The sequence below is a fragment of the Veillonella parvula genome (assembly GCF_032575955.1).
GTDB classification, from domain to species: Bacteria; Bacillota; Negativicutes; order Veillonellales; family Veillonellaceae; genus Veillonella; species Veillonella parvula_J.
On sequence record NZ_JAWFXN010000009.1, the window covers coordinates 1 to 81376 of the forward strand.

69 protein-coding genes, 1 other RNA gene and 1 pseudogene are annotated in these 81376 nt (G+C 39.3%); 18 read left to right on the forward strand and 53 right to left on the reverse strand.

Annotated features, from left to right (window positions below; all coding sequences use genetic code 11):
• The 8 genes and pseudogenes from tnpA to E7L28_RS07775 form a co-directional block, all read right to left on the reverse strand.
• Nucleotides 1-456: pseudogene (gene tnpA, locus E7L28_RS07740) on the reverse strand (IS200/IS605 family transposase); the annotation flags it as partial.
• A gap of 242 nt (nucleotides 457-698) precedes the next feature.
• Entirely contained in the window at nucleotides 699-1520 is an 822-nt protein-coding gene (locus E7L28_RS07745) for a MetQ/NlpA family ABC transporter substrate-binding protein (protein ID WP_295793341.1), read from the reverse strand.
• A 369-nt stretch (nucleotides 1521-1889) separates the two neighbouring features.
• On the reverse strand, nucleotides 1890-3203 hold the full coding sequence (locus tag E7L28_RS07750; RefSeq protein ID WP_287533219.1) for a DUF389 domain-containing protein: 1314 nt from the start codon (nucleotides 3201-3203) through the stop codon (nucleotides 1890-1892).
• A 9-nt stretch (nucleotides 3204-3212) separates the two neighbouring features.
• Nucleotides 3213-4250 (reverse strand): nicotinate-nucleotide--dimethylbenzimidazole phosphoribosyltransferase, encoded by a 1038-nt coding sequence (locus E7L28_RS07755; RefSeq protein ID WP_287533218.1) that lies wholly within the window; start codon nucleotides 4248-4250, stop codon nucleotides 3213-3215.
• Between the two features lie 108 nt (nucleotides 4251-4358).
• On the reverse strand, nucleotides 4359-5270 hold the full coding sequence (locus tag E7L28_RS07760) for a hypothetical protein (protein WP_316604294.1): 912 nt from the start codon (nucleotides 5268-5270) through the stop codon (nucleotides 4359-4361).
• Nucleotides 5271-5417: 147 nt separating this feature from the next.
• Nucleotides 5418-6284, reverse strand: coding sequence for a hypothetical protein (locus tag E7L28_RS07765; RefSeq protein WP_316604295.1), 867 nt, complete (start codon nucleotides 6282-6284; stop codon nucleotides 5418-5420).
• 30 nt (nucleotides 6285-6314) lie between these two features.
• Nucleotides 6315-6962, reverse strand: a complete 648-nt coding sequence (locus E7L28_RS07770) for a hypothetical protein (RefSeq protein WP_316604296.1) — start codon at nucleotides 6960-6962, stop codon at nucleotides 6315-6317.
• A gap of 226 nt (nucleotides 6963-7188) precedes the next feature.
• Nucleotides 7189-8361 carry an iron-containing alcohol dehydrogenase gene (locus E7L28_RS07775; protein ID WP_316604297.1) on the reverse strand — a complete coding sequence of 391 codons (1173 nt, stop codon included), beginning with the start codon at nucleotides 8359-8361 and terminating at the stop codon, nucleotides 7189-7191.
• 153 nt (nucleotides 8362-8514) lie between these two features.
• Here E7L28_RS07775 and E7L28_RS07780 point away from each other — a divergent pair, with 153 nt between their 5' ends.
• A complete protein-coding gene (locus E7L28_RS07780) occupies nucleotides 8515-10074 on the forward strand; it encodes a hypothetical protein (RefSeq protein WP_316691762.1) in 1560 nt (519 codons plus the stop codon).
• An 85-nt stretch (nucleotides 10075-10159) separates the two neighbouring features.
• Here E7L28_RS07780 and E7L28_RS07785 read toward each other — a convergent pair whose 3' ends face one another.
• Complete coding sequence (locus tag E7L28_RS07785) at nucleotides 10160-10675, reverse strand: flavodoxin family protein (protein ID WP_316691763.1); 516 nt, start codon at nucleotides 10673-10675, stop codon at nucleotides 10160-10162.
• Between the two features lie 444 nt (nucleotides 10676-11119).
• Here E7L28_RS07785 and E7L28_RS07790 point away from each other — a divergent pair, with 444 nt between their 5' ends.
• Nucleotides 11120-13402, forward strand: coding sequence for a ribonucleoside-diphosphate reductase subunit alpha (locus tag E7L28_RS07790; protein ID WP_316691764.1), 2283 nt, complete (start codon nucleotides 11120-11122; stop codon nucleotides 13400-13402).
• Between the two features lie 74 nt (nucleotides 13403-13476).
• Nucleotides 13477-14505, forward strand: a complete 1029-nt coding sequence (locus E7L28_RS07795) for a ribonucleotide-diphosphate reductase subunit beta (protein ID WP_129823396.1) — start codon at nucleotides 13477-13479, stop codon at nucleotides 14503-14505.
• Between the two features lie 83 nt (nucleotides 14506-14588).
• Here E7L28_RS07795 and E7L28_RS07800 read toward each other — a convergent pair whose 3' ends face one another.
• From E7L28_RS07800 to E7L28_RS07810, 3 genes are all read right to left on the reverse strand, one after another.
• The gene (locus E7L28_RS07800; protein ID WP_316604085.1) at nucleotides 14589-15227 is read right to left on the reverse strand and encodes a hypothetical protein; all 639 of its coding nucleotides are present in this window, start codon (nucleotides 15225-15227) and stop codon (nucleotides 14589-14591) included.
• Nucleotides 15228-15682: 455 nt separating this feature from the next.
• Nucleotides 15683-16141, reverse strand: a complete 459-nt coding sequence (locus E7L28_RS07805) for a DIP1984 family protein (protein WP_316604084.1) — start codon at nucleotides 16139-16141, stop codon at nucleotides 15683-15685.
• A gap of 85 nt (nucleotides 16142-16226) precedes the next feature.
• Nucleotides 16227-16643, reverse strand: coding sequence for a GNAT family N-acetyltransferase (locus tag E7L28_RS07810; protein WP_316604083.1), 417 nt, complete (start codon nucleotides 16641-16643; stop codon nucleotides 16227-16229).
• Between the two features lie 621 nt (nucleotides 16644-17264).
• Here E7L28_RS07810 and aroF point away from each other — a divergent pair.
• The 8 genes from aroF to E7L28_RS07850 all read left to right on the forward strand — a co-directional run bounded on the left by aroF (nucleotide 17265) and on the right by E7L28_RS07850 (nucleotide 25603).
• Complete coding sequence (gene aroF / locus E7L28_RS07815) at nucleotides 17265-18278, forward strand: 3-deoxy-7-phosphoheptulonate synthase (RefSeq protein WP_008602305.1); 1014 nt, start codon at nucleotides 17265-17267, stop codon at nucleotides 18276-18278.
• A 74-nt stretch (nucleotides 18279-18352) separates the two neighbouring features.
• Entirely contained in the window at nucleotides 18353-19405 is a 1053-nt protein-coding gene (gene aroB / locus E7L28_RS07820; RefSeq protein WP_316055476.1) for a 3-dehydroquinate synthase, read from the forward strand.
• 10 nt (nucleotides 19406-19415) lie between these two features.
• A complete protein-coding gene (aroA, locus tag E7L28_RS07825) occupies nucleotides 19416-20684 on the forward strand; it encodes a 3-phosphoshikimate 1-carboxyvinyltransferase (RefSeq protein WP_316055477.1) in 1269 nt (422 codons plus the stop codon).
• A gap of 74 nt (nucleotides 20685-20758) precedes the next feature.
• Complete coding sequence (aroC, locus tag E7L28_RS07830; RefSeq protein WP_316055478.1) at nucleotides 20759-21853, forward strand: chorismate synthase; 1095 nt, start codon at nucleotides 20759-20761, stop codon at nucleotides 21851-21853.
• Entirely contained in the window at nucleotides 21840-22979 is a 1140-nt protein-coding gene (locus E7L28_RS07835; protein ID WP_008602300.1) for a bifunctional chorismate mutase/prephenate dehydratase, read from the forward strand. The genes aroC and E7L28_RS07835 overlap by 14 nt, the downstream gene beginning before the upstream one ends.
• Nucleotides 22980-23103: 124 nt before the next feature.
• Entirely contained in the window at nucleotides 23104-24339 is a 1236-nt protein-coding gene (locus E7L28_RS07840; protein WP_316692189.1) for a shikimate kinase, read from the forward strand.
• A 340-nt stretch (nucleotides 24340-24679) separates the two neighbouring features.
• Nucleotides 24680-25285: a type II toxin-antitoxin system RelB/DinJ family antitoxin gene (locus E7L28_RS07845; RefSeq protein WP_004694948.1), complete on the forward strand. Its 606-nt coding sequence runs from the start codon at nucleotides 24680-24682 to the stop codon at nucleotides 25283-25285.
• 15 nt (nucleotides 25286-25300) lie between these two features.
• Entirely contained in the window at nucleotides 25301-25603 is a 303-nt protein-coding gene (locus E7L28_RS07850) for a type II toxin-antitoxin system RelE/ParE family toxin (RefSeq protein WP_008714847.1), read from the forward strand.
• Nucleotides 25604-25627: 24 nt separating this feature from the next.
• Here E7L28_RS07850 and aroD read toward each other — a convergent pair whose 3' ends face one another.
• The 3 genes from aroD to E7L28_RS07865 all read right to left on the reverse strand — a co-directional run bounded on the left by aroD (nucleotide 25628) and on the right by E7L28_RS07865 (nucleotide 28644).
• Entirely contained in the window at nucleotides 25628-26422 is a 795-nt protein-coding gene (aroD, locus tag E7L28_RS07855; protein ID WP_008714845.1) for a type I 3-dehydroquinate dehydratase, read from the reverse strand.
• A gap of 311 nt (nucleotides 26423-26733) precedes the next feature.
• Nucleotides 26734-27978, reverse strand: a complete 1245-nt coding sequence (locus E7L28_RS07860; RefSeq protein ID WP_038125678.1) for an MFS transporter — start codon at nucleotides 27976-27978, stop codon at nucleotides 26734-26736.
• A gap of 246 nt (nucleotides 27979-28224) precedes the next feature.
• Nucleotides 28225-28644: an RrF2 family transcriptional regulator gene (locus E7L28_RS07865; protein WP_004694942.1), complete on the reverse strand. Its 420-nt coding sequence runs from the start codon at nucleotides 28642-28644 to the stop codon at nucleotides 28225-28227.
• 146 nt (nucleotides 28645-28790) lie between these two features.
• Here E7L28_RS07865 and E7L28_RS07870 point away from each other — a divergent pair, with 146 nt between their 5' ends.
• Entirely contained in the window at nucleotides 28791-30158 is a 1368-nt protein-coding gene (locus E7L28_RS07870) for an NCS2 family permease (protein WP_004694940.1), read from the forward strand.
• Between the two features lie 237 nt (nucleotides 30159-30395).
• Here E7L28_RS07870 and E7L28_RS07875 read toward each other — a convergent pair whose 3' ends face one another.
• From E7L28_RS07875 to E7L28_RS07895, 5 genes are all read right to left on the reverse strand, one after another.
• Entirely contained in the window at nucleotides 30396-31703 is a 1308-nt protein-coding gene (locus E7L28_RS07875) for a hypothetical protein (protein WP_316711576.1), read from the reverse strand.
• A 136-nt stretch (nucleotides 31704-31839) separates the two neighbouring features.
• Nucleotides 31840-32601 (reverse strand): hypothetical protein, encoded by a 762-nt coding sequence (locus E7L28_RS07880; RefSeq protein WP_316604080.1) that lies wholly within the window; start codon nucleotides 32599-32601, stop codon nucleotides 31840-31842.
• 237 nt (nucleotides 32602-32838) lie between these two features.
• On the reverse strand, nucleotides 32839-33351 hold the full coding sequence (locus tag E7L28_RS07885; protein ID WP_008714833.1) for a pyridoxamine 5'-phosphate oxidase family protein: 513 nt from the start codon (nucleotides 33349-33351) through the stop codon (nucleotides 32839-32841).
• A 35-nt stretch (nucleotides 33352-33386) separates the two neighbouring features.
• On the reverse strand, nucleotides 33387-33776 hold the full coding sequence (locus tag E7L28_RS07890; protein ID WP_316604079.1) for a MarR family winged helix-turn-helix transcriptional regulator: 390 nt from the start codon (nucleotides 33774-33776) through the stop codon (nucleotides 33387-33389).
• Between the two features lie 66 nt (nucleotides 33777-33842).
• Nucleotides 33843-34250 (reverse strand): SRPBCC family protein, encoded by a 408-nt coding sequence (locus tag E7L28_RS07895; protein ID WP_287508097.1) that lies wholly within the window; start codon nucleotides 34248-34250, stop codon nucleotides 33843-33845.
• 282 nt (nucleotides 34251-34532) lie between these two features.
• Here E7L28_RS07895 and E7L28_RS07900 point away from each other — a divergent pair, with 282 nt between their 5' ends.
• The gene (locus E7L28_RS07900; protein ID WP_004694928.1) at nucleotides 34533-35975 is read left to right on the forward strand and encodes an amino acid permease; all 1443 of its coding nucleotides are present in this window, start codon (nucleotides 34533-34535) and stop codon (nucleotides 35973-35975) included.
• A 33-nt stretch (nucleotides 35976-36008) separates the two neighbouring features.
• On the opposite strand, the gene E7L28_RS07905 is transcribed toward E7L28_RS07900, so the two are convergent.
• The 14 genes from E7L28_RS07905 to E7L28_RS07970 form a co-directional block, all read right to left on the reverse strand.
• Entirely contained in the window at nucleotides 36009-36581 is a 573-nt protein-coding gene (locus E7L28_RS07905) for an immunity protein YezG family protein (protein WP_008714829.1), read from the reverse strand.
• 48 nt (nucleotides 36582-36629) lie between these two features.
• Nucleotides 36630-37754, reverse strand: coding sequence for a cation diffusion facilitator family transporter (locus E7L28_RS07910; protein WP_195394744.1), 1125 nt, complete (start codon nucleotides 37752-37754; stop codon nucleotides 36630-36632).
• A gap of 260 nt (nucleotides 37755-38014) precedes the next feature.
• Nucleotides 38015-39133: an RluA family pseudouridine synthase gene (locus E7L28_RS07915; protein ID WP_012864862.1), complete on the reverse strand. Its 1119-nt coding sequence runs from the start codon at nucleotides 39131-39133 to the stop codon at nucleotides 38015-38017.
• Complete coding sequence (locus E7L28_RS07920) at nucleotides 39133-41721, reverse strand: 3'-5' exonuclease (RefSeq protein ID WP_316604077.1); 2589 nt, start codon at nucleotides 41719-41721, stop codon at nucleotides 39133-39135. Before E7L28_RS07920 ends, E7L28_RS07915 begins: the two co-directional genes overlap by 1 nt.
• A gap of 12 nt (nucleotides 41722-41733) precedes the next feature.
• Nucleotides 41734-41985: a hypothetical protein gene (locus E7L28_RS07925; protein WP_008714821.1), complete on the reverse strand. Its 252-nt coding sequence runs from the start codon at nucleotides 41983-41985 to the stop codon at nucleotides 41734-41736.
• A 4-nt stretch (nucleotides 41986-41989) separates the two neighbouring features.
• Entirely contained in the window at nucleotides 41990-42586 is a 597-nt protein-coding gene (gene recR, locus E7L28_RS07930; protein WP_004694915.1) for a recombination mediator RecR, read from the reverse strand.
• The gene (locus tag E7L28_RS07935) at nucleotides 42587-42916 is read right to left on the reverse strand and encodes a YbaB/EbfC family nucleoid-associated protein (RefSeq protein ID WP_008714816.1); all 330 of its coding nucleotides are present in this window, start codon (nucleotides 42914-42916) and stop codon (nucleotides 42587-42589) included.
• Between the two features lie 141 nt (nucleotides 42917-43057).
• The gene (dnaX, locus tag E7L28_RS07940; RefSeq protein WP_316604076.1) at nucleotides 43058-45745 is read right to left on the reverse strand and encodes a DNA polymerase III subunit gamma/tau; all 2688 of its coding nucleotides are present in this window, start codon (nucleotides 45743-45745) and stop codon (nucleotides 43058-43060) included.
• 109 nt (nucleotides 45746-45854) lie between these two features.
• Nucleotides 45855-45954: signal recognition particle sRNA small type (ffs, locus tag E7L28_RS07945), an RNA gene on the reverse strand.
• A 117-nt stretch (nucleotides 45955-46071) separates the two neighbouring features.
• Entirely contained in the window at nucleotides 46072-50652 is a 4581-nt protein-coding gene (gene gltB / locus E7L28_RS07950) for a glutamate synthase large subunit (RefSeq protein ID WP_316692155.1), read from the reverse strand.
• Between the two features lie 315 nt (nucleotides 50653-50967).
• On the reverse strand, nucleotides 50968-51837 hold the full coding sequence (locus E7L28_RS07955; protein ID WP_316711578.1) for an RluA family pseudouridine synthase: 870 nt from the start codon (nucleotides 51835-51837) through the stop codon (nucleotides 50968-50970).
• Nucleotide 51838: 1 nt separating this feature from the next.
• Nucleotides 51839-53032, reverse strand: coding sequence for a GNAT family N-acetyltransferase (locus tag E7L28_RS07960; protein ID WP_316692157.1), 1194 nt, complete (start codon nucleotides 53030-53032; stop codon nucleotides 51839-51841).
• A 211-nt stretch (nucleotides 53033-53243) separates the two neighbouring features.
• Nucleotides 53244-54179 (reverse strand): DUF2156 domain-containing protein, encoded by a 936-nt coding sequence (locus tag E7L28_RS07965; RefSeq protein ID WP_058948150.1) that lies wholly within the window; start codon nucleotides 54177-54179, stop codon nucleotides 53244-53246.
• A gap of 101 nt (nucleotides 54180-54280) precedes the next feature.
• Nucleotides 54281-55396, reverse strand: coding sequence for an efflux RND transporter periplasmic adaptor subunit (locus E7L28_RS07970; RefSeq protein WP_227065150.1), 1116 nt, complete (start codon nucleotides 55394-55396; stop codon nucleotides 54281-54283).
• 111 nt (nucleotides 55397-55507) lie between these two features.
• On the opposite strand from E7L28_RS07970, the gene E7L28_RS07975 reads away from it, so the two are divergent.
• Nucleotides 55508-56359, forward strand: a complete 852-nt coding sequence (locus E7L28_RS07975; protein WP_316691811.1) for an aldo/keto reductase — start codon at nucleotides 55508-55510, stop codon at nucleotides 56357-56359.
• Between the two features lie 156 nt (nucleotides 56360-56515).
• Here the strand turns inward: E7L28_RS07975 and E7L28_RS07980 are convergent, their stop codons facing one another.
• From E7L28_RS07980 to E7L28_RS07990, 3 genes are all read right to left on the reverse strand, one after another.
• A complete protein-coding gene (locus E7L28_RS07980; RefSeq protein WP_305144307.1) occupies nucleotides 56516-56854 on the reverse strand; it encodes a branched-chain amino acid transporter permease in 339 nt (112 codons plus the stop codon).
• Nucleotides 56847-57512, reverse strand: coding sequence for an AzlC family ABC transporter permease (locus E7L28_RS07985; RefSeq protein ID WP_227065238.1), 666 nt, complete (start codon nucleotides 57510-57512; stop codon nucleotides 56847-56849). The genes E7L28_RS07980 and E7L28_RS07985 overlap by 8 nt, the downstream gene beginning before the upstream one ends.
• Before the next feature lie 244 nt (nucleotides 57513-57756).
• Nucleotides 57757-58923 carry an iron-containing alcohol dehydrogenase gene (locus tag E7L28_RS07990; RefSeq protein ID WP_227065149.1) on the reverse strand — a complete coding sequence of 389 codons (1167 nt, stop codon included), beginning with the start codon at nucleotides 58921-58923 and terminating at the stop codon, nucleotides 57757-57759.
• Nucleotides 58924-59184: 261 nt separating this feature from the next.
• On the opposite strand from E7L28_RS07990, the gene E7L28_RS07995 reads away from it, so the two are divergent.
• Entirely contained in the window at nucleotides 59185-60003 is an 819-nt protein-coding gene (locus E7L28_RS07995; protein WP_004694891.1) for a MetQ/NlpA family ABC transporter substrate-binding protein, read from the forward strand.
• 72 nt (nucleotides 60004-60075) lie between these two features.
• On the opposite strand, the gene E7L28_RS08000 is transcribed toward E7L28_RS07995, so the two are convergent.
• The 6 genes from E7L28_RS08000 to E7L28_RS08025 form a co-directional block, all read right to left on the reverse strand.
• The gene (locus tag E7L28_RS08000) at nucleotides 60076-60891 is read right to left on the reverse strand and encodes a nitroreductase family protein (RefSeq protein WP_004694890.1); all 816 of its coding nucleotides are present in this window, start codon (nucleotides 60889-60891) and stop codon (nucleotides 60076-60078) included.
• Between the two features lie 730 nt (nucleotides 60892-61621).
• The gene (locus E7L28_RS08005) at nucleotides 61622-63175 is read right to left on the reverse strand and encodes a nitrite/sulfite reductase (RefSeq protein WP_315308558.1); all 1554 of its coding nucleotides are present in this window, start codon (nucleotides 63173-63175) and stop codon (nucleotides 61622-61624) included.
• A 249-nt stretch (nucleotides 63176-63424) separates the two neighbouring features.
• The gene (locus E7L28_RS08010; protein WP_008602231.1) at nucleotides 63425-64816 is read right to left on the reverse strand and encodes a cation:dicarboxylate symporter family transporter; all 1392 of its coding nucleotides are present in this window, start codon (nucleotides 64814-64816) and stop codon (nucleotides 63425-63427) included.
• A gap of 176 nt (nucleotides 64817-64992) precedes the next feature.
• Entirely contained in the window at nucleotides 64993-65721 is a 729-nt protein-coding gene (locus E7L28_RS08015; protein WP_316711580.1) for a LutC/YkgG family protein, read from the reverse strand.
• Entirely contained in the window at nucleotides 65721-67166 is a 1446-nt protein-coding gene (locus tag E7L28_RS08020; RefSeq protein WP_004694882.1) for a LutB/LldF family L-lactate oxidation iron-sulfur protein, read from the reverse strand. The genes E7L28_RS08015 and E7L28_RS08020 overlap by 1 nt, the downstream gene beginning before the upstream one ends.
• A 12-nt stretch (nucleotides 67167-67178) precedes the next feature.
• The gene (locus tag E7L28_RS08025; protein ID WP_004694880.1) at nucleotides 67179-67916 is read right to left on the reverse strand and encodes a (Fe-S)-binding protein; all 738 of its coding nucleotides are present in this window, start codon (nucleotides 67914-67916) and stop codon (nucleotides 67179-67181) included.
• A 523-nt stretch (nucleotides 67917-68439) separates the two neighbouring features.
• Here E7L28_RS08025 and E7L28_RS08030 point away from each other — a divergent pair.
• On the forward strand, nucleotides 68440-70155 hold the full coding sequence (locus E7L28_RS08030) for an S-layer homology domain-containing protein (protein ID WP_316711581.1): 1716 nt from the start codon (nucleotides 68440-68442) through the stop codon (nucleotides 70153-70155).
• Between the two features lie 183 nt (nucleotides 70156-70338).
• The gene (locus tag E7L28_RS08035; protein ID WP_316711582.1) at nucleotides 70339-71724 is read left to right on the forward strand and encodes an S-layer homology domain-containing protein; all 1386 of its coding nucleotides are present in this window, start codon (nucleotides 70339-70341) and stop codon (nucleotides 71722-71724) included.
• Nucleotides 71725-71816: 92 nt separating this feature from the next.
• Here E7L28_RS08035 and E7L28_RS08040 read toward each other — a convergent pair whose 3' ends face one another.
• Complete coding sequence (locus E7L28_RS08040; RefSeq protein WP_004698216.1) at nucleotides 71817-72662, reverse strand: polysaccharide deacetylase family protein; 846 nt, start codon at nucleotides 72660-72662, stop codon at nucleotides 71817-71819.
• Nucleotides 72663-72673: 11 nt separating this feature from the next.
• Nucleotides 72674-74752: an OPT family oligopeptide transporter gene (locus E7L28_RS08045; RefSeq protein WP_316711583.1), complete on the reverse strand. Its 2079-nt coding sequence runs from the start codon at nucleotides 74750-74752 to the stop codon at nucleotides 72674-72676.
• A gap of 576 nt (nucleotides 74753-75328) precedes the next feature.
• On the opposite strand from E7L28_RS08045, the gene E7L28_RS08050 reads away from it, so the two are divergent.
• Nucleotides 75329-76684 (forward strand): class II fumarate hydratase, encoded by a 1356-nt coding sequence (locus E7L28_RS08050; protein WP_316711584.1) that lies wholly within the window; start codon nucleotides 75329-75331, stop codon nucleotides 76682-76684.
• A gap of 153 nt (nucleotides 76685-76837) precedes the next feature.
• On the opposite strand, the gene E7L28_RS08055 is transcribed toward E7L28_RS08050, so the two are convergent.
• The 8 genes from E7L28_RS08055 to E7L28_RS08090 all read right to left on the reverse strand — a co-directional run bounded on the left by E7L28_RS08055 (nucleotide 76838) and on the right by E7L28_RS08090 (nucleotide 81026).
• Entirely contained in the window at nucleotides 76838-77317 is a 480-nt protein-coding gene (locus E7L28_RS08055; protein WP_316604072.1) for a hypothetical protein, read from the reverse strand.
• Between the two features lie 172 nt (nucleotides 77318-77489).
• The gene (locus tag E7L28_RS08060; RefSeq protein WP_316604071.1) at nucleotides 77490-77831 is read right to left on the reverse strand and encodes a hypothetical protein; all 342 of its coding nucleotides are present in this window, start codon (nucleotides 77829-77831) and stop codon (nucleotides 77490-77492) included.
• Nucleotides 77832-77855: 24 nt separating this feature from the next.
• Nucleotides 77856-78134 (reverse strand): hypothetical protein, encoded by a 279-nt coding sequence (locus E7L28_RS08065; protein WP_316604070.1) that lies wholly within the window; start codon nucleotides 78132-78134, stop codon nucleotides 77856-77858.
• A gap of 15 nt (nucleotides 78135-78149) precedes the next feature.
• Complete coding sequence (locus E7L28_RS08070) at nucleotides 78150-79034, reverse strand: hypothetical protein (protein ID WP_316604069.1); 885 nt, start codon at nucleotides 79032-79034, stop codon at nucleotides 78150-78152.
• A gap of 114 nt (nucleotides 79035-79148) precedes the next feature.
• Complete coding sequence (locus E7L28_RS08075) at nucleotides 79149-79412, reverse strand: hypothetical protein (protein WP_229039608.1); 264 nt, start codon at nucleotides 79410-79412, stop codon at nucleotides 79149-79151.
• A 193-nt stretch (nucleotides 79413-79605) separates the two neighbouring features.
• On the reverse strand, nucleotides 79606-80202 hold the full coding sequence (locus E7L28_RS08080) for a hypothetical protein (protein ID WP_316604068.1): 597 nt from the start codon (nucleotides 80200-80202) through the stop codon (nucleotides 79606-79608).
• Nucleotides 80203-80352: 150 nt separating this feature from the next.
• Complete coding sequence (locus E7L28_RS08085) at nucleotides 80353-80604, reverse strand: hypothetical protein (protein WP_316604067.1); 252 nt, start codon at nucleotides 80602-80604, stop codon at nucleotides 80353-80355.
• Between the two features lie 176 nt (nucleotides 80605-80780).
• Complete coding sequence (locus E7L28_RS08090; protein ID WP_232054987.1) at nucleotides 80781-81026, reverse strand: hypothetical protein; 246 nt, start codon at nucleotides 81024-81026, stop codon at nucleotides 80781-80783.
• Nucleotides 81027-81376 lie beyond the last annotated feature (350 nt).

Consider the following 81376-nt stretch of genomic DNA (forward strand, 5'->3'; position numbering starts at 1 on the left):
ACCGGCTCACCCGTAAACGGGTCGGTATATTCTTTAAAGTTTAATGTATCTTGTGCTATATCTTCTTGTAACTGATTGCAAATATACTCTTTTATCGCTCCTTCATATCGTCCTACCGTATCCACATAATATCCTCTACACCAAAATGTCTATTTCCATACTTATATTTTAAATTTGCGTGTTTATCGAATATCATGAGGCTACTTTTACTTTTTAAATATCCCATAAAACTTGATACGCTTAAATGTGGTGGAATTGTTACTAGCATATGTATATGATCTAGACAGCATTCTGCCTCGATAATCTCTACATTTTTCTCTTACATAAATCTCTTAGGATTTTACCTACATCAACTTTTATCCGACCATAAATTATTTGCCTTCTATACTTTGGAACAAAAACAATATGATATTTACATCTCCATTTACTATGTGATAAACTTTTTACGTCATTCATTGACATTGAACCTCCTATGTTAAAATGTTGTGGTTGCCAGACCAACTTCATTTTATCACTAGGAGGTTCTTTCCTTTTCTCTAAGAAATTTTACTGACCCCAAGTTTAACTGGGGGTTTAGTCATGCCTATTCGGCGTACAACAAAAAAAGACGTAACACCAATGGTATTACGCCTTTTTCGTATCTATAGAGTTTGTCATGAGAAGGTATTGTATCAGATACATATATTATTAACGATCAATTAGAACGCTGGGATGATAGCTCCCTTGTAGTGTTCTTCGATGAACTTCTTAACTTCTGGAGATTGTAATGCTTTAGCTAATTTTTGGATAGCTGGTTTATTTTCATCACCAGGGTTAACAGAAAGAAGATTTGCATATGGAGAGTCAGCTTTTTCTACGAATAAGCCATCTTTTGTAGGATTAAGACCAGCTGGCAACGCATAGTTAGCATTGATTACAGCTGCGTCTAAGTCTTGAATGGAACGAGGAATTTGAGCTGCTTCTAACTCAGTAATTTGGATGTTTTTAGGATTGCTAGTCACATCGAATGGTGTGTTAGTCAAACCTGTTGGATCTTTCAATGTTACTAGACCAGCACTTTGCAACAAGAGAAGTGCACGAGCACTGTTTGTTGGGTCAGACGGGATAGCTACTTTTGCACCATTTGGCAAGTCTTTCAAGTCTTTAATTTTTTGAGAGTAGATAGCCAATGGTTCGATGTGAACTGGTGCAAAGCTTACAAAGTTTGTACCATGATCTTTATTGTAGTTATTTTGGTAAGGTACGTTTGCAAAGAAGTTTGCATCTACTTCATGGCTAGATAGAGCCATATTTGGTTGGATGTAGTCTGTAAATTCAACGATTTGTAAGTCTACACCTTCCTTAGCCAAAATAGGTTTAACTTGTTCTAAAATTTCAGCATGAGGTACAGGATTTGCGGCTACCTTTAATACCTCTTTAGAGCCACTAGAGCTCGCGTTATTTGTGGAAGAGCCACAACCACTAATCAATAAGGACGCACCTAGTACGGCCGTCGCTGCTAATGCTAACCATTTTTTCATGTAATCCTCCTATCTACGATGAAAACCTACATCTCGGACGAGGACTCATACGTATACAACATTCGTAGATATTGTAATAAATCTATTTTTCTTAACTTGTATCTACATTTAATTATTTAATAATTTCGATGTTGTAAGTATAGCAATTTAATTCCCACTCGTATAATAGTTTTTACATATCAATTAATATAACCTTAATCTATAGCAAGATAAGAGTAATTACATTTAGCTATGCCAAGTACATAAAAACGGTACTAAGATGATTCCCCGTACTACTAGGTAATATACCTAATAGCTAAAATCATACTTAGTACCGTTATAAATGTCACCCTATATAATAAACAATATAATCAAAATCAAAAAATCAACTTATAGAGTTGACGTTGTTTGCTCGATAGAAATAATTACAGGTGCTGATAATTTAGCCTCTAACCAAGCTTTTATTCGTTCCAAATCTGCATCAGATATAGTGGATGTAGTATGGATAATCACCATATAGCGACTCGCTTTAGGCTGTTCTAGATTATCTATTAAAGGCATGCCTTCCACTTTGCTTACAAACGGGAATAACGCCTTTGCTTCAGCTTCTGTCGTTTTCATAGTATTTATAGTATCACTTACTAATTGATAAGTCGGCTGGTACAGATTACTCAAGTTTTTATATGTTTCAAGATTCTCTGAAGATTTATTCAAGTTTGTCTTATCCATAGTAGATTTTTTCTCATCTACGCTATTAACAAATCGTAATGTATAAGGCTGCAAGTACTCATCCTTCTGTAACTTGTCATCCAACTGGGCTTGCTCCTCTGAAGTTACAGGAGCTCCTATAACTACTATGTCTACTAGCTTATTCGTTTGATCCAATGAATAATCAATCACTTGTCGACGTCCATCTTGATTAATATCATTCTTAATAAACTGCTCCATATGATTTGACTCAGAATACTTGATGGTCATATCATAGCCTGCATAAATACTTGGTATAGCCATAATAAGACCAATCACGAGAAATATTAGCTGGTTACGACGAATAAGCTCTTCGTCTTGTTTATGGAATGGCAAACGATATACACCCTTTAAAACAATGAAAGATGCAAAGAAGATGAAGAATGTATTTATAAGGAATAAATAGCTAGCCCCCAAAAAATATTGCCAATTTCCATTAGCAAGTCCATATCCTGCCGTACATAGTGGTGGCATAAGTGCAGTCGCAATCGCAACCCCTGGTATAACATTATCTAAGGTCTTACGCGTTTGCCCAATAATCCCAGCTAACCCACCAAATATAGCAATGAATACATCAAAAATAGTCGGTTCTGTACGCGCTAATAGTTCAGAGGTAGCCGTCTGAACGGGAGAAATATAAAAATATAAAGCAGATGCCAAAACAGCAATCGTAATCTGTAAGGACAATCTTAAAATACCGCTTTTTACAACTGTAAAATTAAGCGTAGCGAAGCCAAAACCAGTTGCTAAAATAGGTCCCATCAACGGCGATATAAGCATAGCGCCAATAACAACTGCAGTACTATTCATATTTAACCCAATAGAGGCAATAAACATGGAGAGGATCAGGATAACCAACGCAGGTCCCTTAATCTTAGCCCCACCTATCAACCTTTTAGCGATAGTTGCATCATCAGCTCGCTCAAAATGTATATCAAAGTATTTATTTATTTTCATTCTTTCTCCTTATAATTTCATCAAATCTGCAAAGGTCCCTACGTTTACAAACATATGCTGTGTCGTTTTCAACATTTGAACCATTAAGATAGCTCCTGTCCCTTCCCCCATCGACATGTGGGCTTGAATAGGAACCATGTCTTGTGTAATATCTACCTCTGATAAAGCTAGCTCTGTGCCTTTTTCTCGAGAGTTATGAGATGGCAATGCATAATCCTTAACACGATCATTCATATGTACCGCACAAGCTGCCGCTACCGATGTAATAAAACCATCAATGACAAAAGGCTTTTTAAACCCAACACAAGCGAGCATAGCCCCAAGAATAGCAGCAATATCAAAGCCCCCTACATGGGCTACGATTTTACGAACTCTTTCAACTTCACTATCAGAAACGATACTAGCCTTATGCTTATCTAATACAGCACGCACAAAATCAATTTTTCGTTTCATCAAATCTGGTTTATTCGGCCAAGAACCGGGCCCTACCGTTTCAGTGGTATCAGCTCCAGTTAAGGCAGACAACACACAGGCAGAAGTCGTCGTATTACCAAGTCCCATTTCACCAAAGGAAAAAAGATTTATCCCTTGCTTTACATAATGTTCAACTCGTTCATAGCCAGCTTGAAAGGCACTATTAAATTCATCCTCAGTCATAGCAGGGTGGTTTAATATATTCTTTGTCCCCTTTGCGACCTTGCGATCCACTCCGATACCATCATCTGAGGCAATTCCTACATCCACAACTTCATAAGGAATGTTGTTAAAGTTACAAAACTGTGTAGCCGACGAACGACCCAAGAGCATATTACGCGACTGCTTTTGCGTTACCTCATAGTTATAACCTACATAGCCTTCCATATTACAACCATTATCAGCAGAAAATATGATATGCTGAGGTCGAATTTCACCACTAATCTCGCCCCAAGCAGTACAAATCTTTCGGAAATACTCCTCCCACAAGCCTAGACCGCCAGGGATTAGGCATTTTGGTTGAAGAAATCTATTTAATTGTTCCTCAATTGGTAATACTGACTTATCTTTCATTCTAATCTCTAGTCTGCAAAGAATATGCCAACTAGCCTTCTATTAATTCGATATTTTTCTATATAAAAGTATAACACAAATTATATAATTAGTAATATAGGTTTTGTACTAGTACTCATATATACGAATTATCCTCTCATCAGGGAATAATCTATGCTTTTTAGCCTTAAACTCTGGATTATTATTAGAATCAAAATATTCAATCGTATTTCTTAACTGCTCATGAGTAAAAGGACTAGTGCTTGGTTTATATTCAAGCTGATTAAACACAGCATAACGTCCATCGTATGTAACAAATTGTAACCTAGATTTTTTATCTGGATGATATGAATCTACTAATATTCCAGGTAAGCCATTATTCCATACCGCTGAATAAGTAGTATCATTTGGTTCATAGTACGGTCCCCAAATGCGCCAATATGTTTGTAAAGAATGATAAAAATTATACTCTTTATCTACAAGCACTTTATTTTCTATATCTGTACTATCAGGATGATCTACATCTAAAGGAATAATCTGAATAGAATACCAAATATCTCCTATCTCATACTCTATAAAAATATTGTTATCTAACATATAGAACATCTTCAACTCTGCACCTTTGGGAATGCGGAATGTCATGCCTTTACGAGTAATAATGTCTGTATATGAATCTATATCATTTAAATTCTTCTTACAAGGAACCTTGCTTCCCACTGGATACGATAAAAGAGTAGTCTTTTTCTCATCATGAATCAACTTATCCGTTGAATGATACAATCTCCCCCGAATTAAACTTAATTCTTGAGCATACGTTTCTTCTTCACGTAAATACCCCTTTGCTATGTCCTCGGTCCTCATTCGTTCTAAATGTCTTTGTAAATCAGCTTCAATCTTATCATTAGTTTGTTCACTACTAACGCACTTCTCTTTAGCACTACCAGAAATATCACTTTGAGTAACCGGCTCTTTTGCATGTACTTGTGAAGCCATAAGACTTAGCATTAACAGTGCAGCAATGTATGAATATATTCTTTTCACAATACAACTCCTTAGCTTTATAACAACCACTACAATCAACTTCAATCTCTACTAGTATTGTACCTTTTAATACTTGTAGAATCATCAAAGGGGCTGTAACAAAACAGCCCCTTTGTTCCAAATTTTATATACAAACTCTGCCCAACTCTAATGATACATATCTATATCTACAGTAATCATTCGCGTTCGTTCCGGATTAAACATAAAGTAAATCACTCTTGGCTGGTCATGATCAAAGTTATAGTAAACAACATATACTATATATTTCTCAGCTGATACTCGAGTACTATAATAATAATCTTCATTAGGATCATCACCGACACTCTGCCTGCCATCAATTAACCAGGGAAATAATTTCCAGTTTTGTCGTCGAATAGTGATAATCTCATAATAATTATCTATGTCACTAACCAATACATTTTTATCTTTTGGATATGTAAACGAATTAAGTGCTTCAACTGTAGTATCCTTGTCCCTGCCATTTACAAACGAATACCAAGCATTAGATTTAACAGTTTCCTCATACCTTGAAATCGTTACTTTATCACCATCTAATACTAAGCAACTATAATTTCCACCCAATCCTATTATCTCAGCAGAAGAAACCACTTTCAAACTCTCTGGTAAAGACTTAGGCGCTTGCAATTGAGATGGAATATAACCTGCTTTAGATGATGGCCATGTAGAGTACCACCGTTGAGTATCATAATGGGATAATCCTACAGCAGAAAACACTAAGGTAACAGCTAATGTAGGAAGCATACACAGAAAAAAGATAACATAAAAATATGATAAAAATCTTTTACGTACAGTTTTCTCACTATCAATAACTCTACATTTTTCAAGCAATAATACAATCGTGGCGATTAATAAAATCAGATAGTACATCCCAGAATACGAGATATAATCTGAGAAGAAAAATGTTAATACCCAAAGAATTATAAAAAACCATATACTCTTTCTATAAGGATCAGAAAAAAACAATTTCTTAAAGTAAATTAAACACTGTTGCATTTACGATCTCCACAACAATACCTAATCAAATTACTTAGATTGATAAAACACAGCTCGTGTCCCATCATTACTGATCAAAAGTTCCACAAAATGAGGCCTTTTAGTATTCCCATCATCTACAAACACATATAATCTATGATTTCGAGTAGAATTATATGTATCCTTGACTACTGTTTTTGTTACTTTTCGAGGTGCAAAGCGTAGCCACTCAATAAAAGTCCGTTCTGGCAAATTGAGGGATTCTTCTTCTATACTCTCTACAATACTATAGCTATTAGGGTGAGATATAAAACGCTTTTTCTCCCTAGTATCTAAATCACGTAATACACCATCCGCATCAATTTGCGCTGTATAGGCTGCATTTTGCTTTGCTATTGCCTCATATTGAGCAATTACTTTAGGGTCCCCCTCAAGTACAGTATATCTCTCTGGATATGCATTAGCCCAAGCTAAACTACTACGAAAAGCAGACGCTCTATAAATACCGTCGGGAAGTTTTTCTGGTCGTTTTAACCCATCTGGTAGTTCTCCACTATTAGGCCACCCTTGAGTCCAATCCATGGTACTATACTCGAAGGAATCAAATTGCTCAATGCTTGTTTTTAAGTCGTACCTAAACCAATCGCTTACTAACCAAGAAAAGCTGAGGGTAAAGGCAATATACAAACACCAAGCCAACTGAGTGTGCCTTTTTTCAGATATGGACTGTTTCTTAAAGCGCCTATATTGTAGAAATATACTCGATACTATGGCTATGCCAAAAACAATATATGTAATAGGCGCTATATTAAATAGCACTACCACAATTGCAAACAACACGCATAGTAGAACTGTTAATAGACCATAAAATCCTTGGAACAAAACTCTCTCCTATTATGGACAACACATAAAACATCTTCAGCACTTAAAACATCTTTTTATACAATGCTTCTATATCTTCACGGCTTATTTTAGCTACTGTATTAGCTATATTGCCTGTAGCTACAACGTATACATTATCTACGAGCCATGGAATGTCTTTTTTCGTAAATCCTAATTCTGTAAAGTTTGTAGTAAGGTCTAGGTCATGTACGACTAGGCGTAATGCTTCGCCTAGTTCGGAACCATCTCCGTGGTTAAATATCCGAGCTAAGACACCAAATTTATCAGGGTTTGCACTCCATGTATATTCCACCGCAACAGGTTCAATAACGGCAAGGCCTACACCATGGGTAATATCTTTAAGGCCACTTGCCGGATGTTCCATACCATGTGCTAATGTTACACCAGCTGTATTAATAACCATGCCCCCAATTGTGCTAGCTAATGTAACAGACTCCCAAGCTTTTGTGAGTTGAGTTTCGTTGAGAACAGCTGGTTTGCCTTCCGCCCTTGCTTTCACATGTTTATATAGTGGTACAAGGTATTGTGCTAATAAGGTTACAGCATAATGAGCTAACGCATCGGTGAAAGGTTGCGCCGTTTTAGATGTATAGGCCTCGATGTTGTGGCATAGTGCATCAAAGCCTACAGATGCCAATACATGAGGTGGCATTGTGCCCATTACGGCAGGATCTACAATAGAAACCTTTGGCACAATAGCATTGCAGCGTAAAGATTTCTTATCACCTGTTTCAGGATTAGTAAGAACACCAAAACCGTTGCCTTCAGAGCCGGTACCACAAGTCGTTGGAATAACAATAAGAGGCAGCGCATTATCACTAACTTTACGGTTGAAAATATAGTCGTTAATATCGCCTTCATTCACCGCCATAAAGGCAATCCCTTTGGCACAGTCCATGATGGAACCACCGCCGATAGCAATAACCATATCACAGCTTTCAGATTTAGCTAACGCAGCGCCGTCTAAGGCTGTCGTGGTCAATGGATTGGCATCTACTTGATCAAACAATACATGACCGATATGAGCTGCATCAAGCTTTGCTACCACCCGGTCATATAAACCAGATTTTTTAGCACTAGTACGACCAGTTACAATAAGTGCTTTCTTGCCGTACGGTGCAACAAACTCAGCAACATTATCTACTTTATTCCAACCAAATTGGATATTTACAGGTAAAAAATAAGAGAATTCCATGTGATAACCTCTTTTCTTTGAAAACTACTTCTTAGTGTTATTGTAAAGGATATTTAAAAGCATGTAAAACCTCATAGGGCTTTCACTAGAAAACAGGTATACTAATAATAAGAGGGGTATTTATATTTATATTTATAGAGGGAGAGAACATCTATGAAATTTGCCATTAAACATTTATGGTCTTCGCTGCGGGACCTAGCAACGCAGTCGCCTATATTACTGGCATTAATTGCCATATTTTCATGTACACCGTTGTATATTGAACAAGATTGGTTTGCCGAAATCGACATTAAGCTATACTCACTGTATTTCTTTATCGTTATATTACAAAGCTATATAACAAGGGCTCGAAAGTTTTCCGTTTTATATACCTTAGTAAGTATCGGAATCAGTGTTGGCCTTTATATGATTCACGAAAGCTACGGCTATGTGCGGGGTATTGAACTGGCTACGGAAAATATATCGTACCTATGGCTGTACTCCATGATTGCCTTGTATTTCACATCGCCTGGTGAACACTACATCGGTGAAATCATTAACCGCATCAAACGGATTGGCATCACCCTTGTTACGTCTACGATATATAACATTGTTATCATCATGAGTTTATGGTTCTTCTTCATCATCGTGGACCAACCATTCAACTTTGAAGAAACCATTTTTAAGGTACTCGCATCCATTAATATGTTCATTTGTCTATCTATGGTATGTTCTTACAAAGAGGATCCCGCAGGTCCTCCAGCACCAAACTCATTTTTTACTGTTATATTCGGCATCATCTTGCCTAAGGCGTCCATTATTACAGGCATTCTAGCTAATATCTATTTAGTCTTGATCCTGTTAGGGCTTCGAGAGGATACGCGTTTCTTCTATACCTATTATCCGTATGTAGCCATTTTCTACCTATTCTACTTGGCTAGCTTTAGATCTAGTGAAAGTAGCAGAACACAGCAAATCCTATGTTTCTTATTCATTACGTTAACTACACTGTGCTTAGCTCTTATCGGTAAACGTGTGATTAATGAACCAGTTCTCTGGCTCAATACGATTTACGTGAGTGCATTCAATTTAATCTTCTTAGTACACAATGTATACTCTCTTGTGAAGGGTTTAAAACCATCTGTACACACAACAGTTATGGCTCTTGCCTTAGGTACTGTTCTCTTGACGCCATTCATAGGATATGCAACGTATCGTGAATTTGTGACCTATACTAAAGTTGATGGCGAATGGCATGCAAGCCTACCAATAGCTGCTACCTTTGACCCTAACTTCACGGACTATGGCACACCATATGTCCCTGTAGATGATTTAAAACTGCCAGATACAAACCCAACAAACGGCAGACGCGTCGAGTATATCAATTTTGATGCTTTGTCTGCACCAAAGGTTATCTCTATTGCAGGATACGATAAATACATTGAAAACATCGAGTTAATTGTATACGAACAAGATCTTAAAGAATACCAAGTAGAGTCTGCCAACTTCGACTCCATCTCCTTCAAGTTCCTCAACAACGGCCTTGATTTAGAGGTATCTCTACCAAATGGAGTAACAGAGGTTCATCATATTTATGATAAGTTCCTTACAGTCGATAAAACAGCTATCGATCCGGTCATTATAGAAGGCAATGGATATAAGTTATTAATTACGTCGTACTTCATAAACCAATTCGATACACGTAAACTTAAATTTAATGTACTTTATAATTAAGCATATAATACAATATAGTAATAATTACAACATCATATATAATATGACAAAAGCAGTACCCCGGAAGAGGTACTGCTTTTATTCATCAATCTAACTTGGCTAGAATATGTTGGGCAAAGTCTTGGGCTGCTTTAAAATCATCTTCATTTGGGTGTACTGCAGCTTGTTTGTGACGTGCATCGCGATCAGCAGATTGACCGTGGCTATGCCCTTTCGGGAACATCTTGTACATCATTTCGATGACCTTAGGATCTACCTTGCCTTGGCAGATAAAGGTTCCTACAGGCTCTACGCCATCTGGTAAACAATTGGCTGCATTGATTAAACTTTCCTTTGCATGTGCCATTTGCGGTGGTACGCCTGCTGTTGCAAACAAGGCAATATGAGGATTATCTAATGTACCGAGTACATCACGAGCTTCTTTATTAGCTGTCCCTTTATCCACCCAAAATCCTGCAAACACAAGATCATAGGATGCTATATCGGAAGGCAATTCTTTCATGGACACACATGGTGTACCTGCTGGCAATACGCTAATAATAGCCTCTGCCACTTGTTTCGTATTTCCCGTAAGGGATGAATATATAACAATAGACTTCATGTCTTACCTCCTATTTACTATATATCTATTATAGGACATATATGACATGCTTTTAATAAAATAAATCACAATAGTATATAGAACGATATAGAACGGAATTTTATATACTGTCACGTACTATTTTACTATTCACAAAAGAGATACATCATTCAAAATCATCATACATATATGCTCTTTATATAGTACTTTCTAGCATTTATAACTATATCGATAAATTTAAGTATTCTATATTTATAAATTTCTAAATGTCAATATTGAATGTATAGAATTTTTTCGCTATAATCGTAACATAATGTATAAGCTCAATAGGAAAACTACAACATATAGTAGTTTTCTTATTTTTCTGATTAGACTTAACTTAAAGATATTTTATACTTTTCAGTCTAATCTTATATATGCTTAGATTAACAGTTTTATTACTTTTAAGACTCAAGGGGAACAGTAATGGAGATTATGATCAAGAAACGGGATGGCCATTTCGAGCCTTTATCCGTTGAAAAAACGAAACGTATGATTGCCTTCGCATGTTTGGGGTTAGATTCTTGTGATCCACTAGAATTGGAGTTGGATGCAAAGTTACAATTCGTTGATGGCATGACTACTAAAGAGATTCAAAAAACTTTAGTACAAACAGCTATTGAAAAGGTTATCTCTAAAAAAGACGACGGTTTCGGCAACCAAGTTAATAAAATGAACCAAGATTGGCAGTTTGTAGCAGCTCGCCTCTTCTTGTTCGACCTCTATAAAGAAGCAGCTATCACTCGTCGTTATAAAGCATTCGGTTATGGTAACTTCCCAAATCTTGTACATATGCTTGTAGAAGAGAAAAAATACGCTAACTTCTTCGTTACAGAATATACACCTGATGAATTGCAAGAGTTAGGCGATTACATCAAACCTAAGCGCGACTACCTCTTCAACTATGAAGGTCTTAAATTATTGGCTGACCGTTACTTGGTAAAAGGCTTCAACAAAGAAATCTTTGAATTGCCACAAGAACGCTTCATGGCTATAGCAATGCACTTGGCATTGGTAGAGGGCAAAAACAAAGTAGAATACGCTAAGAAATTCTACGATTTGATGAGCCAGTTAAAAATGACAACAGCTACACCTACATTGGCAAATGCTGGTACACCATTCCATCAGTTGTCCTCTTGCTTCATCTCTGGTGTAGATGATAACTTATGGTCCATTTACGACGTAAACAGCAAGTTCTCCCGCGTATCTAAACACGGTGGTGCTCTTGGTATCTACCTTGGTAAAGTTCGTGCATTGAACTCCGACATCCGCGGTTTCAAAAACTCCTCTGGTGGCGTTATTCCTTGGATCCGTTTATACAACGATACAGCTGTTGCAGTAGACCAATTGGGTAAACGTAAAGGCGGCGCTACAGTAACACTTGATATTTGGCACAAAGACTTCTACGAATTCGTAGAGCTTCGTACAAACAATGGTGACGACCGTCGTAAAGCACACGATATCTTCCCTGCTATCTCTGTTCCAAACATCTTCATGGAGCGTATGTTAGCTCGTGAAAACTTCACCCTCTTCGACCCTCATGAAATCTTGGCTGTAAAAGGCTATGCTCTAGAGGACTTCTACGACACAGACGATAACAAAGAGTTCACAAAACGTTACCTTGAATGTGAACAAGATCCGAACTTACACGGCATCGAAGTTCCAGCACTAGACATGATGAAAAAAATCATGCGCTCTGCTGTTGAAACTGGTACACCATTCATCTTCTTCCGCGACACTGTAAACGCTGCAAACCCTAACAAACATGCAGGTATGATTTACGCATCTAACTTGTGCCACGAAATCGCACAAAACGTTGGCTTCACAAACCTTGCTGAAGAAATTATCAACGAAGACGGCACTATCACTACAAAAACAAATACAGGCGACATGGTTACATGTAACTTGAATTCCATCAGCCTTGGCCGTATTACTGACGAAGAATTAGAAGAAAACATTGCCCTTCAAATTCGCATGCTAGACAATGTTATTTCCATTAACCAAGCGCCGGTACCAGAGTCTCGCATGACATCTGATAAATACCGCGCTATTGGTCTTGGTACGTCCGGTTACCATCACTACCTCGTAAACCACGATATCCAATGGGAATCTGATGAGCACATTGAAGTAGCGGACAAATTGTTCGAAAATATCGCTTACTATTCCATCAAAGCCTCCATGGAATTGGCTAAAGAAAAAGGTGCGTACCCTGCATTCAAAGGTTCCGAATGGGAAACTGGTGCATACTTCACACGTCGTGGCTACACATCTGATCGTTGGAAACAATTGGCGGCAGACGTTGCTAAATACGGTATTCGCAATGGTTACTTGATGGCTGTAGCGCCTACTGGTTCTACTTCCAACATTGCAAATACTACTGCTGGTATCGACCCAATCTTCAAAAAATTCTTTATCGAAGAAAAGAAAGGTTCTTTCACCCCAAAAACAGCTCCAGATTTGAACAACAAAACATTCTGGCTCTACAAAGAGGCGCATACAATCGACCAACAATGGTCCATCAAAGCTTGTGGCGTACGTCAACGTCATATTGACCAAGCACAATCTTTCAACTTGTATATCACACCTCAAATGAAAGCGAAAGAAATCCTAGATCTTTATGTTGAGGCCTATAAACAAGGTATCAAAACAATCTACTACATCCGTAACCAATCCCTTGAAATGGATGAATGCACTAGCTGCTCCTCCTAATACGAGATGTGTTTATAAATCTGATGACGACCTATAGCAGTATAGGTCGCATCGTTGTATAAAGGAGTCCTACTATGGATAAAAAACTGATTTTCAACGAACATGGTGAACGTGGCACGCAATCTATGATTGGCGGCAACACCACAAACCTTCGCGAATGGAACCGTATCAAGTACGACTGGGCGAACCAAATGTACCGTACAATGCTCAACAACTTCTGGATTCCTGAAGAGATTTCCTTGAACGAAGACGTTAAGCAATTCCCATACTTAACAGATTACGAACGCCGTGCATTTGACAAAATTATTGCATTCTTGAACTTTCTTGATTCTATTCAATCTGAAAACTTGCCTAACTTAAGCCGTTATATTACAGCATCTGAAGTGGCATCTTTATTGAATATCCAAGCATTCCAAGAAGAAATTCACGCTCAAAGTTATTCCTACATTTTGGACACTGTAACAAATCCTATTACACGTGACAAAATCTATGACGAATGGCGTACAGATAAGACATTGCTTGCTCGTAACCGCTTTATCGCCGATGCATACCAACGTTTCAGCGACGATCCTAGCGAAGCAAACCTTATTCATACAATCATTGCCAACTATATCTTAGAAGGTATCTACTTCTACTCTGGTTTTAGCTTCTTCTACACATTGGCACGCCAAGGTAAAATGACAGCTACATCCACTATTTTCAAATACATCAACCGCGACGAAGTAACTCATCTTGTATTATTCCAAAACATCATCCGCGAGTTACGTCGTGAACGCCCTGACTTGTTCACTCCTGAACTGGAAGCGAAAATCACTGACATGATTCGCCAAGGTGCAGAAAACGAAATCGCTTGGGGTCAATACATCACTGATGATAAAATCCTCGGCCTTAACAACGTTCTTATTGAACGCTACATCAAATACCTTGCCAATATCCGCTTAGAAGCAATCGGCTTGCCTCATCTATACCCTGAAATCAAAGAAAATCCTATGGAATGGATTGAAAGCTTCTCCAACTTGAATAGCACAAAAACTGACTTCTTCGAAGCAAAAGTTACAAACTATACAAAAGCAGCAGCATTTGATTTTGATGATTTAGAATAATAACAAAAAAGATAAAAGAAAAAGTGATTCTCACGGTGAGAGAATCACTTTTTTCATTATAAAGGTTATTCAGTTAATAATGGTTAGCCAGCTGTATATGGGCCGAATCGACCTGCAAATAGATAGGACCCCATTTTACCAAGTTTGGCAGCAAAGACAGAAGCTACGATACCTAAAACAATCATAATCCATGCGTTATCAGCATTTACACCGTTAGCAATAGCGATATAGGCTTGTGCACAGGAAAGAATAAAGTAAATCACTGTTAAGTAAATCTTTGCTTTAGGAATTTTAGATGTTCCTGTTTTGTAACGTAATTTACTACTAATATAACCAGAAATACCACCAATAATAACGAGGAGTGGTAAAATCATTGCTACTAATGTAATTGCAGAGAATAATATATTTGCAATAGATGGAATCAACAATGCAATAACAGGTACTAAGAAAGAAGCTACTGTTGCTACGATTGGGAAATGTACCGCAATTGGATGTAAGTGAAGATCTAGCAATTTTTCACGTTTTGGATCAATGCGACGTGGCTTGTAATCCATCCAAACTGTTGGAGGGAAACCACATGCTGGACAAGGTTGATCCCTGTACTTAGCTTCCTCAATATATCCGCATACACGGCAAATTATCCATTCAGTACCTTGTTCAGGTGTTGGTTTAGCTGCGGTAGAACTTGTTGCTGCCGTAGCTGCTTTTTGTTCTGCTGTCATAATGAATTCTCCTTACTTAAGAAATTCTATATAATCAAATAATAGTTAATATTTATATATATGTAAATATATATAAATATTATAGCATAATTCTCTAAGTAAATCGTAAAATTTATATACTTATTTATAAATTAAATGTATTGTTATACTAATGTACCTATAATCAAAGGCAATGGCATTTGATCTTGATAACTTAGAATATAACAAAAAAGATACCCAATCCAGATCTTTGAATTGGGTATCTTTTTATCGTTTATATTTAGAAATAGTCCCCAACGCCACCCTCGTTTTTACAGTCGACACATGGTAATACATTATAAATTGTATCAATACATTTGTGCGCAAATAGGCCTACACTGTAGATTAGCATTCGCCCCATGAATGTATTCATAAAACGCTTGGTAAAAGCAAAAGTTTTGTGTCCACCCTGTATCAAACTACCAACTATATAGATATTAGCTTTCAATCAATTCGGTGGTCCAGTTAGCAGACTGTAATAGATTGTCTAATAAACGAACTTGTTTTGCGATGTAATCAGCTTCTTTTTGAATATCTTTGACATTGACGGTCGGGATTAATTTGATTTCAGACCCTCTCGCACGAAAATTGATACTACCTGCGCTAGACGCCAATGTCCTATAAGCACTTAAACGCAATGCAGCACTATCTTTTTCCGCAATAACTTCAGTAATAGAACGACCTTCTACAATAGTTTTGCAATTTGTTAAATTAATATGTGCAATTAACTTTTGTAGTCTAGTTACACATTGATCTAATGTTTTTAAAAGCTCTTCAGGGTTCTCATTCGGTGTTTCCCCTTCTTGCACTAAACTATTTTGAGTCAAACGAAGCTCTAAATCGCTAATTTTATAATTCAAATCAGCACGTTCTTGTAATGCTTCTGCTAGTTTCATAAACTCTCACCTCATATTTTGAAATATATGGATATTAATATACTGACTGAACTAATACAAACTATTATATTTAGTATCTAGTTTCTTATAATACTTTCCACATCATCACATGTGGACAGTCTTCATCAAGGTATTCTTCCCCTTCTGCCTTATAGCCAAGGGATTCGTAGAATGGTTTTGCCTGTACTTGCGCTGATAAGGAGCAGGTCTTAAATCCATCGCGGCGAATGCCGTTTTCTGCGGCCATCATAATCTTAGTACCTAGATGTTGTCCACGATACAACTTACGCACCGCCATACGGCCAATATGGGCATCCCCTTCTTCGTTGCTTGGGAAATAGCGACATGTACCTGCTGGCTTACCATCGATATATAAAAGGACAAATTTTGCTATTTCATCTATTTCATCGAACTCGTCTTCAAAACCCTGTTCCTTCATAAATACATCGATACGAATTTGTTTTATTTCATCAGTTATATGATCTAAGATTTGAATCACCATATCGCCTCCACTGCTACTCATATATCGCTATTTGTGTAAAATTATTTTTGTTATCCATAGTTACTATCATTGCCTTAGTTAAGTAAGGTAATGAAAACGCCTAACGTAATGAGGTGGCTAGACCTCTAACACGTTAGGCGCATCATTTTTACCCAAATTTTAGATGAGCCTAACGCTACCGACACGTTGATTGGCTCTCTTTATAAACTCATTATACTACAATTTAGTCATGAATAGCAAAAATCATTTTTATACAAAAAGTCTTATTATATCTGCATTTCAAATAATTTATTAAGCACATTGTTTTTAAAACTTCCATGAAATTCTTTTTTAGGTATTGCATAATTTTATCATTTGGGTTTATACTATATCCATAATTTTTAGAAAGGAGCAACCAAAGATGACTAACCAAATTAGCACAGCTACAAAACAATACTTTTATTGGTTCTTTATCCAACGTACGGGTAAGGAACTATTTGTGGTACGCTAATTAAGGATTATTCAATATTAGTTGCTTAGAATAGTAAAAGGGCTACCCGTATTAGATTACGGGTAGCCCTTTTTGTTTGCTATCCGTATGGTAAGCCCTACTATTCACTGTAGTTAAAAGGAGGAATTATCATGATTATTACATTGAAACAAAACGCAGCAGCGGAAGAAGTATCCCGTTTACGCGGTGAATTAGAGGCTCAAGGATTCGTTATCCATCCAGTAGAAGGTACTCGATACAATATTCTAGGACTTATCGGTGATACTGCATCTCTTGATGCCCGTCAAATCGAGTCTCTAGATTTCGTAGATAAAGTAACTCGCATTCAAGAGCCATACAAAAAAGCAAACCGCAAATTCCATCCAGATGATTCTGTAATCAATGTTGGTGGTGTCCTCATCGGTGGTGGTCACTTCGCAGTAATGGCCGGTCCTTGCTCTGTGGAAACACCTGAACAAGTATTAGCCACTGCTAAAGCATGTAAAGAAGCTGGTGCTACCATCCTTCGTGGCGGCGCTTTCAAACCTCGTACATCCCCATACTCCTTCCAAGGTATGGGCCCAGAAGGCTTAGAGTTATTAGAGCTTGCTAAAAAAGAAACAGGTCTTCCTATCGTTTCTGAGGTTATGGATATCTCCCAATTACAATACTTTGATAATGTAGATATGCTTCAAATCGGTGCTCGTAACATGCAAAACTTCACGCTTTTAAAAGAAGTGGGCAAATTAAATAAACCAGTTCTTTTAAAACGTGGTTTATCTGCAACATACGAAGAATGGTTGATGGCTGCTGAGTACATCATGTCCGAAGGCAATGAACAAATTGTATTATGCGAGCGCGGTATCCGCACATTCGAAACAAAGACTCGCAATACCTTAGATGTAACAGCAATTCCTATGATGCATGAATTATCTCACTTGCCAATTATCATGGACCCTAGCCACGCAGCAGGTATGAGCCGCATGGTTCGTCCGCTTTCACTTGCATCCGTAGGCGGCGGTGCAGACGGCCTTATGATCGAAGTTCACAACGATCCAGCCAAAGCATTGTGCGACGGTCCGCAAGCATTGCGTCCAGACCAATTCACTAGCCTTATGAAAGAAATTAATGCGTTACGCCAAGCATTGGTAGAATGCACTAAATAATCTTACATATCACACAAATAAGCTAGTATCCGTTATAATAGATACTAGCTTATTCTTTTAAGAAAGGAACCGTTATGACTCGCATCCATATTAATGCATCTACACCGTATGATGTTGTCATCGAGGAAGGCGCTTTACAACGCATCACCGATTATATTAAACCATTAAAACCAAATTGCCGTGTTATCATCGTCAGCGATAGCAATGTAGCGCCCCACTATTTGGACTCTGTGAAAGCTAATATGGAACATGCGGGTTATACTGTTTGTGATTATGTTTTTCCTGCTGGTGAAAGCTCCAAAAATGCTCATCAACTCATCAATTTAGTAGAATACATGGCGGCCCAATCATTGACTCGCAAAGACTTGCTCATCGCCCTTGGCGGCGGTGTTGTAGGCGATATGGCAGGATTTGCGGCAGCGACCTATTTACGTGGTATCGACTATGTTCAGGTTCCTACATCCCTATTAGCCGCAGTAGACTCGTCTGTAGGTGGTAAAACTGCAGTCAATCTCGAAGCCGGCAAAAACCTATGGGGCGCTTTCAAACAACCAATTCTAGTCCTTTGTGATCCAGCTACACTCAATACATTACCTGAAATGGAATGGATTAATGGATACGGTGAAATTATCAAATATGGCTTTCTAGACGTACCGGGCTTACTCACGCAACTTGAGAATAGACCACTAATTAAACATCGCGGTAGTGTAAGTGGCGTTATTGCCCGCTGCGTACAAGCAAAAGCGGATATCGTGGAACAAGACGAACGCGAATCTGGCGTTCGTGCCCTCTTAAACCTCGGTCATACCTTTGGTCACGGCATCGAAAAAGCGAGTCATTTCGAGGTGCATCACGGTTATGCCGTTGCCATTGGCATGGTCCTCATGGCACAAGGTGCTGTCAAACATGGAGAATTAGATGCAGAGGCTTTAGAGAAATTAAAAGCCCTCATCAAAGCACACGATTTGCCAACCACAACAACAATTTGCAAAGAAGAGATTCTAGCTGCCGCTAAGCACGACAAAAAAAGCGAAGGAGCAACCATTAAAATCGTAGTACCTACTAGCTATGGTCACAGTGAACTCAAGGTAGTAACGCACGAGGAACTTGCTACCTATTTAGATTAAGGAGATTTATATGCATTCTGTAACGAACGCCATCCCTACTGGGACTATCGCGTCCATTCCTGCAAAAGCTCATGCGCACCGTGCATTGATTTGTGCCGCTCTCGCCAGCTCACCATCTACCATACTACTGAGCCGCACCTCTAAAGACATCGATGCAACTATGGACTCCTTACGAGGCTTAGGCGCACACGTTGTGTATGAAAATAAAGTTGTCACTGTTACACCTGGTCCTGCACCAACAAAGGGCAATGTAGTTCCCCATGAATCTGGTACCACATTGCGCCTCTTATTACCAGTGGCAGCATCCATTTGTAATGAGGTAGATGTGGATGCAAAGGGGCGTTTACCAGATCGCCCTTTAGAACCCATGCTCGGTGAAATGAAAGCTCACGGCGTAACATTCTCCCAAGATAAACCACCATTCACTATGACAAGTCTTCTCCAAGGTGGTCAATTTAGCATGGTTGGCGATGTGAGTAGCCAGTTTTTCTCTGGATTATTGTTAGCAGCCCCACAATGTGGAGGCGCTACAGTTACATCTACTACACAACTTCAATCTAGCGACTATGTAACATTGACGACTACAACGATGGCAGACTTCGGCGTAACCGTTGACCATACACCCGCACGTGGCACAGTACAAGAATCCTTTACGGTAACTGCTAATGCTACTTTTAAAGGTCAAAGTAATTACCAAATCGAAAGCGATTGGTCCAATACAGCGATTTGGATGGTTGCTGCCGCTATGACAGGCCAACCTATTACCATTACGGGTATGAACCAGAATTCTGTACAAGCTGACCGCCGCATCATGCAGGTCATCGAATCCTCAGGGTGCACTATTACATGGGACGACATGAATATCACTGTATCAGGTCGCGCTAGTAAGCCAATCCATGCCGACCTCGAGCAAATGCCCGATATGTTGCCAGTTATGGCAGCCCTCGCTTGCTCTATCCAAGGTGAAAGCTCCTTTGTTAATGGTGCTCGCCTACGGTTAAAAGAATCAGATCGCCTCGAAACCGTTGCTAATCTCGTCAGAGATTTAGGAGGCACGGTTCGCGAAGATGGTGATGACCTATATATCATCGGTAGTGGTATACTAAAAGGAGGACAAGGTGATTGTGTTAACGACCATCGCCTCGTTATGGCAGGCACATTGATGGCTCTCATTAGTGAAACCCCTGTCATCTTACAAGATAGCGAAGCTATTACAAAATCCTATCCTGACTTTTTCGAGGACTGGAACATGCTAGGTGGCAATGCACAGCAAGTATAGCGTCCTAGTCACAGCTAATGCGTTTCAATAGATAAGAATACTAGTCATACATACTATAAGTAGGAGTTAATATAATGGCATCTAATTTCGGTAAAACCATACAAGTATCTACCTTTGGCGCGTCTCATGGGTACGCCATCGGTGGTATCGTGGAAGGCCTGCCTTGTGGACATACCATCGACATCGACGAGCTACAAGCCTTCTTAAAGCGCCGTGCGCCAGGTCAAAACCAATTACAAACACAACGTAAAGAAGCCGATATACCTGAATTCTTAGCAGGTATGGTAGATGGCATGCTCAGTGGATCTCCATTGGCATTTATGATTCGCAACACCTCTCAGCACTCTAGCGATTACAATAACTTGCGCGACATACCTCGTCCATCGCACGCGGACTTTACGGCTCGCATGCGCTATGGTGACAAGGTAGATATGCGCGGTGGCGGCCACTTCTCGGCACGTCTTACAGCACCTCTTTGCGTAGCTGGTGGCATTGCACTACAGTTATTGCGTGAAAAAGGTATCGAAATTCACGGCCATTTAAAACAAGTTGGTACAATCCAAGATACTCCTATCGATATGGTTCATCCAGATATGAAAGCACTCCGTGAAATTGCTACAGAACCAATTGCTATGCTCGATGCAGACAAGCGTTTTGAAGTAGAAAACTTTGTCATGAAACTAAAAAAAGATGGCGACTCTACGGGTGGTATTGTTGAAGTTGTGGCTACAGGTCTACCAATTGGACTTGGCAATCCAAACTTTGATGGCATTGAAAACCGATTAGCTCGCGTTATCTTTGGCGTACCTGCCATCAAAGGCGTGTCCTTTGGCGGTGGCTTCGACATGTGTTCTCGCCTTGGATCAGAAGTAAACGATGCTTTTACCATGGACGGCGATACAATCACAACAACTACCAATAATAGCGGTGGCATTCAAGGCGGTATCACCAACGGCTTGCCCCTCATTATGCAAGTGGGCATCAAGCCTACTCCATCCATTTATAAGGAACAACATTCTGTGTCTCTTTCAAAAAAAGAGGACACGTTGCTCACCATTAAAGGTCGTCACGACCCATGTGTAGCGCTTCGTGCTGTACCTGTTATCGAAGCCGTTACGGCCCTTGTCATTCTTGATTTCTTAGGAGATATTGACCATGAACTTAGATGAAGTACGCGTTAAGATTAACGATATAAACGACCAAATGCTTGCCCTCTTCAAAGAGCGCATGGAACTCTCTAAGGACGTAGCGGCTGCAAAAAAAGAAATGAATAAGGCTATTTACGATGCCAAACGAGAGCGCGACATCCTCGACAAGGTAACAAAAGATGCAGGTCCAGACCTCGATCTATATGCACGACGCTTTTTTGAAGCATTATTTAGCTTGAGTCGTACATACCAATCTGAGCAACTATTCCAAGACAATGAATTTACTTTGAAAATGAAAAAAGCCATCGAGCAATCTCCTACTTTGCCACCTCAACGGGGCAGTGTAGCTTGCGCCGGCGTATTCGGCAGCAATGCTCAAATGGCGTGTGATAAATTATTACCTCTCAGCCAAATCCATTATGTAACGGGTTTCCGTGCCGTATTCGATGCCGTAGAGTCAGGGGAATGTCAATTCGGTGTATTGCCTATTGAAAACAGCTCCAATGGTTCTGTTAAAGAAGTATATGACCTCTTAGAAGAGCGCAAATGCTATATCGTTCGCGGCACACGCCTTTGGATTTCTCACGACTTGCTCGTGAAAAAAGGAACAAAACTAGAAGATATTCATACCATAATTTCCCACCCTCAAGCGTTGGGCCAATGCAGTCACTTCCTAGATAAGTTAGAGGGCGTAGAATTACGCTCCTATGATAACACGGCTCGAGCTGCACAGCTCGTTGCGGCTAGTGATGACCCAGGGGTGGCAGCTATCGCAGCACCGCAATGTGCAGACCTATATAATTTGTCTCCATTGCTAAGAAACATCCAAAATAGCGACAACAACTATACGCGCTTTATCTGTATTAGTAAGGACTTCCACGTATACCCAGGAGCTAATAAAATCTCAGTAGTAACGACAGCAAGCCATGCTCCAGGGGGCCTTGGTACATTGCTCACCAAATTTGCTAACATCGGTGTGAACCTTACAAAACTTGAGTCCCGCCCTATCGTAGGACATAACTTTGAATTCTTGTTCTACCTCGATTTGGAAGCATCCTTAGCAGATCCAAAAGTACTCTCCGTGTTGGCAGAGCTCCACGCATCGCAAGATAAATTCCGCTTGCTCGGTAATTATCCTGAAAATTAATATTTTCCTCTATGGTAGTGCTTATTAATGGCATATATAGTACAATGGATATAGTTTTAAAACTCCAATGGCTAATAGGTGACAGCCTATTAGCCATTTTGTGTATATTGACCTAGGAGGTCCTATGAAATTTGGTTTACTTGGCCGTACGTTGGGCCATAGCTTTTCCCCACGCATCCACAATGCTTTGGGAAATACTAATTATGAATTATTTGAACGAGAACCGAGCCAACTGCAAGAGTTCTTCGCAAATCCAGAATTACAAGGTATTAATATTACCTTCCCTTACAAGGTGAATGCCCTTGAGGCTTGCGATGTAGTTGACCCTCGCGCGGAACGCATTGGCTGTGTAAACACGATGGTCCGTAAAGACGGCAAATGGCATGGTTACAATACAGACTACGATGGATTTGTATTCACCCTAAAACACGCTGGTATCGATGTATCCGGTAAGGAATGTATCATCCTTGGCGATGGCGCATCTTCTGCTACCGTTCACGTGGCTCTTGAAGATCTAGGTGCTAAGAGCATCACGCATCTATCCCGTAAAACAGCTCCGCTCTATACCGATGCACCTAATTACTACGAAACAGCACAGATTATCATTAACTGCACGCCTATCGGGATGTATCCGCATAATCCGGCTAGCCTGATAGATATTATGCAATTTTCCAAATTAGAAGGCGTTGTAGATCTCATCTACAATCCGCGCCGTACCGTTTTGCTTTTACAAGCAGAAATGATGGATATTCCTCATTGTGATGGTCTACCTTTCCTCGTGGCACAAGGCGTTGAGGCAGCTAATCATTTCCAAGGTGAAAGCTTTGGCACCAAGGAAATCGAGCAAATTTTGCGAGATATGCGCCGTGAAAAGGAAAATATCATCCTCATCGGCATGCCTGGTGTTGGGAAAACAACTGTAGGCAAGGCAATCGGCAAAGAGATGGGCCGTACTTGTATTGATGTCGATCAAGAGTTAGCAAAAGAAATCGGTGATATATCCACATATATTACGGAGCAAGGGGAAGCAGCATTCCGTGAAAAAGAAGCAGAAATGATTGCAAAATTAGGCACAGAAACTGGCCTTGTCATCTCCACTGGTGGCGGCTGTGTAACAGTACCTAAAAACTATGCACATCTACGCCAAAATGGTCGTATTTACCAATTAACGCAACCTGTAGAAAAACTATCTACGTCAGGTCGTGTTCTCTCTAGTGGCGGCATAGAACGTTTACGTGAACTCGAAGAAACTCGCACTCCAATGTATAAAAGCTTTGCACAATGCATCGTAGAACATAATCGTAATGCACCGGAAACAGTGGCAGCTATACTAGAAGACTTTGAAGCAAGCTTATTGTAAGAGTTTATATAACGGTATTCATAAGATTGTTTCCTCTATATAAGTAAGGGCTTCTACATCTATAAAAGTAAGAGCATTTACATCTGTATTTCTAGATAAAACTAAAACTCATATCATGACATCAATGATATAAACTGAAAAGCAGTAGCTATCCTCAGGGTAACTACTGCTTTTTTTATGTCTCCTATGTATTATATATATTGGTAGAAAATCGCTTTAGCAATTACAATGTAATTACACAAAGAATTTAAAATAGCTTTCACCATGGAACTATCAAAATACAATGAACAAATTTCTATAAGCAATAGTCTTAACGTGACGACCATAAATAGGAGACATTATGAAAACCGTAAACCTACAAGTCCGCATCAACGAAGATCTAAAACAAGAAGTATCCAGTATATTGAAAGCACAAGGTCTATCCTATACCTCCATGTTAGACGCACTATTTCGTCAAATCATTAAAGAACGTCGCATTCCGTTTGCCATTGCATTACCAACGGCACCTATAGATGAAACACCTACACCAAGCACACTCAACAACGGCACCTATGAACAACCACAAACTACATTAAAAGCCTCAGATCATATAGGTGCATATGGTACACCAAGAGAAGAAAATCAAGAAATATCCTTCGATACAATCGATAAGACAGGAGTTCTTAACATCCGTATCAATCCTAAAGTTAAGACACTAACAACAGCTATTCTAAAAGAAATGGGATTAACCATGTCACAAACAGTTACACTTGTATCTAAACAAATACAATTTAATAAGGATATTCCACCTACTATCCTCCGTCCAGAATGGATTGATGCTATTAATAATGATTTCTGGACTGAAGAAGATTTAACTACAAGAATACAATTAGGGCTAAATCAAGCAGAAAAAGAAATTGGTGAACCTGCGGAAAAAATTTTTAATGAACTCCTTGAAGATTTATAAATATGGAGAGCTGAAATGAAGTATACAGTAATTATGACGCCTACAGCTAAGTCTGATATAGTAAATCTCAAAAGTTCACTAGAACAACAGATTATAGATTCTTCCTTTATTAGAAAAGAATTAAAGTTGATTTATCAAAAAATTTCTTCATTAGCTATCTTTCCTGAACGTTATCCTATTTTAAATAATAATACCAATTACAGAAAATTATCATACAAAAAATATCTTATTCTATATAAAGTCATTAATAATAACATATATATTTTTTATATCCGCCCTTCAAAAATGAATATACTACAAGAAATACAAAACATATAAAAAAGTCGGCTCTCGCCGACTTTTTTAATGCACTTTTACCCGTTTATGCTGTTGTTCATCGAATACGCCATCTACATCGATGGTATCTAGAATTCGTTTTAAAGCATGTACATCGATTTGCCCTGGTGCCGATGCTTTACCAGCAGAGGCAAAGGTCATGGCATTTCCAAATAGAGCTCCTGCAGTGCGTGTAACAGCACCTAGTTCTCCCATTGCCATCGTAATAATTGGATCCGAAGGATATAAAGCTTTCACTTCAGCCGTTGCTTCAAGTAGCGTTAATACATCACCAGTTGTGTGAGGCATAACGGCAATCTTTGGCACATCGGCCAAGAACTCTTTCATTTGAATAAGTCGATTTACAATGACTTCACGACTCGGTGTACAGTGGAAATCATGGTTGCTCATGATAATAGTGATTCCATGAATCTTAGCAAACTCTATCGTTTTAAGCATTCTATCTTGATCAAAAAACAGCTCAATATCGATAGCATCCACCAATCCTGTAGGAATCAAACGTTCTAGCATTGTAAAGTAATCTTGTGTAGAAATCGTTCTTTCCCCACCTTCACCTTTTGTGCGCCATGTAAAGAGCAATCCACGACCTTTCAGTTGTGGCTTGATGAGCATTAATAGTTCAATAATAGCATCAATGGAGTGGGCCCGCTCGAAATAGTCAATGCGTAGCTCTACTATGTGACACGGTGTATTACATGCTACTGCGGTGGCATCCAGAATCTCTTTCATTGTTGTGCCCACAATAGGCACGCATATTTTTGTACCCTTTTCTCCGAGTACAGTATGACCGATACGGACCATAATAACTCCTTTCTGTCCCACACGGTGAGACTAGTGACTTACCTTAAACTAACTATATACCAATATTTTTGTAAAAGCAATCAATCGGCCCATATTGGATTGCTATTCACTAAAAACGTATGAAAGCCTACTATTATGCACTAAAACAGTATTCTTAGATTAACGATTAACATCACTTTTTCTTATACCCTAGATTAAGACCTCTTACCAATAAACGGTCTGTATCTGAAAGCCTCGTATTATAAAAATAGCCTAAAAAAGTAAAAGCTCCTTACCAATATATATTAGTAAGGAGCTTGTTAGACTCTAATTCACACACTATATTTATCATGTTGTACGGATAGTTTCCGTGATTGGAATCCCATATAGAGTAATAACAAACCTGTAATACTAAATACATAGGATATCCCAATGTAGGTAGATACAATACTTGCGAACACAGGCCCTACCATAGAACCGAATTGTTGGGCCGTCGTCGTCATACCAAACATGCGACCTCTAAAGCCTGGTTCTGTATTAAGAGTTACGGCTGCACTCAAAGATGGGTTGATGCCCACAATACAAGAACCAATTAATACTTGTAGTACACCAAACCACCAAATACCTACTGGTAAGCTTTGAAGTAAGAGAACAACACCACTACCAAGCATACAGTAGGAAATGGTTCTAAAGTACCCACGACGCTCACCGAGGCGCACCCATATATTGGTCGTTAAGGAACCGGCTAAACCACCGATACTGAGGATTGTACCTGAAATGATGGCTGCCCCTTCCATAGTGCCTTGCATATCACCTACATAAAGCGCCAAAATAGGCTGTAGCATCATGATGACACATTGCATAAAGAAGTAAATCCATAAAAGTCTTACTAATACAGGTTGTTCTTGAACCGACTTAAAATCTTCTCGCAAGGATGTAGCTTTTACCGGCTGTTTGGACTGCTCCTTAGAAGTTGTATTTTCAACTTCTAGTTTTGGTTCTTTTACAAGAAACAATACCGCTAAAGTAGCAATGAATACGGCTATACCAGATATATAAAATACAGGGCGCATACCTACAACACTTTCAACGGCACCGCCCAAAAATGGACCGACGACATTACCTAAAATTAGACCTGTTTGGAATATGCCGAGGGCACGGCCCACCTGTTTCTCATCCACACTGAGGGAAACCATGGTCATCGCTGCAGGATAGAAACCATTAGCGAACCCAACTAAAGCACGCCCCATTAACAATTGATACTGATCCGTTACCATGCCGATGAGAACATAACTGACAGCAATGGCAAAACCAGCGCGCAAAGCCATCCGCTTTTTCCCTTTATTATCTGCAATTTTGCCCCAAATCGGCGCCATAATGCCAGCGATTAGGAATGTAATACCAAAGACGAGACCAGACCAAAGTGCCACATCATCCTTTGGAACACCGAGTTCCAATAAATATATTGGCAAAAAAGGAATTATCATTGTATAACATATGGCTAGCACCGTCATACTAGTTGTGATAATCCACACGTTGCGCATGCCACCTCGAGCATCATATACACTTGTACTCATGGTACCCTCCCTTCCGCATAAAATCGTTTAGATAAACTAATATACACATAAATCACTTTAAATTACAGTTCTACTTAGATTTCAATCTATGTTACTATTCATAAAATGTTTTTACATTTTAATTTCATATATAAAGAAGAGCCGCATACGAAACGCGACTCTTTCCATAAAAACTAACTTAAAAGATAGCTATACAATGTAGTAATTCGCAAAAATTGCTCATACAAAAACTTTAAAAGCTATCAATTATTCCGTTGGAAATTTGTGATCCATTACATCTTGCAAGGAAACATGTTCCATAACATGTCGGAACTCATCTTGTAAATACTGCCACAATGGAGCTGTCAAGCAGTCATTAAACATAGGACACGGTTCTACATCATCTTCTAAACAAGACACGAGAGCAATGGAGTCCTCTGCGGCATATAAAATTTCATATACATTGTATTCAGCCGGAGATTTCACCAAACGATATCCTCCATATTTACCACGTCCACTTTTAACAAGGCCCGCAGAGGATAAACGAGATACAATCCCCTCTAAATATTTATCGGAAAATCCTTGGCGTTCTGCAATCTCACGAATCGGTACATTTTTTTCTACCCCGTGTTCTGCAATATCCGCCAATATCCGTAAGGCATAACGCCCCTTTGTAGATATTTTCATAAGTTAACCTCTATATCATTCATAATATATTAATAGTATATCACAAATTCATACAAAAAATGGTGGGAAATATGATACACTATACATATATCGAAATATCTTTATTTAGGTATGATTTTAATTTCATATAGGGAGGATTTTATCTAATGTTAGATAAATTATTTCAACTCAGTGAGCGTGGCACAACCGTTAAAACAGAAATTTTAGCAGGTATCACTACGTTTATCACGATGGCGTACATCCTTTTCTTGGCGCCAAACATTCTTAGTCTTGCAGGCATGGATAAGGATGCGGTCCTCATTGCCACAGCCTTAGGTGGAGGTCTTGTGACGATTGCTATGGGTTTATTCGTAAACTACCCAATTGCTCTCGCTCCAGGGGTTGGCCTCTTGGCATTTTACTCCTTTACCGTAGTTCTCGGTATGGGCGTATCTTGGCAAACAGCATTAGGTGCGGTATTCATTTCTGGTCTCGTTTTCCTCGTATTAACATTGACATCAATACGACAAATGATCGTTGAAGGTATCCCAGCCTCCATGAAAATTGCCATTACCGTTGGTATTGGTCTTTTCATTTCTATCATCGGTTTAAAGTTATCCGGCTTGATGGCTATCTCCATAAGTTTGTCTCCAAACTCCTTGGGTCAAGTCGTACAGACACATGGTAATCTAGTTCCTCCAGCATCTGAGGCACTTTTAACGCTCGGTAATTTGCACAGTGGTGAAACATTGTTGGCACTATTTAGCCTCATCTTTACAGCTTTATTGATGGCTCGCAAAATTCAAGGTTCGCTCTTGATCGGCGTTTTAGTAACAACAATCATCTCCTATGCGACAGGCCTTTCCACAATGCCTGAGAACTTCACCGTATTAGCCGTTCCTGATTTCTCCAAAGCAGCATTCTTGCAATTAGATATTCCTGGTGCTCTTCACATGGGCTTAATTACGATTATCTTCTCCTTCACATTTGTAGAATTATTCGACTCTATGGGCACTTTGATTGGTACCGCTACAGAGGCGAAAATCGCAGATCCTAAATCTGGTAAATTCCCCGGTCTTGGTAAAGCCATGACCGTAGATGCTATCGGTGTTAGTGCCGGTGCATTACTCGGTACTTCTACAATTACGGCTTTCGTTGAAAGTGCAGCAGGTGTAGGGGCTGGCGGCCGTACAGGTTTAACAGCTGTCACAACAGGCGTACTTTTCCTAATTTGCTTATTCTTGGCTCCATTGGTATCCTTGGTTCCAAATGCAGCCACATCTCCTGTTCTTATCATCGTAGGTGCCCTCATGTTAGGTGCCATTCGCAACATCGACTTCGATGATTGGACTGAAGGCTTCCCTGCATTCCTCGTTATCGTATTAATGCCGTTCACATACAGCATCGCTAACGGTATCTCTGCAGGTCTTATTGCATACCCTCTACTCAAAATCATTGCAGGCCGTGCAAAAGAAGTTAACTGGATTATGTACGTATTGGCGGTTCTCGTTATTATCCGCTACGTATTCTTCTAATTAACGTATACCCATAATGATGCTATTAGTGAAAGCTACTTTATATTCGATAACTATAAAATCACTAATACCTAAAAGCAAAATATATGTAAATTACATACACTAAAAGAACCTATCTCCAAAGATATTACTCTAATATCTAGGAAATAGGTTCTTTTTATTATGTACTCTTTTACTAAACGCTAACGTCGTATGGCATCACCGAATCGTGCTATAGAGTCTTATTAGGGTTTAGTATTAACGAATCGTTTTTACACCGATTAAGTCTGTACGACTTGAATCAATATTTTTTAATGGTACTACATGATCTTTATAAAACTCTGCTTCAGATGCTTTCACAGGCACTTGGAAGAACAAGAAATATGCCATGTTATCTTTGCTCCACGCAACACTGCGTACTAAGCCCTTATCTACATTACCTGTATACTGTACATCACCGGTTGGCGTAGAGTCAATCCACTGTACGTCATGGTATTCCGTTGGAACATATTCTTTAGGCCATACCGTATCCATAGAGTAGCTCATGCGAAAGACCATCGTATGATTTACCCAACGTCCACTGCGTTCTTGATATTCTTGACCTTCCTTCCAATATACAGTTTCTAATACATCATTATCATAAAAATGTGTAGCATAGTATGTATAGCCAAGAGGCAAGTAACTTGGTACAGATACGTCATAGGACAGCTTACGAGATGCATCAATTACACCGCTAGGTAAGCCGATGGATTTACTCGTAAGCATAGGCCATTCAGAATTCGTATGTGTACGCAGTGGCAAACCAATAGTTTCAAAATGAGGTCTATCTTGTTCACCATTTTGTTTAACACTTTGCGCATCGTTTTCTCCAACATGTTGCTTATCATTGCGTTCACCACGTAATCGAGTATTATCAGCGGCTACGTTAGTAAGAGGACCTACAGAGTCTACAATTTTGCTTACAAAGTTTTGGTTTCTTGTAGAGGCAAAGTAGAGCATATATACTTTATTATCTTTTTCCCAATAAGCAATTTGAACAGAGTCGTTGCTAGAGCCTAAAGTATGTACAGGGACTCCATTAGGAGTAGTAAAGCTAACGGCATCATCAGCATCATATTTTGTCTTTTCCAATATAGGCTTTACCACGGTATCGATAGCCCACCCCATGCGATACACAATATCTGTATTAGAGAAGGTTAATTTCTGACCATATTCTCCATTATGTCCCGTTTCCGTATACACGATTTCTAATACGTCATGATCTCTTGACTTTACATCGCGTACTGCATAATCTTCAGGCATATAAGACGGAATTTGTAAATTATATCCAAAATAATTAGTAGTTGCCTCAATATTACGCTCTAGGATATCACCATTATCAAGTTGATCATACCACCGATAGCGATTCATTAGTTCTTTATTCTTTTCCACTGTATCAGTGGTAACTGTATGTCCATTTTCATCCACTAAAGGAGATAATGCACTAACTGATTGTACTCCAAAGCTGCTTACCACGGTAGCTAGTATTCCCATGGCTAATAATGATTTTGTTATTTTCAATCTCATAATTTCTTCTCTCTAAATTTAGATATTTCATAAGTATATATTACCGAGGTAATCACTTATCTATTACATTTTTAACTCAGATCACTGACTTTTAATAGTGCTACGTAATCTTAATAAAACACGCCAGTCTTTGCTTTCATAGGACTACATGTTCCTCTTTTATTTCTTCAATAGTTTTAGGTTTAATCGGTGTTGTCAGATAGTTACCAACTAGTTCATAACGAGAGCTATCAATACTTTTCAACGGTACCACATGGTCCTTATAGAATTCCGCATCAGCCTCTTTCACCCGTTCTAAGAAGAATAGAGAATAAGCCATGCCATCCTTCGCCCACGTAATGCTACGAACCATATGGGTTTCAGGATTTCCTGTATAATAAACCTCACCAGAATCACCTGATTTAGACCATTCAAGATCACCGTACTCAGATGGCACATATGGTGTGTCTCTCACAGTATCCAAGGAATATCCCATTCTATAGGCCATAATGCTATCTATATATTTTTTCCCATCCCGATAGATAGTCACACCTTTTTTGTAATATACAACCTCTAATACATCATTTCGATCTTGACGTGCTGTATAAAGCTGATAACCATAAGGTATATAACTAGGCGCCTTGACCTCATACGACAGTTGCTGTGCAGCTTCTACTATTCCTTTCCAATTACGAGCCCCTTCTTGAGTTTTCATAGGCCACTCTAATAAAGTCTTTCTTGGTAATGCTTTGATTGCTGAATCAGGATGAACTCTAGGCATATCAAATGTAACGGCAGCGGAAACGCCAACATTATCGGTAGATATTGAATCATTAACAACATCAGCTGAAACATATCCTGCACACAATAATCCTACAGCCATAGCAGATAAAACGGACTTAAATAGAAGCTTCTTCATGATCTCTCCTTTATAAAAACTTGATATATACTTTACACATATAATGATATATTTTCTTATTTATATCAAAAACATGCTGCCGATTCTGTTGCCCTAGCTACTTCATAAAACTTTTATCTTTCCTATTGTGAAAGTATAGTTATGAGCCATTAGCTGCTTTAATGCTTATTAGTTATACATAATAAAACATCCTACTAAACGCTATATTAAAATAGAGTTCAATAGGATGTTTTGTCATTATTTAGTTAATGGAGGCATAATAATATCTTGTTCAAGCTGTCTTCGTCTCTTTGCGGTATAGTCTACAACTTTAATTTGAACGACGCCCACAGAGTTTACCATGGCATCAGTAAAGGGAAATTCTCGACCAGTCTGATGCTTCATCAACACTTGTAAACCATGAGCCTTTTCATCAACACGCTCTAAGTAGGTAGCCTCTCCTCGGCCCATCACACTAGAATAAACCGAGCTATATTTACAAGGAATATCTCCACCTGATACGAGGGCCTCATCATTACCGTCAATTTCGATAAATACATGGGGGTTCACTTTAATCAAATTAAACTTCTTCCCCTCATGATAGCCATGTACATAGATGTAGAGTATATCATCTACAATTTCATAACCGAAATGTAAAGGTACCACGTAAGGATAATCACCATCCATCATACCTAAGTGAATGATGCGAGTGCTATTTAAAATGCCCTTAATTTCATCTATATTTGTAACCATACGATCTTGACGTCTCATAATAGCCTCCACAAGAATCGGAAAATTAATACACCTTACTCTTCATGTAATCTGCCAAGAAGATGTTTAAATTGAGCTTCATCACTCTTCAGCTTTCCGAAAAAGAGTTCATCAATTTGTTCAACTAATGGGACTGCATTTTGTAATATTGCACTGCCCTTTTCATTTAAAAGAACCGCTTTCGCACGTGTATCTCTAGAGTGTTCTTTTCGCTCTACAAAACCACGTTTTTCCAATAAACTCAATATTTGAGATACCGTCATAACATCTATCCCTGAAAGTTTTGAAATCATAACTTGAGTAACTTCGTTATCATGTTGTGATAGATACGCAAGAGATGCTAAAACAACAAATTGAGGATGTGTTAAGTTCAACTCTTTTAACGCTTGTTTTATAGTAAAATGCCATTTATTGTACACCCTCATGAACAATAATCCTGTTGATTTTTCTGAATTGTCTTTATATTTTGATGTAAACAAACAGCAATCACCTTATCTTTCTAAACAGTTTTTTAGAATAAATATAGATTGGGGAACATCTGAAAAAACTTGACTTAAAAATTCTAAATGTTGCTTATCTTCACTTTCTAAGCTTACAGTGTGTTTTACATTTACACTTCCGTCATGATTATCAATTATTTGATGTCCGAAAAGAATAGCACCAAATGGAGTTTCAGTCTTATCCCAAAACTCTTCAAAAGGTTTTACAAGAGTAAGTTGATATTCCATAGGTGGTATACCTTCAAGCTCCATTGTACCACATGAACCGGTCTCAAATTTACCGTTTAATGTAATATTTTTTAGATCCTCTTCCCAGTCATACCATTTTTCGATATTCGCATAATACGTCCACACAGCTTCTTTTGCCGCTTTTATTTTCAAACTAAAACTAAATTCCATTTTATATCCTCCTTTTATTATAAGTGTACTTATTATAAATTATTTTATATTATTCGTCAATAAACTTCATAAAAAAAGAATATTCTTTGCTTTTATCAATATAAGGATATACTCTATCAGAAAATCATATCATCTTTTGTCTACTGTAAAAATACATTTGACTTTTTAGAATAGATACTGTATTATAAGAAAATAGTTTTATAGATTCTATAGATTATGAAAGTTATGGTTATCCATGGCTTTTTATGTTTATAGATAGTTTGTAGAAAAGAGGTCTTTATTATGTCTGATACTCATCAGTTAAAACGGGGTCTTAAGAACAGGCATGTACAGTTGCTCGCTATCGGCGGTGCTATTGGTACAGGTTTATTCTTAGGCTCCGGCCGCGCCATTCACTTGGCTGGTCCATCCATTATATTCGCCTACCTAATAACAGGTGTTATTTGCTTCTTTATTATGAGAGCACTAGGCGAATTACTGTTATCTAACCTAAACCACCACTCTTTTATCGACTTTGTAGAAGATTACTTAGGGGATCGAGCAGCATTTATCACGGGATGGACATACTGGTTTTGCTGGCTTTCACTAGCCATGGCAGACTTAACGGCCGTAGGCCTCTACATGCAGTACTGGATACCGTGGCTACCCCAATGGATACCCGCCTTACTCGTTTTAATCGTCTTGTTGTTAATGAACTTGACAGCTGTAAAACATTTCGGCGAAATGGAATTCTGGTTTGCCTTGATTAAGGTAATCGCTATTATCTCTCTTATCATCATCGGTATCATCATGATTGTTACAGGTTTTACTACAGATGCTGGCGTCGCCGCCTTTAGTAATATGTGGAATTACGGAGGATGGTTTCCGAATGGAACGATGGGCTTTATCCTATCATTCCAAATGGTTGTATTTGCTTTCACAGGCATAGAACTCGTAGGTTTAACGGCTGGCGAAACAGAAGATCCTGAAAAGGTTATTCCAATGGCCATAAACAATATTCCATTGCGTATTATTTTATTCTATGTAGGCTCTTTAGCCATCATCATGAGTATTTACCCTTGGACTGCCGTTAACCCTGCTGCAAGTCCATTTGTGGCTGTATTTACCGCCGTTGGTATTACAGCCGCTGCAGGTATCGTAAACTTCGTTGTTCTTACCTCTGCAGCATCTGCTACAAACTCCGGTATCTTCAGTACTGGTCGTATGATTTACGCCTTGGCAAAACGCGGTCACGCCCCGAGTTCGATGCGCCGCTTGACTCACAGCAGTGTGCCATACCAAGCAACGATTTTCTCGGCAGCCGTATTATTGATTACGGTTGTACTCAACTACGTAATGCCTGAAGCAGTATTCGTTATGATTACATCAATCTCTACGTTCTGCTTTATCTTTATTTGGGCCATGATGGTTATTTGCCATCTCAAATATCGCAAAAAAAATCCTGATGTAGTGGCACAGTCTAAATTTAAAATGCCTCTATACCCAGTAATGAATTACGTTATCCTCGCGTTCTTCGTTTTCGTTTTAGCCATTCTAGCCTTAAACGAAGATACGCGAATTGCCCTCTTGTTCACACCAATTTGGTTTATTATTCTTTGGGCCTTCTACTCCATGCTTAACACGGACGATGAAGATGCCCTTGGGGAAGAACTCATCGAAATGGCAGGCGTAAAAGAACTTTACAAAAAACCTAAAAAAGACGATTCCGATGATTACGTAATCTAACAAAAAAGCTCGTGCTATGCACGAGCTTTTCTTTTACTTCATTGACGGGAAGTTTTGTTGTTCATATTGTTGTAGATATGCTGGTAAGTTACTTGTATCTTCATTGTAATTAAAGATAGTCTTAATGCGATAGCCTTCTTGAGTGATTATGATATCAATAGAGGATGGTACTTCTTGATCATTCTGTTGCAAGTGATTAACTAATTCTTGCAAGGCCTCTGTTTGATGTAAAGAACCGGCCATATATTTACCCTTGGATAGACCTGTATTTCTAATGACTTGGCCATTGTATACTTGACCTCTATTATCTTTGTAATAAAAGCGTACAGCATCCTTATCTCCCGTAGGAACAGCTTTAATATAAATGGTCTTCCAATTCTTTTTAATCATCACTTTTGTAGCTTCTGCTAAATTATTAGACAAACGTCGTGTTTCTTTATTTGTTGATTTAGACACACCATTAACCTGTTGAATTTCATCATTCATAGGCATATCAATAGGTGCCACTACTGGATCTTGTTCTACCTTTTTTGCATCTGCAGGCTGAACCGCGAACATACCAACAACCGCCATTACAGCTAATGCGGTAAGAGCAATTTTTTTCATTCCATCTCTCCTTAGAGAATTTATCAACACAAATTATAATTTACTAAATTAGTTGCTAAAATCCGTATCCACAATAGCGAATTGTGTATAGTCAGGGTACCGTTTTTGCATTTCTGCCTTGATTTTTTCTAATGTACTATGTGGATCTTCTTCGTCAAAGTCAAAGATAATATCGTAGTAGATAACCTTCTTTTCTTCTTGTACGTAGAAGGCATGTACTTGTACTACATGTGTATATAAACTAATAACTTGATCAAGAGCTTTTCTAATTTCAAGTACTTCTACACTTGGTTTGTTTTCAGCATATACACCAACAGTCATATTGATGCCAAACTTTTTATAAAGATGAACCGCAATGCCCTTTGTTAATGGATGAACTTCTGCCATTGTCATAGAATCTGGTACAGAAATATGAACGGAACCAATTGTTTCTCCCGGACCATAGCTATTTAATACCAAGTCATATACACCACCCACATTCGGATGCTGTGCGATAGTTTCTTTAATATTACGGATTAAATTATCATCTGCTCGAACACCGAGCAAATGGTTATACATTTCACGTAAAATATCATACGCCGCTTTTAAAATCAAAACAGAAATAACAGCGCCCACATAACCTTGAATATCAAAGTTAAAGAAAAATACTAAGCCTGCAGATACCAATGTAGCAAAGGTAATCACCGCATCAAAAAGGGCATCTATACCAGATGCTACGAGCGCATCGGATTTATATTTTTCTCCTTGTGCCTTGATGTAACGGCCCATCACTACTTTCACCACGATGGCAACAGCGATGATAACAAGACCTGGAATATCAAATGTAGATACCTCAGGGTGGATAATTTTATCCACAGATTCCTTAAGGGATCCAATACCTGCACCGAGAATGATGAAAGCTATGGCCATAGTAGTCATATATTCTATACGACCATGACCAAATGGATGCTCCTTATCAGCCCCTTTGGCGGCTAATTTCGTACCCACAATAGTTAATACAGAGGACAATACATCTGTTAAGTTATTTACTGCATCAAGGATGATGGCGATAGAATTAGACGCAAGGCCCACAATCATTTTAAAAATAACGAGAACGACATTACCTATAATGCCTTTTATACTGGCAAGCGTAATCCCCCGATTACGTGCTGCACCATTATCTTGTAAAATCATACTACACCTCTTACATTCTGATTTATAGTTCTTAAATTGAACTATATCGATTTGCTCCTATTTATATTATAGCTTATCGATTATCATTTGTCATTATTTTTCTTGAAAAATATTTTTAAACTTATTGATTTTACTGAATTATCAATAATTCTCATTTCTCAATTAGGAATTTTGATGTATTGTGACTTCACAATGTATAGTACAAACTTATGACTAACAAACTAGTATTTTGTATTACGTAACGAGTTAACCAGATCAGATTATGCCATAACCGTAATATGCTCTCCTGTGCGAATGTGTGTAAATACTACCTTTTGAGCGCGCAATTGGAATGGCTGTCCCGTAGGTTGTGCACCGTATAAGGTATCTCCTACAAGAGGGTGCCCTATATGGCTGAAAGCTACTCGAATTTGATGTGTTTTCCCTGTGTACAAACGAACTAAAACCTCAGTATATCCACATTTATTGGACTTATACACAGTTTTGTCCACATTTAGATTATTTTTATCCACATCTACTAATTCTATATCCACATTTTTTAGTCCTATATCCACAGAATTTTCAGACTTATTCACAGAGTTATCCACAGGCTGGGAAGAATGTCTACATAGGACGGAAAAATCTGTGCGAGTCTCTTTGCCCTTTGCATTTACTTCGTAATGAATACCATCAGCACTGCGTTCCATAGGGAATACTAAAGTATCCTCATCAGCTTCTACAATGCCTTCTACAGTAGCCATATACCACTTTTCAAAGGTGTTATCATCCATTTGTTGTTGATAAAGACTTTGAGCTAGACCGCTTTTTGCAATGACAATACAGCCCGTCGTATCTCGATCTAAACGGTTCAAGAAACGTACCTTTCGCTTGATACCATGTTCTTTAAAATAGTGCGCCACACCATTGGCAAGAGATAGTCGATCTTTAGAGTTCACCGTCACACCACTTGGCTTATCCACAATAAAAAGATCCTCGTCTTCGTATAAAACGGATAAGTCCATTTCAATTGGATCGTGGTCAATCTTCTCTTTAGCCATAGCAATCCAGATCTCATCGTCTACGGAGATTGCATCCTTTGGTGTAGCCTTATGCCCATTAATGTGGATTAATTTCTCTTCAAAGAGTTTAACTAAGGACTTTCGAGGATATTTAGTATCTAACACTTCACCGAGTGAAATATCACATGCTTCGCCAGTATGTTCTAGATCACCACTTGACATGTCTTGATTGCTACTCGATATACCTCGACTGCTACTAAATACGTCTCGACCGTTATTAGACAAATTTTGTTTTGCATATTTCTGACTAAGCACAGCGTCTATATCTACAGCGGTCACGGTCCACAGAATATCATCAGGACGATGTGTTTTTCGCGCCATCAGTATCTCCTTTCTACGAGTTCAGGATCTCGTGGCATATAGTTGAGTAGCGAGCTTGGTTGAACAGCTCGACCTCTTATATTTGTCTGTTCAAAGGTAATGGTCAATTCTTGTTTAGGTCGAGTGATGGCCACATAGAACAAGCGCTTTTCTTCATCATCACGACCTTCTGCAAGGGCAAAAGGACTTGGGAACGTACCTTCGTTGAGTCCTGCTAAAAATACGTAATCGAACTCACTGCCCTTTGCTTGGTGAATGGTAATGATAGGAATGCGGTCTTCGTTTCGCACCTGTTGTGCGGGCTCGCCCGCCGTGAGAGCTGCGAGCTGCAAGATTTGATTTAACCGCGCTAATCCTGCTGGCCCTTCATAAGCCGCATCTAATTTTTCCATGATACGATATAAATCGCGTATATGCTCTACTTTAGCCGCTTCTCCATGAGATTTGTAGTATTCTAGAACTCCCATTTGATTCATGATGTACGCCAATAATTTCGTTGGCATCTCCGTATAGGCTTTTCTACGCAACGTCGCCATTTGAGATGCGATATTAGTGAAAGCTGCCTTATATTTGTTAATAGCTACCATACGTCCCGTTGTAGTAGGCACGATATTTTCTTTCACCGCATAGATTAAAAGCTGTGCAGTGGCTAATATATCGTCCATTGCATTATGTGTTGGCTCATGGTGTATAGGGAACTTAGATGCTAGGAAGCCCAATTTATGATTTGGTAAATTAGGATAGAAACGACGGTAGATATCGAGGGTATCGTAGATAGCCTTGAACTCGGGATTACCTAAGTTATGACGCGCCAATTCGTTCGTAAAAATGCTTACATCATAGTTTACATTGTGACCTACAATAATAGCATTCTTAGAGAATTCCTTAAAGGCTTGTAACACTATAGCTGGCTCTTCGCCGTGCTCTTGTAAATACGCATCGGAGAAGCCGTGTACCTCTTCAGATTGACCAACAGGTACACCAGGATTGATAAAGCGTTCAAAGGTCTCTAAGACCTGTCCATGTTCATCGATGCGGATTGCCGCAATTTGAATGATGCGGTCTTGAGACGTATCCGTGCCGGTGCTCTCCACGTCATAAACAACTACTTCGTGCTGCTCTAATCCACTGACAAGCTTTGCATAAGGCTCCGCCTCAAAGATAGGCATATCCATAAAGTCCGTCAATTTTAAACCTACTTGGCGCGTCTCAGGGCTTTCAATCGCAGCAATACGAGCGTCACCAATACCAGCAACATAGCGCTTAATAATTCGTTTCGCACTGACAGAATCATTAGGATTCATCAACAACTTGAAGTAAGCCATAACATCTTTAATTTCTTGACGTCTAAAGAATTTAAACTCGTCGATAATCATGAAGTGACGGCGTTCCTCTTCAGATCGTTCGCCGTTAAGACGTTCAAAAGAATCACTTAGCTGCTGTGCCTTTTTATTATCCCTCACGAGAACGCCGATATTAGCATCCTTCGGTAATGCACAGATAGCTTCGTAGATATATCGACCCTCAAGGTAGCTATTTCTACAGCCTTTAATGAGAACAGGTTTGCCCTTGCTTTCACTATTGGCACGAGGCAATTCCGTGTAGATAGACCCAACTAGGTCAGGGAACATATTTTGCAAGGTCTTGAAAGCCATCGTAAAGAGCGTCCAATTAGAACGATAGTTTTCATAAAAGATGATTTTCAAGGGCTTGAAATCCGCATCAAATTGCTTCAGCAAGCGGAACGGATCGGAGCCACGCCATTCGTATATGGTTTGAAAATAGTCGCCACACAAAAGTACGTGATTACCTTCCCACAGCATTTCTAGAACCTTGTACTCTAGTACGCCTGTATCTTGCATTTCATCTACAGAGATATAGCTGTAACGACTGCGCCAGCATTCACGAACTACAGGGTCTTGGAATAGGCGATGAACACCGCAGATGAGGTCTGTAAAATCTAGACCGTGCACGGAAGCTAAGCTTTCATCATACGCAGCAATCCATTCGTGACCATGGTTCAAGAAATCATTGAGTTCACTATAGAGGACATTGCCAAAGCTGGAGAATTGCTGCTCAATGGCTTCACGCTGCTCCTTCTGCAAGCGTTCGATTGTCCGCTTGTAGTCACCTACGAGATCATCAGAATAAAAGCCATATAAAGAGCGATATTCTTTCACCATAGCGATAACATTAGCAAAGGACATTTCTCGCAATTTACCAGGACGGTACGGTTCAGAGAGTTCCTTGCAGTCTTCTTCGTCAAAGATGGTCACATCTGTGTACAAGCTTTCGTTGCGCTTTCCCTCTTGTTGGAGAATGAAAAAGCAAAAGCTGTGGAATGTACTAACCTCCACAGCCTTTGCAGGACTGCCTACGAGCGATTGAATGCGGCCTTTCATCTCATTTGCGGCCTTGTTCGTAAAGGTCATGCACAAGATATTCTCCGCCTTCGCATAGCCACCCTCGATGAGATGAGCCACCCGATAAGCAAGTGTATTCGTTTTTCCCGTCCCAGCGGACGCTAACAAGAGGATATTCTGTTCCACTTCATCAATAACGCGTTGTTGTTCACGATTGATAAGCATAAAAACCTCCTGTTATTTAATGCCGTAATATATAGCAGCTAAAACCATAGGAATAGGACCTAAAATTGCTGTTAATGCCCAAATACCAACTCCAATATCCATTGGAATCTCAAGTACATGAACACATACCCAGTAGGTTAAGCCACCAATCACAACATTCATAGCCACCCGTTTAATGGTGAAAAATGCTACCTTGAAAGCAATGTAGGCTACAGCAATGGAAATAACCGCCGATATAATCGGTGATGCTAATAAAGCTCCCATACTACTATCCTTTCATTTCTTGACGGTTCACTACGGCACCGCCTAGCGTTAATTCATCGGCATATTCGATATCGCCCCCCACAGGAACACCGCGGGCAATGCGCGTTACCTTGATGCCACTTGGACTTAATAAGCGCGCCAAATACAGAGCTGTTGCTTCCCCTTCGACATCTGGATCTGTCGCGAGGATAACCTCTTGTACAACGCCATCGCGAAGGCGTGCAATCAATTCTTTTACGCGAATATCGTCAGCACCAATGCCCTCCATAGGGGACAAGGCACCTTCCAATACATGATACAAGCCCTTATAATCACCACTGCGCTCGATAGCAATCACATCACGAGATGTTTCAACAACCATAATCGTCGTTTGATCACGATTTGGATTGCTACAGAATTCACAAGGATCTTGAGCTGATAAGTTAAAGCAAATAGAACAGTGACGCGTAGCCCCCTTCGCTTCTACAATGGTTTCCACGAGGCGGTCCACCTCTTCCTTCGGCATTTCTACCAAATGGTACGCCAAGCGTCTAGCCGACTTAGAACCGATGCCAGGCAAGCGGCGCAGCTGTTCTACGAGCCGTTCTAAAGCGTTTGTCATTTAGAATAAACCTGTTGGCAAGTTTAGACCACCAGTCACTTTGCCCATTTCTTGAGCCAAGAGGTCGTCTACTTTTTTGCTAGCTTCGTTTACCGCAGCCATTACGAGATCCTCTAACATTTCCACATCTTCAGGATCAACAGCTGTAGGATTCAATTTCAAGGATTCGATGATTTTTTCGCCGTTCATCACAACGGTTACAGCACCGCCACCTACAGAAGCTTCTACAGTACGAGTTTTTAACTCTTCTTGCATTTTCTTCATATCTGCTTGCATTTTTTGAACTTTTTTCATCATGCCAGTCATATTGCCCATACCTTTACCAAACATTGTATTTCCTCCTTTTAGGACATCGTCCTATACTAATATTCTAAGTCCATATCATTAATACTATATGACATAGGTTTATAACATATGTGTAACCTAATAGCCCGAAAGTCAAAGGTTATTATATAACAATTACTTTTTTATCTATTCTTCGATGACCTCGACTATGATGTCATGGTCTTCAGATAGTTTTTCTAATGTTTCTGCCAATAAAGGATTGTTTCGTTCCTCTTCGGTCATATGCGCTGGATCCCATGCGTATTCACGAGCCACCGTAACGCTATCGATAGCCTCTATTTCAATAGGTGCTGGTGAAAGCATACCATTTCCATCACCTTGCTGTGGGGTTACCTCACGAGGTTCACCCCCATCAGACTTTGGGACAGCTTCCACCTCGATATGTGCACCACTATCCATAGGGCGCTCTAACACTTCGCCATCCTCGCTGATAACAGTCACACTATCTAATGGATGTGGTGGCATATCATCTAAGGATGATACATAAGAACCCTCCATATCATCTACAGGTACATCATCAAAGGAATGAACCGGAATATCATCCCCTTCAATAGAACCCGCTAGAGACTCAATAGGAATTTCACCATCAGAAACCTGATTAGATGGACTGCCATCAAAAGATGTAATCGGCACATCTCCACCGGATGCTGGCTCTGTTTCTACGCTAGCTCCTAATGCAGTTTCTGATGCAGCTATTGTAGTTGTATTCGCATTATCACTAACTACTGTATTTGCAACAGCATCGCCGGTTTTCTTAGCTAAGAATGCCATCGCCGCAGCCTTAGCCGCGTCCACAGCCGCAGAATCAGGCTTACTCTCTTGCGGATCATTGGTCAAATCCATTTGTGTCGGTTCCGCACCGGAGGTCGTCTTTACGTCAACCATCGGTTCTTGTGGTCGTTGGGATGCTTTTACTTGGCGTTGTGTGGTACTACCAGCAGCCTTTTTATAGTCTTTATAAACTTGCGTGAGGGCATCTACGATTTCTACGTGTACCGCATAGCCCAGTGTATAAGTGAAAGCATCAGCTGCTTCAGCCAAGTTCACTTCATTAGTCATCACATTGAGATGCAATGTATTTTTAAAGGCCATGACCGCCTTGCTTTGGTCTACATATACAAGTTGACCTTGACCGATAACGGTAGAGGTCATATTGCGATTGCTATCCTTCAAGTATTTAATCACATTGGATTGTACATTGCGATACTCTTGAGCAGACAAGATTTGTTCACTAATGATGGCCTGTGTACTAACACCTTTTTTAGCACGACCTTTAGCTTGGTTTCTTGTAGGTTTTCGGGAATCCGTGTCCCCATTATTTGGCGGTGGCGCCATGCCAACCCCGCCCATCGGTGGCGGAGCCATGCCCACTCCATTCATCGGAGGAGGTGTACTACCTGGTGCTCCCATCGGTGGAGGCGTCATACCTACCCCATTCATAGGAGGCGGTGTCATCCCCACACCACTTGATTGTGGCACTGCATCAATAGTAGTATTTTGAGTGCTGCTCATTGGAGCATCCTGTGTAGTTACAGTAGTATCAACAGATACAAAACTATTCGCATAGCCACCTTGTGGTGGTACAAATGCATTAGCACCATATGTTGTTGGAGCTGCTACGGGGCCTCGTTGCTCTAATTGAGCCATGCGGTTCAATAAATCGTTTCGTTCAGATCTCTCGGCACTTTCTAGTGCATATACACGGTCTTCTAAGCTTTCATCAACAGAACCTAATTTAGCACAAAGCACGAGTAGGCCCATTTCAATGATGGTTCGTGGGTTGTCCACTTGTTTCGCATCATTCATGATGGATTGAGCACTGCGCACATATTGGTTAAGTTCATTGAAATCAACAGTATTGGCCTGAGCTAAAAACTCATCCTTAAAGGCATCGTATACCTTGAGCTCATCCGCATCAGGAGCCACCTTACCAACGAGCAAGGCACGCACATGTTGAATGAGGGCTTCCATAATTTGCGTCGCATCGCGACCTTCTGCCAATGCATCATGAACGTAGGATAATACTTTCGGGCCATCTCCGTTGCGCAAAGCATCTAAGAAATGAATGATCCATTCCTTACTTACAAGACCGATTAACTCTTCCACCACTTGCGGTGTAATAGAGCCCGTTGCCATACCTGCACATTGGTCTAGAATACTCAAGGCATCACGCAAACCACCGTCTGCATGAACAGCGATGAGCTGAGCCGCCGCAGAATCAAGACCAAAGCCTTCTTTTTCTGCTACGTAAGATAACCGTTGTGCGATGTCATCAGAAGTAATGCGTCTAAAAGTGTAACGCTGACAACGAGACACGATAGTAACAGGCAATTTTTCAATTTCTGTAGTGGCAAAGATAAACATCACATGAGCAGGAGGTTCTTCTATGGTTTTTAAAAGCGCATTCCACGCCTCTGTAGTGAGCATGTGGGCTTCATCGATGATGAACACCTTTTTACGCCCTTCAACAGGCATAAATTTGACGCTTTCACGAAGAGCACGCACCTCATCGATACCGCGATTAGATGCGGCATCGATTTCAAGGACATCCATGGACTGGCCACTCAAAATCGATCTACAAGCACTACACTCATTACAAGGGTGATCCGTTGGGCCATGCTCGCAGTTGATAGCGCGCGCAAAAATCTTCGCCATGCTCGTCTTACCAGTCCCCCGCGGGCCGGCAAATAAATAGGCATGAGCTACCTTATCCTCCCGGATAGCGCGCATCAATGTATCAGACACCTGATGCTGACCGACTACATCGGTAAATGTCTGCGGACGATACTTACGATATAGCGCAATATATGCCATTGGAACACCCCCTTTTTCCGAAACTTACAATACTTTATTATACCATATTCAGGAAAATTAGACATAAAAAAAGCGGCCCTATAGGCCGCCTTGCAATACTCGATCACGACAGCCCCCGGGTTCCCCGTGGCACATGAAGGTTACCGCTTAGTGCTGCTACCTCTCAGTCCTGACACGATTCACAGGCCCCCATTGCACAGGCCCGAGAACTGCCATGATCCAATATTGCAATATAAATATTATACATGAAAAAGCCTCTATAGTCAAAGCTATAGAGGCTTTTCACTGTATTCTTATATAACAAAAATTAACTAAGAAGAAATATATTATGCATATTTTTCTTTAAATGCAGCTAATTGAGCTTCCTCTAAGGACAAGCCTTGTTCTTTGAAGCGTTCAATAGCAGCTTGCATTTCCTCGTATGCTACAGGTACAACCTTTGTAAATCTGTTTACAAAGTTATTCCAGTTTTCTAAAATGTGACGGCCTTTAGCGGAGTTAGTATGCAATACATGTTGTTCTACTAGTTCTTTAATGCGTTTAAGGTCATCATTATTGGCCGGACGTAGTTCTACGAGACCTGTATTTACATAACGTTCATCGCAATCGAGGATATACGCATAGCCACCGGACATACCTGCTCCAAAGTTACGGCCGATTTTACCGAGTACGAGCACTTCGCCACCGGTCATGTATTCACAGCCATGGTCGCCGACGCCTTCCACAACGGCAGTGATGCCACTGTTACGAACGGCGAAACGTTCACCAGCTACACCATTGATGTAGGATGTACCAGAGGTTGCACCATAGAAGGCAACATTACCGATAAGGATGTTTTCGTCAGCCTCAAAGATAGATGCTTTAGGCGGATACACAGTGATTGTACCACCGGATAAACCTTTACCAAGGTAGTCATTCGCATCCCCTTCGAGTTCCAATGTCATACCTTTAGGGATGAAAGCACCGAAGGATTGACCTGCAGAGCCTTCGAAGTTCAACTTGATTGTATTGTCTGGCAAGCCGCTTTCACCATAACGACGAGTCACCTCAGAACCAACCAAGGTACCTACAACACGATTGATGTTAGTGATAGCCAATTTAGCACGAATCGGTTTTTGGTCCTCAATAGCAGGACGGCACATACGCAGGAGCTTGGACATATCCAAGGTGCGTTCCAACTCGTGATTTTGGTCAACCATGTGCATATGACCTACAGAGGCATTGATGTACGGACGGAACAATATGCGTTTAAGGTCAACGCGGGACAATTTGAAGTTATCGTCTTGCGATTTTTGACGAACAAGGTCGATACGTCCAACGAGTTCTGCTACGGAGCGAATACCTAGACGAGCCATGATTTCACGTAATTCACGTGCGATAAAGAGCATCAAGTTTTCAACATACTCAGGCTTACCTGTGAAGCGAGCACGCAATTTTTCATCTTGTGTGGCTACGCCGTAAGGACATGTGTTGAGGTGACAGACGCGAGCCATTTTACAACCTACCGCTACGAGTGGCAATGTACCAAAGCCGAATAGCTCAGCACCGAGCATAGCTGCTACAGCCACATCGAATCCAGTCATCAACTTAGAGTCTACTTCTAATTGAACACGGTCACGCAATCTATTGAGCATCAATGTTTGATGAGTTTCAGACAAACCTAATTCCCAAGGCACACCAGCGTGTTTAACAGATGTACGGCCTGCCGCACCAGTACCACCATCGTATCCGGAAATCAAGATATTATCCGCTTTCGCTTTCGCAACACCAGCAGCAATCGTGCCGACGCCTGCTTCAGATGTCAATTTAACGGAAATACGCGCATCTTTGTTGACGCATTTCAAATCGTAAATCAACTCAGCCAAGTCTTCGATGGAGTAAATATCGTGATGTGGTGGTGGAGATACGAGCTCAACGCCAGGAGTGGAGTGTCGAGCTTTCGCGATTTCAGGATATACCTTTTTGCCTGGTAATTGACCACCTTCACCTGGTTTTGCGCCTTGAGCACATTTAATTTGCAACTCTTTTGCATTGATCAAATAATTCGCTGTTACCCCGAAACGACCTGATGCAATCTGTTTTACTTCGGAGTTCATGCTGTCGCCGTTTGGCAATGGTTTGAAACGAGCTACATCTTCACCGCCTTCACCAGAGTTGGATGTAGAGCCTAAACGATTCATAGCGATAGCGATCGCTTCATGCGCTTCTTTACTGATGGCACCGTAACTCATAGCGCCCGCTTTAAAGCGTTTTACGATAGACTCTTCCGGTTCAACCTCTTCGATAGGAATACCACCGCCTACAGGATAATTCAATTCCATTAAAGAACGCAATGTAACATGGTAATCATTGCGAATCGCTTTGGAGTATTCTTTATATTTTGCATAATCCTTTCCGATAAGGGATTCTTGTAACAGGTCGATAGTCTTAGGGTTAAATAGATGCTCTTCCCCATCTTTTACTGGACCATACCAACCGCCTGGTTCGAGTACAGTTTCGTCGGATTTGAAAGCCCGTTCATAACGAGCTAATGCCTCATGTGCTACACCGCCAAGACCAATGCCGCCGATACGTGTTGGCGTATTTACAAAGAACTTATTAATGAAGTTAGTATTCAAGCCCAAAGCTTCAAAGATCTGTGCACCGTGGTAGGAACGAACTGTGGAAATACCCATTTTGGACATAACTTTCATGATGCCACCTACAGCGGCTTTAATATAGTTCTTTTCTGCTTCTTCTGGTGTAATATCTCCAAGGCGTTTACGAGCTTGCAAATCGCGAACTGTTTCAAGCGCCAAGTATGGGTTGATAGCTGTTACACCATAACCGATTAATGTACAGAAGTGATGAACTTCGCGTGGTTCACCAGATTCAAGGATGAGGCCAATTTCTGTACGCAACACTTTGTTAATCAAGTGATTGTGAACAGCAGCTACAGCCAACAACGCTGGAATTGGTGTATGATTTTCATCGACACCGCGGTCGGATAAGATCAACACATTTTGATCTGTACGAGCTGCTTCTTCTGCCTTTTCGCATAAATCATTTAGCGCATCGCGCAAGCCTTCAGCACCCTTAGTAGGATCGAAGAGAATTGGCAAGGTTACGGATTTCATGCGACGACAATCAAGAGCCTTGATGGACGCCAACTCTTGGTTCGTAAGGATTGGTGTACGCATGGACAACGCATAGGTTCCTGCTTTGTTAGGATCTGTTAGATTACCAGAGTTACCAAGCATAACCCGTGTAGATGTAACCATCTCCTCACGGATAGAGTCGATAGGAGGATTTGTTACTTGTGCAAACATTTGCTTGAAGTAGCTATATAGCAATTGTGGTTTATCGGACAAGATAGCTAAAGGCGCATCGGCACCCATGGCACCTACAGGGTCTTTACCATCTTTTGCCATAGGCACAATCATGCGAACAAGGTCTTCTTGAGTATAACCAAAAGCTTGTTGTTCTTTAAATAAATCATCTACTGTTGGAATTGTACTTTCATCGGCCTGCGTAATTTCAGACAAATGAATAACGTGTTCCTTTACCCATTCATTGTATGGCAATTCAGTAGCGACGCGATGTTTGATTTCTTCATCGGAAATGATACGTTGCTCCTCTGTATCAATGAGCAGCATTTTACCTGGTTCTAAACGGCCTTTAGCACGGATATTTTCAGCATTTTCGTTTACAACGCCAACCTCGGAAGCCATAATAACGCGGTCATCTGTTGTCACATAGTAACGAGCAGGACGTAACCCGTTGCGGTCAAGGACACCGCCAATAACTGTGCCATCGGTAAATCCCATAGCCGCAGGACCATCCCATGGTTCCATCATAAAGCTATTGAACTCATAGAAATCATGTTTTTCTCGGCTCATGAGATTATTGCGTTCCCAAGGCTCAGGGATCATCATCATGATCGCATGAGGCAAGGAACGACCTGTCATGTGCAAGAATTCCAATGTGTTATCAAACATAGCCGAGTCAGAACCGCTATCATCTACTACAGGGAATACCTTTTTGATATCTGGGAACAATGGAGATTCCGCTTTACCTTCACGAGCATTGATCCAGTTTACATTACCGCGGATGGTGTTGATTTCACCATTATGAACTAAGAAACGGTTAGGATGTGCCCGAGCCCAGCTTGGGAATGTATTCGTACTAAAACGGGAGTGAACCATTGCCAACGCAGAGGTAAAGTCAAGGTCGCTCAAATCAAGGTAGAAGTCTCGCAATTGACCAGGTGTTAACATACCTTTATATACGATTGTTTTAGAAGACAAAGATGCGATATAAAAATCGCTAGATAATTCCTTGCTTAATGGAATGATGCGTTTTTCCGCCAGTTTACGGATGATATATAATTTGCGTTCAAATTCCTTATTGTTAGTTACATCGGGACCTTTGCCGATAAGGATTTGAATCATCCAAGGACGAATCGCCGCAGCCTCTTTACCAACCTTTGTACCATCTACCGGCACTTCACGCCAGCCGAGAACAACTTGGCCCTCTCCGCGTACGACCTCTTCGAGAATTCGTTTTTGCTCGTTACGGAGACTTTCATATTTATGGGCAAAGACCATACCTACGCCATATTCGCCAGCTGCAGGCAGTTGAATACCAAGCACTTCGCACTCACGTTTGAAGAACTCGTGCGGAATTTGTACCAAAATACCGGCACCATCCCCTGTGTCCTTGTCAGCACCGGCACCACCACGATGTTCAAGACGCTCCAAAATGCGTAAACCATCGTCGATAATATCATGGGATTTTTTTCCCTTAATATTAACAACGAAGCCCATGCCACACGCATCCTTTTCAAATTGGCTGCTGTACATACCATTGGCTTCAAGTCTAGCTTGATCTAGACGTTGTTGCTTTATTGTGCTTTGCTTCATATCCATAACGTGCACTCCTTCATATCACTTGATTATTCCAAGCACTGCGGCATCGTTCCGTTCGGTCTTGGTAAAAGTATAACTAACAAACTATTTCTCTATAAAATTATCAATTTAACATTCTATAGAATTTTATGTCTATACACAGTATACTCCTGTCCACTGTGAATTGAAAATATAAAAAAAACATGGTCTATGCTTTTCATGCATAGACTATGAGTTTTTATCACTATTGTTTTTTGTATACAAGGATACAGGGATAATAAGCTTCTCATCCAATAAGCACTATGGGCTTATCATTTAGAGTGGAAAAATCAACACTTATTTTTCTCGACCAAAATTATCCCCTACTTCACATGTAATCGTAATAGCTTCGTCCTTACCATACGGAACGAAAGTTAGCTCCGATGCGTGCAAACATTGACGTGTATAGGGCTTATTACGCGTACCATACATAGCATCACCTACGATGGGATGACCAATATGTTCCATGTGAACGCGAATTTGATGAGTTCTACCAGTCAACAACTTAAACCGTAACAGAGTATTGTCTCCCTCATGATCAAGAACAATATATTCTGTTTGAGCAGGCTGCCCAAATTCATCGATAACGCGGCGATTATCGAATACTGAATCCACCCCGATAGGCGCATCTACCATGCCATCCGCATCAATGCGACCTTCTACAAGACCTGTATAAATGCGGTCAATACGACCTGCCTGTAACTCATCTGTATAGTATTGTTGTGCTTCCTTTGTTTTACCAAAGAGAATGCACCCCGATGTATCTCGGTCGAGGCGGTGCACAGGTCGAACCTTATGAACTACGTTTTTCTTCGCATAATACCCTGCCACATAGTTACTCAATGTACAAGACTTCGTTTGCCCTGCAGGATGAACGAGCATAAAGGGATCCTTATTTACAACTAACGTATGCGCATCTTCATAGAGAACTGTAATCGGTCCCTTTTCTACATCAACCCCATAATCCTTATCTTGTGGTAATTCTAAGGTTAACACATCCCCTTTTTTGAGTGTCCGTTGTGAATGAGCCACACGGCTATTAACTTTTACCCGTTTCTTGCGAAACATCATTTGGATATCCCGAGAGGATAGGGAAAATCGTTCCTTTACATATTTAGAGACCGTCAACTCTGTCGGTTCTTTCACCGTATACGTTTTCCAGCTCATATTACCACCATTCGTTAATATATGTTTTTTGTTCAGGATAGAGAATATCGAAATAGTCTAACCATTCTTCGCTTACTGATAGTTTCCCTTCAAAAACAAGGTCTCGAGCCGTAAGAGTGCCCATTAATAACTGGCTTAATGCACCGACCTCAACGGTAATATCCGCTTCACCATCAAATGTATCAGAAATCTTTTTAACGGATGGAGTTAATGCACCGCCATATTCCACTTCATAACGGCCTTCGTTCCAGCTGCAAAGCCCATCTTTTACTGCAAAGGTCATTGTTATAGGCATCATCAATGCCTCTGGATTTACAGGAATCGCTTCAAAAGCAGCTTTTACATCTACAATACGACTCATCATATATGGCATGGTAGCATGGCCAGTTCTACCATCAGGATAGAAGCGATAATATGTATCGTGAAGGCCTTCATTCCAACGGATAGACGTACCTTGAGAACGGTGATTATAGAAATAATTTAATAATGCACGTTGTACACGGCGTGTCGTGTAAACCAGCTCAGTAACAGGAATTTCAGGCTGACCTAAACGATACACTGCATAGCCTTCAATGACATAGTCATCGTTGCGCACTACAGCAATGTTTACGCCTTCTGCAAAGAAGCTGCCTAATAATCGTTTCCATTCCTTTTCACCGCGCTCTGCGTAGCCAGAAAGACGAGCCGTATATGTTTTATATACTGGATCTAACAAAGTCCATTGATCTACGCTATTTAGCAAGCCAAAGCTCAACGTTTTATCTGTCATAGGGCGCAAGTCTTCTAGCGACATAGTGTTCACCCATTGATGAGCATAGAGTTCCCAACCATATTGTTGATAGAATGCCGCCTTGGATGGCATCAAAATCGTCATAGCTTGTCCGCGTTTACGAAGCTCCTCTAGTGCAGAGGTCAATAATGCACCGCCTACTCCACCACGGCGAGCCGCAGGATGTGTTGCTACGCCTACCATATAACTCGTAGGCAATACGGCCCCACGTATATTAAGATTGTATTGACGCAAATGAACGGTACTCAACAATTGGTCCTGTTCTAGGCCGACCATTGTATTTTCTGGTTCATAGCACTTTGTAAAATAATATTGGAAGAATGGATCTTCCTTTGGTTCAAAGCAGTACGCCCATAGATTTTCCACATGAGGCGTATCTTGAACCGTCGCAATTCTAAATTCCATGTTTATATCCTCGTTATATCATAAGAGCCGTTATCTATCTATTGCGTCACAGCGTATAATATCTAATCTAAGCACATCGCATCGCCATATCGCCATATCGCCATATCGCCATATCGCTATGATGATACGATAGTTACATTCAAATAGATAGGCTAACAATTCTATTATAACAAAATGAGCTATGAAGCACATCGACTTCATAGCTCATTTTTTATTTACCACCTGTCGCATTATCTGCTTCGTTAGCATATACTGCGTCATATTTTTCAGCAAAATGATCTGGGTTATAAGATTCTTTTGCTTGACGAAGACCAGGCAAGCCCATATCTTCTTCACGGTTAATGAATTCTACATCGCTGAATTCATGACGAATAAATTCATTATTGATCGCTTGGTACAAACCACGAATATCTGGATTTGCTTTTTCAATATGAATCAACGCCATTTTATCATTCAACAATTCACCGATACTGAAAGCTTCCACGCGGCCAAACAATTTAATGGTGCCGCCTTTAAGGCCTAGCACATCCCAGTTATCAAATAATAAATTGATAGCAACCAATTCATCTTCGATACCTTCTTCATGATGGGTTTCTACCCAAGATGCTGCTGTTTCGCGGCATAATGGAATGATATCTTCTGTAATTGGCACATATTCATAGTTGGAATATTGCATGCGGAATTGATTTAAATGGTTTTTCTTTTGACGGAACTTCTTACCGGACAAATTGATAAGATCTTCAGACTTATAAATGTATTCGTAGTTATCGCGGTCAGGTGTGAATGTGTAGCGTCCAGGACATAATTCTTCCATGCGCTCTTTCATGATTTTGCTAATACCTTTGAAGCGGAATGGCAATTTATTTTCCACAAACCATTCTTTAGCGCGCAATAAACCATCAAGGAACTTTGCATCTTTACCAGCAAATGGAGGCAATAGGAATGGTTCACGCTTACCGCCACCTTGAATGTACAACACGCCATTTTCTTCAGCCCAACGAATGCCGTACGCATCTTGCCACATAAATAATGTAGTAAAGCAGTTATCAGATGCTTCATAATGATGTTGTTCAAAATACTTATCGATTAATGGTTTATCTCTTAATTCAAAACGTTTAAATTCTAAAATAATAATCCCTCCTATCAGATTCCTCTTCTGAGGTTACCGTCGTTATCGGTAAAAGTTGAATATAGCCAAATATTCATTAGGCTCTTCATAATACTCTATTGAAGTCACTTAATTTGTAGTTATAATTTTACAGATTCCCCTAATTCAAAGGTACCATCTGTAGTGATAACCTTATCACCTTCGTTTAAGCCAGAAATAATGGCTACGTCATCGCCTTCAGTGATGCCTACCTCAACAACACGTACGTCAACGGTATTATTTTCAGTTAACACATATATGTACTTGCCATCTTGGTTTTCACGAACCGCCTTAGTTGGAACGGTCAGCATCTTGGCTTTCACATTAGATTCAATAACGAGTGTATAGAATTCACCAGCCTTGATTAGGCCTTTCTCATTGTTGAAAGTAGCTTTTACGAGAACACTTGGCACATTTTCAGGCTGAGTAATATCTACGTAAGTCAATTCCCCCGGTATTTCTTGGTCCCCCACCTTGAGAAGTACCTTCATACCATTCTTGGCTTCAGATGTACCTAACTTCATAGCCGCATCACGGGGAATGCTGAGGGATGCTACCATCGGCGTGGATTGCTGAATCATCATAAACGGACGGTCCGCAATCGCCATTTGACGGTCTTCGTTATAAATAGATGTCACCGTACCTGCTATAGGAGCCACGATTGTAGAAGCTGCCATCTGTGCTGATACTTGAGCAATTTGTGCCTCGATAGCCGCCGTATTGACGCCTCCCCCACCACCAGTTGTGACTGTTGTAGTTTGTGGTTGAGATCGTTCCAAAATACGATCATATTCTTTTTGTGTGATTATGCCTGCTTCGCGCATGCGTTGAGCCTGTTCCAATTGAGTACTATCTATAGATGCTGCAGTCGTAGTCGTCACAGCTGTGGCATATGATTGTGATTGGGCTTGTGCTAATTGTCCTTGCAAGGATGCTAGCTGTTGTTGTAAAGCCGATGTATCTACAGTGGCCACAGTTTGACCTTGCTGTACTTGGTCGCCTACTTTCACAGCATACACGACCTGCCCCGTCAAGGTCGGCGTTATCGTCGCCTTATTAAGGGCCGTTACATTGGCATCATTATGAATCTGCAACGGCATATCCTTGTACGTTACCTCTGCGACGGATACGGTTTTCGTACCACATCCCGCAATAGCGAGTGTCATAATCATAACACCAAGGATAGCAATTACAGAGCAGAAACGATTTATTTGCATTCTGTCACTTCCTATCATATTGATTTTTATCAATACCTTAGTATATCATAAAATCAGTTAGAATTGTATGAAAGCTAATTCCTTTAATTTATGGATATAACGGAGGTTCTCATGGAAGAACGGATGGACTTTAGAATTTTAAACAATAGTAGCTTCATTCCCTCCATCGGTTATGGTACCTATAAAACAGGCACCGAAGGAGAGACTGAACAGGCCGTTGCCAATGCACTTGGCGTAGGCTATCGTTTACTCGATACGGCCGCCTATTATGGCAATGAAGAAGCCGTGGCTAAAGGAATCAAAGCATCTGGTATTAAACGAACAGATATAATCATCACTACTAAAATCTGGCACACTGATGCAGGCTACGATAATACGATGCGTGCTGTTGAAAGTTCCTTAAAGAAATTAGATACCAACTATATTGATATCATGCTAGTACATCAACCACTAGGTGATTACTACGGTTCTTGGCGCGCCATGGAAGAATTATACGATCAAAATGTACTCCGTGGGTTAGGTCTATCTAATTTTTACGAAGACCGCCTCATCGACTTGCTGTACCACTGCAATGTAAAACCGGTGGTCAACCAAATCGAATGTCACCCGTTCAACCAACGTCAATCACTCTTACAATTGATGAGAAAGCATCAAGTTGTAGGCATGGCATGGTCTCCATTTACCCGTGACCGCCAACCGATTTTTGACCATCCAATCATCAAAAGCTTGGCAGAAAAATACGGTGTTTCAAAACATCAAATCATCTTGCGTTGGCACATCCAACGAGGCATCATTCCATTGCCAAAGGCCAATAACGTGAGCCATATGGAAGCAAACTTCGATGTATTCGATTTCAAACTCACCAACATCGACATGGATGTTATGGAACTACTAGACCAACGATCCTTCTTGGAAAATCATCATACTGCACCAGGGCTTGAAAGACTGTTACAACTAAAATAAAACGTAATATACTAATTAAATACTAAGTAACATGCATTGTTGATAACAATTACAATAAATATAACAATCATGCCATCACGATAAGCAAAACAGTATTTGTAAAAATAAAACCACGTATATCTAACCTTTCATAGGAATAGATATACGTGGTTTATTTTATTTTGTCACATTAAATATGGCTTGTACAAGAATCATATACGCTACAGTTCCTGCCCCAATAGACATGAACATATTTCGCTTCCATATATGAAGCCCCACTGTAACTAACAATGCAATTAATTCAGGAAATCCGTAAGGATATGTTAGAACTACAGTATCTTTAAAAGTGTACACAACAAGCATCCCCATTACCGCTGCAGGTAATGCCTTTCCCAAGTACTGTACAAAATCTGGCGCCTTTTTACCGGGAGGGAATATGAGAAATGCTGCGAATCGTGTAAGCAATGTACCTGCTACCACAATAGCAACGGTAATGACCATTTCAAAACTAGTCAAGATGTACACCTCCCCACTTATACGCAATATAAGATGCTAGGAGCATACAACTCATAGAGGCAAGCATAAAGATGGATTTTCCTACCAACAAAAGCATCGCCACCCCTATTATCGCACCAGCAACACCAAATAATCTTATATTATTATTCTTAGCATTCAACAACATCTCTAAGAAAATAACAATAAATAAACCTGGTAATACAAAGTCAATACCTCGTAAATCTACAGTGGCTAACAGATTACCAAATAGACCACCTATAAAAGTACTAACTACCCAAAATACATAATTTAACCAAGTTACGTGGAAATAGAACGACTTTTCATCTACATCATCGGGCAACTGAGTACTTACATTGATAGCAAAGCTTTCATCACACATCCATGCAATGGTGGGGAACCATTTCCAGCCCATATTTACATATCGTTGTAACATTGATAACCCATAGAAAAAATGACGACCATTAACGAATAAGGTCAAAATGAAGGCATTGAGAGGATCAAATCCAGCTAACATCAGTCCTATCGTTACAAACTCCATGGAGCCTGCAAAAATAGTAGCCGCCAAAGCTGGTGCGGTCCACCAAGGGAGTCCTTGGCTAGTAACATAAAGACCAAAACCTAAACCTAAGAAAAACAAACTGATACCAATAGGTACCACCAAAGGTAGCGCAAAAGAAAAGGCACTTCGGCGTTTTGTTTCACTCAAAGGATTTCCTCCTTTCAAAATCATAAATTGTATATCATATAAAATGTACTCAAGAGCTAAGCAAATTTAACCCCTATATCCATTAACAAATAAACTCTAATAATAAAAGACACCATATGGTGTCTTTTATTTAAGCTATTATATTATACATTCTATGCGATATGTGTCAAATTTTGATTATTCTCAACATAACTCTTTATAAAGCACGCGTTAAAATTTCGCGAGCTACTTTTGGTGTTACATCACCATTTTCACCAAGTTGTGTCATGCCATGGTCCTCTAATTGTTTCACAATTTTATCAACTGCTTCTTCACCAAGACCATAGTCTTTCAAATGCGTAGATACGCCAAGGGACTCGAAGAATTCACGAGTTTTAGCGATAGCCTTGTCCGCTTTTTCTTCGTTTGTACCTTCTGTAATATGCCATACCCGTGTAGCATATTGTGCCAATTTTTCAAGTTTGTCTGCTTTTTTCACTTCTAACAATGCAGGTAATACGATAGCCAATGTAATACCATGGTCAAGATGGTACGCCGCAGTTAACTCATGGCCAATCAGATGAGTTGCCCAGTCTTGTGGCACGCCGGCACCAATTAAACCATTTAATGCCAATGTAGAGGCCCACACGTGGTTAGCACGAATATCGTAGTTTTCTGGATTTTCTACTGTTTCTTTGCCGATTTCAATCATAGTTTTTAAAATACCTTCGCTGAAACGATCTTGAATACGACCTTCTACAGGGTATGTTAAATACTGCTCTGTGGTATGCACAAAGGTATCGATAACGCCATTCTTAACTTGTCTTTCAGGCAAGGTGAAAGTCAATGTTGGATCAAGCATGGAGAACTTAGGGAATACTAAGCTACTGAATACAGGGTATTTACCGTCACCATAAGTAATAACTGCACCATTGTTCATTTCGGAACCAGTTGCAGGTAGTGTCATAACTGTGCCAAATGGTAATGGATTTGGTACCATGTCTACCGGAACCTCTGGCACACCAGCTTTCATTACCTCAATAACGGGACCATCATAGGTAGCACCCATAACGATAAGTTTTGTAGCATCTACTACAGAACCGCCGCCTACAGCGAGAACGAAATCTACGCCATGTTCTTTAATGAAAGCTACCGCACGTTCACAAGTTTCAAGAGATGGGTTTGGCTCAATACCACCAAACTGCTCAACCTTGCGGTTACCAAGAGCTTTCACAATGCGATCAATAAGACCACTGTGCACAGCGGAGCCACCACCATAAGTAATGAGCACCTTTGCATCCTTTGGTACCAATGTATCTAATTCATCTAAACGGTCTTTACCAAATACGATATGTGTAGGGTTATAAAAATCAAAATTATACATACATCCTCCATTAATCCGACATATAGATATATGAATCCATATTAGAATTATACAAAAATATTTAAAATATAAATTTACTACCTAGCGATCACACATTCAATATAACACATTAATCAATATATTATATTGAATTGTATTATAAATGAGCTAGAATTTCACCATAGTTTTAATCTATAGCTAACTGATATGCTTTTATCATATACAAATCCCCTTCATCCATGATAGGATATAACCATTATAAGACTTGAAAGGGATGATTATATGAAATTAAAAACATTGTTAGCACCATTACTTATCGGTGCTCTTGCATTTGCTATCGCTGGTTGTGGTAGTACATCAAATCAATCAACACAAACACAAAAAGAAATCAAAATAGGTGCTACATCTGGTCCTCATGCACAAGTAGCTGAAGCTGTAGCAAAAGAAGCTAAAAAACAAGGAATCGATCTTAAAGTAGTTGAATTCTCAGACTATGTAACACCTGATAAAGCCCTTGCAGATGGCGATATTCAACTGAATGCTTATCAACATGTACCATTTATGGAAAACTTTAACAAACAAAATGGTTCCAACTTAGTAGCAATCGGTAAAACAATTTTGGTGCGTATGGGCTTATATAGTAATAGCGTACACAGCGTACAAGATGTACCTGAAGGCGCTACTGTTTCTATCCCAAATGACCCTACTAATGGTGGTCGTGCATTAGCATTATTAGCTAAAGCTGGATTAATTACGTTAAAAGATGGTGTCGGCTTCAAAGCAACAGTTGCAGATATCACATCTAACCCGAAGAATATAAAGATTCAAGAACTAGAAGCAGCTCAATTACCTCGTAGTCTAGATGATGTAACAATTGCAGTTATTCCAATGAACTATGTGCAAAGTGCTGGTCTTAGTGTAGAAAAACAAGGTTTCTTCTTCGAATCTAAAGATGAACCACTAACAGTTATCGTACTTGCAGTTCGTAGTGAAGACAAAGACAACGAAACATACAAAAAAATTGCAGATATTTACAAATCTGATGCTATTAAACAATACATCGACGAAACATTCAAAGGCACTATTACAACTGCCAACTAATAAAGTTTATATCGTCACTATATAACTAAAAAGAGATGCCCCAATGATTACAATCATTGGGGCATCTCTTTTTTACTCTTCTGTATCAAATGTAACATCTAATGGTTGACGCTCTACAATATTGCGATATCGTACTTTAGGATATCCCATAAGAATGCCACCAGCTACAATTTTATCATCAGGTACACCTAATTCATCTAATAATGGTTGGTATTCAGCTTCTCCAGCATGTTCAAAGAAACCAGCCCAACAAGTACCAAGGCCTAAAGTCGGCGCATATAGCTCAGCATAAGACAAGCAAGAGTGACCACTATCATGGGTACGATGAATATCTTTTTTAGAGCCAATTGCCACTACGAGAGCCGGCGCATCGCGCAAGATATACTCCTTGCCTTTATCTACCTCTGCTTGAGCAGCACGAGCATAGAGACGCATAATCGGTACTGTTTTTGCAGCCAGATGCATCCACTCTAGAACAAGATCAGCAATACGGCGCAACGTTTGTTTATCTCGGATTACTATATACGAAATACCTTGTGTGTTAGTCGCTGTTGGCGCCATTCTTGCAACGTTTAGCACTTTGCGAATGAGCTCTACAGGGACTGGTCTATTTTGATAGTTACGAATAGAGCGACGACTACGCATGAATAGCTCAGCTTGCTCAGGCGTTAACTTAGGTTCCTTTGTAATATCGATTTGCTCCTTACGCGGTGTCATATCGCTATCAAGAGCAAGCGTTGGGCATACGGAAATACAATGCCCACAGGAGATACAACCTCCCCTGCCAGTTACAGGTCCAGCATCGGACATCACCAGCAATCCGGTCGGACAGTCAGCAACGCAAAGGCCGCATCGTGTACAGACTTCTGTATTGACGGTAAATAACATCTGAATATCCTCCAAATACTACTATAAAGCCTATTATAACATACAAAATCAAGTCATATCTAGTTTTAAACAATTATTCTAACTGTATTGGGACTCAACTAACATTTGTTCATTCGCTTTTAGGATGGGGCCCCGTCTCGTTAGTACAACTTGGTAAAAAAAGTAAGAATACGCTTGCTTGCTCCGTTCTTCGCAAAGTCGCTGCACAAGCGTATTCTTACTTTTTTATCACTGTATTTATAAAGATGTCCCATCCAAAAGCGTAAATAATCTAGCTAATACTTATGTAGCCCCATTACAATTACACCTTGAAACAAATCATAGAAAACACTATCATTTTACACATTATAATAAACTTTATAGTAGTGGCGCCATGCCCACCGTGGGGAAGGGACTAGCCTACGGCTAGTCTTGATAGTAATTTAGTCAAAATTACTTGGCCGTCTCTCCCTTCCCCCATCATATAAAAGCATATTGAGTAAATATCGAATGTAGCTTGTCATGAGGCCGCTCTGTATATTAGTAAGGTAAGTCGCTTTGCTATGGGACTAATTTACATCAGGTGTTATAAAAATGAAACTGGGTACCTCTGCAGCGACTTTACGAAGGACGGAGCAAAGAGGTACCCAGTTTTATTTTTAATTAAGTTGTCGCAATGAAACGGGGCCCCATAGCAATCGACGTAGAAACTACTTATATGCTAGGGCCCCATCACAAGCGAAAACCACATTTACTCAAATGCTTTTATAAGTTCCATGTATTGCGCTTTGTGTGTCATTCTCCAGGTCCCAAAGTCTGGTTCTGGAGATTCGTTTAGAATATTTGCCAAAGATTCCAAAAATTCTGGAATTTTTGTAGCTACAATATTGCCAGCCATTTTACCGAAGTTTTCAGAACCCATGTGTTCTGATCCACCATCTACAAGGATGAATGCTACCATAGGTTTTTTATCTACTAATTTTACAGCACCATGGAATCCAATTTCACCGATTTGGTGTGTACCACAAGAATGTGGACAGCCGGATATATGTAAACGAGGTAGTTTTCTTGTGTCTACACCCTTTTTTTCAAGGTGTGCGAAGATATCTTTTAACAGACCGTTAGAGTCTTGCATACCAATCTGACATATAGTAGAACCAACACAAGATACGGAACGGCGGAAATCATTTTCGGCACTATCATCAGTTATTTCCGCAATTTTGCGTGCTTCATCAGCTGTAAGATTAATGAAGAACAATGCTTGGTCTGGCGCAATACGTGCTTCTACTTGGTCAAGTGTCACTGCATAGTCAAGGGCAGCCAACAAGTGTTCTACGTTCGCATCACCACCTGCTGGATGGTATTCTACGTAATATAAACCTTCTTGTTTTTGACGGTGAATACGATAATTTTCCACAGAATCATCACGCTTACCAGTTTTTGTAATTTCATAAGCATAATCAGCCGGATTAATAGTTAGGTGTTCTACTTCTTTTACCATAGCTAGGGTTTCTTCATAGATCTTGATGAAAGCTTCCGCCCCACCCATTTCAGCAGGCATGTAACGAGTACGAGCCTTACCGCGGTTTTTAAAGTTACCATGGTTAGCAAAGACCATAAGCATAGCTTTCACATGGTACAAAACATCCTCAGGCGCTACATCATGTGCCACCGGAATACCAATGCGAGGATTAGGACCAATACCGCCACAAGCATACACATCAAAGGTATTGTGTTTTGTTAAGTTAAAACCTAGGTCCTTGAACGTAGAATGTGGGGTACTATCAAAACCATTATCTATGCCCATTTTAAATTTGCGAGGAATCTTGATATAGAACATTTGCTCCATAAGAAATTCGCTAATTGCTGTTGCATATGGTGTAATATCTAGAGTTTCACGAGGATCAATGCCGCGTAAAATACTAGCTACTACATTGGGATTATCACCACCAGCACCACGGTTGTAAATACCGTGGTCATAACATTCCTTATAGAGCTTTAATATTGTATCACCATCAAGGCCATGCATTTGTAAGCATTGACCGGTAGTGAAATGTACGTGTTGCAGGTTATATTTACGAATGGAGTCCGCTAAAAACTGTATGTGCTCGCGCGTCATGCGACCACCGTTGAAGCGCCAACGGCTCATGCCAGTATTTGCACCGCGCTCAGCGTAACTACCATAGGCACCAGACTGCCCTTTATAATCTGCAATAGATAGTTCTTTCTTATAGAACTTATGTGTCATATCCTCAAACTTTGGATAATCTGCAATTAATCGATCTTTCAATTCTTGTGTAATCATACTATTACCCTCTTGGCTTATATTTATTAAGCATAATTCGTAACTTTATAACGCTTAGTATACCATACATGCATAAGTATGTTAGTAGCTAAGCTCACAATTTCAATATCGATTATTAATAATATAGTTTACAATCTGTAATAATTATCACTTTTAAAAAGGCAAAAGAAGCTGTAACCAAATGTGGTTTTACCACATTCAGCTACAGCCCCTTTTTATAATAATTATATGATTAAGTGTTGTTAGTTTTTATACGCGACCTTCATTAGGATTATTGTATGCGTCTTTATCGATAGTTCCCATGATTTTATCTACTACGAGAGCATTTGTTAAGGAACCAGATACGTTCAAGCATGTACGGCCCATGTCGATCAATGGATCGATAGCTAGAATTGGACTAATGGAGGTGAAGTATGCACCAAGGCCTGTACCACTAAGGGATACGGATGCAGCCATTGTAGCCGTACCTGGCACACCTGCGATACCAACGGAACCGATAGCGATAACGATAACACTCATGATGTACATAGTCATATCGAATGGAATATTCGCTACATTAGAAATGTAAACAACAACAAGTGCAGGGAATACGCCGGCACAACCTTGCATGCCCGCAGTAGTACCGAAGGAAGCTACTGTATTAGCCGTTGTAGCATTTACGCCAAGACGTTTTGTCAAGGTCTCTACAGTTAATGGCAATACCCCCATCGAAGAACGAGATGTAAACGCCAATAAGAGTGGTGCTTTTGCTTTCTTGAAGTATGTAATCGGATTGTAACCAAAGCTAGTAATCAAGATCGCTTGTACAACAAACATAATCAAAAGACCAACGTAAAGTAATACTACGAACAAGCCCATATCAAGAATAGCTTGTACACCGCGTGTTGCCAATGTAGAAGCTAATAAGGCAACTACACCATATGGCATAAGACCAATAATGAAATCAGCTACCCAGGAAATCAACTGATGAAGTTCATCAAATAGTTTTGTGAATACCTCCATAGAGTTTGTCCCTGTTTGTTTTAATAGACGAGCTACGCTACCCAAGATAATTGCAAATACAACAATGCCGATAACATTTGTTTCAGCAGCCGCTTGAATTGGATTACTTGGAATTAGTGCTCGGAATGTATCAACCATAGGTTTGATCTCACGAATCTTCTTACCAGATTCAACAATATCAAAACCTTGCCCTAAACCGAAGGCATTCCCCAAAATTAGACCGACTATAGCAGCAACGGCTACCATGCCGAGATTCGTAGAAATCATAGCAACTACTAACTTTTTAAGATTAGCACCTGCCTCCATGTGCAAAATAACGTGAACAATAGAGATAAAAACGATAGGAATAACAAGCATGCGGATTAAGTCGATGAAACCGCCCCCTACGAGAGAGAACCACTTTGTACTTTCCTTAATATAAACCACTTTGGATGGATCATCAGGGAAGCCTGCAATAATTTGGACCGCTATACCAAGTACGGCACCGGCAATAGTACCAATAATAACGAGATTACCGAAGGATGTGCCCTTGCGTTGCAATACATAAATACCTATTAACACGAGCACGAACACCGCGATAATACCAATACTTAATGGATTGCTTAACATGAGGTAATCTGTAAAGAATGGAATATTCATAATACACCTCTTTAATTCATATCACAACAATAGGTTATGAATTTAGTATAGCATATATCGAAAAAAATACAAGTATAATATTTAATTTCTGGTAACATTTAATGTATTCTGTAATATATGCACCAAAAAAGCGATTTTCTAAAAGAAAATCGCCTTTAGTAAATCTAGCTATTATATTATCTATTAACTAAGATATAGGTTACTTGGATAGGACCATGAGCACCATCTACAGTTACCAATTCGATATCCGCCGTACGGGATGGACCAGAAATCAAGCAGATATTTGTAGGGAACTTAGCTGGATCGTTATAATACCGTTCAGCCAAATGTTCCATTGTTTGTGTCATGCGAGGATTAATTGTGTCAGTATACAACACAGCAATATGTGTTGTAGGCAACAAACTAATCACACGGCCAGAATCCTCACCAGAAGCTTGTACTACAGTAGCAGTTTCCGCAATACCGCAGTATGGGAATGTAATACCAATATCAGCATTAGCAGTATTAGAAATACATTCTTCACGACCTTTAGCTGGATCCCATTGGAAGTATGTACGAGTGCCGCCATTATTAGCTGCATCTTGTTCGAACAATTCTTTTAATTTATATTCTTCTACTTCAGGAGAGCTTGGGAATACAATTTTACCGTTTCCCCAGTCGTCAATAGCTGCCAAAATTGTTTCACCTAGTTTGTCAGGTGTAGTTTCAACGAATTTTGTACCAACACGTTGACATTGTTCCTTAAACATTGTCAAAATTTGATCGCGATTCAAATCTTGGAACATAGTTTCTTGAGGACCATGGCTATAATCAAAGCCTTCTACAAAAGCAGGGCACATTTCTTGATCACGGCCTAATGCACGAGATAAACGTGCAATAAATTGATTACGTTTAGCTACATCCATTATTTTTTCTCCTTCTTCTTGTTCTTTTCATGTTCAGCATATAAATCACGGAATTTCTTGAATTTCAAGGAACCCAACTCTTTAGACTTAGTCCAACCGTTCATAACTGGAATAGCTTGAGTCCATTCAGGCATGTTACCTTCTTTATTACTAATTAAGTTCATGCCGATAGCACCAGCTTTTGTGCCAAGATCAAATAATGTTGCATTACCGAACATCTTAGCAGCTGCTGTGAAGATAGCTTCTTCTGCTTTTGGACGAGTCTTTTCAATATCAGCCATGATATGACGGTGCTCCATCAACAATTCATGCAATGGAATAGCTACTGGACAGTTCTCTGTACATGCACCGCATAATGTAGAAGCATATGGAAGATCGCCGGCTACATCGTAACCTTTGAATAATGGAGTCAATACAGCACCCATTGGACCTGGATATACAGAACCATATCCATGACCGGAAACGTGACGGTATACAGGACAAATATTCATGCATGCGCCACAACGGATACAACGTAACATTTCTTGGAATGTCCCACCCAAGATGCCAGAGCGTCCGTTATCGATAATAATGATATGAGTTTCTTCAGGACCATCAGCTTCACCAGGACGCGCAGGGCCAGTCATCATGGAGAAGTAGTTAGAAATTTTAGAACCTACTGCAGAACGGTTCAACATTTCCATCATAACATCAAGAGCTTTAAAATCAGGAACAATACGTTCTGTACCTAAGAAGATCAATTGAGTCTTAGGAATAGAACTAGCCATACGACCGTTACCTTCGTTGGAAACGATTGTACATGTACCAGATTCAGCAACTGCAAAGTTACAGCCGTTAACACCTACATCAGCTTTTAAGAAGCGCTCACGTACATAACCGCGTACAAAGTGAGTCATTTCCGTAGGGTTTTCAGTTCCTGTATAACCTAATTTTTCAGCGAAAATTTCGCGGATTTTGTTACGTTCAAAGTGAAGACCTGGTACTACGATGTGAGATGGGGGACTTACTGCAGTTTGCAAAATAAATTCAGCCAAGTCAGTTTCGTTAACTTCAATACCAGCTTCTTCTAACACTTCGTTCAAACCAATTTCTTCAGTTAAGATAGTTTTGGATTTAACGATCATTTTTGCTTCGCGTTGGCGAAGGATATCTAATGCAATTTGAGTTGCTTCTTTGTCATCGAACGCAAAGTGAACTTTAGAACCAGCTTTTTCAGCGTTGTCAGCAAATTGACTTACATAGTAATCCAAGTTGTTAAGTACGTGATCGCGAATTTTAGCCGCTTCAGCGCGGAAATCTAACCATTCAGGAACATCCGCAACTACTGTATTACGTTTATCATAAAACACGTCTTGTGCTTTTTTAATAGCTGCAACTTTGAAATCGTCAGCCAAACATTCTTTTATACGTGTTTTATAGGGGCGATTGTCATATATAAGTGCCATGTCGTCTCCTCCTTAACGGCAGTTTAAGATTTCAGCAATATGCATAACTTTGATACGGCGATCAATTTCGCCTTCTTTATGAAGACGATCAAGCATACCAGCGATGTTCATCAAGCACGCTTGGTCAGAACCGGAGATAACGTTGGCACCTGTGCCAGCAATTTCCAATGCTTTTTCGCGTGTCATAACTTCACTGATTTCAGGATTTTTAACTGAGAAAGTACCGCCGAAACCACAGCAACGATCTGCACGTGGTAATTCAATCAAGTTGATATCTTTAACGTTTTTAAGGAGTTTGAAAGGAGGCTCTTTAATGCCCATCAAACGAGTTACGTGGCAAGATGTATGGTATGTTACGGATTCGTTGAAACGAGCCCCTACATCTTCAACACCTAATACGTCAGTAATAAATTGAGTGAATTCGTAAATTTTACCACTCAATTTTTCTGCGCGCGCCAACCACTCTGGTTGATCTTTTAAGAAATGATGATATTCATCGCGGATTGCAAAAGCGCAAGAACCGGACATGCTGACTACATATTCAGCGTTCTCAAAGCATTCGATTGTATTCTTAATTGCATCCATAGCTGCGTCATTGTAACCGGAGTTAGTAAACATTTGTCCACAGCATACTTGTTTCTTAGGTACTACAAGCTCACAACCTAATCTTTCAAGTACTTCTACACCAGCCATACCTACATGAGGGTAGAACATGTCAATCAAACACTGTTGGAAAAGATGAATTTTCATATTATCTTCCTCGTCTTTTCTAGTACTTAACCTAATAAAAAATTTTGATATGTATGTGTTATGGCAATTTTTAGTAGTGAATTTTTCGACTAAATTTCTGCCCTGAACATTACTTATGCTTTCAAATAAATATTCAAAAGCTCATCGCTATAATTATAAATTAATCATGTAGATATTGTCCAAAGAATTGCTATATTCGTATGTACCCTTTTATTTCTTATATCGTTATGATTTTTTGTAATAGCAAACATTGAATTTTATCACATCTATTATTTCATTTATCATTTTTTCTTGTAAAAGCCCCATAAAATCTAGATTTTGCGAATGTTTATCATTTTGCATTTTTAACTACTAGAAAATCAACTTTTATCTATATTTCATTCTATATTTATATAATCAAACTTAATTTTTCAAATTCATGTAAGTTTTATCCTTATATATTACATTTTCTTATAGTAGTGTATAAATTTAAAAAGTGTTATAATTTATTTTATATAAGTATAGTTTGAAAGGAGCCCTTTTCATGAAACTAAATAAATTATCTTTGTCTTTAGCAATTACATTGGCCCTTGGCTCTACATTCAGCATGGCTCACGCTGAAACAACTGCGACTCATATAAAATCTGAAGTATCTAATGTGGCTACTAGAGCTGAAGTTTCTGCTAAAGCGGATGAACACCGTGTTGATACATCTGTTAAAAACGATACTAAACGTATTGATACATCCGTAAAAAATGATGCTAAACATGGTAGCACAGTTGTAAAACGTGATGCAAAACATGCTGATGCATCTGCTAAAAACGCTGCTAAACGCACTGATACATCCGTAAAAAACGATGGTAAACGCGTTAACACTTCTGTAAAAAATGACGTTAAACGCATTGATACTTCTGTAAAAAATGATGTAAAAGAAGATGCTGTAAAGGTAGAAGGTAAAAAAGCTGTAAAAGCTAAAGAAAACTTACCTGCTGGTATATACCCCGACACAAAAGATAACTGGGCTCGCGATGCTATCCAAGCAATGACACAAGCCGGTTACCTTTCTGGTTATGCTGATAATACATTCAAACCTAGTGCACAAATTACTCGTGAGCAAGCAGCTGCTATTTATGGCAAAGTGCTACAACACAACTTAAACGAACAAGAATTAGCGGAGATTGCAACAAAAGAATCCTCTACCTCCTACTCTGACGTGGAAGCAGATCGTTGGTCTAGCTCTGCTATCAAATTAGTTAGTGCTGCAGGCGTAATGGAAGGCACATCTAAAACAGCTTTCACACCTAGCAAAACTATGGACCGCGAACAATTCGTTGCATCCGCCGCTAGCCTAGCTAAAAAATTAAATCTTTCTACACCTGTAAAAGCAGAAAAAGTAACATTTAAAGACGAAGCTAGCATCTCCTCTGCTTACTTGGCAGATATCCAATACATAGCTCAACGTGGCATCGTAGCATCTGGGGCAACAGAAAACTTTAACCCTAAACAACCTGTAACAAGAGCACAAGCGGCAACAATCTTGAACCGCATGCTTAATGGTGCTGGCCTTGCAACACCGAAACACAGTACAACTGAAGCTAAAGCTGAAACAACTGTAAAAGAAGATGCCAAAAAAGCTGATACAGCATTAGAGAAAGATACATCTAAAGTAAGTAAAGACGCTAAAAAAGATGTAGCTAAAGCTGATAAAGCTGTAAAATCTGATGCAAAAAAAGTTGAAAAAGACGTAAAAGGCAATAAAGATGCTACAGTAGCGGAAAAAGCTGAGCCTACTCACACAGTTCGCCCTGTTCGTCGCAGCACACTAAAAGCACTTGATCAAAAACAACAAGCTGCATTAGAAGACAAAGTATTTTCTGAATTAAATAAAACTTACAAAACAGAAGATGCATTCCAAAATTATGGCGTAATGTACTGGCGTGACAACCAATTACACGTAGCTTTAAAAACAGACAGCGATATTTCCACAGTAAAAGCTAACCTTGCAAACCGTGGTGATTCCACTGTAAATAACTATGTTGTAGTTGAATCTTCCCAGTACAGCCAAGCTGAATACGATGCAATTGATACAAACTTCCGCAACTACTACAACAAAAATGAAAAAGCAGGTACAATTCTAGCTACATTCCCTGATGTAGAAAATAACCAACTTTACGCAGTTGTATCTACAGCATCTAAAGAAACACAACAAGGGATCTCTAAATTATTCGGTTCCAAAGTAAAAATGACAGTAAAACGCTAATCGGCGTTACACTTAACCAGCCAAGGCAGCGTATACTCAATAGTACTACGCTGCTTTGTTGTATATCACAATGCATGCCAACTAATTAACTATGATGCGACGGATATAGCTTTTTATGCTGGTGAAAGTTTATATTCTACGGCTATCAAGCACTAGCCTTTACCATGATTAGGAAGGATTTTTATGTACAAGAATACCCCTCACGCATTACGTGCCCTCGTACTCGGCACATTATTGACTACAACAGGCCTTGGTTTTGCTTCTGCAAACACAACCACTACAACTCATGCTCCTGCAACTACTGTTGAAGCCACTAAAATGGAAACTACTAGAGCAGATGTAGCTAAAACAGAAGTAGCTAAAATGGATGTTACTAAAACGGAAACAACCAAAATCGAAACAGCTAAAATTAAATCTACTAATACTGCATCACCTGCAATTGTAAACACCTCTATTGGTACACCTCAAGATATTCAAAAAATCCGCGCCCACATCTTTACAGATGTGCCTAGTGATTTTTGGGCGGCTAACTCGATTAGCACTGTAACAAAAGCAAACCTAATGAAGGGGTATTCCGATGGTACATTCCGACCTAACCAACCTATGACACGTGAAGAAGTAGCAGCTCTCTTCAACAATATCACGGATGATGGTACGGCCGCCTTTTTATCAAGTAAATTTAAAGATATTACATCTGACCGTTGGTCTGCTCTTGCTATTGAATCTGTAGCTCGCAAGAATATCATCAGCGGATATGGTGATGACACATATAAACCAGAAAAATATATGTCCCGCCAAGAGTTTGCGGTAGTAGCAGATAACTATATCCATTACTTAGGATATACCACTGAAGACCCAACAGTTCTTGATAATATAGCCTATGGAGACCAAAAATTCGTGGCTCCTTGGGCACAAGATTCCGTTCGTGAACTTGCCTATCTTGGGTTCACAAACTACGCTCCAGGTACATTGTTTAACCCTGAAAAATATGTAACTCGTGCAGAAGCAGCGGAAATTGCGTATCGCATGACACAAACAGAACAAGCACTTGCCTTCCACAACACATTGCTCAAGCAACAAGTAGAAAATAAAACAGCTAATATCATCGACAAAGCATTAGGTTATGGCAATGATTTCACCAAATTCCGTCAAGACGGGGCCCTCTTCTGGGAGGCAGGCCAATTACATGCATCTTTAACGGATCAAAAGAAAACTGACCTCGTCTCCAAAGCAATTACAGAAGCTCATGATCCACAGCTAGATAGAACTGTAGTCGTATCAAAAGGTAAATTAAATCAGGCCCAACTAGAGGAGTATCAATCCGATGCCATTGCCCTTTACCAACAAAAAGAACCTCAAGGAAAGATCCTTTCCATTTCCCCAAATACTGATACGAGTGCCCTTCTCATTACCGTTGATTCTATTCAAAAATCGACATTGAAAGCATTTAAAAAGAAATTCCATGATAATGTATTCTTACAATTACCACCAGAACCACTTACAAAGTCAGACGGAAATATTCAATTCCCATTACCACCGCGCGTAAACTATTATAACGACAAACAATAACATAGAAAAAAAGAACCGCCCCCTTAGGAGCGGTTCTTTTCACAATTAAACAGCTGTTACTATACACACATAATCGAATTTACACAGTTCGATTATTTTTTTGTTACATCATTTTCGCGGTCACGCAAGATACCAACTGGTACATATACCGTACCTGCGCTATGGATTGAATCTACGTCTTGTTGCAAGATCATTACAACGGAATAATCATCTGTTGTGTAGAATTCAGTAGGCATTTTATCGATATTTACATCGCCACCTAATTTATCTTTCACATCTTGATTATTATTAATCGCATTCACCAATTCTTTTTTATTAAGACCACCAAGATCGTACAAGGACAATTGTCGACCTGTTGTGGTGTTAAATGTGAAGCCTTTTACATAGTTTACACCATTGGCATCATGATCACGCATTGTATACGTATGAATCAATACGCTGAAAATGCCGTTTTTATCTGTTTTAACATCATAGTACATAACTACATTTGTTTTATCAGATTCTTTAGCATTTAACTTTTCTACATCATTTTGTATTTTAGAAACATACTTTTTGATGGTCGTATTGATTGCTTTTTCTACCGCAGGGCTAACAGATTTAACCTCTGGGAATACTAAATCCAAATGATCTGTAGTAGATTCCACAGGTGATACAGCAACCTCTTTACGATCCATATAACGGTCCGCATTTGGAGCTACCACTTCAACTGCATTACGATCTACTTTAGACGCTTTAGAGCGCAACGCACGATTCTGCTCAGGTGTAGCAGTACTAGAAATACGATATGTTAAATCATTACGATTTACACGTTTCGCATTTGTTTGATTTGCTTGTACATTTACAGTATCTTGCGTTACAGGTATTACTTCGCTTGCTGCGAAGGAGACTACTGGCAATGCAGCAGCCATAATGATGAGTACAGACTGTTTTAATTTCATTGTTTAACCTCTTATTGTTCTTGCTCAGCTTTCATAGCAAGAGCTTCTTCTTTATTGAACTTGTGTGTAACAACACGGCGAACAAGATAGAGACCAGCGAATATGAATGCAAGCAATCCTAACCATTGTGCTGTGCTTTCAAATTCAGGACCTACTAATTCAAGTGGAGCTTCCCCACCACCAGTTGTAACAGACAATACAATAATAACAGCTATGATTACACCAATCAAGCTTTCACCAACGATCAGACCAGAAGCAAAGAGAACACCGCGGCGATTGGATTGCTCTACATCGTAGTCAGCAAGCTCACCGGCACGCATTTTAGCACGAGCTACAAGATAACGACCTACGAAGTAGCTGATGAAAGAACCAATAATAAGTGGTACTTCTAAAGTAGGTGGTAAATAAATACCCATACCAACAGCCAATGGAGGCAATGTTAAGGTAGCAGTTGTGCTCTTGAGAATCAAGTTGACGATAATTGCCACAACACCAACGCCAACGCCGATTAAGATATAATCCCAATCCATGCTAGAGTTGAAGATACCTTGCGCAATGGTAGTCATCAAAGTCGCTTGAGGAGCCGATAATGCAGCGTTTGGATCCATTTCAGCACGTGGTAACGCACCTGTGAAACCGTATGCTTGATAAAGCAAGTTAAGAACTGGAGCAATTGCAATGGCACCGGCTACAGAACCAAGTAACAAGGCAATTTGTTGACGCCAAGGTGTAGCACCAACGAGTTGGCCAGTTTTCAAATCTTGTAAATTATCATTAGAAATAGATGCAATCGCAATAACTACGGATGTCATAAAGATAGCCATAGCAGTAGCGAACTGAACACCTTCTTGTGTAGCAAATAAATTATTTTCCGCTGCGATAAAGTATACAACTAAGGAAGAAATAATAGTCGCTAAAATACCGATACCAGAAATTGGAGAAGCAGATGTACCGATAAGGCCTGCCATATAGCCACATGCTGCAGCTACGAAGAAGCCAATCAATAAAGCTACTACGATACCTACTACAACGAGTGTCCACATTAATCCTGCACTAATAGGTACGACAGATACGAAATCCCAGAATGTAAATACTAAACCAATAAGAATAAGTATAAATACACCTAAAACGGATTTTGTACTCATATCTGTATCCATACGATGCAATTCACGTTCTACGGAACTGCTATTCATAGATTTAACAGAAATTTTCATACCTTCGATGATAGGTTTGATTAAGGTAATCAAAGTCCAAATCGCAGCAATACCAATAGCACCAGCACCGATGAAACGAACTTTAGATTTCCAAATAGCTATCGCAAACTTAGCAGTAGCACCGCCATCTGGAGCAAACATATTAGTGAAGTAAGGCACGAAGCCAGCCCATGCGATGAGTACACCGACGAGGATAGCGATACCAGAGGCGATACCGATAAGATAACCAGCACCTAACAACGCTGTAGAGAAGCCCAAAGGAATTTGAGTAATCCCTTTACTACCTACAGGGATCCAGAAGCTCATACTATCGCCAAGCACCTTAAAACCATTTGCACAGAGGCTAATAAGACCAGCTACAAAGCCACCGGACACGATGTCTGTCATACCAGAGCTAGATTGAGGACCTTGTTCACCATTGTGAGAGCCAACCTTCAAAATTTCTGCTGCTGCACGACCTTCAGGATATGGTAGATCGCTATTCACTACCATGGCACGACGCAATGGAATGGTAAATAATACACCTAGAGAGCCACCACAGGCACAGAGCAAGAATGTTTGCCAGAATGGAAAGCCATTCCAATACCCAAGCATGAGTAAACCTGGCAAAATAAAGATAATGGCGGACAATGTACCAGCCGCAGAAGCCTGCGTTTGTACCATGTTATTTTCAAGAACATTAGAATCCTTGAAGAACCGTAAAATTGCCATTGAAATAATAGCTGCCGGAATGGATGACGAGAATGTCAAACCTACCTTCAAACCGAGATATACGTTAGATGCTGTAAAAATAACAGTAATCAATGCACCAAGTAGCATCCCACGTAACGTCAGTTCCGGCAGATGAAGGTCATGGCTCGTAAAGTCATGTTTCATAAGTACTTACCTCCTCTGTGAAATCATAAACTTAAAACAATATACTAAGCTACTTCCATTTTATCGTGTTAAAGCGATGATTTCAATATATATGCGATATTTATAATGTATACATATGAAAATTATAAATTTAAGTTTTCCCACAAATATCTTGAAAGGTCTATTCTGTATCCAAAACACTTTATTAAGCGTGGTAGCCCTCCAAAAGCCTCCAAAGCCACCCACCCTGCTTCGCAGGGCCGCTAAGTCGTTTTTGGAGGACCCCCACGCTAATATATACCTAATCGTTTACCCTAAGAATAGACCTTTCATTATTCACCAAATGAAATATTTAATTTATAATTTTTCTACATATAACGCATTATCAATCTTACATATAGATTGAAATCATAAAGTATGGAGAGAAGGAAAGCACAATATACTTCCCCTTTCTTATATGCGCATTATGCATATACACCTATCAATTATATGAAAATAGAAATCATTCTCTTTTATTCTGTACAAATATACAGGATTTTATATAATTAAAGTACCGACAGTAGGGTCGGCATGTCTTTTAAGGAGGTTGTAAACATTATGGAAACAAGAATTGAATATGATTCAATGGGACCAGTCGAAGTCGACGCTAGACGAATTTACGGACCTCAAACGCAACGCTCGTTCAATAATTTTAAAATCGGTGACCACCGCATCCCTATTGAACAAATCAAAGCGCTTGCGCTTGTAAAAAAAGCATGTGCTTTAACCAATGCAAAGTGTGGCGCAGTAACTGAGGAAAAAGCGAAACTCATCGCTCAAGTAGTAGATGAAATCGTGGACGGCAAATGGGATGAAGAATTCCCGTTAACCGTATTCCAAACAGGCTCCGGCACACAAACTAACATGAATGTGAACGAAGTCATCGCTCACCGAGCTAAACAGTTAGATGAATCCAATCCCCTTCATCCTAACGACGATGTAAACCGCGGCCAAAGTACAAACGATACATTCCCTACAGCAATGCATATTTGTGCGTACTTTGAAATTACAAAACGCGTAATTCCTGCATTGGACGGCCTTATCGGATCCTTTGAAAAATTGCAAGAAAAAGGGAAAGGCTTGCAAAAAGTTGGTCGTACCCATCTACAAGATGCTACTTTCATCATGGTAGACCAAGAAATTAGCGCCTTTGTGGACGGCCTAAAAACTGCCAAAACTATGCTCCTTCAAAATGCTGACCACCTCCTCGACGTAGCACTCGGTGGTACTGCGGTTGGTACAGGTGTGAACACGCCTAAAGGCTATCTAGACGTTATGGAAACTGTATTGCCAGAGGTAACAGGCGCTCCATTCCGTGTTAAGAATAACAAATTCCAAGGACTTGCTCTCAAAGATGCATTTATGATGGCTCACGGTGCACTTAACACATTAGCGACTACCCTATTCAAAATCGCTAACGATGTGCGCTTCTTAGGCTCTGGCCCTCGCTGTGGCTACGGCGAATGGCATCTTCCTGAAAACGAACCGGGCTCCTCCATCATGCCAGGCAAGGTAAATCCTACTCAATGTGAAGCTTTGACTATGGTATGCGCCCAAGTATTCGGCCACAATACAACTATGACGCTCTGTGCAGGTAGCGGTACGTTCCAATTAAACGTATACATGCCTATCATGATCTATGACTTTGTTGAAAGCTGTCGCCTTCTCGCAGATGCTATGAACTCGTTTACAACACACTGTATCGACGGTGTAGAATTCGTACCTGAAAAACTCAACTTCTTTGTAGAACAATCCCTCATGATTGCTACATCCTTAACACCATACATCGGCTACGATAAAAGCGCTAAGGTTGTAAAAGAAGCGTACAAACGTGGTTGCTCTATCAAAGAAATCATCTTAGAAGAAAAACTCATGACCGAAGACGAATTTGCCGAAGCAGTTCGCATGAAATAAAATCTCTCTCACCTCTATGACATATCTGTAACATCCTCTCATACCTCAAATGAACGGAAAATAAAAGGACGCTATAGTCTTGAATTCTTCAGTACTACTTATTACTGAAGATTAGACTATAGCGTTCTTTTGAGTTTTATAAGACTAAAAAAATTAGATTGTAATTTTTTGACCTAATAAAGTTTCTAGCCCTTTGAAAACTTTAATAATATTAACATATCCTTCTTGAATAGCATTTGTGTTATATGGAGGCCTGTAATCATTTGATTTTGTATTTATTACCATATTTCTAAAAATTTCTTGATCGTGTATAGAGAAATCATTAAATGATGTATAAATAACTAATGTGCTATCATAGGCTTTTCTCATATCATCTATTGTATCATCAGCATAACTTAACTTTTCACCGTATCCTTTTTGATTATAAAAACTATCATTAGGTAGTTTCTCTATATAACCTATAAACGGAATATTCAATATTTTTGTGAACCCTCCAGCCCCATAAACATATATAAAAGGAAAGTGTGTTTCATAAGAAAAGACATAACCTTCTATTCCTACTCTTTTCCAATTATCCCGTAATGCCATATTAAATTGATACGGCCATTCATATCTCCCTAAAGCCCAATTCATTGTACCGTCTAAATCAAAATTATAGAACCAACAAAAAGGAAATAAAATTAGAATAGTAATAAGAATATTTTTTAATATCCGCATGTCTAATACCAAATCCAGATTTCTCACGAATTCTAGATTACCACTTGCAAAAACTCACGCTAAACGAATCCAAGCAAAAGTATAATATTTAATAATAGGTTAAAACATATAAATATATGTATAAGGCTACTAGAAAAAGCCAAGAGTATAAGGCGCCTTTAAATAATTTTTGATGCTTTTGTGTTTCAACCGCATCATAATTTTCACTACTAGGTATATAATACATTCCGATTAAAGAAATCCCCATAACAACTGAAGACAAAAAGAATAATACAAATATCGAAACGACTTCATGGAGCAAACCTAACCCAAGCCATATAGACATACCTAACATTGCCACAGTTCTGGCTAATGAAAGCTTACCTTCATGAGTAATTAATTTGTATACAAAAAATATTATTCCTATTATTATAATTAAGTCCTGAAGCATTACTTCTCTATATCCTTTTTTAAATTAGATTAGATTTGATTCTATCCTTATAATAATCCCCAAATGACGCTCCAGCAACACCAACAGCAAAAGCCCTACAGGGCCCGCACTACCTCCTACAACTCCACCCCCTAATCCAGTAGCTACTGGAATCAAATTAGCTTCCCAAGCCTTTACTAGTTCACGCCCTCTGTACATTTGGTAATCATTTTGCATATCGTTAAGTAAGAAACCTATTGAAACAGGCCCTCCAACTTTCGCTACAGTTCGAGTAATTTTTGATGCGTTCTCTGCATAATACACATATCCAACCCATGGTTAATTTGCTACTTCAGATAATACATTTTGAGCAACAGACTTGCCTAAGGCATCCTTAGTCCAAACAAATATAGACTTAGACTTAGATTCAGATACAGGCATTACACTCACTTTATCAGATGTATCAACAAAAATGAATCTTTCATTATTGGGTCCATTACTGTATTTGGCTCTAGCCAAAGTAGCCATTTCATCTAGTATGATTGTAGTACCTAATGATACATCTTTATTCATAAGAGTGACATGATAATTTATGCCTAGCTTATTGACTATCCTTGCTCCTAATCCTTTAACCCCTAGAAACATATCATCATCATAAAAATAACCTTCAGCTTTAATAGTATAAGTTCCATCTACATTTTTACTAAGAGAAGGATTCTCAGCTTCTTGAATATAACTTATAGTTACGCCATTTTCAAGTATTCTTATTAACTCTTCAACACTACCATTATTATCAAGGTTTCTAATAATTGCAATTCTTAAAGACTCTATCTGATGCTCACTCAATTGATTCCATTTAGTCCCATATTGTGCTTCAGCTGCACCTGTTACAGGAGAATAACCTAAAGTACCATTTACAGCAGCACCTAGTAATGCACTTAATGTTTGAGCTACATCAGGTTTTTCTTTTGCAATTTTTTGAATTTCTCCAATTAATGCTTCATTGGTAGCACCAGCATAAAAACCACTACCTGGTTTATTCCCTGCCATACGAGAAGATACTTCAGCGACTATGCCATGGGCTATCGCTTTTGCAACTTTACCTTCTTTAGAGGTTGGATTCAAATTATGTAATTGGCCAAAGGCTTCTTTTGCAAATAATTTAGATAATTCTTGACGTTCTTCAATTTTCTTGTTATCAAAGATTTCATCAAGCTTATTCAAGCTATCTTTTATATCTCGTTACAGTGTTTGAATATTAACGCTAGCGTCTCCCTTGTGGATTTATACACCTGATATTATATTGGTATTATACTTAGCTCAATAATAAGGATATAGCTAATAATAAATCAAAATATATAGAAAAATATATAAAGCTATCATAAATATCCAGGAGTATAAAGCCCCTCTATATAGCTTTTGATGCTTTTGAGTTTTATCCTCATCATAATTCTCACTACTTGGCACAAAATACATTCCTATCAAAGAAATCCCGATACATATTAGCCACCAAAATAGTAAAACAAATGGAGATATCAGTTTACTCAGCAATACTAATCCACAACCGACAATAATAGAAAACGTTGCAATAACTCTAGCCATACTAAGCTTACCTTCATGCGTAATAAGTTTGTATATGAGAAATATAATCCCCAATATTATAATCAGATCTTGATACATTACTTATCTACATCCTTCTTTAATCAGATTTAATTTTATCTGTAGCACACTCTCACTTGCCGCAACAGATGTAAAAGAACCGACATTTCTAGAAACGACTTTCTAAATATAAATCTTATAACAACACTACATGATTAGGCATCTTATCAAACGGCATTAAATAATCTGAAAGACTTGTTAATTCGTCCAAATCATTACGACTTATTACATATAGATGAAGTCCATCATCTTTTTCAACTATATCAGCTCTCCCACCATACCATGGTCTTTTATATGATAATATCTTGCTTTTTATATCTCCATTGAGATTAAAAATCTGTAATTGATTCTCTGCAACAGCTAAACCATATTTATCAGTCACAGATATGTCAAAATACGGAACAGAAATAGGGTTTTGAATCTGAATCTTTTTTAGATTATCTAATATCGTAATATTATTTGTATCTAAGCATACTAATTTTCCATTATGAAGAAAGGACTCTTTTATTTCACTTTCATAAACAAAGTATGCAAATTTTTGATCATATTTGGCTATTTCATCTATAATATGAACAGAATAATCAATCAATGACAAAGATACTATCCCTTTATTGGTACGCATTAAAATTATGTCATCACTAAATTCGTATAATTGATAAAAATAGAATTCCTTAATATTATTAGGAATAGGTATTAACTTCTCTCCACGCCAGGTCCATAACAATGAAACCATTAAGTTTATCATTTATAATCATATAATTTACACATCGCAAAGCAAAAATTATAACATTTTCTGAACTTGGACTTTTTATCTGTTTAATGGGTTCTAAGTCTATCATCTATATTCTTTCTATAGTTTCATTAGATTATAATTCAATCATTTTTACATTAAAAGTAGTCCACAATCTTTCGTCTCTATAATATCTTTTAAACTCCTACCATTTATTATTGGATTTTCTAATAACGGTAAAAAATCATTACATTCATCTAAAAGATCCTTATTTTTCCATAGTTGCCATAATGCACCATAAGTAACAATCCCATATGTGGAATCATTATAATATAGTTCTAACTCCCTGTTACATCTCAAGCCTTCAATAACTTCGTCATATAAAGAAACATCTAAACCACTCATTGATGTTTACTCCTTCCTAATTTTTCTAGTCAAACATACTTATCCTTAAGGATTTACCAATCACCTTATAAATACTGATATTAAACACAACAGACTAATTAGTACGCTTGGCATTTTCAAGTCATTTACTTAATCGAATATAAACCAATTATACATATAATACTTTCTCTAAGGGTTTAAAAAATGTACAGAGATTTCTCATCATATAACTCATTGGCAAAAATATCGCTAATTGTGTGGCCTTCTAAGCAAGGTATCATTAAAAAGGTATCTAAATCAGGTTCTTTAATAACACATTCATCATTAATCCAAAATTCCCAAACAACATTATTTGGAGTCACAAAGCACTCTAAACCGTTATACCTAAATTCAATCTCTTCATTCATGTCTAGATAACCTCTTATCTCTTCTAGTTTATTCATTTTCTCTCACTAATTTTGATTTTTACTAAAAATCTACAGCACATACAATAATAATCATACTTTAATAAACAATGTACTTTACTCTTCTCAAAGATAAGAGCAACATATATTTCATTTTTATTTTAACATTAGAAATAATGATATTTCTAATTTAAACTCTGGATTTTATAAATAAATACAATAACCTCTGCTAGGATACTATCATAGCAGAGGTTAATTAGTTGTACGCCGAATAGGCATGACTAAACCCCCAGTTAAACTGGGGGTCAGCAAAAATTCTTAGAGAAAAGGAAAGAACCTCCTAGTGCTAGAATGGAGTTGGTCTGGCAACCACAACATTTCAACATAGG

Bases quoted from the DNA above. Each gene is read 5' to 3' on its own strand.
- E7L28_RS08005 (WP_315308558.1), bottom strand. From the start codon at position 63,175: ATGATTACACAAGAATTGAAAGATCGATTAATTGCAGATTATCCAAAG.
- E7L28_RS08075 (WP_229039608.1), bottom strand. From the start codon at position 79,412: ATGGCTAGAGTTATTGCAACGTTTTCTATTATTGTCGGTTGTGGATTA.
- E7L28_RS07880 (WP_316604080.1), bottom strand. From the start codon at position 32,601: ATGAAGAAGCTTCTATTTAAGTCCGTTTTATCTGCTATGGCTGTAGGA.
- E7L28_RS08055 (WP_316604072.1), bottom strand. From the start codon at position 77,317: ATGAATTGGGCTTTAGGGAGATATGAATGGCCGTATCAATTTAATATG.
- E7L28_RS07910 (WP_195394744.1), bottom strand. From the start codon at position 37,754: ATGATTTTACAAGATAATGGTGCAGCACGTAATCGGGGGATTACGCTT.
- E7L28_RS08085 (WP_316604067.1), bottom strand. From the start codon at position 80,604: ATGAGTGGTTTAGATGTTTCTTTATATGACGAAGTTATTGAAGGCTTG.
- E7L28_RS07800 (WP_316604085.1), bottom strand. From the start codon at position 15,227: ATGACAGCAGAACAAAAAGCAGCTACGGCAGCAACAAGTTCTACCGCA.
- E7L28_RS07960 (WP_316692157.1), bottom strand. From the start codon at position 53,032: ATGGAATTTAGAATTGCGACGGTTCAAGATACGCCTCATGTGGAAAAT.
- E7L28_RS07995 (WP_004694891.1), top strand. From the start codon at position 59,185: ATGAAATTAAAAACATTGTTAGCACCATTACTTATCGGTGCTCTTGCA.
- aroB (WP_316055476.1), top strand. From the start codon at position 18,353: ATGACTCGCATCCATATTAATGCATCTACACCGTATGATGTTGTCATC.
- E7L28_RS07810 (WP_316604083.1), bottom strand. From the start codon at position 16,643: ATGGTGATTCAAATCTTAGATCATATAACTGATGAAATAAAACAAATT.
- E7L28_RS07765 (WP_316604295.1), bottom strand. From the start codon at position 6,284: ATGCAACAGTGTTTAATTTACTTTAAGAAATTGTTTTTTTCTGATCCT.
- E7L28_RS07915 (WP_012864862.1), bottom strand. From the start codon at position 39,133: ATGGCGCGAAAAACACATCGTCCTGATGATATTCTGTGGACCGTGACC.
- E7L28_RS07925 (WP_008714821.1), bottom strand. From the start codon at position 41,985: ATGGGAGCTTTATTAGCATCACCGATTATATCGGCGGTTATTTCCATT.
- E7L28_RS08030 (WP_316711581.1), top strand. From the start codon at position 68,440: ATGAAACTAAATAAATTATCTTTGTCTTTAGCAATTACATTGGCCCTT.
- E7L28_RS08025 (WP_004694880.1), bottom strand. From the start codon at position 67,916: ATGAAAATTCATCTTTTCCAACAGTGTTTGATTGACATGTTCTACCCT.
- E7L28_RS07895 (WP_287508097.1), bottom strand. From the start codon at position 34,250: ATGGAATTTAGTTTTAGTTTGAAAATAAAAGCGGCAAAAGAAGCTGTG.
- E7L28_RS08080 (WP_316604068.1), bottom strand. From the start codon at position 80,202: ATGGTTTCATTGTTATGGACCTGGCGTGGAGAGAAGTTAATACCTATT.
- E7L28_RS07780 (WP_316691762.1), top strand. From the start codon at position 8,515: ATGAAATTTGCCATTAAACATTTATGGTCTTCGCTGCGGGACCTAGCA.
- E7L28_RS07935 (WP_008714816.1), bottom strand. From the start codon at position 42,916: ATGTTTGGTAAAGGTATGGGCAATATGACTGGCATGATGAAAAAAGTT.
- gltB (WP_316692155.1), bottom strand. From the start codon at position 50,652: ATGGATATGAAGCAAAGCACAATAAAGCAACAACGTCTAGATCAAGCT.
- E7L28_RS07795 (WP_129823396.1), top strand. From the start codon at position 13,477: ATGGATAAAAAACTGATTTTCAACGAACATGGTGAACGTGGCACGCAA.
- E7L28_RS07790 (WP_316691764.1), top strand. From the start codon at position 11,120: ATGGAGATTATGATCAAGAAACGGGATGGCCATTTCGAGCCTTTATCC.
- E7L28_RS07990 (WP_227065149.1), bottom strand. From the start codon at position 58,923: ATGTATAATTTTGATTTTTATAACCCTACACATATCGTATTTGGTAAA.
- E7L28_RS07840 (WP_316692189.1), top strand. From the start codon at position 23,104: ATGAAATTTGGTTTACTTGGCCGTACGTTGGGCCATAGCTTTTCCCCA.
- E7L28_RS07860 (WP_038125678.1), bottom strand. From the start codon at position 27,978: ATGAGTACAAGTGTATATGATGCTCGAGGTGGCATGCGCAACGTGTGG.
- E7L28_RS08050 (WP_316711584.1), top strand. From the start codon at position 75,329: ATGGAAACAAGAATTGAATATGATTCAATGGGACCAGTCGAAGTCGAC.
- dnaX (WP_316604076.1), bottom strand. From the start codon at position 45,745: ATGGCATATATTGCGCTATATCGTAAGTATCGTCCGCAGACATTTACC.
- E7L28_RS08020 (WP_004694882.1), bottom strand. From the start codon at position 67,166: ATGGCACTTATATATGACAATCGCCCCTATAAAACACGTATAAAAGAA.
- aroC (WP_316055478.1), top strand. From the start codon at position 20,759: ATGGCATCTAATTTCGGTAAAACCATACAAGTATCTACCTTTGGCGCG.
- E7L28_RS07905 (WP_008714829.1), bottom strand. From the start codon at position 36,581: ATGAAAAAAATTGCTCTTACCGCATTAGCTGTAATGGCGGTTGTTGGT.
- E7L28_RS07970 (WP_227065150.1), bottom strand. From the start codon at position 55,396: ATGCAAATAAATCGTTTCTGCTCTGTAATTGCTATCCTTGGTGTTATG.
- E7L28_RS07850 (WP_008714847.1), top strand. From the start codon at position 25,301: ATGAAGTATACAGTAATTATGACGCCTACAGCTAAGTCTGATATAGTA.
- E7L28_RS07955 (WP_316711578.1), bottom strand. From the start codon at position 51,837: ATGAGCTGGAAAACGTATACGGTGAAAGAACCGACAGAGTTGACGGTC.
- E7L28_RS08015 (WP_316711580.1), bottom strand. From the start codon at position 65,721: ATGGATGTAGCTAAACGTAATCAATTTATTGCACGTTTATCTCGTGCA.
- recR (WP_004694915.1), bottom strand. From the start codon at position 42,586: ATGACAAACGCTTTAGAACGGCTCGTAGAACAGCTGCGCCGCTTGCCT.
- aroF (WP_008602305.1), top strand. From the start codon at position 17,265: ATGATTATTACATTGAAACAAAACGCAGCAGCGGAAGAAGTATCCCGT.
- E7L28_RS07870 (WP_004694940.1), top strand. From the start codon at position 28,791: ATGTTAGATAAATTATTTCAACTCAGTGAGCGTGGCACAACCGTTAAA.
- E7L28_RS07835 (WP_008602300.1), top strand. From the start codon at position 21,840: ATGAACTTAGATGAAGTACGCGTTAAGATTAACGATATAAACGACCAA.
- E7L28_RS07865 (WP_004694942.1), bottom strand. From the start codon at position 28,644: ATGAAAATATCTACAAAGGGGCGTTATGCCTTACGGATATTGGCGGAT.
- E7L28_RS07975 (WP_316691811.1), top strand. From the start codon at position 55,508: ATGGAAGAACGGATGGACTTTAGAATTTTAAACAATAGTAGCTTCATT.
- E7L28_RS07745 (WP_295793341.1), bottom strand. From the start codon at position 1,520: ATGAAAAAATGGTTAGCATTAGCAGCGACGGCCGTACTAGGTGCGTCC.
- E7L28_RS07875 (WP_316711576.1), bottom strand. From the start codon at position 31,703: ATGAGATTGAAAATAACAAAATCATTATTAGCCATGGGAATACTAGCT.
- aroA (WP_316055477.1), top strand. From the start codon at position 19,416: ATGCATTCTGTAACGAACGCCATCCCTACTGGGACTATCGCGTCCATT.
- E7L28_RS07885 (WP_008714833.1), bottom strand. From the start codon at position 33,351: ATGAGACGTCAAGATCGTATGGTTACAAATATAGATGAAATTAAGGGC.
- E7L28_RS07890 (WP_316604079.1), bottom strand. From the start codon at position 33,776: ATGAGGGTGTACAATAAATGGCATTTTACTATAAAACAAGCGTTAAAA.
- E7L28_RS07920 (WP_316604077.1), bottom strand. From the start codon at position 41,721: ATGCTTATCAATCGTGAACAACAACGCGTTATTGATGAAGTGGAACAG.
- E7L28_RS08045 (WP_316711583.1), bottom strand. From the start codon at position 74,752: ATGAAACATGACTTTACGAGCCATGACCTTCATCTGCCGGAACTGACG.
- E7L28_RS08035 (WP_316711582.1), top strand. From the start codon at position 70,339: ATGTACAAGAATACCCCTCACGCATTACGTGCCCTCGTACTCGGCACA.
- E7L28_RS07775 (WP_316604297.1), bottom strand. From the start codon at position 8,361: ATGGAATTCTCTTATTTTTTACCTGTAAATATCCAATTTGGTTGGAAT.
- E7L28_RS07750 (WP_287533219.1), bottom strand. From the start codon at position 3,203: ATGAAAATAAATAAATACTTTGATATACATTTTGAGCGAGCTGATGAT.
- E7L28_RS07900 (WP_004694928.1), top strand. From the start codon at position 34,533: ATGTCTGATACTCATCAGTTAAAACGGGGTCTTAAGAACAGGCATGTA.
- E7L28_RS08060 (WP_316604071.1), bottom strand. From the start codon at position 77,831: ATGCTTCAGGACTTAATTATAATAATAGGAATAATATTTTTTGTATAC.
- E7L28_RS08010 (WP_008602231.1), bottom strand. From the start codon at position 64,816: ATGAATATTCCATTCTTTACAGATTACCTCATGTTAAGCAATCCATTA.
- E7L28_RS08040 (WP_004698216.1), bottom strand. From the start codon at position 72,662: ATGAAATTAAAACAGTCTGTACTCATCATTATGGCTGCTGCATTGCCA.
- E7L28_RS07845 (WP_004694948.1), top strand. From the start codon at position 24,680: ATGAAAACCGTAAACCTACAAGTCCGCATCAACGAAGATCTAAAACAA.
- E7L28_RS08000 (WP_004694890.1), bottom strand. From the start codon at position 60,891: ATGTTATTTACCGTCAATACAGAAGTCTGTACACGATGCGGCCTTTGC.
- E7L28_RS07785 (WP_316691763.1), bottom strand. From the start codon at position 10,675: ATGAAGTCTATTGTTATATATTCATCCCTTACGGGAAATACGAAACAA.
- aroD (WP_008714845.1), bottom strand. From the start codon at position 26,422: ATGGTCCGTATCGGTCATACTGTACTCGGAGAAAAGGGTACAAAAATA.
- E7L28_RS07755 (WP_287533218.1), bottom strand. From the start codon at position 4,250: ATGAAAGATAAGTCAGTATTACCAATTGAGGAACAATTAAATAGATTT.
- E7L28_RS07805 (WP_316604084.1), bottom strand. From the start codon at position 16,141: ATGAAACTAGCAGAAGCATTACAAGAACGTGCTGATTTGAATTATAAA.
- E7L28_RS08090 (WP_232054987.1), bottom strand. From the start codon at position 81,026: ATGAATAAACTAGAAGAGATAAGAGGTTATCTAGACATGAATGAAGAG.